122 protein-coding genes and 1 other annotated feature (2 of these 123 cut by a window edge) are annotated in these 115,343 nt (G+C 27.5%); of the genes, 65 read left to right on the forward strand and 57 right to left on the reverse strand.

Features of this window, described 5'->3' with window-relative positions:
* From KHQ81_05525 to KHQ81_05585, 13 genes are all read left to right on the forward strand, one after another.
* On the forward strand, positions 1 to 639 hold the 3' portion of the coding sequence (locus tag KHQ81_05525) for a rhomboid family intramembrane serine protease (GenBank protein ID QVK19161.1). The gene continues 516 nt to the left of window position 1, outside the view; only the last 639 of its 1,155 coding nucleotides appear in the window; its start codon lies off the left edge, out of view; it ends in the stop codon at positions 637 to 639.
* Positions 640 to 734: 95 nt separating this feature from the next.
* Positions 735 to 1,004 carry a YabP/YqfC family sporulation protein gene (locus KHQ81_05530; GenBank protein ID QVK19162.1) on the forward strand — a complete coding sequence of 90 codons (270 nt, stop codon included), beginning with the start codon at positions 735 to 737 and terminating at the stop codon, positions 1,002 to 1,004.
* A complete protein-coding gene (locus KHQ81_05535; protein QVK19163.1) occupies positions 991 to 2,157 on the forward strand; it encodes a sporulation protein YqfD in 1,167 nt (388 codons plus the stop codon). The genes KHQ81_05530 and KHQ81_05535 overlap by 14 nt, the downstream gene beginning before the upstream one ends.
* On the forward strand, positions 2,150 to 3,130 hold the full coding sequence (locus KHQ81_05540; GenBank protein ID QVK19164.1) for a PhoH family protein: 981 nt from the start codon (positions 2,150 to 2,152) through the stop codon (positions 3,128 to 3,130). Before KHQ81_05535 ends, KHQ81_05540 begins: the two co-directional genes overlap by 8 nt.
* 42 nt (positions 3,131 to 3,172) lie before the next feature.
* Positions 3,173 to 3,604, forward strand: coding sequence for an rRNA maturation RNase YbeY (gene ybeY, locus KHQ81_05545; GenBank protein ID QVK19563.1), 432 nt, complete (start codon positions 3,173 to 3,175; stop codon positions 3,602 to 3,604).
* Between the two features lie 11 nt (positions 3,605 to 3,615).
* On the forward strand, positions 3,616 to 4,020 hold the full coding sequence (gene cdd / locus KHQ81_05550) for a cytidine deaminase (GenBank protein QVK19165.1): 405 nt from the start codon (positions 3,616 to 3,618) through the stop codon (positions 4,018 to 4,020).
* Between the two features lie 5 nt (positions 4,021 to 4,025).
* Positions 4,026 to 4,934, forward strand: coding sequence for a GTPase Era (gene era, locus KHQ81_05555; protein ID QVK19564.1), 909 nt, complete (start codon positions 4,026 to 4,028; stop codon positions 4,932 to 4,934).
* Between the two features lie 75 nt (positions 4,935 to 5,009).
* Positions 5,010 to 5,183: a hypothetical protein gene (locus KHQ81_05560; protein ID QVK19166.1), complete on the forward strand. Its 174-nt coding sequence runs from the start codon at positions 5,010 to 5,012 to the stop codon at positions 5,181 to 5,183.
* Positions 5,146 to 5,871, forward strand: coding sequence for a DNA repair protein RecO (recO, locus tag KHQ81_05565; GenBank protein QVK19167.1), 726 nt, complete (start codon positions 5,146 to 5,148; stop codon positions 5,869 to 5,871). The genes KHQ81_05560 and recO overlap by 38 nt, the downstream gene beginning before the upstream one ends.
* A gap of 60 nt (positions 5,872 to 5,931) precedes the next feature.
* Positions 5,932 to 6,104: a binding site (T-box leader), on the forward strand.
* Between the two features lie 66 nt (positions 6,105 to 6,170).
* On the forward strand, positions 6,171 to 7,553 hold the full coding sequence (locus KHQ81_05570) for a glycine--tRNA ligase (protein ID QVK19168.1): 1,383 nt from the start codon (positions 6,171 to 6,173) through the stop codon (positions 7,551 to 7,553).
* A gap of 32 nt (positions 7,554 to 7,585) precedes the next feature.
* On the forward strand, positions 7,586 to 9,394 hold the full coding sequence (gene dnaG, locus KHQ81_05575; protein ID QVK19169.1) for a DNA primase: 1,809 nt from the start codon (positions 7,586 to 7,588) through the stop codon (positions 9,392 to 9,394).
* 14 nt (positions 9,395 to 9,408) lie between these two features.
* Positions 9,409 to 10,659 carry an RNA polymerase sigma factor RpoD gene (rpoD, locus tag KHQ81_05580; GenBank protein ID QVK19170.1) on the forward strand — a complete coding sequence of 417 codons (1,251 nt, stop codon included), beginning with the start codon at positions 9,409 to 9,411 and terminating at the stop codon, positions 10,657 to 10,659.
* 1 nt (position 10,660) lies between these two features.
* Complete coding sequence (locus KHQ81_05585) at positions 10,661 to 11,341, forward strand: SAM-dependent methyltransferase (protein QVK19171.1); 681 nt, start codon at positions 10,661 to 10,663, stop codon at positions 11,339 to 11,341.
* Positions 11,342 to 11,441: 100 nt separating this feature from the next.
* Here the strand turns inward: KHQ81_05585 and KHQ81_05590 are convergent, their stop codons facing one another.
* Complete coding sequence (locus KHQ81_05590; protein QVK19172.1) at positions 11,442 to 12,389, reverse strand: 4-hydroxy-3-methylbut-2-enyl diphosphate reductase; 948 nt, start codon at positions 12,387 to 12,389, stop codon at positions 11,442 to 11,444.
* A 215-nt stretch (positions 12,390 to 12,604) separates the two neighbouring features.
* Between KHQ81_05590 and KHQ81_05595 the strand changes: the two genes are divergently transcribed.
* The 4 genes from KHQ81_05595 to KHQ81_05610 all read left to right on the forward strand — a co-directional run bounded on the left by KHQ81_05595 (position 12,605) and on the right by KHQ81_05610 (position 20,101).
* Positions 12,605 to 13,870 carry a DEAD/DEAH box helicase gene (locus tag KHQ81_05595; GenBank protein QVK19173.1) on the forward strand — a complete coding sequence of 422 codons (1,266 nt, stop codon included), beginning with the start codon at positions 12,605 to 12,607 and terminating at the stop codon, positions 13,868 to 13,870.
* Between the two features lie 24 nt (positions 13,871 to 13,894).
* Positions 13,895 to 14,791 carry a deoxyribonuclease IV gene (locus KHQ81_05600; protein ID QVK19174.1) on the forward strand — a complete coding sequence of 299 codons (897 nt, stop codon included), beginning with the start codon at positions 13,895 to 13,897 and terminating at the stop codon, positions 14,789 to 14,791.
* A 126-nt stretch (positions 14,792 to 14,917) separates the two neighbouring features.
* Positions 14,918 to 15,868, forward strand: a complete 951-nt coding sequence (locus tag KHQ81_05605) for an ankyrin repeat domain-containing protein (protein ID QVK19175.1) — start codon at positions 14,918 to 14,920, stop codon at positions 15,866 to 15,868.
* A gap of 84 nt (positions 15,869 to 15,952) precedes the next feature.
* Positions 15,953 to 20,101, forward strand: coding sequence for a hypothetical protein (locus KHQ81_05610; protein ID QVK19176.1), 4,149 nt, complete (start codon positions 15,953 to 15,955; stop codon positions 20,099 to 20,101).
* Between the two features lie 111 nt (positions 20,102 to 20,212).
* Here the strand turns inward: KHQ81_05610 and KHQ81_05615 are convergent, their stop codons facing one another.
* The 4 genes from KHQ81_05615 to KHQ81_05630 are packed head-to-tail and all read right to left on the reverse strand — an operon-like array spanning position 20,213 to position 23,692.
* Complete coding sequence (locus KHQ81_05615; GenBank protein QVK19177.1) at positions 20,213 to 20,734, reverse strand: transposase; 522 nt, start codon at positions 20,732 to 20,734, stop codon at positions 20,213 to 20,215.
* 4 nt (positions 20,735 to 20,738) lie between these two features.
* Positions 20,739 to 22,499, reverse strand: a complete 1,761-nt coding sequence (locus KHQ81_05620; protein ID QVK19178.1) for a hypothetical protein — start codon at positions 22,497 to 22,499, stop codon at positions 20,739 to 20,741.
* 12 nt (positions 22,500 to 22,511) lie between these two features.
* Complete coding sequence (locus tag KHQ81_05625; GenBank protein QVK19179.1) at positions 22,512 to 23,090, reverse strand: hypothetical protein; 579 nt, start codon at positions 23,088 to 23,090, stop codon at positions 22,512 to 22,514.
* Between the two features lie 26 nt (positions 23,091 to 23,116).
* Positions 23,117 to 23,692 carry a hypothetical protein gene (locus tag KHQ81_05630; protein QVK19180.1) on the reverse strand — a complete coding sequence of 192 codons (576 nt, stop codon included), beginning with the start codon at positions 23,690 to 23,692 and terminating at the stop codon, positions 23,117 to 23,119.
* A 104-nt stretch (positions 23,693 to 23,796) separates the two neighbouring features.
* Between KHQ81_05630 and KHQ81_05635 the strand changes: the two genes are divergently transcribed.
* The 8 genes from KHQ81_05635 (at position 23,797) to KHQ81_05670 (ending at position 31,687) form a co-directional block, all read left to right on the forward strand.
* Positions 23,797 to 25,161 carry a hypothetical protein gene (locus KHQ81_05635; GenBank protein ID QVK19181.1) on the forward strand — a complete coding sequence of 455 codons (1,365 nt, stop codon included), beginning with the start codon at positions 23,797 to 23,799 and terminating at the stop codon, positions 25,159 to 25,161.
* A gap of 9 nt (positions 25,162 to 25,170) precedes the next feature.
* Positions 25,171 to 26,823, forward strand: a complete 1,653-nt coding sequence (locus KHQ81_05640) for a type II/IV secretion system protein (protein ID QVK19182.1) — start codon at positions 25,171 to 25,173, stop codon at positions 26,821 to 26,823.
* A 19-nt stretch (positions 26,824 to 26,842) separates the two neighbouring features.
* Positions 26,843 to 28,060, forward strand: coding sequence for a type II secretion system F family protein (locus KHQ81_05645; GenBank protein ID QVK19183.1), 1,218 nt, complete (start codon positions 26,843 to 26,845; stop codon positions 28,058 to 28,060).
* Between the two features lie 96 nt (positions 28,061 to 28,156).
* A complete protein-coding gene (locus tag KHQ81_05650; protein ID QVK19184.1) occupies positions 28,157 to 28,630 on the forward strand; it encodes a prepilin-type N-terminal cleavage/methylation domain-containing protein in 474 nt (157 codons plus the stop codon).
* A 54-nt stretch (positions 28,631 to 28,684) separates the two neighbouring features.
* Positions 28,685 to 29,488 carry a prepilin peptidase gene (locus tag KHQ81_05655; GenBank protein QVK19185.1) on the forward strand — a complete coding sequence of 268 codons (804 nt, stop codon included), beginning with the start codon at positions 28,685 to 28,687 and terminating at the stop codon, positions 29,486 to 29,488.
* Positions 29,489 to 29,496: 8 nt separating this feature from the next.
* The gene (gene pilM / locus KHQ81_05660) at positions 29,497 to 30,417 is read left to right on the forward strand and encodes a pilus assembly protein PilM (protein QVK19186.1); all 921 of its coding nucleotides are present in this window, start codon (positions 29,497 to 29,499) and stop codon (positions 30,415 to 30,417) included.
* A gap of 12 nt (positions 30,418 to 30,429) precedes the next feature.
* On the forward strand, positions 30,430 to 31,104 hold the full coding sequence (locus tag KHQ81_05665; protein QVK19187.1) for a hypothetical protein: 675 nt from the start codon (positions 30,430 to 30,432) through the stop codon (positions 31,102 to 31,104).
* Complete coding sequence (locus tag KHQ81_05670) at positions 31,097 to 31,687, forward strand: hypothetical protein (protein ID QVK19188.1); 591 nt, start codon at positions 31,097 to 31,099, stop codon at positions 31,685 to 31,687. Before KHQ81_05665 ends, KHQ81_05670 begins: the two co-directional genes overlap by 8 nt.
* Before the next feature lie 10 nt (positions 31,688 to 31,697).
* On the opposite strand, the gene ispG is transcribed toward KHQ81_05670, so the two are convergent.
* Positions 31,698 to 32,789 (reverse strand): flavodoxin-dependent (E)-4-hydroxy-3-methylbut-2-enyl-diphosphate synthase, encoded by a 1,092-nt coding sequence (gene ispG, locus KHQ81_05675; protein QVK19189.1) that lies wholly within the window; start codon positions 32,787 to 32,789, stop codon positions 31,698 to 31,700.
* 137 nt (positions 32,790 to 32,926) lie between these two features.
* Here ispG and KHQ81_05680 point away from each other — a divergent pair, with 137 nt between their 5' ends.
* The 4 genes from KHQ81_05680 (at position 32,927) to KHQ81_05695 (ending at position 35,769) form a co-directional block, all read left to right on the forward strand.
* Positions 32,927 to 33,553: a superoxide dismutase gene (locus KHQ81_05680; protein ID QVK19190.1), complete on the forward strand. Its 627-nt coding sequence runs from the start codon at positions 32,927 to 32,929 to the stop codon at positions 33,551 to 33,553.
* Positions 33,554 to 33,703: 150 nt separating this feature from the next.
* Positions 33,704 to 33,853 (forward strand): 50S ribosomal protein L33, encoded by a 150-nt coding sequence (gene rpmG, locus KHQ81_05685; protein QVK19191.1) that lies wholly within the window; start codon positions 33,704 to 33,706, stop codon positions 33,851 to 33,853.
* 340 nt (positions 33,854 to 34,193) lie between these two features.
* The gene (locus tag KHQ81_05690; GenBank protein ID QVK19192.1) at positions 34,194 to 35,132 is read left to right on the forward strand and encodes an ROK family glucokinase; all 939 of its coding nucleotides are present in this window, start codon (positions 34,194 to 34,196) and stop codon (positions 35,130 to 35,132) included.
* Positions 35,133 to 35,139: 7 nt separating this feature from the next.
* Positions 35,140 to 35,769 (forward strand): MBL fold metallo-hydrolase, encoded by a 630-nt coding sequence (locus tag KHQ81_05695; protein ID QVK19193.1) that lies wholly within the window; start codon positions 35,140 to 35,142, stop codon positions 35,767 to 35,769.
* A gap of 71 nt (positions 35,770 to 35,840) precedes the next feature.
* Here KHQ81_05695 and KHQ81_05700 read toward each other — a convergent pair whose 3' ends face one another.
* Positions 35,841 to 37,175, reverse strand: coding sequence for an IS3 family transposase (locus KHQ81_05700; GenBank protein ID QVK19194.1), 1,335 nt, complete (start codon positions 37,173 to 37,175; stop codon positions 35,841 to 35,843).
* Positions 37,176 to 37,395: 220 nt separating this feature from the next.
* Here KHQ81_05700 and tadA point away from each other — a divergent pair, with 220 nt between their 5' ends.
* The 8 genes from tadA to KHQ81_05740 are packed head-to-tail and all read left to right on the forward strand — an operon-like array spanning position 37,396 to position 41,582.
* The gene (gene tadA, locus KHQ81_05705; protein QVK19565.1) at positions 37,396 to 38,364 is read left to right on the forward strand and encodes a Flp pilus assembly complex ATPase component TadA; all 969 of its coding nucleotides are present in this window, start codon (positions 37,396 to 37,398) and stop codon (positions 38,362 to 38,364) included.
* On the forward strand, positions 38,361 to 39,290 hold the full coding sequence (locus KHQ81_05710; protein QVK19195.1) for a type II secretion system F family protein: 930 nt from the start codon (positions 38,361 to 38,363) through the stop codon (positions 39,288 to 39,290). Before tadA ends, KHQ81_05710 begins: the two co-directional genes overlap by 4 nt.
* An 11-nt stretch (positions 39,291 to 39,301) precedes the next feature.
* On the forward strand, positions 39,302 to 39,610 hold the full coding sequence (locus KHQ81_05715) for a prepilin-type N-terminal cleavage/methylation domain-containing protein (protein QVK19196.1): 309 nt from the start codon (positions 39,302 to 39,304) through the stop codon (positions 39,608 to 39,610).
* A complete protein-coding gene (locus KHQ81_05720; protein ID QVK19197.1) occupies positions 39,607 to 40,017 on the forward strand; it encodes a hypothetical protein in 411 nt (136 codons plus the stop codon). Before KHQ81_05715 ends, KHQ81_05720 begins: the two co-directional genes overlap by 4 nt.
* On the forward strand, positions 40,004 to 40,303 hold the full coding sequence (locus KHQ81_05725) for a hypothetical protein (GenBank protein ID QVK19198.1): 300 nt from the start codon (positions 40,004 to 40,006) through the stop codon (positions 40,301 to 40,303). The genes KHQ81_05720 and KHQ81_05725 overlap by 14 nt, the downstream gene beginning before the upstream one ends.
* Positions 40,266 to 40,697 carry a hypothetical protein gene (locus tag KHQ81_05730; GenBank protein ID QVK19199.1) on the forward strand — a complete coding sequence of 144 codons (432 nt, stop codon included), beginning with the start codon at positions 40,266 to 40,268 and terminating at the stop codon, positions 40,695 to 40,697. Before KHQ81_05725 ends, KHQ81_05730 begins: the two co-directional genes overlap by 38 nt.
* Entirely contained in the window at positions 40,687 to 41,064 is a 378-nt protein-coding gene (locus tag KHQ81_05735; protein QVK19200.1) for a hypothetical protein, read from the forward strand. Before KHQ81_05730 ends, KHQ81_05735 begins: the two co-directional genes overlap by 11 nt.
* 11 nt (positions 41,065 to 41,075) lie before the next feature.
* Complete coding sequence (locus KHQ81_05740; protein ID QVK19201.1) at positions 41,076 to 41,582, forward strand: shikimate kinase; 507 nt, start codon at positions 41,076 to 41,078, stop codon at positions 41,580 to 41,582.
* Between the two features lie 92 nt (positions 41,583 to 41,674).
* Here KHQ81_05740 and KHQ81_05745 read toward each other — a convergent pair whose 3' ends face one another.
* Both KHQ81_05745 and KHQ81_05750 read right to left on the reverse strand, forming a co-directional pair.
* Entirely contained in the window at positions 41,675 to 42,244 is a 570-nt protein-coding gene (locus tag KHQ81_05745) for a flavodoxin family protein (GenBank protein ID QVK19202.1), read from the reverse strand.
* A gap of 243 nt (positions 42,245 to 42,487) precedes the next feature.
* Positions 42,488 to 42,865, reverse strand: coding sequence for a rhodanese-like domain-containing protein (locus KHQ81_05750; protein ID QVK19203.1), 378 nt, complete (start codon positions 42,863 to 42,865; stop codon positions 42,488 to 42,490).
* Positions 42,866 to 43,019: 154 nt separating this feature from the next.
* Between KHQ81_05750 and KHQ81_05755 the strand changes: the two genes are divergently transcribed.
* The 13 genes from KHQ81_05755 (at position 43,020) to spo0A (ending at position 54,814) form a co-directional block, all read left to right on the forward strand.
* On the forward strand, positions 43,020 to 43,451 hold the full coding sequence (locus tag KHQ81_05755) for a 3-dehydroquinate dehydratase (protein QVK19204.1): 432 nt from the start codon (positions 43,020 to 43,022) through the stop codon (positions 43,449 to 43,451).
* Between the two features lie 68 nt (positions 43,452 to 43,519).
* Entirely contained in the window at positions 43,520 to 44,080 is a 561-nt protein-coding gene (efp, locus tag KHQ81_05760) for an elongation factor P (GenBank protein ID QVK19205.1), read from the forward strand.
* Positions 44,081 to 44,401: 321 nt separating this feature from the next.
* Entirely contained in the window at positions 44,402 to 44,899 is a 498-nt protein-coding gene (locus tag KHQ81_05765; GenBank protein ID QVK19206.1) for a SpoIIIAH-like family protein, read from the forward strand.
* Positions 44,900 to 44,973: 74 nt separating this feature from the next.
* Positions 44,974 to 45,339 carry an Asp23/Gls24 family envelope stress response protein gene (locus KHQ81_05770; protein QVK19207.1) on the forward strand — a complete coding sequence of 122 codons (366 nt, stop codon included), beginning with the start codon at positions 44,974 to 44,976 and terminating at the stop codon, positions 45,337 to 45,339.
* Positions 45,340 to 45,418: 79 nt separating this feature from the next.
* Complete coding sequence (nusB, locus tag KHQ81_05775) at positions 45,419 to 45,829, forward strand: transcription antitermination factor NusB (GenBank protein QVK19208.1); 411 nt, start codon at positions 45,419 to 45,421, stop codon at positions 45,827 to 45,829.
* A gap of 17 nt (positions 45,830 to 45,846) precedes the next feature.
* Positions 45,847 to 47,124, forward strand: a complete 1,278-nt coding sequence (locus KHQ81_05780) for an exodeoxyribonuclease VII large subunit (GenBank protein ID QVK19209.1) — start codon at positions 45,847 to 45,849, stop codon at positions 47,122 to 47,124.
* On the forward strand, positions 47,117 to 47,314 hold the full coding sequence (xseB, locus tag KHQ81_05785) for an exodeoxyribonuclease VII small subunit (GenBank protein ID QVK19210.1): 198 nt from the start codon (positions 47,117 to 47,119) through the stop codon (positions 47,312 to 47,314). The genes KHQ81_05780 and xseB overlap by 8 nt, the downstream gene beginning before the upstream one ends.
* Before the next feature lies 1 nt (position 47,315).
* Positions 47,316 to 48,194, forward strand: a complete 879-nt coding sequence (locus tag KHQ81_05790; protein ID QVK19211.1) for a polyprenyl synthetase family protein — start codon at positions 47,316 to 47,318, stop codon at positions 48,192 to 48,194.
* A gap of 21 nt (positions 48,195 to 48,215) precedes the next feature.
* Positions 48,216 to 50,090, forward strand: coding sequence for a 1-deoxy-D-xylulose-5-phosphate synthase (dxs, locus tag KHQ81_05795; GenBank protein ID QVK19212.1), 1,875 nt, complete (start codon positions 48,216 to 48,218; stop codon positions 50,088 to 50,090).
* Entirely contained in the window at positions 50,083 to 50,883 is an 801-nt protein-coding gene (locus tag KHQ81_05800) for a TlyA family RNA methyltransferase (protein QVK19213.1), read from the forward strand. The genes dxs and KHQ81_05800 overlap by 8 nt, the downstream gene beginning before the upstream one ends.
* A 12-nt stretch (positions 50,884 to 50,895) precedes the next feature.
* Positions 50,896 to 52,584, forward strand: a complete 1,689-nt coding sequence (gene recN / locus KHQ81_05805) for a DNA repair protein RecN (GenBank protein ID QVK19214.1) — start codon at positions 50,896 to 50,898, stop codon at positions 52,582 to 52,584.
* Positions 52,585 to 52,777: 193 nt separating this feature from the next.
* A complete protein-coding gene (gene spoIVB / locus KHQ81_05810) occupies positions 52,778 to 53,827 on the forward strand; it encodes a SpoIVB peptidase (protein QVK19215.1) in 1,050 nt (349 codons plus the stop codon).
* 192 nt (positions 53,828 to 54,019) lie between these two features.
* Positions 54,020 to 54,814 (forward strand): sporulation transcription factor Spo0A, encoded by a 795-nt coding sequence (spo0A, locus tag KHQ81_05815; protein QVK19216.1) that lies wholly within the window; start codon positions 54,020 to 54,022, stop codon positions 54,812 to 54,814.
* Positions 54,815 to 54,853: 39 nt separating this feature from the next.
* On the opposite strand, the gene KHQ81_05820 is transcribed toward spo0A, so the two are convergent.
* Positions 54,854 to 55,048 (reverse strand): hypothetical protein, encoded by a 195-nt coding sequence (locus tag KHQ81_05820; protein QVK19217.1) that lies wholly within the window; start codon positions 55,046 to 55,048, stop codon positions 54,854 to 54,856.
* 89 nt (positions 55,049 to 55,137) lie between these two features.
* Here KHQ81_05820 and KHQ81_05825 point away from each other — a divergent pair, with 89 nt between their 5' ends.
* The 9 genes from KHQ81_05825 (at position 55,138) to KHQ81_05865 (ending at position 65,879) form a co-directional block, all read left to right on the forward strand.
* The gene (locus KHQ81_05825) at positions 55,138 to 56,325 is read left to right on the forward strand and encodes a DNA polymerase IV (GenBank protein ID QVK19218.1); all 1,188 of its coding nucleotides are present in this window, start codon (positions 55,138 to 55,140) and stop codon (positions 56,323 to 56,325) included.
* 9 nt (positions 56,326 to 56,334) lie between these two features.
* Positions 56,335 to 57,084 carry an SDR family NAD(P)-dependent oxidoreductase gene (locus tag KHQ81_05830; protein ID QVK19219.1) on the forward strand — a complete coding sequence of 250 codons (750 nt, stop codon included), beginning with the start codon at positions 56,335 to 56,337 and terminating at the stop codon, positions 57,082 to 57,084.
* 87 nt (positions 57,085 to 57,171) lie between these two features.
* Entirely contained in the window at positions 57,172 to 57,828 is a 657-nt protein-coding gene (locus tag KHQ81_05835) for a stage II sporulation protein M (GenBank protein QVK19220.1), read from the forward strand.
* A gap of 12 nt (positions 57,829 to 57,840) precedes the next feature.
* Positions 57,841 to 58,299 (forward strand): transcriptional repressor, encoded by a 459-nt coding sequence (locus tag KHQ81_05840; GenBank protein QVK19221.1) that lies wholly within the window; start codon positions 57,841 to 57,843, stop codon positions 58,297 to 58,299.
* Complete coding sequence (xerD, locus tag KHQ81_05845; protein ID QVK19222.1) at positions 58,292 to 59,227, forward strand: site-specific tyrosine recombinase XerD; 936 nt, start codon at positions 58,292 to 58,294, stop codon at positions 59,225 to 59,227. Before KHQ81_05840 ends, xerD begins: the two co-directional genes overlap by 8 nt.
* Positions 59,224 to 60,402, forward strand: a complete 1,179-nt coding sequence (gene deoB / locus KHQ81_05850) for a phosphopentomutase (GenBank protein ID QVK19223.1) — start codon at positions 59,224 to 59,226, stop codon at positions 60,400 to 60,402. The genes xerD and deoB overlap by 4 nt, the downstream gene beginning before the upstream one ends.
* Positions 60,403 to 60,522: 120 nt before the next feature.
* Positions 60,523 to 63,735, forward strand: coding sequence for a DEAD/DEAH box helicase (locus KHQ81_05855; protein QVK19224.1), 3,213 nt, complete (start codon positions 60,523 to 60,525; stop codon positions 63,733 to 63,735).
* Between the two features lie 83 nt (positions 63,736 to 63,818).
* Positions 63,819 to 65,183 (forward strand): MATE family efflux transporter, encoded by a 1,365-nt coding sequence (locus KHQ81_05860; GenBank protein QVK19225.1) that lies wholly within the window; start codon positions 63,819 to 63,821, stop codon positions 65,181 to 65,183.
* Between the two features lie 264 nt (positions 65,184 to 65,447).
* Positions 65,448 to 65,879, forward strand: a complete 432-nt coding sequence (locus KHQ81_05865) for a DNA starvation/stationary phase protection protein (GenBank protein ID QVK19226.1) — start codon at positions 65,448 to 65,450, stop codon at positions 65,877 to 65,879.
* A 741-nt stretch (positions 65,880 to 66,620) separates the two neighbouring features.
* Here the strand turns inward: KHQ81_05865 and KHQ81_05870 are convergent.
* From KHQ81_05870 to parE, 16 genes are all read right to left on the reverse strand, one after another.
* A complete protein-coding gene (locus KHQ81_05870) occupies positions 66,621 to 67,790 on the reverse strand; it encodes an ABC transporter substrate-binding protein (GenBank protein QVK19227.1) in 1,170 nt (389 codons plus the stop codon).
* Between the two features lies 1 nt (position 67,791).
* On the reverse strand, positions 67,792 to 68,574 hold the full coding sequence (locus tag KHQ81_05875; GenBank protein QVK19228.1) for an ABC transporter permease: 783 nt from the start codon (positions 68,572 to 68,574) through the stop codon (positions 67,792 to 67,794).
* Positions 68,568 to 69,416 (reverse strand): ABC transporter permease, encoded by an 849-nt coding sequence (locus KHQ81_05880; GenBank protein QVK19229.1) that lies wholly within the window; start codon positions 69,414 to 69,416, stop codon positions 68,568 to 68,570. Before KHQ81_05880 ends, KHQ81_05875 begins: the two co-directional genes overlap by 7 nt.
* Positions 69,400 to 70,506 carry an ABC transporter ATP-binding protein gene (locus tag KHQ81_05885; GenBank protein QVK19230.1) on the reverse strand — a complete coding sequence of 369 codons (1,107 nt, stop codon included), beginning with the start codon at positions 70,504 to 70,506 and terminating at the stop codon, positions 69,400 to 69,402. The genes KHQ81_05880 and KHQ81_05885 overlap by 17 nt, the downstream gene beginning before the upstream one ends.
* A gap of 15 nt (positions 70,507 to 70,521) precedes the next feature.
* Entirely contained in the window at positions 70,522 to 71,061 is a 540-nt protein-coding gene (locus KHQ81_05890; GenBank protein QVK19231.1) for a helix-turn-helix transcriptional regulator, read from the reverse strand.
* Between the two features lie 329 nt (positions 71,062 to 71,390).
* Positions 71,391 to 72,152, reverse strand: coding sequence for a methyltransferase domain-containing protein (locus KHQ81_05895; GenBank protein ID QVK19232.1), 762 nt, complete (start codon positions 72,150 to 72,152; stop codon positions 71,391 to 71,393).
* 22 nt (positions 72,153 to 72,174) lie between these two features.
* On the reverse strand, positions 72,175 to 72,399 hold the full coding sequence (locus KHQ81_05900; protein QVK19233.1) for a hypothetical protein: 225 nt from the start codon (positions 72,397 to 72,399) through the stop codon (positions 72,175 to 72,177).
* Positions 72,400 to 72,413: 14 nt separating this feature from the next.
* Positions 72,414 to 73,736 (reverse strand): hypothetical protein, encoded by a 1,323-nt coding sequence (locus KHQ81_05905; GenBank protein QVK19234.1) that lies wholly within the window; start codon positions 73,734 to 73,736, stop codon positions 72,414 to 72,416.
* 269 nt (positions 73,737 to 74,005) lie between these two features.
* Entirely contained in the window at positions 74,006 to 74,194 is a 189-nt protein-coding gene (locus tag KHQ81_05910) for a hypothetical protein (protein ID QVK19235.1), read from the reverse strand.
* 17 nt (positions 74,195 to 74,211) lie between these two features.
* Positions 74,212 to 76,008 carry a UvrD-helicase domain-containing protein gene (locus KHQ81_05915; protein ID QVK19236.1) on the reverse strand — a complete coding sequence of 599 codons (1,797 nt, stop codon included), beginning with the start codon at positions 76,006 to 76,008 and terminating at the stop codon, positions 74,212 to 74,214.
* Positions 76,009 to 76,029: 21 nt separating this feature from the next.
* Positions 76,030 to 76,788: a histidinol-phosphatase gene (locus KHQ81_05920; protein QVK19237.1), complete on the reverse strand. Its 759-nt coding sequence runs from the start codon at positions 76,786 to 76,788 to the stop codon at positions 76,030 to 76,032.
* Positions 76,789 to 76,802: 14 nt separating this feature from the next.
* Positions 76,803 to 77,972, reverse strand: coding sequence for an MFS transporter (locus KHQ81_05925; protein ID QVK19238.1), 1,170 nt, complete (start codon positions 77,970 to 77,972; stop codon positions 76,803 to 76,805).
* A gap of 9 nt (positions 77,973 to 77,981) precedes the next feature.
* The gene (locus KHQ81_05930) at positions 77,982 to 78,986 is read right to left on the reverse strand and encodes a hypothetical protein (GenBank protein QVK19239.1); all 1,005 of its coding nucleotides are present in this window, start codon (positions 78,984 to 78,986) and stop codon (positions 77,982 to 77,984) included.
* 148 nt (positions 78,987 to 79,134) lie between these two features.
* On the reverse strand, positions 79,135 to 79,482 hold the full coding sequence (locus KHQ81_05935; protein QVK19240.1) for a hypothetical protein: 348 nt from the start codon (positions 79,480 to 79,482) through the stop codon (positions 79,135 to 79,137).
* A gap of 77 nt (positions 79,483 to 79,559) precedes the next feature.
* Positions 79,560 to 82,067, reverse strand: coding sequence for a DNA topoisomerase IV subunit A (gene parC, locus KHQ81_05940; GenBank protein QVK19566.1), 2,508 nt, complete (start codon positions 82,065 to 82,067; stop codon positions 79,560 to 79,562).
* A gap of 11 nt (positions 82,068 to 82,078) precedes the next feature.
* A complete protein-coding gene (gene parE / locus KHQ81_05945) occupies positions 82,079 to 84,001 on the reverse strand; it encodes a DNA topoisomerase IV subunit B (GenBank protein ID QVK19241.1) in 1,923 nt (640 codons plus the stop codon).
* Between the two features lie 114 nt (positions 84,002 to 84,115).
* Here parE and plsY point away from each other — a divergent pair, with 114 nt between their 5' ends.
* From plsY to KHQ81_05970, 5 genes are all read left to right on the forward strand, one after another.
* Positions 84,116 to 84,766, forward strand: coding sequence for a glycerol-3-phosphate 1-O-acyltransferase PlsY (gene plsY / locus KHQ81_05950; GenBank protein QVK19242.1), 651 nt, complete (start codon positions 84,116 to 84,118; stop codon positions 84,764 to 84,766).
* 246 nt (positions 84,767 to 85,012) lie between these two features.
* On the forward strand, positions 85,013 to 86,062 hold the full coding sequence (locus tag KHQ81_05955; GenBank protein ID QVK19243.1) for an IS1595 family transposase: 1,050 nt from the start codon (positions 85,013 to 85,015) through the stop codon (positions 86,060 to 86,062).
* 183 nt (positions 86,063 to 86,245) lie between these two features.
* On the forward strand, positions 86,246 to 86,353 hold the full coding sequence (locus tag KHQ81_05960; GenBank protein ID QVK19244.1) for a YjcZ family sporulation protein: 108 nt from the start codon (positions 86,246 to 86,248) through the stop codon (positions 86,351 to 86,353).
* Positions 86,354 to 86,819: 466 nt separating this feature from the next.
* A complete protein-coding gene (locus tag KHQ81_05965; protein QVK19567.1) occupies positions 86,820 to 86,906 on the forward strand; it encodes a YjcZ family sporulation protein in 87 nt (28 codons plus the stop codon).
* A 176-nt stretch (positions 86,907 to 87,082) separates the two neighbouring features.
* Entirely contained in the window at positions 87,083 to 87,202 is a 120-nt protein-coding gene (locus tag KHQ81_05970) for a YjcZ family sporulation protein (GenBank protein ID QVK19245.1), read from the forward strand.
* A 50-nt stretch (positions 87,203 to 87,252) separates the two neighbouring features.
* Here the strand turns inward: KHQ81_05970 and KHQ81_05975 are convergent, their stop codons facing one another.
* From KHQ81_05975 to KHQ81_05985, 3 genes are read right to left on the reverse strand one after another with little or no spacing between them, the layout of a single operon-like run.
* The gene (locus tag KHQ81_05975; protein ID QVK19246.1) at positions 87,253 to 87,645 is read right to left on the reverse strand and encodes an FMN-binding protein; all 393 of its coding nucleotides are present in this window, start codon (positions 87,643 to 87,645) and stop codon (positions 87,253 to 87,255) included.
* A gap of 1 nt (position 87,646) precedes the next feature.
* Positions 87,647 to 88,162 carry a flavodoxin domain-containing protein gene (locus KHQ81_05980; GenBank protein QVK19247.1) on the reverse strand — a complete coding sequence of 172 codons (516 nt, stop codon included), beginning with the start codon at positions 88,160 to 88,162 and terminating at the stop codon, positions 87,647 to 87,649.
* On the reverse strand, positions 88,159 to 88,788 hold the full coding sequence (locus KHQ81_05985) for a TetR/AcrR family transcriptional regulator (protein QVK19248.1): 630 nt from the start codon (positions 88,786 to 88,788) through the stop codon (positions 88,159 to 88,161). Before KHQ81_05985 ends, KHQ81_05980 begins: the two co-directional genes overlap by 4 nt.
* Positions 88,789 to 89,281: 493 nt before the next feature.
* On the opposite strand from KHQ81_05985, the gene KHQ81_05990 reads away from it, so the two are divergent.
* Positions 89,282 to 89,566, forward strand: a complete 285-nt coding sequence (locus KHQ81_05990; protein QVK19249.1) for a helix-turn-helix transcriptional regulator — start codon at positions 89,282 to 89,284, stop codon at positions 89,564 to 89,566.
* 176 nt (positions 89,567 to 89,742) lie between these two features.
* Here the strand turns inward: KHQ81_05990 and glpK are convergent, their stop codons facing one another.
* From glpK to KHQ81_06130, 28 genes are all read right to left on the reverse strand, one after another.
* Positions 89,743 to 91,233, reverse strand: a complete 1,491-nt coding sequence (glpK, locus tag KHQ81_05995) for a glycerol kinase GlpK (GenBank protein ID QVK19250.1) — start codon at positions 91,231 to 91,233, stop codon at positions 89,743 to 89,745.
* Positions 91,234 to 91,296: 63 nt separating this feature from the next.
* Complete coding sequence (locus KHQ81_06000; protein ID QVK19251.1) at positions 91,297 to 92,001, reverse strand: aquaporin family protein; 705 nt, start codon at positions 91,999 to 92,001, stop codon at positions 91,297 to 91,299.
* Positions 92,002 to 93,222: 1,221 nt separating this feature from the next.
* Entirely contained in the window at positions 93,223 to 93,876 is a 654-nt protein-coding gene (locus KHQ81_06005) for a hypothetical protein (GenBank protein ID QVK19252.1), read from the reverse strand.
* 470 nt (positions 93,877 to 94,346) lie between these two features.
* Positions 94,347 to 94,697, reverse strand: a complete 351-nt coding sequence (locus KHQ81_06010; GenBank protein ID QVK19253.1) for a hypothetical protein — start codon at positions 94,695 to 94,697, stop codon at positions 94,347 to 94,349.
* A 245-nt stretch (positions 94,698 to 94,942) separates the two neighbouring features.
* Positions 94,943 to 95,917, reverse strand: a complete 975-nt coding sequence (locus tag KHQ81_06015; protein QVK19254.1) for an IS30 family transposase — start codon at positions 95,915 to 95,917, stop codon at positions 94,943 to 94,945.
* A 193-nt stretch (positions 95,918 to 96,110) separates the two neighbouring features.
* A complete protein-coding gene (locus KHQ81_06020; protein ID QVK19255.1) occupies positions 96,111 to 97,115 on the reverse strand; it encodes an IS3 family transposase in 1,005 nt (334 codons plus the stop codon).
* Positions 97,091 to 97,588 (reverse strand): transposase, encoded by a 498-nt coding sequence (locus KHQ81_06025; GenBank protein ID QVK19256.1) that lies wholly within the window; start codon positions 97,586 to 97,588, stop codon positions 97,091 to 97,093. Before KHQ81_06025 ends, KHQ81_06020 begins: the two co-directional genes overlap by 25 nt.
* A gap of 483 nt (positions 97,589 to 98,071) precedes the next feature.
* Positions 98,072 to 98,740: a hypothetical protein gene (locus KHQ81_06030; protein QVK19257.1), complete on the reverse strand. Its 669-nt coding sequence runs from the start codon at positions 98,738 to 98,740 to the stop codon at positions 98,072 to 98,074.
* Positions 98,741 to 98,860: 120 nt separating this feature from the next.
* A complete protein-coding gene (locus KHQ81_06035) occupies positions 98,861 to 99,289 on the reverse strand; it encodes an ABC transporter ATP-binding protein (GenBank protein QVK19258.1) in 429 nt (142 codons plus the stop codon).
* Positions 99,290 to 99,520: 231 nt separating this feature from the next.
* Entirely contained in the window at positions 99,521 to 100,114 is a 594-nt protein-coding gene (locus KHQ81_06040) for a hypothetical protein (protein ID QVK19259.1), read from the reverse strand.
* A 29-nt stretch (positions 100,115 to 100,143) separates the two neighbouring features.
* Positions 100,144 to 100,398 carry a CbrC family protein gene (locus tag KHQ81_06045; GenBank protein ID QVK19568.1) on the reverse strand — a complete coding sequence of 85 codons (255 nt, stop codon included), beginning with the start codon at positions 100,396 to 100,398 and terminating at the stop codon, positions 100,144 to 100,146.
* A gap of 20 nt (positions 100,399 to 100,418) precedes the next feature.
* A complete protein-coding gene (locus tag KHQ81_06050; protein QVK19260.1) occupies positions 100,419 to 101,279 on the reverse strand; it encodes a hypothetical protein in 861 nt (286 codons plus the stop codon).
* 395 nt (positions 101,280 to 101,674) lie between these two features.
* Positions 101,675 to 102,499: a GNAT family N-acetyltransferase gene (locus tag KHQ81_06055; protein ID QVK19261.1), complete on the reverse strand. Its 825-nt coding sequence runs from the start codon at positions 102,497 to 102,499 to the stop codon at positions 101,675 to 101,677.
* Between the two features lie 170 nt (positions 102,500 to 102,669).
* Positions 102,670 to 103,275 (reverse strand): RDD family protein, encoded by a 606-nt coding sequence (locus KHQ81_06060; protein QVK19262.1) that lies wholly within the window; start codon positions 103,273 to 103,275, stop codon positions 102,670 to 102,672.
* Positions 103,276 to 103,820: 545 nt separating this feature from the next.
* Positions 103,821 to 104,426: a hypothetical protein gene (locus KHQ81_06065; protein QVK19263.1), complete on the reverse strand. Its 606-nt coding sequence runs from the start codon at positions 104,424 to 104,426 to the stop codon at positions 103,821 to 103,823.
* 612 nt (positions 104,427 to 105,038) lie between these two features.
* On the reverse strand, positions 105,039 to 105,485 hold the full coding sequence (locus tag KHQ81_06070; GenBank protein QVK19264.1) for a hypothetical protein: 447 nt from the start codon (positions 105,483 to 105,485) through the stop codon (positions 105,039 to 105,041).
* Between the two features lie 89 nt (positions 105,486 to 105,574).
* Positions 105,575 to 106,135: a hypothetical protein gene (locus KHQ81_06075; protein QVK19265.1), complete on the reverse strand. Its 561-nt coding sequence runs from the start codon at positions 106,133 to 106,135 to the stop codon at positions 105,575 to 105,577.
* Positions 106,136 to 106,548: 413 nt separating this feature from the next.
* Positions 106,549 to 106,713 carry a hypothetical protein gene (locus tag KHQ81_06080; protein QVK19266.1) on the reverse strand — a complete coding sequence of 55 codons (165 nt, stop codon included), beginning with the start codon at positions 106,711 to 106,713 and terminating at the stop codon, positions 106,549 to 106,551.
* A 120-nt stretch (positions 106,714 to 106,833) separates the two neighbouring features.
* Positions 106,834 to 107,172, reverse strand: a complete 339-nt coding sequence (locus tag KHQ81_06085; GenBank protein ID QVK19267.1) for a hypothetical protein — start codon at positions 107,170 to 107,172, stop codon at positions 106,834 to 106,836.
* A gap of 378 nt (positions 107,173 to 107,550) precedes the next feature.
* Positions 107,551 to 107,958: a hypothetical protein gene (locus KHQ81_06090; GenBank protein QVK19268.1), complete on the reverse strand. Its 408-nt coding sequence runs from the start codon at positions 107,956 to 107,958 to the stop codon at positions 107,551 to 107,553.
* A 2-nt stretch (positions 107,959 to 107,960) separates the two neighbouring features.
* A complete protein-coding gene (locus KHQ81_06095) occupies positions 107,961 to 108,602 on the reverse strand; it encodes an ATP-binding cassette domain-containing protein (GenBank protein ID QVK19569.1) in 642 nt (213 codons plus the stop codon).
* 3 nt (positions 108,603 to 108,605) lie between these two features.
* Positions 108,606 to 108,869: a hypothetical protein gene (locus KHQ81_06100; protein ID QVK19570.1), complete on the reverse strand. Its 264-nt coding sequence runs from the start codon at positions 108,867 to 108,869 to the stop codon at positions 108,606 to 108,608.
* Positions 108,866 to 109,117, reverse strand: a complete 252-nt coding sequence (locus tag KHQ81_06105) for a hypothetical protein (GenBank protein QVK19269.1) — start codon at positions 109,115 to 109,117, stop codon at positions 108,866 to 108,868. The genes KHQ81_06100 and KHQ81_06105 overlap by 4 nt, the downstream gene beginning before the upstream one ends.
* A 268-nt stretch (positions 109,118 to 109,385) precedes the next feature.
* Positions 109,386 to 109,769: a hypothetical protein gene (locus KHQ81_06110; protein ID QVK19270.1), complete on the reverse strand. Its 384-nt coding sequence runs from the start codon at positions 109,767 to 109,769 to the stop codon at positions 109,386 to 109,388.
* A gap of 562 nt (positions 109,770 to 110,331) precedes the next feature.
* Complete coding sequence (locus tag KHQ81_06115) at positions 110,332 to 111,483, reverse strand: putative DNA binding domain-containing protein (GenBank protein QVK19571.1); 1,152 nt, start codon at positions 111,481 to 111,483, stop codon at positions 110,332 to 110,334.
* Between the two features lie 320 nt (positions 111,484 to 111,803).
* Positions 111,804 to 112,217, reverse strand: coding sequence for a membrane lipoprotein lipid attachment site-containing protein (locus tag KHQ81_06120; protein ID QVK19271.1), 414 nt, complete (start codon positions 112,215 to 112,217; stop codon positions 111,804 to 111,806).
* A 20-nt stretch (positions 112,218 to 112,237) separates the two neighbouring features.
* Positions 112,238 to 112,579, reverse strand: a complete 342-nt coding sequence (locus KHQ81_06125) for a hypothetical protein (GenBank protein QVK19272.1) — start codon at positions 112,577 to 112,579, stop codon at positions 112,238 to 112,240.
* Between the two features lie 6 nt (positions 112,580 to 112,585).
* Positions 112,586 to 115,343, reverse strand: partial view of a hypothetical protein gene (locus KHQ81_06130; GenBank protein QVK19273.1) — the final stretch only. It continues 2,981 nt past the right edge of the window; the window shows 2,758 of its 5,739 coding nt (coding positions 2,982-5,739); its start codon lies beyond the right edge, outside the window; its stop codon occupies positions 112,586 to 112,588.

Genomic DNA, 115,343 nt, shown 5'->3' on the forward strand with positions numbered 1-115,343 from the left:
TATACAGTTAATATTGTTCTATCTATATTAATTGTTTCAGCCTATTGTTTAAGTTTATATTCTTCTATATTTCACAATATACCTAATATAAGTTCTTATATTGTTTTAACTCGAGAAAATATTGATAAACATTATTTTCATACATTATTAACGAATAATTTATATGATTATAATCTATTTTCCATAGTGATTAGCTTATTTCTCATACTTTCCTTTGGTATTCGTTTAGAAAAAATATATGGTTCAATCAGATATTTAGGTATTATTTTAATGACGATGCTTTTTACTAATTCGATTTTATTTGCTTTTAGCAATTATCAAACCTATCCAGTAGGTTTTACACCAATCGTTTATACTTTTGTCGGTTCGTTTATCTATGTTGTAATCTTATATAGAAGATTTTTAGCTAATTCATTTAAACGAATTCTATACTTTAACATGTTTTTATTTTTTATGATTCTTGTATTGGGAGATTCATGGAGTCTTATTTCTCTAGTTGCTGCGTTACTCGCTGGATTTGCTTGTTCATTTATTGTGGGAATCCCTAAGGCAAAAAATGGTAATATGAAACATCGTTTATTAGCCTTAATTTTTGTTGGTATTTTGATTCTTTTATCCATATCTATTGGTTTAAAATAATGAAAACCTCAATTGATAACTGATTTTAGCTATTTGTTGAGGTTTTTTTGTTTTATTGAACTTAAATTATTCATATAATGATTTAGGTGATAAAAATGAAAAAACTATCTCAGGTCTTCTCCAAACTTAAAAATGTTAATGATGAAATGTTTTTGAATGTCGAAAAAATTACAGTCATTAATAGAAATAAAATATATATTCAAAATTATCAAGAAATTTATGAAATTGATGATGAATTCATAAAGTTGTCTAAAATTACTATAAAAGGAAAAAATTTAAAATTATTAAGTATTAGTAAATATTTTTTAGAAATTAGTGGAGAAATTTTAGATATCAACTTAGGTGATGCTTATGAAAAACAATAATAAATTTCTATTTTCAGTCATAATAAAAATTCCCAAAAAAACATTAATTAAAATTAATCAACTATTTTCATATAAGGTAAAAATCATTAAAAAAAAGCATGATTTTTTTTATTTGCAGGTACAAGAAAATGATTTAAATATATTAAATAAATATAAAGTAGATTATGAAATAATCTCTTATAAAGGAATAAAACACATTTATCGTTTGTTATTAACGCATTTAAGTGTTTTTATTGGAATAATTCTTTTTTTATTGATTTTGTATGCAAATACACTTACAATTAAAGAAATCTCATTTTCTACATATACTAAAGATAATGAAAAAATAAAATCTATTATTGAACGTCATTATACTTCTTTTTTAGATGTACACTTGTTAAATAGTGATATTAATGATATCAATTTATTGTTACGTAAAGAATTTAACCATTTTGAATGGATTTCCATAGAACGAAGTGGATGTTTATTAAAAGTTACCATTTTAGAACCTAGTGTAATTAATAAACAAGTTGAACATATTGAAGGCTATGGAGATTTAGTGGCTAAAACAGATGGAATGGTTAAGTTTTTTCAAATAACACAAGGTATTCCACTAATTGAACAAAATCAATATGTTAAAAAAGGGGAAGTGTTAGTCAGTGGTAATTTAAGATATCATAATCAAGATGAAAGTGAATTTTATATTCCTGCTTATGGTCATGTGTACGCAGAAGTATGGTATACAAAAACAATTGTTGTCCCTAAAAAGAGTGTTACAACTGAATTTACGGGCAAAATTAGTTTAGAAAAGAAATTATCATTATTTGGGCTTGATATCAAATATAAATCAAGTCAAAATCATTATAAAGAATATCATAAAGAGGAGAATTTTGATCAATTACAAATATTTTCATTTAAATTACCAATTGGAATAAAAAAAATACATTATTTGGAAAAAAATGATATAATGAATGTGTATGACAATAAATCAGCATTACAATTTGCATCTTCACAAATTCGTTATGAACTATCTCAATCGTTTAGAGAAGGGGATAAAATTTTAGAGGTTCAATGTTTAAATGAGAGTGAAGATGATTTAAATTATACCTATGTTTTTTTTGTAAGAACTTATGAAGATATCGCAATATTTCAAAGGAGAGCAATGAATGAGTAATTTTATCAATCTTAATTTTACCTTTAATAGTATTGAAGAATCCATTTCAATTATAGGAACTCATGATAGAAACTTAAGGTTACTAGAAGATTATTTTAAAACTAAAATTATTACACGTGGTGATGCTATTTTAGTTTCAAACGAACTTGATGAGGAAAAAAGAAAACAATTATTATCTATTTTAAGTACATTACAAACCATTATTAAATATGAGAATAATATTACTGAAAGAGATATTTTGTATTGTTTTAGAATGCTTGAACAAGATAATTTAGATGACTTAATTTCACTTTATCGTAATAAAATCATTGTAGGTAAACATCATACAGGGAAACCTATTACCGCAAAAACTTTTAATCAAAAAAAATATATTAAAGCAATTGATGATCATGACCTAGTTTTTGGTGTTGGTCCTGCTGGTACAGGTAAAACCTATTTAGCAGTTGTTAAAGGCGTTACTTCCTTAAAAGCACAAGATGTAAAAAGAATTATTTTAACAAGACCAGCCGTTGAAGCTGGTGAAAGTTTGGGATTTTTACCTGGTGATTTAAAAGAGAAGGTAGATCCATATTTACGTCCCTTATACGATGCCCTTCATGACACATTAGGTGCTGAAAACACAGATGTTTTAATCGAAAAGGGTACAATTGAAATCGCGCCCCTTGCGTATATGCGGGGTAGAACCTTAGATGATGCTTTTGTGATTTTAGATGAAGCACAAAATACAACTGAACAACAAATGAAAATGTTTTTGACAAGGTTAGGATTTAATTCAAAAATGGTTGTGACAGGTGATATATCACAAATTGATTTACCAAGAGGGGTAAATTCAGGATTAATTAATGCCATTAATATTTTAAAAGATATTGAAAATATCTCCATCTGTCAATTTGATGTGTCTGATGTGATTCGTCACCCACTTGTTCAAAAAGTACTAGATCGTTACGAAACATTTGAAAGAGAGAAGGTGTAGACGTTGTTAGATATTGCCTTTGTTAATGAAACAGAAGAAGATATGAGTGGATATGAAGATTTAATAACATCTGTTTTTAATGAAACAATGAAATTAGAAAACAATGATAGATTTTATGAAGTAAGTGTTGTCTATGTATCAAAAGAAAGAATTAAGGAAATAAATTATGAATATCGTGAGATTAATCAAGTAACCGATGTTATTTCTTTTGCTTTATTTGACGAAACAGAAGAAAGTGATATAATACAAGATGAGTCAAATATAACGACTTTAGGTGATATTTTTATCTGTATTGAAAAAATGAAGGAACAATCCATCGAATATGGTCACTCTGAGAAACGAGAATTAGCATTTTTAGCTTGCCATGGGTTACTTCATTTACTTGGTTATGATCACCTAAATCAAACGGATGAAGCAATTATGTTTAAAAAACAAGAAGATATTTTAAATGCACTTGATCTAAAAAGACAGTAATGGAGGTTTCTATGGAAAGAAAAGAATTAATTCAAAAAGCAATCAATGCTATGTCACAAGCCTATGCTCCATATTCTAAATTTCATGTTGGATGTAGTCTTTTAATGAAAGATAATACAGTAATTACTGGTGCTAATATAGAAAATGCATCCTATGGATTATCAAATTGTGCCGAACGTAGTGCTCTTTTTGCAGCATATTCACAAGGTTATCGACAAAATGATATTGTATCAATGGTCGTTGTTGGGGATACTGATTCTGTCATTTCTCCTTGTGGTGCTTGTAGACAAGTTATTAGTGAATTAGTCAATGCCGATACTGAAATCATCTTAACGAATTTAAAACAAGACGTCAAAATTGTAAATAAATTTGAATTATTACCTTTTGGCTTTACAGATAAAGACATGGAAAAGTAGGAGATATAATGGATAAAACATTCAAATCAGGATTTATTACCATCATCGGAAGACCGAATGCTGGAAAATCTACATTCTTAAATCAAATTTTAAAACAAAAGATAGCGATTATAAGTGATAAACCGCAAACCACTAGAAATAAAATTCAAGGTATTTACAATACAACAGGTGCTCAAATGGTCTTTATTGATACCCCTGGTGTTCATAAACCTAAACATAAATTAGGTGAAGTATTAAATAAGATTGCTTTAAAAGCTCTACATGAGGTTGATATTACTTTATTCATGATAAGTGGTAATGAAAGTTTAAGTACAGGAAATCGTTACATTATGGAGCATTTGAAAAATCTGAAACAACCTGTATTTTTAATAATAAATAAAACCGATTTAATGACAAAAGAAGATATTTTTAAAAGTATTGATTTATACCAAAAAGAATTTAATTTCAAAGAAATCATACCAATTTCTGCGTTAAATAATAATAATGTAGATTATCTATTAGAATTGATTAAAAAATATTTACCTAATGGTCCACAGTATTATCCAATTGATGCGGTATGTGACCACCCAGAGCGATTTATTATTGGCGAATTAATACGTGAAAAAGTTTTATTTAAAACACGTGAAGAAGTTCCTCATTCAGTTGCTGTTGTTATCGATCAAATAAAAAAAGATGAAAACAGTCATGTGATTGATGTATTAGCAACAATTGTCGTTGAACGTCCTTCTCAGAAAGGAATATTAATTGGCAAAGGCGGAAGCATGTTAAAAGATATTGGAACACTTGCTCGTAAAGATATACAAAATTTATTAGGGAGTAAAGTTTACCTTGAATTATGGGTGAAAGTCATAAAAGACTGGCGAAATCGTAAGCATCTATTAACTGAATTTGGTTATAAAGAAAATGAATATTAATACAGAAATATATAAATAATTTTTCAATTTTTGTTTATCCTATAAATAGATTATAGGAGAAAGGATAATTGGAAAATGAAAAAAGAAGCATGGGACAAATTTTTAAATACAGGTAGTGTGAATGACTATCTATCGTATAAGAATAAACAAAAGAAATATTTAAATGAAATGGGTACAGAAGTTATCATAAAGGATAGTAAGAGGGATAATCATGGTAGAAATAATCGAAGGGATCGTCATAAAAAATAGTGATTATCAAGAAAAAAGTAAAATATTACAAGTTTTCTCAAAAGAACATGGATTAATTGGTGTATATTTAAAAGGAGCAAATCATTATAAAAGTAAAACATTTTCGATTGCTCAACCAATAAGCCATGCTTTTTTTAATGTAAACTATACAAACGGTCTTTCAAGTTGTTTTCATGGAGAAATGATTCATTCATTTCAAGCTTTAAAAATAGACTTTAATAAAAATATATATGTGTATCATTTATTTGAACTAATTTTAAAAAATATCGAACAACATCAACCTGTTGTGTATTTATTTGATTTATTGTTAAAAGTAATTCAAAAAATAGATGAAACTAAAGATGAAAAAGAAATTAAAGTGTTGACAATTTTCTTTGAAATCAAACTATTGAATTTTATTGGGGTAGCACCAGTTTTAACAAATTGTGTCGAATGTGGAAGTAAAGATGATATCACAAATTTCGACATTTCTAAAGGTGGTTTTGTTTGTCAAAACTGTCTTGACCCAAGAAGTAGATCCTTTTCAATAGAAACTTTACAAACATTATATCAAATATTTTATCAAGATATTCCAATAAATGATTTTAACATTAATGAATCAGTTTTAGATGAACTTAGAATTTTATTAAATGCTTATTATTTGTATCATTTAGGGATTAAAACGAATTCATCAAAATACTTGACATAAAAATAATAATTTCTCTTGACATAATAAACTTTATTATCTATAATATATTTGGAATAATATGTATTTACGATGAGAGAGAAGAGTAATTTATCTTAAAATTTACAGCGAGTCTAGGAAGGTGGAAGCTAGATAGTGATAATAAATGAAGGAACTCTTGAGTGTTTTTTAAAAAAAGAGACCATAATAATTATGGTAAATAGGGTGGAACCGCGGGAATAATTTTCGTCCCTATACTTAATTTTTTAGGTGTAGGTAAGAAAATTTTTTTGTATTTTATTTAGACTAATGGAGGAAACACAATGGATAAAGTAAAAGTAAATATGGAAAAAATCGTTAATTATGCTAAATCATTTGGATTTGTATATCAAGGATCAGAACTCTATGGTGGTTTATCAAATACATGGGATTATGGACCTTTAGGTGTTGAATTAAAAAACAATATTAAAAAAGCTTGGTGGCAAAAATTTAATCAAGAATCTAAAACAAATGTTGGATTAGACTCTGCAATCTTAATGAATTCTGAAGTTTGGGTAGCTTCTGGGCACATTGGAGGATTTAGTGATCCGCTTATGGATTGTAAGGAATGTAATACAAGACATCGTGCAGATAAATTAATTGAAGATTTTACGAATCAGGAAGTAAATCCAGGTGGTTGGTCTAATAAAGAATTTGAGGACTATATTAAAAAGAATGAGATAGTATGTCCAAATTGCGGGAAGAAAAATTTTACTGAAATTAGACAATTTGAACTTATGTTCAAAACGCATCAAGGCGTACTATCAGATGAAAAATCAGCTGTTTATTTGCGACCAGAAACAGCACAAGGTATCTTTGTGAATTTTAAAAATGTCGCTCGTACAACAAGAAAAAAAATACCATTTGGAATTTGCCAAATTGGGAAATCATTTAGAAATGAAATTACACCAGGGAACTTTATTTTCCGTACACGTGAATTTGAACAAATGGAATTAGAGTTTTTCTGTAAACCTGGTGAAGATACTAAATGGTATATTTATTGGCGTGATTTTTGTTTTAATTTTGTAAAATCACTTGGTATAAAAGAAGAAAGAATGCGTCTTCGTGAACATAGTCAAGAAGAATTAAGCCATTATAGTACAGGAACGGCTGATATTGAATATCAATTTCCATTTGGTTGGGGTGAATTGTGGGGTATTGCTAATCGAACTGATTATGATTTATCTGCTCACAACAATCATTCTGGGCAAAGTTTAGAATATTTAGACCCTCAAACAAATGAAAAGTATATTCCTTATTGTATTGAACCATCAGTAGGGGTTGAACGTTTATTTTTAGCGATTTTTACTGATAGTTATGAAGAGGAAACTTTAGCAAATGGTGAAACACGTGAAGTTCTTCATCTACATCCTTTTTTAGCCCCATATAAAATAGCTGTATTACCACTTGTTAAAAAATTAGATGAAAAAGCACAAGCTGTTTATGATCTTGTTTCAAAAGAATATATGACCGATTATGACGTATCAGGAAAAATTGGGAGACGTTATAGAAGACAAGATGCAATCGGTACGCCATTTTGTATCACAATCGATTATGATACTTTAGATGATGAAGCAGTTACTGTAAGAGAAAGAGATACAATGGAACAAAAACGGATTAAAATATCAGAATTAAATGAATTTTTTAGAGAACGATTAAAATTTTAAAATAATGACACAATAATAGGAGGTGGCATTAGGTGTTTATTCCTAATCATATTGTGGACCAAGTCATAAAAGGAAATGATATCCTTCAAGTGGTTTCTTCCTATGTTAAGTTAGAAAAAAAAGGGAAAAACTATTTTGGTCTATGCCCCTTTCATAGTGAAAAAACCCCATCATTTTCTGTTTCGCCAGAAAAACAAATTTTTCACTGCTTTAGTTGTGGAGAAGGTGGGAATGTTGCTCAATTTATCTCGAAAATTGACAATTTATCGTATCTTGATAGTATAAAAAAATTAGCTTCTCAAATAAATCTTAATATTGATAACTATTTTGACGATAATAAAAGTATTGAGCAATCAAAGTATTTTTCAATGAATCAATTTGTTTCTGATTATTATCAATTTGCTTTACTCAATACTAAAGAAGGTAAAATAGCTTTAAAGTACTTATATCAGAGAAATATTAACGATGATTTAATTAAACAATTTAAAATAGGATTAGCTCCAGATAGTACGGATTCCTTATACCAGGCTTTAAAATCTAATCATTTTCCGGAATTATCAATGTTAGAATTAGGCCATGTAATTAAATCTAATAATCATTTTTATGACAAGTTTAAAAATCGTATCATGTTTCCTATATGTGATGAATATGGTAATATAGTTGGTTTTAGTGGACGAAGCTATTTAGATACCAATAAAAATGAGCCTAAGTACATGAATACACAAGAAACGCCGATTTTTAAAAAAAGTAACATAATATATAATTTGTATCATGCAAAAAAAACGATTAAACAAAATAAACGTGTGTTTTTATTTGAAGGATTTATGGATGTTATCGCATCTTATCGGAGTGGGTTATTTGAAAGTGTAGCCACGATGGGTACTGCCTTAACAGATGATCACATTAATCAATTAAAAAAACTTACTAAACACGTAATTATTTGTTATGACGGAGATAAAGCAGGAATTGAAGCATCAAAAAGAGCGATTACAAGTCTTAATAAACATTATGTGAAGACATCGGTCGTAAATTTACCTGAAGGGTTAGACCCTGATGAATATTTTAATCAATATGGTAAAACACAATATTTAGACTATTTAAATCGACATCAAAAAAGTTATAAAGAGTATATGTATGAAATATTTCATACAGATATTAACTTAAATGATATTAGTTCTATTGAAGGCTTCAAGAAAAAAATATTTCAATTAATACTAAATGCAACTCCGACAGAACAGGAATTATATTTAAGTAAATTAAGTAATGATATTCAGGTATCGTTAAAAACATTACAATTTGATTATTCGCAATATACAAAATATTTGAAAAAATCAAATGAACCGAGTCATTATGATGTCGTTGCTCAAGAACGAATCATTAAAACGATAGAGAAGAATCGACCATCTAGTAGGAAACTTTTAGGGGCACAAGAAACAATTATCTTTTATTCCTTATATAATCGAAAGTTTGTCAATATAATTAATGTAGATTCGAAAATATCGTTTGATGACCGACAATATAGACGTTTGTTTTATGATATTAGTGATTTTTATAATATATATGATTGTTTTGATTATGAAGACTTCTTGGCAAAATATGTCAAAGAGGATAAAACATATGGAAATTTTTATAAAAAAGTTTATGATAAATTTCTAAAATATAAAGGTTCTTATGAAGAAATACATTTAGAACAGTGCTTTGCGGTAATTGTTAATGAATTAATCGCGAAGGTTGTTGAGCAATTAAAAGAAAAACTAAAACGAACAAATACAGAAGAAGAGCAAAAACAGATTTATCAAGAAATAATTGAAAATTATAAAATAATCAAGGTGAAAAATTAAAATGAGGTGGTAAAATGGCACATCCCGATTATCAAAAAATTATTACCAATTTATTAGTAAAAGGTAAAGAACAAGGATTTCTTTACAATGATGATATTCAAGACCAACTAAGTGTTTTTGATATTGATCCTGAAGGCTTTGAAGATATATTAGATTTATTTAAAGCCGAGAAGATTAAAATTATTGATGAAAGTGAAGAAGAAGATATTGACATTGATGTTTTAATCAAAAAAAATGAGACAGACGATGCTAAGGATGACGATTCTGATGATTTAGATGATCCTTATTTAGACATTGATATTGATTTAGAATCAAATTATTCAACAGATGATATAGCATTACCAACAAGTATTAAAATTAATGACCCAGTTAGAATGTATCTTAAAGAAATTGGAAAAGTTGAATTATTATCTGGTGATGCTGAAATAGATTATGCAAAATATATTGAATATGGTAAATTTGTATCTGAGCAATTAGAAAATAAAGACTTATTAACTGAACAAGAAATAGAAGATTATGAAGCTGCACTTCATCGTGGTGAACTAGCAAAACAACGTTTAGTTGAAGCTAATCTACGTTTAGTTGTTTCAATTGCGAAAAGACATGTTGGACGTGGGATGTTATTTTTAGATTTAATTCAAGAAGGTAATATGGGCTTAATGAAAGCTGTCGATAAATTTGACTATACAAAAGGGTACAAATTCTCAACTTATGCCACTTGGTGGATTAGACAGGCAATTACACGAGCAATAGCTGACCAAGCACGTACGATCCGTATTCCTGTTCATATGGTAGAAACAATTAATAAATTGGTAAGATTTCAACGTCAGTTAACACAAGAATTAGGTAGAGAACCATTACCAGCAGAAATCGCCGAAAAAATGGATACAACCCCTGATAAAGTAAGAGAAATATTAAAAATATCTCAAGAACCAATCTCATTAGAATCACCTGTAGGTGAAGAAGATGATTCAAATTTAGGTGATTTTATCGCTGATGTTGATGCTATATCACCTGATGAGTTTGCATCTAATGAATTATTAAAAGAAGAATTAAATGATGTATTAGAAACCTTGACAGACCGTGAAGAACGTGTTTTACGTCTTCGTTTTGGATTAGATGATGGAAGAACACGTACATTAGAAGAAGTAGGGAAAGAGTTTGGTGTTACAAGAGAACGTATAAGACAAATAGAAGCTAAAGCTTTAAGAAAATTAAGACACCCCTCTAGAAGTAAAAAATTAAGAGACTTTATGGAAGAATAATATGTGCATTCAAATATCAAAACGATTAAATACAATTGCTTTAAATGTTATTCCATTTCGTCATGTAATTGATGTTGGTACTGATCATTGTTTGGTTCCTATCTATTTATTGTTAAATAACTATATAGATGATGCAATCGCAACAGACTTGAATGAAGGACCTATTAATGAAGCTAAAAAAAATATAGAACATTATAATTTAGAGAATAGAGTCGATACAAGATGTGGGAATGGACTTCAAACAGTATCAAAAAAAGACCCTTGTGATGTAATTATTGTCGCTGGTATGGGTGGTAAGTTAATTACAGATATTTTGCAATCAGGAAGTCATTTGATGCATTTAAATAAACGATTAATTCTTCAACCAAATGTAAATGAAGAAAGTGTAAGACAATGGTTATGTGAGAATCATTATGAAATTGTTAATGAGATAATCATTAAAGAAGATAATGTTTTCTATGAAATTATCGTCGCAAATTACACACAAGAAAAAACACAGTACACGTTTGATGAAATTAAGTTTGGTCCCCTTCTATTAAAAGATAAAAATGAATTATTTATTCAAAAATGGACAAATATATTAAAATATAAAAAAGAAATTTATGATAAAATACCAGATCATCATAAAAATAAAAAGTTATTTTTACATGAAATAAATCACATAGAAGACATTATAAAATAAAAATTAAAAATCAAGATAGTATTTGCTTATTATATATAAACAGTTGTATCAATCATTGTTTTTTGAAAATAAAAAAAAGTTCAAAGAGATGCTTTGAACTTTATTTTTTATTTATATTAGGTAAAATGCTGAGATGGTTTAAATGTGATTTTTGATAATGAGTTGATTCATCTTGATAATCAAATTTCTCCAAAAATCTAATCACTTCATTTGTGATTGCAGTTGGTGTTGAAGCACCACTAGTAACCGCAACGGTTTGACAATCTTTCAACCATTCAGGTTTAATATCTTCAACACTTTCTACTAAATAGGATTTTGTTTTGGCCATTGTTTCTGAGATATATGCTAATTTGTTTGTATTATTACTTAAAGGGTCTCCAACGACTATTGTTATATCAGCTGAAACTGTATTTTTAAGTACACCTGCTTGTCTTACTTGAGTTGCATTACATATTTCATTTGAAAATTCTGCTGATGGATACATTTCTTGTATTTTTTTTGCTAAATGTTCAATGTCCCAGTAACTCATCGTTGTTTGATTTGTGATACATATATTTTTATTATTTATTTGTAAATTTTTAATGTCTTCTAAATTCTCAACTAAATGAACTTTTTTAGGATTGATGCCCATTGCACCTTCTGGTTCAGGATGATTTTTCTTACCAATATAAATAACATCATAACTATCATTTATTTTTGCTTTAATATAATCATTCGTTTTATTAACAAATTTACATGTTGCATTAATCAAATATAAACCTTTATTGTGCGCTTTTTTTATTACGGCATCACTAACACCATGTGCTGTAAATATCACCGTACCATGTTCAATAAGGTCAAGTAATTCTAATCGTGTTTTTGATTTATCATCTATTGTGATTAAACCAATTTCACTTAAAGCTTCAGATAAAAAATGGTTATGAACAATATTACCTAATATGTAAATAGGTCGAGGTAGAGTTTTGTCGTAGGCAGCATCGACTGCAATTTTTAACGCACTGACAACTCCAAAACAAAAACCTCGTGGGGTTATTTTAATTACTTTCATTATATCACCTATATTTATTATACTTAAAAATTGATTTTTATCAAATAATAAGTTAAGATAAAATTATTATTTTAAAGAAAATAATAAAACAAATTCGAAATTATTTTTTAAGAAAATAATAAATCATATACAAAATTATTTATAAAGAAAATAATATATAAAATATGAAAAATTTGAAGATTATGTTTTTTCAATAATTAAAGGAGATGTCAAATATGAGTTTTGAACAATTTCATTTCAAACCTTTTATAAATGAAGCTTTAAAATCACTTAATTTTACGAGTCCTAAACCTATTCAAAAGGAAGTTATTCCGCTTATATTAAATAATAAAAGTGTTGTTGGACAATCTAAAACCGGCTCTGGAAAAACACATGCTTTTCTATTGCCACTATTTCAACAAATAGAACCATTAGGAAAGGTTCAAGTTGTAATTACATCACCAACCAGAGAACTAGCTAAACAAATATATGATATGGCAATAGATATTGCAAAGTATAGTGAAGAGCCATATAAAATTAAGTTATATGTTGGTGGTACTGATCGAGAAAAAGAATTATCATGGTTAAATAGTAATCAACCGGATATAGTAATTGGAACACCTGGTCGCTTATGGGATTACGCGATTAAAGAACGGAAATTGCTAATTCACCAAACGAAATATTTTATTGTAGATGAAGCTGATATGACCTTAGAATCAGGATTCTTAAAAGAAATCGATAATATTGCAGGAACTATGCCAGATAATCTTTTAATGTGTGTTTTTTCTGCGACTATCCCAGATGGGTTGAAACCGTTTTTAAATAAATATATGAATAAACCAATCTATATTAATCTAATCAAAGGAAATTTAACACCATTAAAATTAACACATTATTTAATTAAAACAAAAGGAAAAAATAAAAATAAACTATTACTTAATTTAATGCATACACAAAACCCCTATTTAGCTATTATTTTTGCTAATACGAAAAAAGAAGTAGCTGAAATAGCGACATTTTTGACAGAAAATAATTTTAAAGTTGGTCAAATTCATGGTGACTTAACTAGTCGTGAAAGAGCTAGGATGATGCGGGACATCCGTGATTTACGGTATACCTATATTGTAGCTACAGATATTGCTGCACGTGGTATTGATATTGAAGGTGTATCGCATATTATTAATTATTCATTACCACTTGATGAAGAGTTTTATATTCATCGCTGTGGGAGAACCTCACGCAATAATCTATCAGGAGTAGTTTATTCTTTTTATGATTTTGATGATGATTTTTACCTAAATAAATTAGAGAGTAAACAAATTAAGTTTAACCAAGTAGATGTTAAAAAAGGTGAGATTGTGAAAACAAAATCAAGAAATAGACGAAAGGAATTTATAAAAGAAGTTATTAATAAACAAGTCAAAGTAAAAACACCAAAGCCAAAGAAAGTTAAACCAAATTATAAAAAGAAGCTTAAAAGGAAATTAAAAAATAGAAAGTAATCTATGTGAAAGGCTAGTGATAAGATGATTAAAATAGGTTCACATGTGAATATGAGTGGAAATGATATGTTTCTAGGAAGTGTTAAGGAAGCTTTATCATATGGGGCCAACGCCTTCATGATTTATACCGGTGCTCCACAAAATACTAGACGTAAAGCATTAGATAAAATGAAGATTAAAGAAGCACATGTTTTATTAAATGAAAATAAAATAGCTCTTGATGATATCGTTGTTCATGCTCCTTATATTATGAATTTAGCTAACCCAGACCCTGTTAAACATCAATTCGCGATTGATTTTTTAACAAGTGAAATTAATAGAACTTATGCCTTAGGAATAAAACAAATTGTTCTACATCCTGGGGCTCATGTAGGTTCAGGAGAAAAAGATGCGATTAATCGAATAATAAAAGGCTTGAATCAAGTTATTGAAAATACATTTGATAAAGATGTAAAAATTGCTTTAGAAACCATGGCAGGTAAAGGTACAGAAGTAGGTAAGAGTTTTGAAGAATTGGCAAATATAATTACAGGAGTGACCCATAATGAACGTTTAAGTGTTTGTTTTGATACTTGTCATACCCATGACTATGGTTACCCAGTTAAAGAAAATTTTGAACAAGTGATTAATGATTTTGATAAAATTATTGGTAAAAATAGAATTTCTGTTTTTCATATAAATGATAGTAAGAATCCAAGTGGCGCTAGAAAAGATAGACATCAAAATATAGGTTTTGGTCATATAGGGTTCGATTCTTTAAATGAAATTGTACATCATCCTGATTTTACAAAAGTTCCTAAAATATTAGAAACGCCTCATATTCTTATTGAAGATAAAAAATCATTGCCACCTTACCTAGAAGAAATCACAAATTTTCGCAATAAATTGTTCAAAATAGACGGAATTTTAAAAAAAATATAAATAAAACAGATAATTTACCTGTATAATATTGTAAATTATCTGTTTTTTTTATATAATAAAAAGTAATATATATATGTAAATATAATGCAAGTATGTTTATATATATAACAAAAAGAGGGTGAAATATTGAATAATAATATTTTAAAAATTTTATTATACGGAACTATTTTTATTGTATTAACAGCGACCGGGATTTTAACGTATACATATTTTTATAATACACCTGAAGAAGAAACAACAACAACTGAGATTAAAATCGATGATGTTTATGAAGCAATATTAAATGGAGATGATGAAACTTATACTAAATATATCAATGATGGAGGAGATTTAAGTTTTGCTTATCCAGATGGAAAAGAAAAAGGAAGAACTCCACTTGAAATTTTAATCGATGCAAATGATTTACAAAATGCACAAAAAATTATTGAAAATGGATTTGACCTATCGAAAGTAGATAATAATCATATTGATACTATAAGAAGCATTATTGCTTATAATGAAGATTTCAATTATGATTTAATAAACAATATCTCAGTAACATTAATCGAACAGGTTAAAGATGAGATAGAAAAACCAGATTCTAGTGGAGCTTCACTATTAATGGATGTGATTACAACAGATAATGTGGTCATAGTAACGGAAATCCTAAAATATGTAAGAGATATTGATAAAGAATATAATGGTGAAACAGCATTAACCTATGCTTGCGGATTAGGACATGAAAATTTAGATATTATTAAAAAATTGGTTTCTAAGGGAGCAGATATTAACTATAAAGGAGAAGATGGATACAACTGTTTAATGAGTTCTATTATGGGTATGCAAACAGAAACAATTACCTATCTATTGAATTTACCTAATTTAGATATAAATGCGGTAAATGATTATGGACAAACCGCTCTTCACTTATGTGTCGAATATACGAATGTAGAAGCGGTAGACATTTTACTACAAAATTCATCAATTGATCCTTTAATAGAAGATGAAGATGGTATTACAGCTAAGGAATACGCCCTAGATTTTGCTAATCTTTATCCAGATACACCAGAATATACTGAAATCGCTAATAAATTATAATATTTAACTAAATATATTTATCTTTTTAAGAAATTTATAGTATAATATTATAAAGAATAAAAAATATGATTGGGTGGTGAGTATATGAAAAAATATACCAAGCTTCTTTTATTCGGTGTTATCTTATTATTCATATCTCTATTACTGATAAATAATCCGTTGAAAATGATTTTTGTTGATGCTGAGGAAACAACTGATTATGAAGAATACTTAAAAAGTATTGTAACAGAAGATAATTATAATGAGACAATTGAGTCAATTATTAAAAATCGCTTTTCTAATTTTAATATAGACCCATTACAATTTGATAATCTTGTACCTGGAAAGAGTAATTATCGTATATTAGAAATTACACCAAGAAATTATACTGACAATATATCTGAAATAAGTGATTTAGAATATAATATAAATGAAATTAAAGATATCTATCAAGCGATAACCATTCGAAGTGATTATACAGACAAAAACTTTATTGCTAATATGCCAAATTTTAATTTAGACGTTATGACAGTTAAACAGTTTGTCGATAATCGAGATGAACTTGATGGAAAATATGATGCAATTTTATTTTCAGCAGGAGACTATTCTGAGGAACAAGTTTTAAGTTGTGATTTTAGTTTTGATTATTCTGATGTAATTTATAAAAATATATATGGTAAAGCACATAGATTTATTTATCAAGGATATATGTTAAATAATAAATACCATGGTTACGGAAAATTATATGATGCCTACGGAAATGTAGAGTATGAAGGTGAATTTAAAAATGGTTTATTCCACGGACATGGGAAACGTTATCATAATGGTAATTTAGTCTATGAAGGTGGTTTCTTAGATGGTTATCAAAGTTGCTTTGGAATCAGTTATGATTCTTACAATCATCGTGAAAAACATCGTGGTCACTGGCGTAGAGGACATAAAGAAGGGTACGGAATTTCAATTGATGAAGGTGGGTTTATTTCCTACCATGGATATTTTCATAATGATCAACGAAGTCCAGACTATGTACCAAGAGATATTCTTAATGAAATTACAGAATTAAAAGCAGAAGAAATAATAAATGATTACTTACTAAAAGGCTTACCAGTTTTTGTTAACGACGACGCAAAATCATTCACTGATTATTTAGAAAATACACATCCTAATGAAACCTTTAGTAATTTATACATGTTAAATTATAATGCAACTGAGCAAAATAGTAATATTGATTTTTATACAACGCTATCAATTATGAAAATAACTGAGTTGTTATCTGATAAAGCAAATATTGAATTTATTGAAAAGCCAATCGATTTTGATGAGGATCCAACACATACTTATTTTGCTAATGAAGTAATTGATTTTAAATTGAAACTTACCAATAGAGAACTGGCTGATTTGTTATTTTATATAGATATCAATCAAAATGAGATATTTGAAGAAGATGAACTAGCTTATACGATATTTATTCAAAACGGTGTTTTTGATTTTGAATATAAAATTCCAACTACTTATAGTGGAATTTTAAGGTATAAAATAGTTGTAAATACCGAAAATAAAACTTCACTTTATAATGGTTCTTTTAAGGTTAAGGGAGAATATAAAGAAATAAAGGTTTTAAATGTTGTTTCTCAAATGGTTGATTGGATGGATGGTTTACTAGATGATGATTTATATTATCAGTACTTTCAAAATAATGGTGATTATAATATAACTATGGATCGCTGTAATATAAAAGATTTTAGTAAAAATAATTACAGAAAATGGGAATGTTCACATTATACAGTAATGGATGATTATGATGTTATCCTTTTAGGACAGGATATATTTGATAAAGGTATGAATACACATGTTTACAATTCAATCCAAGAACAAATTAACAATGGAAAACCTGTTATCTTTACAAGTTCTGTAACTAAAGGTAATCAAAAATGGGTGAATTATTTCCAAGATGATTTATCTTTAGATAGTTATCGTACTGATTTATATAAACTAAATAATAATGTAAATAAACTTCAAATTGTTAATAAGAGTAACTATACTTTATATCCTTATGACATGAATAATGAAGCTTTACTTGTACCAGAGGATTTGAATTATGCATTAAATGAACAATATCAAGTTAATTTAAATAATCCAGATTTAGTTCCATTAATGAACATGTATAATTCAGACAATCCATTGTATGACCGTTTTGATTCGTATAATAACTTCTATTATATGAAACATGATAATGTAATTTATTTAAATGTAGGTAATAATTCATTTAAGGTTTATAAAGATATTGAACATAAGTTATTAGTTAACTCAATTGTTAATTCTTATATAGAATATAAAGCAAAAGATCAAAAGGTTGATGATTTCTTCTCAATTGAAAACACAAATACTTTTGAAAATATGTTGATTGATGTTAATGACCACGTACAATTTTCATTTAGTATATTTAGTAATAAAAATAATACATATAATTACACATTATACGCAGATTCAAATGAAATACAGACTGATACTATTACTAATAATCAATTAATTGATATTGACTTAAGTAATTTTGCTTCACCAAATATTAACACGATACAACAAGTTTATATTTATGTTGAAATTGAGAATGATGAACATGAAACACATACTTATGGGTTCTATGTATTTGTAGGTAATTTAGATACTTACAATGTTACATTATATCCAACGGTATTAAATTCTCCAACAGTACATGAGGGTGAAAAATATCTTCAAGTGAATAATATACATAGTTATACGAATAATTATAGAGTTGAATTAAATAATATTGATGTAACTGGTTTAGATGTTTCTAAATTACCAGAAGAAATTATTATAGAAAATATGATGTTTAGCCAAGAAGTACCTGATAATATAATAATCGATGATCCTAACTACACAATAACTGATAAAACAATTTCTAAATACTTAGGTAATTTCACTTACACATTAGTAGGTAATTATTATGTACCTGATTCGTATATACCACTCAACTTTACTGTACCATTTATTGTAACAGAAACAGGAGATTATACATTTGAACCAGCAACCTTAACATTTGATGGTATTGGTTCAGATAGCGCAACTATTCAAAATAGTAATGTTACATTTAATGCGATTAAACCATTAGATAGTTCTATGGTAACGCCAATTTTTGAAGATTATCTATTTATTCCATTTGGAGAAGATAGAATTAGTGATTTAACGAAAAAATTCATTATCAGTGATGAAGCAATGGTTAAATCAATTAATTTCAATACAATTGGAACTGTACTTGAATTAGATGGTAATATATTAGAAGCAAATAGTATTGGTGAACAATATGTAGAAATAGTAGTGGAAGATATCTTTGGAAATGTTGTTAGAAAATCTTTCTTAGTTTTATCTTATGTACCAATAACAACTATTGATTTAGATGATCAATCTCTATTCGTTGATGAATCTATTACTCTACCATTTATAATTGATACTAAGAATATTAAATTTGAATTAATTGAACAAACAGATTCAGCAAATGTTGTACAAATTTCTAGACTTAATAATCAATTTATTATTACAGGATTGGAGAAAGGTTACGCACATTATCGATTCTATGGTTATGATTCAGATGGTTATGAAGTAAGTACTGTCATCTCAATTGTAGTCAACGAAGTAGCTGAAATTTATTTCAACGATTACTTTATGTCATTATTTAAAGATGAAATGATAACTGCTAATGACATGATTAATAATGTAAGACTTATTTCAAGTTATACTCTTGGTGATGTTGTATTCATTTCACATGATGATACGATTGCATCAATTGTCAATGGAAGTCTAGTGGCACATAAACCTGGAACAGTTGTCATCGATGCAGTATTACCAAATAATGAAAGTGCTCAATTATTAGTAAAAGTATATGATTATATAGGGGATAATTCTGGATTTGATCCTAATTTAGATAGTATTAAAATATATCAAGGATATAAACAATACCTTGAAAACTTCATTAAATTAGATCCAGATTCATTATCAAGTGAAGATGTAGTGATGGAATTTACAATTGATGATCCAAATGACATATTAGAGTATTTTGATCCAATCACTAACACATTTAATACAAAAGTTGATAAATATGGTAATATTACAGTTCATGTAACCATTAAGCAATTAAATAGAGCTGGAGAAGTGGTTAAAACCATTACTGATACTTATGTATTAACGATTCGTGAAATTGTAGATCCTAATATTGATAAAGGAGATAATACCCATTAATCACTAATAGAATACTAAAAGGGAGAATAAAATTCTCCCTTTTACAATTAGTACTTTTAAGTATGCTTTTATAGAACCAATAAAGACCATCAGCTTTAGCTGGTGGTCTTATTATACTAATGTTTGATCATATAAACTTTCTTCATCTGTTTCAATAGATAATTTATTAGTAACTTTGTTTTTTCTTAATTTATAATAAATATTGATAAACTTTAGATCTTTCTCAGGAATGATTTGCTTATTTATAGCTTTTGTGATAATTACTTTAAATATTTTTTTTAAAATATCCTTATTGAAACGATTATTAAAGTTATTAGAAATGACAGAATAACTAGGTACTTTTTTTGATAATGGAATATTTAAAAACCATCTGTATGCTAGATTAACTTCAATTTCTTTTAAGGCTTGACGTATTGATTTAATCCCAAATATATTTTTAATTAAGATAATTTTAAATAAAATGACAGGATCAATGCTAGGTCTTCCATCTTCTGAGTAGTAATGACTTACTTCATCATAAATGAAAGAATAATCAATTTTATCTAATTTTCTTACTAAATGAGATTGTGGTACTAAATCATCTAAAGTACTAAAAATGAGTTCATTTTGAATGGTATTTTTTTTAGTTAACATATGATTACAACCTTTTTATTGTGATATCTTCAAATAAATAATTTAGTTGTTTATTTAGAGGAAGTCCTTTAGGTTGTGTTCTGATGATATCAGAATTATGTGAAATAATAAATCTAGCTTTTTTGTAGTAATCAGAATAACTAAAACTAAATGGATCAGTAGGACTAGGGTTAGAATTAACTTCTCCTCGATAAGCATTTATAAGTAATCCAATGGAATCAGTTTGTGTAATATAAACATTTTCTATAACGTTCATGTCTCCATTAACATCTTCTTCAAGATTTGTAGTATCATTACTAAAAATACCACCTTCTATTGTTAAATATGAATTTACAGTATAAATTTGAAGATTACTATCGGTAAAAAAGAAACCTCTTATATTAGGGTGAATAGTTATATCATCTGTTATAGGATCTATTTCTAGCCCACTAAATGTATTTAAGAATTCATTAATTCTTGAAAATTGAATATCTTGTTTCGATAGTAAAACAAGTTGATTATCAGATGGAAGTGCATTTTCATTATTAATATTTGCATTATGTATCGCAGCATGACCTAATACATAAGATGTACTATTAAATTGAACATTACCTGAAATCGTAATATTACCTGTTACTAAAAAGTTAGCATTAATAAATATTGGTGGATTGGAATTATCATAATTTTCAATTGATAAATTACCATCTACTATTATCCATTCTTTTTTATTAAATGCTAAATCATTTTTTATTACAGGAGGATCTTTTATTAGGACCGATTGTGTATCTTGAAAGTTTATTTCTTCAATTGTATTGGCTACATAAAGACGATTTTCACTGACAAATGTATTTAATTCAGTTTCTAAATTATCTATATCCACATCTCTAAATTTATCATCGATAGCATCATTAATATAATAAATAAAAGAAGCATCAAAATCAACATCTAGAAATTTATCCGAGTATGTTTTAACTTTCGGTGGTTCTTCAACAAAAGTAGTTGAATATTCAAATGAATTTGTCATTTTTAAAAACGTATCGATATTTTTTTGAAATACACCACCAGACAAATCATAACACTGTTCTACTGTTTGTCTACAAGAATACAAATTGTAAGTAGGGGTACTAAAGTACAAATTAGTGATAGGACTTACGGTTGAAAACGAAGTTGGTTGATTTTTAATAATACTATTTACTTTGTAATTGGTTGTATCAGATAAATATAGATTTCTATTAACATACATATCACCATCAATATAGGCCCCGCCATTAATCGTTAAATCAGTTTTAGAACCTAAAGCAAAATATAAAAATGATGGAATCATTGATAAAAAGAATCTTTTTTGAGCTACTAAATTTTTACCTTCATAAACAATATCGTAAGCATAGGTATAGGTATGTTTATCACTATCTGGAGTTTCTTCAGGAATAGGATAACAAGGATCTAAATCAGGGTTAGTAGGATAGACACAAGAGTCTTTTGTTAAATCTCTTATCTCCACACCATATCTAGTTTCGATATCAACAAAAATAGATTCAAATTCATCATTTAACTCATATAAATATTTATTGTATTCATTAATATATTCATCTAAGTAAACGGATAAATCACTCGCAGCTGCTTCAACTTGAGTTCGTGCTAAACTGGATTCCTGGATATTATATACTTGTTTATTGGTCCAATTTGACCGTGTCATGGTGATGTTAGTCAGAGTTGCTGTCAGTACCATTAAAAGGGCAATAACACCAATCGCATAGACCATAACATATCCTTTTTTATTTAACATACTATCATCCCTTTAGAAGGAGAATCGATTTTCATAAACGATTGTTTTTGAAACCTTTTTCCCCTCAGCGTTAATTTTATATATCGCTAGACGTATTTTCAAAACAAATTTTTGACAAATCCCTATATAATTAGGGTCATTACAATCAAAGTTAATATAATCATATGGTATTTTATCACCGTGAGCATCTAAGACATAATCCCCATTTGCATCAATTTCAAAGAACTCTACGGCATAATTATCACTATTTAATTTCATATCACCTATATAAATACTTTTTGTATTTTCATCAATTCTAATTCGGATACGTTTATCAACTGGTTGTTCGACAAGTAAACCTGTATCAAAATCAATTTTCCATTCTTTTTCAACAACAAGATCAAAACAATTTTTGACATCACTACATGATTCGATATATTCAGGATTAAATGCATTTGCCTGTGTCATTAAATTACTCATAATAAAGTTTGCTTGTGAGTTTAAAGCACCTTGACCGCTAACTTTGTCATAACTTCGTATCGCAAAAGTCATCGTTCCTGTTAGTAATACAACAACAATACTAATTATCGCTAAATAAGCGAGTAATTCCATTAGAGTAACTCCTCTTTTATTATGAATCATTTAGTCGTCACACCCTTCAATAAAAAGTCATACTTACTATTTATAGACGATTCAGTAATGACAATAACTCGAATAGCATTGTGATTTACATTAGCTTCTGTAAATTGTGATGTATCTAAGTTATCTAAATAATCAATTAAGACTTGAGGTGCATTTGGTGGTGGAGTTGATTTTAATTCATTTATTGCGATAGGGTCATTAAAAGGTAATAAATAGATATATAAATTATCCGAGTGATATTCTTTACTATTAATTACCGGACTTAATACAGCCATACAAGTTTCTAAATCGTCAGAAAATAGGGCATTACAACTATTTTCATCAATTATAGCGTAATGATCAGTATTTGATTTTAAATGATTCTCAATAATTGAAAAATCCTTGTTGATTATGTAACTTAATGTGCCATTTGCGATATTAGCGTTCATAATTCTTTCATGATTAATACCATTTTGTCGAATATTATAAGATAGAATGTTGTAAATCATGATTAATGCGATTGAAACAATCGTGATGGTTGCGACAATTTCTATCAAAGAGGCACCATTTTTATTAATAATTTTTTTTTGCAACACTATCACCTACTTTTTTATAGAAATTAGAAAGAAAATATAGTATAATTAAAATAATTACACATATTATATCATATTTTTAAGTAGAAAAGTAGGTGCGGGTAATGACTAATAATAAAAAATTAGTTAGTTTGATATTTATTGTATTTATCCTTTTAATGGGTGTTACCATTTGGTTAGTCTTTTATTCATTAGATAATAATCGAATCACACCTTATCCCGATGGAACAGAAGTTGGGTATGTATATATTGGGGGTAAGAATACATGGCAAGCTGAAAATGCCTTAAGAAAAGAAATTAACAAATGGAAAAATGCTGAAAATCTAAAGATTGAACTAAGTTATCAAAATCAGGCTTATACAATTGATGTAGACCCAAGTATTTTTCGTTTTGATATAAATAAGACAATACAAAATGCAATAGAAAAAGAAAAAATGCAATATGATCAAGGGATTAATGTAATAGTAGTGGATTTTTCTGAAGGAAACGAATATTACATTGAAAATCTTTTATCAGAACATTACGATAATTTAAAATTTTCAGCTTTTGATATTGAAATTATTAAAAGTGAAGTATTGAAGAATGTCAGTTTTTTATTTAAGGAGATATACATTGACTTAGGAATTGCTGTTAACGATGAAACAGCAAAAGAAACACCTATAGGAGATCCTGTAGTTTTAATTTATAATCAGGCAGAATTTCTAAAAAACAGAATAGAATTTATGATCAAAAAACCTTTTGAAATCAAAGAACAATCACAATTTTCATTAAATGATTTTTTAATTGAGATTTATAGTAACGAAGATAATCAAATCAGTGAAACAAAATTAGAAAATGTAAATGAAATTTATGACTTGTATTTTTCTGAAGATGAGTTAAACATTATCGCAACAGGGATTTACCAAACAATATTAGATACTAATTTCAAAAATATATCAAAGCATATTAGTGATAAACTACCAGCGTTTGTTTCTCAAGCTGGATTAGAGGCAAATGTTCATATTGGGTATGATTTCACAACAGAAGATAGAGTAGATGATTTAAATCAACCATATACAATGATTACCGAAATCACATTTTCAAATCTTAAGGATTTAACTTTTAATAACCCAAATAATTATTCATATTATATTGAAGTTAATAATGATGTAAATGAGCATAATCAAAATGTTTTAACATTCCAATTATATGGAACACCATTTATTAATACTTATTCTCATTATTTTGCAGTTCATAAAGAGATACTTCAAGGTGAAACATTGTGGCCTAGTAATGATGTATCTCCTGGAGAAAAAGAATTAGTTGATGCTGGGTATTCTGGTTATCGTAGTATTGTTGCAAGAAAAACTAAAATTTCTTACCCAGGTAGTAACGGTTTAAAAGAGGTCAATCAAATATTATCTGAAGACATTTATATGCCTAAAGATGCTATATTTAAAGTGTTTGACCCAACATCAAATGATGAGTAGGTGAATAGGATGAGAAGATTAAAGAAAAGAATTGGTGATATTTTAATTGATACCGGTCTTGTGACCTCTGATCAAGTTGATTTTGCGATTTCTGTTAAAGAACCAAATGAAAAACTTGGGGATACATTAATTAGAATCGGATATGTTACAGAAAATCAAGTAATGGAAGCTTTAGAGCTTCAATTAGGTGTTAAAAAGATATCTTTAAGTGATTATACTTTAAATGAATCTATTTTACGACTAATATCTGAAGAATATGCACGAGAAAATTTAGTTGTTCCTGTCACTTTTGAAGATGGGAAATTAATTGTTGCGGTTGCTGATCCACTTAATTATTATGTTGTAGACGATTTACGTTTAATTACGAGTTATAATGTTAAGTTAATGATGGCAGCTCGTTCTGAAATTGAAACAGCGATATCAAGATATTATGGAATCAATCGGTCATTAGACCAAATCATTTTAAATTATAATGAAAATAATGATGATGAAGGTGGAAATGATGCAGATGATACTCCACTTATTCGTTTAGTTAATCAGTTATTATTATCAGCTGTTAAACAAAATGCATCGGATATCCATATCGACCCACAAGAATCTGAAGTAATCGTCCGTTTCCGTGTCGATGGTGTTTTAGGTGTAGAAAAAAGATTTCCAAAAATCATGGAAAAACAGTTACTGTCACGTTTTAAAATCATCTCAGGGCTTGATATTACAGAAAATAGACGTCCACAAGATGGTCGAATTAAAATGATGATAGAAAATACACAACTTGACTTACGTGTATCTACTTTACCAACGGTAAATGGAGAAAAGATCGTGTTGCGTTTGCTAAATTTAAAAAATACATTAGGTTCTTTAGGTCGTTTGGGGTTAAGTGAAAATAATCATGAAAAATTCAAACGATTAATAAAACATTCTAATGGAATTATCCTTGTTTCAGGACCAACAGGTTCTGGTAAATCATCAACTTTATATGCTTGTTTAAATGAATTAAATAAAGATGATGTAAATATAATAACAGTTGAGGACCCAGTTGAGTTACAATTAAAAGGTATTAACCAGGTACAGGTTAACCCTGATATCGGATTAACTTTCGCAAATGGACTTAGAACGATATTGCGTCAAGACCCAAATATTATAATGCTTGGGGAGATTCGTGATACAGAAACAGCACAAATTGCGGTTAGAGCGTCACTTACAGGGCATTTAGTTTTAAGTACGATACATACCAATGATTCAATTGGTACAGTAACTCGTCTTGTGGATATGGGAATTGATCCTTTCTTAGTTGCTTCTTCTCTTACTGGTGTTGTTGCACAACGTTTAGTAAGAAAGACATGTAGAGAATGTGGTGAATGGAAAGAAGCAACTGATCGTGAAAAACAATTATTTGAAGATGTAGGAATGAGTATTGATAAAGTATATGTTCCTAAAGGTTGTCCGATGTGTAATTTTAAAGGTTATACAGGACGTATAGCGATATTTGAAATATTAGAATTGAATGATGAAATAAAAAATATTATTAATAGTAATGGTACAGAACTAGAAATTAAAAAAGCTGCCATTAAAAATGGTACTAAGTTCCTAATTCAAGATGGTTTTGACAAAGTAATTCAAGGGATTACAACTACTGAAGAAGTCTTACGAGTTACTTATTAGTTTATAGGAGGTGATTCTTATGCCTTTTTATCGCTATAAGGCAAAAAACCGTGATCATTATGTCGTATCTGATATTTTGGAAGCAGTGGATAAAGGAGATTGTGTTAGAAGAATAAAAAAGAATGACATGGTACCTTTAGAAGTCGTTGAAATTAAGCTTACTAGCTTCATGAAAGGAAAAGAAGTCACCATTACATCGGGTGTCTCAAAACAAGATCTTGTTTTCTTTTTATCACAACTTTATAATTTATTAAATTCAGGTCTTGGTATCATCGATTGTTTGAAGATTATCATTGAACAATCAGAAAACAAGTATTTAAAGAAATACTTAATTAAAGTACTTCAAGATATTAGAAATGGTAGTTCTCTTTATCGTTCAATGTCTAGACAAAGAAAAGTATTTCCTAAATTATTAATAGAAATGATCCGAGTAGGGGAAGTAATTGGTAATTTGAAGGAAGTTGTCTATGATTTACACTTATATTATAAAAAACAAACAAGAACAAGTAGTGAGATTAAAGCAGCTTTAATGTATCCAATATTTCTACTTGTAGCAACTTTTGCGGTAACGACATTTTTAATGATTGCAGTTATCCCACAATTTCAAGATACATTCTCTGAAATGGGAAAAGAACTACCTAGTGTGACACGATTTGTGTTGGCTTTCAGTCATTTCCTGCAAACTAAGTTTATCTTTGTCTTGCTTATTTTCGCACTTATATCTACTCTTGCGGTACTATATAATCGTAGTACCGATGGAAAGATGTTTTATAGTAAATTAGCATTAAAAATTCCAATTTTTGGACAAATATCAAGAAAAGGAAATCTTATTAAAATCGCAAGAACCTATTCAACTTTACTGAATAACTCTGTAAATGCGATAGAAGCATTAGAAATCACAAAAAATATATTATCAAATCAAATTTATATTGAAATTATAGATAGAGCACTTCTTAATATTCAAAATGGGGTTCCACTAAGTAAAGCTTTTGAAAAGCAATGGGCTGTTGACCCTGTATTTGCCTCGATGATGGCAATTGGAGAAGAAACCGCTACACTTGATGAAATGCTTGCAAGTATCGCTGAATATTATGATAATGAAATGGATATGGTAGTAGAAAAACTTAAGAAAATGATGGAACCATTAATGATTATGATTTTAGCAACAGTTGTAGGAACTATCGTATTATCGATTATGCTTCCAATGTTTGGCATGATGGATGGTGGGTTAGGCTAAAAAATAATACTTTATTATTGTACATCATTCAAAAACATGATATAATTATTATAACCAAAAGGTGACAAATTTTGAAAATTTTAGGAGGAGAAAATAATGAAATTGTTAAACAAAAAAGGTATGACCTTGTTTGAATTATTAGCAGTTATTATAATCTTAGGGATTGTAGCTGCTATTGCTTTCCCAGCTGTTAACAACCTTATTAATAATACTAAAAAAGATGCTTTTGTATCTAATGGAAATTCTTTTGTTTCTTATTCTATTACTCAAGCTAAGGCTGAAGCTGTTGCTAATAACGAAGATGTTACAGTAACTTATACTTTTGGAACTGATGCAGGCGGAGAAGTTGCAACAGCACTTACTGCTGCTGGAATAACTGATACTGAAGATTTAGGTTCTGATGTTCCAACTAAAAACCCTTTAGGTGCAGCTGCTGTATATGGATATATTACTATATCAGTTACAGTTGCTGATGGTTCTTATGTTATTGATGGTGTTTTATATACTGATGGAACTAACGATTTAAGTACTGGAAATGATTATCCATGGACTAGAAAAGATATACAGTAATAATTGTAACCAAGACCAATTGGTCTTGGTTTTTTAATATAAGGAAGTGAAATTATGAAGATACTTATCTATATTTATATATTTATTATAGGGGCATGCTTCGGATCATTCTTTAATGTAGTCGGTCTTAGAATAAGTGATGGTAAAAGTATCATTCGTCCTCGTAGTTCATGTCCAAAATGTGGTCATGAACTTAGTTTTTGGGAGTTAATCCCAATTCTTAATTTTTTTATTCTTGGGGGAAAATGTCGAAAGTGTAAAACGCGTATTTCGACAAAATATGTTTTGTTTGAAATAGTAACTGCTATGCTATTTGTTTATAGTTATTATATGTTTGGATTTTGTGGTGATTTTTTTATTAGTTTATTGCTTATTAGTTTAATTGTGATAATAAGTGTGTCTGATTTAGAATATATGTTAATAGAGGATAAAGTTATTTTTTTCTTTCTTATTGTGTTTTTGATTCTTCGTATCTTTATAAAATTACCCTCTGATTTTTCGACTTTTGGACTTCCAACTTATGTTGAAAGCCTAATTGGTGGTGCTTTTGGCTTTGGTTTATTGTATTGGATCGCATTTATTGGACGAAAAGTATATAATCAAGAGGTAATGGGTGGCGGAGATATTAAACTATATGGTATAATAGGATTAGTAATAGGTGTTAAAATGACATTTATATCATTATTATTTGCAAGTATACTTGGGACAATTATAGGATTAACTTTAAGTGGTTTAAAAATCATTAAAAGAGATAATCCAATTCCATTTGGACCATTTATAGGATTAGGGAGTTTATGTACTTATTTTTATGGTTATGATATTCTACATTGGTATCTTAACTTATTTTGGAATATGTAGGTGAGGCTATGTTATTTTTTAGAAAAAACATGATTAATTTAATGTTCACTGATAATTATATTAAATTTGCATTAGTGGACGAAAGATCATTGACTGTTCGTAAAATTGGTGAATATAAGCTTAAAAATGGGATTATCGTCGCTGGAAAAATCATGGATGAAGCATTATTAGTTAAAATACTAGGAACAATATTTAGAAAATATCGATTAACGAGTCCTTTTGTAAAATTAATGGTACCTGATCACAATTTGATTATCAAAAAAATGAACGTACCTAAGTATTTAAAGGGTGATGATTTAAAGAATTATTTGAGACTGGAATTGGAAGAATCACTTCAATCTCTCCCATTTAAAGATCCCATTATTGATGTAGTGGATTATAAATTGGGAAAGAAAAATGAGGAAGAGAAAGAAGTTGTTATGTTTACAACTTCTAAAGAAATTATGCTTTCTTATTTAAAGGTAGTTCAAAGACACAAAAAAAATGTGGTTGATTCATATATTTCACCACTCATGATTAGAAAATTATATTTATTTGGTAAGAAATTGAAAAATAATGATCAAAAATGTACCATGTTTACACAAATTAGAGAAAATACTCATATTTTAACTGTGTTTGATAACGAAATTCCCATCTTATCATTACGTGATACATTTGAAATCGAAGATTATAATGAAGAATTTTATGTTGATCAAATATTAGATGTGTTAGAAAGAATTTGTCACTTCTATCAGTATCAATTTTCTAAAAATAAGGAATCAGTTCAAAAAATAGTAATTTATACTGATATTAGTTTTACCCAAAATCTTCAAGAGTTAATAAATGAAAAAATGGATATCGAAGTTGAATTAATCAAGGGATTACCTGTTAAAACCTCTATCAATCAAGATTTAATAAGATATTATTTACCAATTTCAATGAGTTTATAGGCTGGTGAGAAAATGAAAAGAATTCGATCTAGAGGAGTAAATGAAATAAAGGTAAAATTATTACCTGAAAAAGCTAAACGAGATTATCTCCTTCGTTTAGTTTCTTCAATCATTGTTTTGTTATTTATCATTATTAATATTTTAGTAGTTTATATACCGCGTACTAATTTAAATATAGTATTAAATGATTTAAGAAGCGATAATGCTTCTAGAAATCTTGATGTATTATATTTAGAAAATAAGTATAATTTCTTTTACGAAGATATTTATAATAAAAATGATGGAACAATTAAAGATATAATCAATAGTAAATTAGATTTTAATCAAATTATGTTAATGTTTAGTGATACCTCGACTTTTAAAGATTTACATGATAATCTTACAGTTAGTGAAAGTATTAAACCAGAAAATAATGTTCGGATTAAACCTATCCATAGTTTTATTGAATCTATAGAATATAATGAAGCAGATTTGTCTTTTACTATCGCTATTCAATTTGATAATGTGGATGACTTAGCATCATATCAATACCAACTTATACGAATTAAGTATGTTTCAAATGTAGTAGTTGGAAATTATACGGTTATTCCTTTAGAAGATAGTAGAAGTCGTGTAAAAACAACATTCAAAATCTCATTAGATACTGAAAATATCCATTGCCCGAAAGTGGGTGGTCTAATTGAATAAGAAATTTATATATAGAGTTCTTACTTGGACGGTATTAGTGGTAGTATTAACATTTGTGACAATTTATAATTATCGAATTTTTGTTACTAACTCAGTTAAAAAAGATATTGAAAAACAAGAAGCTATCAATAAAGAATATGAAGGTAAATATGGTCATATACAATCAGTTATTAATAAAATAGATCAGTACAATGATAAAGTTTATGATGATAATAAATATGCTGATCTTATTCCTGATTATTATGACAGCAAAGAAATACTTTCTAAATATGTGAATAGACCTATTTTATTATCAAATGCTGAATTGTTAAGTGTATCGTTATCTGAAGCGATGCCTGCTAATATCAAATGGTCTAATAATTCTAATACAAAAGATATAAAAGGAATTAAAGTTTCAGTTACATTTGATATTGAAATAAATAATTTAGATGTTTTTATTAATGAATTACAAACCAGTTTACGTTGTATTTACTTTGGAGATATAAAATACACATTATCAGGTGAAAATGCACCTGATAATGAAAAAATTAAAGTTAATATGATCTATTTTCTATTCTATCGAGATGTTGAAAAAACCACCTAGAAATGAAATTCTAGGTGGTTTTATTTTTATCATTCAAGGATTTTAGCTCTGTCATTTTAAGGATTTCTTCTTTCAAGACATTCACCATATCTTCTTGGTTTACACGTTTAATGATTTCTCCCTTTTTAATTAACAATCCCATATTTTTACCACCAGCTATCGCAAGATCAGCTTCTTTAGCTTCTCCTGGGCCATTAACAGCACATCCCATAACAGCTACTTTGATATCTGAATGAATATTTTGTAGAAATTCTTCGATTTCCCTAGCAATAGGGATTAAATCAAATTGGATACGTCCACAAGTAGGGCAAGAAATAAGAGTAGGGACATTTTTAATTAAATTAAAGTTTTTTAAAATCTCTTTACAGACTTTGATTTCTTCAACTGGGTCAGCTGACAATGATACTCTAATTGTATCTCCGATTCCTTCATTTAATAGGATACCTAATCCTATTGCGCTTTTAATAGTACCTGTAAATGTTGTTCCTGCTTCAGTAATTCCTAAATGAAGGGGGTAGGGAAATTTTTTCGCTGCTAGTTGATAAGCTTTTATTGCCATTTGTGTATTAGAAGACTTTAAGGATATTATGATATCATGAAAATTAAATTTTTCTAATAATTCTACATGATATTGTGCACTGGCTACCATTGCTTCAGGTGTTGGATGTCCATAGGTCTCTAATATATGTTTTTCGATTGAGCCACTGTTTACACCGATTCTTATCGGTATTTTTGCTAATTTACAAGCATTAACAACTTCTTTTATTCTTTCTTCATTTCCAATGTTTCCAGGATTAATTCTCACTTTATCAATCCCATTTTGTATGGCAATTAGCGCATATTTATAATTAAAGTGAATATCAGCAACTAGTGGTACTTTAATTTTTTCTTTAATTGATTTAATTGCATGAGCATCTTCTTCGTCAAATACGGCGACTCTGACAATTTCACAACCTGCTTCTTCTAATGCATTAATTTGCTTAACTGTATTTTCTATATCTTTTGTCTTGGTATTTGTCATACTTTGTATGACAACACTATTCTGTCCACCAATTATAATATTTCCTACTTTTACTGGTCTTGTTTCAGTACGTGTATACATGAAATTAGCACTCCTTTCTTATTATTTAATTATTATGTGCATATAATAAGTTATGTAGGTATTAAATAAGCATACAAAATTATTATAGCAATAATTAAAATTGTAAGCAAATAAAATCTTAATTTAGGAGGAATTTTATGGCTATTTATGAATTACCTAAATTACCTTACGCTTATGATGCATTAGAGCCTTATATCGATAAAGAGACGGTAGAAATTCATTATTCTAAGCATCATCAAGCCTATTTAAACAAATTACTAGAGACCCTAGAAGGACATGAGAATCTAGCACAAGGAAAGTCTATTGAAATGGTATTATCTGATTTAAGTCAAATACCAGAAGAGATTAGACAAAAGATTATTAATTTTGGTGGAGGTTACGCAAATCATAATATGTATTGGTTTATTCTATCACCTAATGGTGGAGGAGAGCCAGGTGGTAAATTATTACAAGCCATTAACGATCAATATGGCAATTATGATAATTTTAAAAATGAACTAGGAAAAGCTGCCAAAGGTGTTTTTGGATCAGGTTGGGCTTGGTTAGTTGTTTGTAATGATAGTAAAAATTTAGAAATCATGACAACACAAAATCAAGATTCTCCATACAGTTTCAATAAAACACCATTAATCATAATTGATGTTTGGGAACATGCTTATTATCTTGGTTATCAAAATAGAAGAGCTGATTATGTAGATCGTTTTTTTAATCTATTGAATTGGGATGAAATTGAACATCGTTATGAGGAAGCAATGAATAAATAAACAATTTTATAGAAAATCTTTTACCGTTTATTTATTATTAATCAAGTTTGTATACTTAAAAAAGTCTTGAAAATTATACAAAAAATGTTATAATAAAGTAGTTGCAACACAATATATATATTATTCGTATACGAACGGAGGTTAGTCTAAATGCGTGTAAATTTAACATTAGTATGTACTGAATGTAAGGAACATAACTATATTACAAAAAAAAATAAACGTAATAATTCAGAACGTATAGAATTAAAAAAATATTGCTCTAGATGTAATAAACAAACGTTACACAGAGAGAAGAAATAATAAAAACTGACATCGGTCAGTTTTTTTTATATAAACAAGACTAAAATTATCAGAAATTTAATGATATTGAAGACGTTTCATCATGGAAATCAATAATTATTCCAAGAGATTATATCCAAATTGAAAATGAGACTAATTGCTTATAAGAATCTCGTATTATATGAAATAACAAATATACAATACTACAAAATTATTATTTTTTATCTGATTATAAAATGGTTTGTATTTAATAAGATACTAAAAAACTGATATTTGTTGAAGTTTAATAAATGATTATTAACATAAAATAAAACATATGTTATAATATTAATGGATTTTTAGGTAACAATAGGAGGATAATATGAAGAAATATTTGTACGGTGTTGACTTAGGAGGTACTACAGTTAAAATCGGTTTCTTTTCTATTGAAGGTGATTTAATAGAAAAATTTGAAATAAGAACTAATACTGAAAACAGTGGTCAAATGATTTTAAGTGATATCGCTAAAGCTATAGAAACACATTTGGAAAAAAATAATATTGATAAATCATTAGTAAATGGTGTAGGAATTGGCGTTCCTGGTCCTGTTTCTAATGGAGTTGTAAATCGTTGTGTAAACTTAGGTTGGGATGTTGTTAATGTAAAAGCTGACCTAGAGGCACTTACCAATATAAAAGTAGGCGTTAGTAATGATGCTAATGTTGCCGGATTAGGTGAATTATGGCAAGGTGGAGGAAGTGGATATTCTAATTTAATCTTTCTCACATTAGGTACTGGTGTTGGTGGTGCTGTTGTTTATGACAATCAAGTGATTGATGGTCATATAGGAGCAGGTGGTGAAATCGGTCATGCCCCAACCATTGATAGTCCTTTTTTATGTAATTGTGGTAAAGTTGGATGTTTAGAAACTGTCGTATCAGCTACTGGTGTAGTAAGAGTTGCCAATAAGTTATTGAGTGAGAAATCGATAGATTCAATGTTAAGAAATAATAAATCTTTAAGTGCGAAAATGGTTTTCGATGCTGCTAAGAAAAATGATCAACTTGCTATTGAAACACTAGAAATATTTGGTAGAAACTTAGGATTTGTATGCGCAGTACTTGCAGTTACAACGAATCCTCAAGCTTTTGTTTTTGGTGGTGGGGTGTCAAATGCTGGACAAATAATTATTGATTATGTAAAAAAATATTTTGACCAATATGCATTTTATGGTGTTAAAGATCACACAGAATTTAAATTAGCTAAATTGGGTAATAAAGCTGGGATTTATGGAGCTGCCTTTTTAGCGAAACAATTATAGGTGTATTATGAGAGTTGAAATTATTTCTAGTAATTTTTTACAAGTGAACACTTATTTATTAGTTCAAGATAATAATTGTTTATTAATTGATCCAGGTAGTAATACGAAACAAATATTAAAAATAATTGATAAAAATCATCTTAATGTTTTAGCTGTTGTATTAACGCATGCTCATTTTGATCACTTCATGTCATGTAATGAAATTAATCAATTATTTGATGTACCGATTTATATTCATTCAAAAGGAATAGAATTATTGTATGATGCTACAAAAAATGTTTCTGATTACGTCCCTGGTATGACACCATTAGTTTTAAACCAAAACATTTTAGTTAAAAAGATTAATGAAGAAACAAAAGATATTGAAGGGTTTAAATTGAATATATTTCATGTACCTGGACATAGTCCAGATAGTATCTGTTTATATTTTAAAGATGATAAATTGGTCTTTACTGGGGATGCATTATTTAAATTAGGTGTAGGAAGAACTGATTTTTATTATGGTAATGAAAAACAATTATATACCAATATAAAAAATAAGCTCTTTAAATTACCTGAAGATACAATTGTCTATCCTGGCCATGGTGAACATACAACAATTGGTTTTGAAAGAAAAAATAATCTCTATATCCGATAATTTACAAAGAGTAGTTTTTGAACTTATACCTGTCAAGTAGACAGAAACAAAAAAGTTAATATATTAATATTTTATGCTGCTAGTAGATGGCTTCTGTATTGCGCAGGGGCCATCTTTTTTAATGTCCATTGATAACGCTTATGATTATAATAATTCATATAATCATTTAATATAAACCTCAATGATTTAATATCAGTAGCATCATAATACTCACACTCGTCTTTGAAATGTCCAAAAAATGTCTCCATTTTTGCGTTATCTAGACAATTACCTTTACGTGACATAGATTGAATAATATTTAATTCCTTTAGTTTATTTACATACATTGAATTAGTATAATGTAAACCCTGGTCTGAATGGATTAAGGTATTTTTTAGATTTTCTTCTCCATATCTTTCAACAAGTTGATTAATTACATCTAACGATAAATCTAGACTTAGATTTTGAGATACTTTCCAAGCTACAATTTCACGTGTACAAAGATCCTTAATTACAGATAAATAATATCGATAACCATTAAAAATTAAGTATGTGATATCAGTCGCGAATACTGTACCAGGTTCATCAACATCAAAATTTCTATCTAATACATTTTCAAATGTATGATGATTTTTATATGAGTCTTTTAAATGTTTATAGGGATCTTTAATCCTTACTGTAGAACGTATACCATTCTTTTTCATTAAACGATAAACTTTTTTAGGGTTCATTACTACACCTAAATCATTTCTTAGATGCATTGTAATTCTTTGATATCCAAATTCTTTATTTTTTACCCACAAATCACTTATTAATTTAAAATCTGATTTGTCTTGTAACTCTCTTTGTCTTCTCTTGTTAGCAGATTTAATCCATTTATAATAACCAGATCTTGATACATTAAAATATTTACATAATGTTTGTATTGGTACATTAATTTTAGTTTTTAAATCATCGATAAATTGAAATACTAATTGAGTTGGAACATATTTATTTTCTTTTATTTTCACCTTCCTTCCTTGCCATAATTGCTTTTTTAATGCTTCAATCTCCTGCCTTTGCGCTTCTATTATTTTCTCCTGTATTAATACTTTTTCATCAGCTGTTATTGCTTCTTTCTTTGGTCTTCCTGATTTACCATTTATATTACGACCTCTTGATTCATTAAAAAATGATTCTTTTCCCTTTTCTTCATATTGTTTAGTCCAGTTTGTTATGTAAGTATTACTTTTAGGTTCTTTATAGGGTAATCCATGACTTTCAAATATTTCTCTTATAGATACTCCCTTTTTCTTTAACTCAACTGCTTTAATTTTAAATTCAGGTGCATATTGGATTGTCTTACCAACTTTCCTAACATAGGGATTCTTTTCTAATTCATCTCTATGTTTTTTTATATAATCTTTAATTCTTAATTTCTTCTTCATTAGTACATCTCCCTTAGTTATCTAAATTTATTATAAAATAAAATACCTACATAGCCAACACCTTTTTATTTAGTGTCTACTATATAGGTATAATATCATTTTGCTACTCTTTTTTTTTGTTTTAACTAATTTCTAATAATGTTTATTATTTTTAAAATACATTACAAAAATAAACTTTTTTGGCGTAAATAAACACGAGGACATGGGAGGGGGATAAAAAATTGATTTTGACCATTTTCTTAAAGAAATAATTCATTATGCTTTAAAAAGAAAAGCAAGTGATATTCATTTTTTAAGTGATAATGAAAAATGTTTAGTAAAATTACGAGTTGATGATCGTTTAAAATTGTTTAAAGAAATTAAACAAGAATATTATAAAAGACTGATTACTTATATAAAGTATAAAAGTCACATGAATTTAAATGTATCGAGAAGTCCTCAATCAAGTGCTTTAAATCTATCAATACATGATGAACTGATGCGCATTCGGGTATCCACGTTACCATCATATAATAGTGAAAGTGTCGTATTAAGAATCAATCATCACTTTGAAGATAGTGTAGACAAATTACTATTGTTTAGTGAGAAAGCAAGTATTTTCACTAATTGTTTTAAACAATCTAATGGGTTAATTTTAATTACAGGTCCTACATGCTCTGGAAAAACAACTTTAACCTATAGTTTATTAAATTACTTAAAAAAACAAGGTTTATCAATTGTCACGATAGAAGACCCAGTAGAACAATACAAACAAGGTTTTGTTCAACTTCAAGTTAATGAAAGTGCTGGTGTTAACTATGATAGTGGAGTAAAAGAAATATTACGTCATGATCCTGATGTTATATTAATTGGTGAAATCAGGGACCATCACACAGCAAAAAGCGCAATTAGAGCCAGCTTAACAGGGCATCTAGTAATTAGTACGATGCATGCAACGAATGCACTAAAGGCTTTATATCGTCTCTTAGAGCTTGGTTTATCAAGACTTGATCTTGAACAAAGCTTATTATTAGTCTCGAATCAACGATTAACTGTCTATAAAAATAGTAAGAAGATTATCTTCGAATATTTAACTCAAGATAAAATGGTTGAAGCACTTAATCATATTAAAAATGGTAATAACTTTTCCTATCAAAAAATCGATGATTATTTAGTAAAGTTAGATGATTATAAGGTGATTAAAAAATGAATTGTGAGAAGCAATATTTGCTAATTAGAATATTAAATCGTTTACTAACTAAAGGATATTCTTTATTAGAGGCAATCGAAATGATGAAAAATATTGATACAAAAATAACTAGACAAATGAAAGAAATGTTAGAAACAGGGAATTTATTGTCCACTGTTTTTAAAAGATTAAAGTTTAAACGATTTGTGTATGAAACCATTCAAGTAGGTGAAAGAAGTAACAAGTTGAATGAAGTTATAACTTTAATAGAAGGACACTTTGATTTTTATTTGAAGTTTAAAAAACAAATTAATAAGGTTTTATTATATCCATTGATATTATTTATCTTTGCCCTTATTTGTTTTGAAATGATTAGAATTAATTTATATCCTGTCATTAAAACCTTACTTGGTGATTATGCAATTGGACAAAATGATTTATTAATTTTTCTTTCTTTCAATCTATTAAAGTGTATCGCTTTATTTTTATTTGTTATATCATTAATTTGTAAATTTTATAACAGTCTATCTAATCTATTGCCATTAATGAAAATCTATCGATCGTTAACCTTATCAAAACATTTAGAAGTATTATTAATGTGTGGTAATAGTTTAGAAGAGGCTTTAATTATTCTTAAAAATAGTTTTAATCCTATAACCTATCGTCTTGATACATTTGAATTATCCTTATTAGATGATAAAAAAGTTGGTAGTTTTTGTCCTTATCCCTTAGCTTTTATACAGTATTTTAAATTAGGGATGAAGAGTAATGATATAATTGGTGCTTTACAAGATTATGTATATATCTATGATGAAATTCTATTTGACAAGTTAACTAAAATAACTTACTATGTTCAATTTAGTTTATTCTCACTATTATCTATTAATATCTTTTTAATCTATTATATTGTGATGATTCCCATGCTTCAAATCTCAAATAAAATATAAAGGGGAGTAGGATGAATAAAAGAGGATTTACCTTAACAGAATTAATGATTGTTTTGATTATCATTTCAGGGTTGATGTATTTAGTGATACCTAATATCACATCAACAAAGAGTAGTTTAGATAATAAAACCTGTAAGGCATATATTGAATTAGTAAATACACAAATTCAAGCCTATAGAATTGATAATGATGAACTACCAATTGGTTTACAAACATTAGTGGATGAGAAATACATTAAAAGTGATACGTGTCCTGATGGGTCGATCATTAAATATGAAAATGGTGTTGCTTCAATTCAAGAAACGGAAACGACTCCATGAATCGTAAAGGAAGTTATTTATTAGAAGTGGTGGTATCAATCACAATCATCACTTCCTTTTTATTATTTATTCCTATGGTAAATAAGAGTAGTTGTGAGGTAAAAAAGGATTATTTTATAGAAACATTAAGAAGTGATATTCAGTATGGATTGAGTTATACGATGACACATTGTACTTTAATTAATGTTTATTTTATATCAGATCAAAATTATTATGTGATGGTTGATGGAAATTTAGATCGAGTTCTTAAACGTAATTATGATAATACATTCAGTTTATATGCCAGTAGAATTCAAATTACACATGGATATGTGCTTAAAACAGTGATTCTATCGATAAGTTGTGAAAATACCTCTTATCAAATAATAATAAATGAAAAGAGTGGAATGATTGATGAATCGTCGTAAAAATGCCTATATTTTTTATGAGCTTTTGATATGTTTTATCCTCTTTACAACTTTAATCTATTTCATAATAGTTCCAGTTAGTCGATTGAATATAAATTATGAAAATCAAAAATTAACCTATCGTATGAAACAAACATTATATTTAAATGTTGTGTTACTTGAAGATGGTGAAACATTAACTTGTAGTGATACTTATGATTTAAAAAAAGAAGATGAATTTTTATGTATTGAGTGGTGGGACTTTAATAATGAAAAAAGATGTTATTGTGAAAAAGTCTGGCTTTAGCTGTCTTGAAATGATTTATTGTTTATTTATATTTATTAATTTATTTGTTTTATGTTGTCAAATAATTTATAATATAAATACTAATCTTAAAGTAGAAGAAAAAAAAAGAGTTTTAACTTATGAAACAGTTGCCTTAAGAATAGAAAATCATCTAAAAGAAGTAAGTGATTATGAAATAGGAGAAGATTATTTTTATTATTATTATCGAAACCATTTATATTATTACGCTGTAATTAACAATTACTTAATCTTAAAAATTGACTCTGTTAGATATAATATTATCGAGCATGTAATGAAAATTTCTTTCCATTATAATCAGTATTTTCTTAAAATAACTATTACAGATATTTATCATAATACCTATTATATTGAGGTGATTTTATATGATAAATAAGAGAGGTTTTTTCTTACCTTATACCTTTTTCCTATTAATAACTGTGTTAAATATGGTCATATTTGTCGTATTATGTAATTTAAATACGAATAATTACTATAATGAGAAAAATAATTATTATCACACTTTTATTTTAGAAGAACGTGCGAAAAGACATATTGAAGAGAAAATCACTTTAAATCAAGTGAATCATAATGAATCTGAGTTACTTTATTATGATGAAGATTTTATTTATTTAACCTATCAATATGATTCTACCTATCAATTATGGAAGATTAGCATGCGAATCAAATATAAGAATATCGATGAATACGGGACGATTTATTATTATTTAGAAACAAAAAAAATAATTTTAGAAATTCGTTAAAGGAGAAAAATATGATCATTTACTTAATAGGAATGATGGGAAGTGGTAAAAGTTCAGTTGGTAAACATTTAGCTTCTCAATTAAAATATAACTTTGTTGATACAGATTGTTTAATTGAAGAGAAACTCAATTTGAAAGTTCATGATATTATCAACCAGTTTGGAATTGAATATTTTCGTCAAATAGAAAATCAAGTTTTAAGAGAAATTCAATTAGATTTAAATACCGTTATCGCAACAGGTGGTGGGATTATCTTAAACCAAGATAATATCAATTTTATGAAGAATAATGGGATTACAATATATCTTAAAACAAGCATTAATGAATTAGAAAAACGACTAACGAATCCGGAAATGAAAAAGCGACCCTTATTAAAAAAAAATTCTTTATATGATATCTTTGAAGTTCGAAAAGAATTGTATGATAAGGCAAGTGAGTTAACCATTAATTGTGACAATTTAAGTATAGAAACAATTTGTGAACAAATTAGGTCAGAATTAAAAAATAGGTTGTGTTAGGGATAATGGTTGATACAATTTATAAAATAAAGGAACTCTTGATGAGTTCCTTTATTTTATATTTACTAGTTTTTTTAACTTAATGATACGAATTATTTTACAAGTAACCTTCTTGCAAATATTCTTGCACCGTTTTTTGCATCCTCTGTTTGAAATGATGCTAGATTGTCCTCATCTTGAACAGAATACATACCCATATATTCTAGATTAGAATGCTCACATAACCTTTTAATACCGGTTTCGAAAGGACCTGCACCATATTCTGCATCATATCCATGGGTAGCTATTATTGCCACTTTTTTACCTTCCCATAAAGAACCTTTAGCACTACCATAATACTTATTAAGTCCATAATGTCGATCAAGTAAAGCTTTCATAGGTGCTGTACAATACCATGAATAGATCGGTGTAGCAAAAACAACACAATCACTCGCAATTATTTTTTCCATAATTTCTAATACATCATCTTGTTGTATGCAGCCATATTTATCACTGACATTCTGACAAGCATAGCATCCTCTACAAGGTAAAATGTTTTTTTGTGACAAAGGGATGTAGGTAACGTCAGCTTTATTATTTTTAAGCTCATTTAAAAATGGTTTTAACAATTCGGCTGTATTTCCATTTAATCTAGGACTCGCCATCAATACACAAAAATTCAATTGCATTATCTCCTCTCTTAATAATTAGTGTTTCTCTATCATACATTATTTCTCTCTTTTTAATCAAAAATATTTACACAAAATCTGATGTTCTTATTATTAAACTTATTTAAACAAATAACGAGTTATCAATGGATATTAAAAAAGATGACTCCTGCAACACTGACCAGAAGACATCTTCAAGTATAATATATCTTTTTTTCTGTCTACTTGACAGGTATAACTTTAATTTGTCTACGCTTTTTATTTTAAAGGACCATTCCAATTTTTTAATCCGTTTTTCAGTTGATACACTTCAACATAACCTTTTGATCGTAAATAAACGGCAGCACGATTACTACGACTACCACTTGCACAGTATAAATAAATAGGAAGATCTTTTCTTAATTTTTGATATTCACGGGCAATCATCTGAATACTAATATTTCTTGCACCGTTAATATGACCAGATTTAAACTCTTGTTTCGAGCGTACATCCACTAATTGTCCTTTACGCATATTTTTCTTAAATTCTTCTGTTTCTAATTTAATACTCGCTTTTTTTGCTTGAAAGAAGGAAAAAATAAATATACCAAAAATAAAAGCGGCTAATCCAACTAAAGTATATGTCAACCAATTCATTAACATCGCCTCCAGATAAAATTATATCATAAAATTTAAATAAAATCACAATTAATTTTCTTTATTAACTGATATTATATATGTAAAGGGAAAAATGCTTTTATTTAACATTAATTTATTGTAAAATTGAAATAAGCAAAATACGGAGGATTATATGAAAATCAAAATAATAAATGGCGTTAATTTAAATATGTTAGGAATACGCGATGTAGATATTTATGGAAAAAGAACTTATAAAGACTTAGCGAAAATGATTTTTGATTTTAGTTTAGAAAATCAACTTGAATGTGATTGTTTTGTCAGTAATTTTGAAGGTGAAATAGTTGAAGCAATACATGATACGTATTTAAATAAATATGATGCTTTAATTATTAATCCTGGGGCTTTTACGCATTATTCTTATGCGATAAGAGATGCATTACAAATATTAACATGCTTAAAAATAGAGGTCCATATTTCTGATATTAACCATCGTGAAGCATTTCGTAAAAACAATGTGATAAAAGATGTATGTGATAGTTCAATTATAGGAAAAGGGCTAGATGGATATATTGAAGCGATAAAATATATTTTGAAAAATAGATAAAAGATAGACAAATAATGAAATTTTTTATATAATATGAATGTTAATGAAATTATGGAGGTTAATTATTTATGATATCATGTAGTGATTTAAGAACAGGCATGACAATTGAGCATGAGAAAAATATTTTTTCTGTTTTAGAATATCAACATGTTAAATCAGCTCGTAGTGCTGCTTTTGTTCGATTAAAATTAAGAAATTTACGTTCAGGAAGTGTTGTTGACTTAACTGTTAACTCTTCAGAAAAATTTAAACCCGCTCATATAGAAAAACATTCAATGCAGTATTTATACAACAGTGGTGATTTCTATATTTTTATGAATAATGAGACGTATGATCAAATAGAAATTCCAGCAAGCAACTTAAAAAACGAAACTAAATTTTTATATGAAGGTCTTGAAGTTAAAGTCATCATGTTTGATGTTGAAGTAATCGGGATTGAATTACCTGATAAAGTCGTTTTAGAAATAGTTGAGTGTGAACCAGCTATCAAAGGCGATACAGCTCAAAATGCGACTAAAAATGCAGTTGTTCAAACTGGTTTAGCCATTCAAGTACCATTATTTATTGAAAATGGAGAACGTGTTATCATCTCAACAGCTGATGGTAAATATGTTTCTCGTGCAAAATAACATAAAAAACCTATTTTTTAATAGGTTTTTTTAAATGATTCTTTGATTGTTAATTTTTTTACTAAATCTATCTATTTTTAAAAAAAATTATCAATTTTAGTTATTTTTTTACTTTTTGTTTCATTATATTAGTAATAGCCTATGTAATAAATAGTACTAGTGTAAAATAATTTGTTTAAAGTTATTTTCATTTCTAATGAAAAAAAGAATTTTTCATAGCGAGAATTCAAATTTTTTTGAAGAAAGTGTAAATATTAGTATTATTTTCAACTTAAAAATCATATTTTTTAATAAAGATAATTTGAGGAGGTTATTATTTTTATGAAACCACAAGGTAAAGTTACTATTTTTATGGTAGTGATGATAGTGATGCTATCAATATACTACTTTATGCTTCCTGATAACAAAAACGTTGATGTAGGAACAACTACTACAGATCAAACTGATGTAACAATAAATAAATCTGCAGAGTATGAACAATTACGTGCAGAATTAAATGAAAGTCGACAAACAATGATTACAACCCTACAAGGTGTTTTAGCATCAACAAATGTTACAGTAGAAGACAAGAATGTTGCAATTGAAAGCATTCAAAGGATTCAAACGCTTGTTCAAAACGAAGGTATCTTAGAAACACAAATTGCTAATCTTGGATACGATGATGTATTTGTTCTAGCGAATGATACAGAAGTAAAAGTATCAGTGTATGTCGATAATTTAACGATTGAAGAAGTGAATCAGATCATATTAATGTCTAAAAGCCAATTTGGTCCAACCGCTGATGTCATCGTACAATACACAATAATTGATGTAAATTAAACAAATATTAAAGAGAAACTTGCATTAACTCCGCAGGATGATATATAATAATATTGAAAGCAGGAGGGATACTAATGGAAGTAAAGTATATTCAATTAGATATAAATAACCAACCCAAATACGGTGATATAAATGTAAATCTTCAAGTATTAGAAGTCATATCATCAAATTCAGCCTTAGAAGTAGAAGGCGTAGCATCTATGCATGACAAGATAACTAAAGTTGTCACAGATGCTTTTAACCGAAACCATCGTAGTGGAGTTAATGCAGAAATTATTAAAAATGGCATCGTGATTGATCTTTATATTGATGTTAAATATGGAGAATCAATCCATAAAGTTGGGAAAAAAGTTCAAGAAAATGTTAAACAATCAATTTATAATATGACATTGCTTGAAGTATCCCGAATTTATGTTCATGTAGTAAATATTAATTTTTAAACCACTAGACATAGTGGTTTTTTATTTTCTATTATTGTGATATAATAATAATGATATTTTTTAGAATATAGGTGAAATAATGAATCGTAAAAAAGAACGTGAAATTATCGTTTTATCTTTATATAGTATGGAACTATCAGATAACGATATAAATGAAACAGTCCATTACATTTTAGAACAAAATAAAATCAAACAAGAAGCAACTGATTATATTTATGATAGTATTAATGGGGTATTAGAAAACAAAGAGAAAATTGATGAGATTATCGCAAATAACTTAGAAAACTATAAAATAGAACGTTTATCGTATATTGATTTATCAATCATTCGCTTTGCAACTTATGAGTTATTATACATTGAGGATATTCATCATGCAGTCATCATCAATGAAGCGGTAGAAATAACAAAAAAATACAGTGATTTAGGGGATCATAAAGCCTCTGCGTTTAACAATCGAGTGATGGATAATATTAGGTTAAGTATTAAATAAAGAAAGTGGTAGATAAAATGAAACAACCTTTAACAGTATCTGCGTTAAATAAATATTTAAAATATTGTTTTGACCATGATCAAAATTTACAAAATATCTACCTAAAAGGTGAAATTTCTAATTTTAAACATCATAGTAGAGGTCATTACTACTTTACATTAAAAGATGAGTCTTCCCAAATAAGTACCATGATGTTTTCTAAACATACTAGTAAGGTTCAATTTAAATGTGAAGATGGGATGAAAGTTATCGTTGAAGGATATGTTTCTTTATATTTACAAGGTGGATCTTATCAAATTTATGTCACAAACATCATCTTAGATGGGTTAGGTGACCTTTATGTGCGATTTGAACAATTAAAAGAAAAACTGTTAAAGGAAGGACTCTTTGATTCGAGTAATAAATTACCTCTTCCCAAATTTCCAAATAAAATTGGGGTTATAACATCTGATACTGGAGCTGCAATCCGAGATATTATAACGACAATTGAGAGACGTTATCCATTATGTGAAGTGGTTGTCTTCCCAACACTTGTTCAAGGAGAGTATGCTAAAGATGATATTGTTCGCTCGATAAATAAAGCGAATCATTATCCTGGCATCGATTTAATCATCTTAGGACGAGGTGGTGGTTCTATTGAGGATTTATGGTGTTTTAATGAAGAAGTAGTTGCTTATGCGATTTATCATTCTAAAATACCAATTATTTCTGCGGTAGGACATGAAACAGATTTTACTATTAGTGATTATGTTAGTGATTTACGTGCTGCAACACCAACTGCTGCTAGTGAATTAGCAGTGCCTAACAAAGAAGAGTTACTAAATTATCTATCTCAAACTAAAAAACGAATGAGTCATATCATGAATAATTTAGTTAAAAATCGCAATCAAATTTTAAATAAATTAGGAAATAGTTATGTGTTTATTAATCCTAGTCGATTATATGAACAAAATTATTATAAATTAGATAAGTTATATGCTAATTTAGAAAAAAGTAATCCACTTTCCTTTTTATCGAATCAAAATCAAAAATTAGAAGCTTATAAAGATAAGTTAGATTATTCTTTTGATAAAAATTATCAACGATTAAATAATCAGTTTCTTCAACTGATTAGCAAATTAGAACTCGTTAATCCATTGAGTCTTCTACAAAAAGGATATTCTATGGTTAAAAAAGAAAATAAACCTATTAGTAGTATTAAAGAACTGAAAATAGAAGATTTATTAAATATTTATTTAAAAGATGGTATCATTCATTGTGAAGTTAAAGATAAAGAGGTGAAGCGTTATGACTGATATGACCTTTGAACAAGCCATGTTAGAATTAGAAGAAGTTGTTAAAAAATTAGAATCAGGTTCAGCAAATTTGGATGAAAGTATTACACTATATCAACGTGGTTTAAAATTATATGGTTTTTGTTATCAAAAATTACAAGAAGCAGAGAAGTTAGTAGTTAAAATAAATGGTGAGAATACAGGAGAATAAAATGAATTTAGAAAAATTTAGAAATCATTATTTAAAAAAAGTCGATGAAATAAGTGTAGCTTACATTAACACTTTAAATTTAGCGGATATTTTAAAAGAATCCATTTTATACTCTTACACAGCAGGAGGGAAAAGAATTAGACCCTTATTACTACTAGCAACATTAAATGCTTTTAACGTCGATGTTTTAAAAGGTATTCATACAGCTTCTGCTTTAGAATTTATTCATACTTCTTCTTTAATTCATGATGATTTACCAGCAATGGATAACGATGACTATAGAAGAGGGAAATTAACCAATCATAAAGTATATGGAGAGGCAACTGCTGTTTTAGCTGGTGATGCCTTACTTATAAATGCTCTTCAACTGATAACAAGAGATCAATCATTACCTGATAATATAAAGATATCTCTTATTGAGACATTAACAACATGTAGTGGAGCAAACGGAATGATTGGTGGTCAACAATTAGATATTGAAAATGAAGATAGAGTGTTAGATTTAGAGATGTTAAAAAAAATAGATCAGCATAAAACGGGAAAATTGTTAGAATTCGCTCTTGTTGGAGGGGGAATTATTGCCAATCAAAAAAAGACAGTATTATCTATTCTTAAAGAAGCAAGTTATCATATTGGAATTGCTTTTCAGATTAAAGATGATATTTTAGATGTCATTGGTAATAAAACTATAATTGGGAAACCTATTAATAGTGATGAAAAAAACAACAAATATACCTATGTTCGTTTATTAGGATTAGAACAATCAAAACAACATTTACAAGATCATTATGAAAAAGCGTTAAATCTAATTCATCATTTAAATATAAATTCCCATTTAATTGAGGAAATATTTAAACTAATTATCGAGAGAGATAAGTAAACTAAGGGAAGAAGTGATAAGATGCAGAAATTGTATGACATTAAAGACCCTAAATTTTTATCAACTATGTCAATTGAGCAATTAGAACAATTATGTGCTGAAATTCGTACTTTTTTGATCGAAAGTGTTTCTAAAACCGGTGGTCATTTAGGACCTAATTTAGGTGTAGTAGAATTAAGCGTTGCCCTACATAAAGTTTTTAATAGCCCTTATGATAAATTTATATTTGATGTTGGACATCAAGCCTATACCCATAAAATCTTAACTGGAAGAGCTAAATATTTTGATACCTTACGAAAATATAATGGTTTAAGTGGTTTTCCTAAAATGAGTGAAAGTGAGCATGATGTTTGGGAAACAGGTCATAGTTCAACTTCAATATCGGCTGCTGCTGGATTTGTCTATGCAAGAGATTATTTAAAAGAAAAATATCATGTTTTAGCTGTTATTGGAGATGGCTCATTAACTGGAGGCATGGCTTTTGAAGCTCTTAATCATTTAGGTCAAGCTAATAAGAAAATAATTGTGATTTTAAATGATAATAAAATGTCCATATCACAAAATGTCGGTGCAATGACAAATATGTTGAATCGAATGCGTTTAAGTCGTAAGTATAATAAAGCAAAAAAAATTTATTTAAATGTGATTAATAAAGAAAAACACATGTTTAGTTTAGCTAAAAGAATTCGAGATGGGATTAAATCATTTTTCTTACAAACAAATATTTTTGAAGAAATGGGTTTTGAATATTATGGTCCTATAGATGGTCATGATTTACCTACTTTAGTTCATACGTTTAATAATGTTAAAGCAATCGATAAACCAGTTTTAATACATGCCATTACTAAAAAAGGTAAGGGATATTCTTATGCTGAAGAAGATATTGAAGGTTTATGGCATGGTGTATCTCCTTTTGACATTATAACTGGTAAATCTATCGCTTCTAAGAAAGAAAACTTAAAAAGTTGGAGTAATATTATAAGTGAAGGGGTTACACGTTTAGCTGAAGAAGACAGTCGCATTGTGGTGATAACACCAGCGATGAAAAATGGTTCAGGGCTTAAAGTATTTGAAGATGCATTTCCTGATCGTTTAATTGATGTAGGTATTGCTGAGGAACATGCCATTACCTTTGCAGGTGGTTTAGCAAGTAACCATATGAAACCCTATGTTGCGATTTATTCAACCTTTTTACAAAGAGCTTATGATCAAGTGAATCATGATTTAGCACGACAAAACTTACCAGTTGTTATTGGAATTGATCGTGCTGGTTTAGTGGATGGCGATGGTAGTACACATCAAGGTATTTTTGATATTTCTTTTTTACGTCATATCCCAAATACAATAATTATGATGCCAAAAGACCCTAAAGAAGCTTATGATTTACTATATACTGCTTTTGAAAGTAAAAAATTAACATTTCTTCGCTATCCAAGAGGAAATGCAAGTGTTGAAGAATTAACAGATCACATCTTCCAGCCTATAAAAATTGGTACTTGGACAAAAGAACGTGAAGGGAATGATTTGATTTTTATATCTTACGGCCCAAGCGTTTCTTATATAAAAGAAATATGTGATAAAAATGAATTGAATGCGAAAATAATTAATGCTCGATTTATAAAACCTATAGATGAAGACATGTTAAGTGCTTTACTAAAGGAAAATAAACCAATCATTATCTTTGAAGAATCGATTAAAGTTGGTGGGTTAAATAGTGCTATATTAGAATTTGCTCAAAAACATCAATTTAACACGACTCAAATTTATAGTTTAGCGATTGATGATCAATTTGTTGAACAGGGTGATAAAGCACTTATTTTTAAAGATTTACACCTAGATGAAGCATCTATATTAAAATTTATTGAACAAATACAAGGTGAAATGTACGATGAATAAAGAGCGAATTGATGTTTTATTAGTTGAAAGAGGATTTTTTGAAACAAGAGAAAAAGCAAAAAGAAATATTATGGCTGGTCTTGTTTTTGTTAATAATGAAAAAATTGATAAACCAGGTGAAAAAGTGGATGTCACAAAAGAAATTATTGTTAAAGGAAATGTTTGTCCATATGTTTCACGTGGTGGTTATAAATTAGAAAAAGCTTTACAAGCATTTGATATTGATATTAAAAATAAAATAATGCTTGATATTGGTGCCTCAACTGGTGGTTTTACCGACTGTGCGCTTCAAAATGGTGTTAAACTTGTTTATGCTGTTGATGTGGGTTACAATCAACTTGATTGGAAGATGCGCTCACATAAACAAGTAATTAGTATAGAACGATGTAATTTTCGTTATGCTACAACTGAATTATTTACAAAAGGTCTACCTGAATTTGCATCTATTGATGTTTCATTTATCTCATTAAGATTAATTTTACCTGTATTAAAAACAATACTGGTAGAAAATGGAGAGGTTGTTGCATTAATTAAACCTCAATTTGAAGCAGGAAAAGCTCTAGTAGGAAAAAAAGGAATTGTAAGAGATAAATCAGTCCATTTAGCTGTTATAAACGAAATTATTGATTTTTGTGAATTAATTCATTTTGAAGTATTAAATCTTACCTTTTCACCTATAAAAGGGACCGAAGGAAATATAGAATTTTTACTACATTTAAAAAATAATGAAACTTTAGAAAAAAATAAAATCAATATTGAAAAAGTTGTTAATTTAGCGCATGAATTAAAATAGTGGGTGATAAATATGTTATCGCAGTTAAAAATTAAAAATTTTGCGATTATCGATGATTTAACGATTTCATTTGATGAGCAAATGACTGTATTAACGGGGGAAACAGGTTCAGGAAAATCAATTATAATATATGCAATTAGTTTGTTGTTAGGAGAACGTGCATCAAATGACATGATTCGATTTGATAAGGAAAAAGCGATAGTTGAAGGTTTATTTTATTATGAAAATTCAAAAATCGATCAAATTTTATCTGATTTTGGAATTGATTATGAAGATCAAATGTTAATTATCATTCGTGAAATCTCTAAAAATGGTCGGAATGTATGTAGACTAAATGGTAATTTAGTTACAGTTAATCAATTAAAAAAGATTAGTGGATTTTTAGTCGATGTTCATGTTCAACATGATACACAACGATTGATTAACACAAATAATTATCTGTATTTAATTGATTCATTTTGTGATGAGGGTTTTTCAATCACGTTAACATCCTATCAACAAGAATTAAGAACCTATTTAGGTATCCTTAAAAAATATAATGATTTAATTAAAGAAAATGCCTTGAATCAAGAAAAATTAGATTTTTATCAATATCAACAAAATGAATTTAAACAAGCAAATATTAGTTTAGTTGAATATCAACAATTAAATGAAAAAAGAAATCAATTCGTAAATTATGATAAAATTTTTGAAAATCTAAATACAGCACATGAAAAATTAAATGAAAATAAAATTTTAGAAAATATATATCATTGCGCAAATCACTTAAGTAAAATAGCTCAAATAAGCACAAAATATAATGAGATGAGTGAAAATTTACGTGCCATTTATTATCAATTAGATGATTTATCAAGTGTTTTATCTACTGAAATACAAGTACTTGATTATAATCCAAATGCATTAGATCAAATTGAATCTCGCTTAAATGTATATTCTACATTAAAACGAAAATACAAGATGGAAATTGATGATTTAATTGACTATCAAGAAAATTTAAAAGAAAAAATGGAAAATATTGAAAATTTTGATATTATTTTAAATTCATTACAGGAACAATTAAAAAGTCAATATCAGATTACTTTATCGCATGCACTGAAATTAAGAGAAAAAAGACAAAAAGTTGCAGAAGAGATAAAAACGCACTTAATAAACCATTTAAATGATTTAAAATTATTAAATACAACCTTTAATATTTTGTTTAATTATATAAACTTAGAGGAAAATGATTATTTAAATCCTAAAATTTTTAATGAGAACGGTATAGATACAATTGATTTTCATGTATCATTTAATTTAGGTGAACCTGCTAAACCTTTATCAAAAGTAGCATCAGGTGGTGAATTATCACGATTTATGTTAGGGTTAAAAACAATACTAACTGAGAAACAAAAATTATCTACCATTGTATTTGATGAAATTGATACTGGTGTTTCAGGAATTACTGCTAGTGCAATTGCTCAAAAAATTAAATCAATTTCCAATAATACCCAAGTTTTATGTATTTCACATTTACCTCAAGTAGCTTCAATTAGTGATCATCATTTATATATATCTAAAATAGAAGAAAACAATAGAACACATACAAACGTTAAATTATTGAATAAAGACGAACGAATTATGGAAATAGCGAAGATGATTGCTGGTGATGACATAAATGAAGTCGTCATAAATAACGCTAAGAATTTATTAAAGATAGAATAAATTAACAATAAATTTTAAAAAAATAAAATTTTATTGTTAAAAATTAAATAATATGACAAAATATATATTAATAAATATAAATTTATATATAAAATAAAGTTTCTTTACTTCCATTAATTATTGCCATGAAAGCTTAATATAATTTTGAAAAAGGACAAACAATATAAATGTAGCTTGTAAGGAATTGAGGTGAATGGATATTAATGTAAAGAAATATTTTATTACCATTCTATTTACCATAATTTTATCTTTTTTCTTTAATATCGATGTTTATGGGAGCCAAACCATTAAAGCTGAAGATATTTATTTAATTCCAGGTGGGGAGACAATTGGAATTGAACTTCAAACTAATGTTATTGTAGTAGATACATATAATGTGCGAAATAATCAAAAAACGATTAATCCAGCAAAGGATGCTGGAATTCAATCAGGCGATATGATTTTATATATTGATGGAAAAAAAATCAATAATATAGAAGATATCAAAAGTGAGCTAGCTAAGTATAAAAATATTCATGATCGACAGATGAATATTATTATAAAGCGAAATAATAAACTCTTAAGTAAAAAAATGTATCCAACTAGAACAAATAATAATGTAATTAGTTTAGGTATTTATTTACGGGATAATATTATGGGAATAGGAACTCTAACTTTTATTTATGATGATACTAATTTTGGCGCATTAGGTCATCAAATTCAGGATAAAAATATTCCTGATATGCAATTATATAAAACAAATGGTCATATAAAAAAAGCAGAAGTAACTAGTATAAACAAGAGTATACGTGGAAATCCTGGAGAAAAAAGAGCAACTTTTGATAAAAAAAGTATAGGGACAATTAATACCAATTCAATAACTGGTATATATGGGAAAGTAGATAAAAATTCATTTAAAAACAAAAAGAAATTGAAAATTGCAACTCAAGACAAAATTCAACTAGGACATGCAAAAATATTAACAGTCATTAATAAACACAAAGTAGAAGCATTTGATGTCAAAATAATTGAGACATTTAAGCAAAATCAAAAAGATATCAAAGGGATAAAACTTAAAATTACTGATGAACGTTTGTTAAATAAAACAGGCGGAATAATACAAGGAATGAGCGGAAGTCCAATTATTCAAAATAATCGAATTATTGGCGCAGTTACGCATGTATTAGTTGATGATACGACAATAGGTTATGGAGTTTATATTGAATTTATGTTAGAAGATATGGGAATTGATATTCAAGATTAGTACTTATTTTCGACAAAATCGACTCTAGATTATCAATTAAATCATATTAATACAATAAAAATATGTCGAAAAGCTTATTATATATATAAAATAAGCGGAAATCAATAAATATTTATTGAACTTGCTATAATATGTATTTTATAATTAGTTTGTAAGCTTTTTTGATATATTTTAGAGGGGGATTGTATAAAGATGTCAGAGATTAAGGTTTTTATTACCGATGATAGTAGAGAACATGTTACGATGATGAGAGAAATTATAAATCTTCAGGATAACATGGAAATCATTGGATGCACGTATGATGGAGTGAGTTTACTAGAGAAATTAAAAACTACTGAGGTCGATGTTCTACTTCTAGACATAGTAATGCCTAATTTTGATGGGATTCAAGTTTTACAGAAATTAACTAGTGATAACTACTATAAACGTCCGAAACATATTATTGTTTTCTCAGCGTTTAATCAAGAATCATTATTAGTTAAATCATCTGAATTAGGTGCAGATTACTTCGTTATGAAACCATTTAATGTAAATCATATTATCGATTTGATAAATGATTTAGGAAATTCAGCTGAATCAACAAAGAAATCAAAAAATAAAAGTGTTTTTGCGATTCAAAGTGAAGTTCCAACTGATTTAAATTCTGAAATTACAGCTATCTTACATGAAATTGGTGTTCCTGCCCATATTAAAGGGTATTTATACTTAAGAGAATCAATATCTATGGTATATAGTAATATTGAAATCTTAGGATCAATCACAAAGGTGTTATATCCTGAAGTTGCTAAAAAGTATCGGACAACCTCTTCTAGAGTAGAACGGGCAATTAGACATGCAATTGAAGTAGCTTGGAACCGTGGTAATATTGATGCTATTAGTTCTATATTTAGTTATACGGTGAGTTTAGCAAAATCAAAACCGACCAATTCAGAATTTATTGCTATGATAGCAGATCGCTTACGATTGGAACATCGTAAAGCATCATAATAAACAAAAAAAATACTACACATTATGTGTAGTATTTTTTTAGATTAATCTAACTAACCATGCAACTAATCCCGCTACAGGAACGCCCACAAATGCTAAAATCATTAAAATAATGATGAATTTTGTAAATTTTGAATGGTTTAAGTTATTATCTCGGCGTTTCATAGTCAAAGCGCTATTTTTATTAACAGACGAAGATGCTTGTCCGGGTTTTTTATTTGTTTTCTTTGCCATTGTTTTCACCTCAATTTTAAAATGTTATAATATTAGTATGTCCTTCTTTATTATAATATAAAATAAAGTAAATTAAAAGGGGTGAAAGTATGAAAAGTAATGTAAAAATCATATTTCACATTGATATGAATGCTTTCTTTATTTCATGTGAACTCATTAATCATCCTGAATTAAAGAATAAACCATTAGCGATTGCTGGTAAAGCAGCGATTTATAATAAAGGTGTTGTTGTAACTGCTAGTTATGAAGCACGTAAATATGGTGTCAAAGCAGCTATGCCAGTATTTGAAGCAAGAAGATTATGTCCACATATTTTATGTATCCCTTCAAATATGGCACTTTATCGGGAAAACTCAAGAAAATTTATCTGTTTTTTACAACGTTATTCAAAATATATTGAAGTTGCTTCTATAGATGAGGCATATTTAGATGTTACAGAACGTTGTCAAAACATCCATCCAATAACCCTAGCGAAAGAAATTCAACAAAAATTAGTAGATGAGTATCAATTACCTACGAGTATTGGAATTGCGACTAATAAATTTTTAGCTAAAATGGCTTCAGATATGAAAAAACCAATGGGAATTACTGTGTTAAGAAATAAGGAAATAAAAGAAAAATTATGGCCTTTACCAATTGGTGACATGTATGGAATTGGTAAAAAAACTGCACCTAAACTTATTAGTAAAGGCATTAAAACAATAGGAGAATTAGTTAAAGAAGAAAATAAAGATACAGTAAAAGAAATTCTAGGGAATCAATATACTCATTTTTATCAAAATGCCTTAGGTTATGGTAATAATGTCGTTGACCCTGAAAGGTATGCAGACAATAAAAGTATAGGAAATTCATCAACGTATCGTGAAAATATTGTACATGAAAGGATAGCTTACAAGCATTTAAGAGAATTAACAGAAAGTGTTGTTAAACGTTTAAATAAGCATCGTTATTTAACCAAAACTATTACAGTTCAAATTAAATATGTAGATTTTAAATCTTATACAAAAAGTAAAACAATAAGTAATTATACTGATGAATTTCATGTGATATATAATATTATTATCGATTTATTTGATGTATTATGGAATAAATCTCCGATTCGTTTATTAGGTGTAAGTACTTCCCATCTTATTGAGAAAAAAGTTATGAATAAGCAATTAAGTTTATTTAATTATGAACACTTTGCTGAAGATGAACAAATTGTTAAGTTAATGAATAAAATCAACCGAAAATATGGTGACAATACAATAAAAAAAGGAAATAAATTAAAGAAATGAGGATAAAAAATGCGATATACCGTAATAACCGGTGCTTCAAGTGGTATTGGTAAGGAATTAGCTTACATATATGCAAAACATGGCCATCATTTAATTTTAATCGCAAGAAGGGTAAATATACTAGTTGAATTAAAAAAAGAATTAGAGGCGATGTATGACGTTTTGATTGAATGTATCTCTTGTGACTTAAATGAATTAGACAATGTACAAAATATATTTGAAAAAATTAACCAAACTTATGAAATCAATTGTTTAATTAATAATGCAGGACTTTCTTATTTTGAATATGTAGAAGATTTATCTTTAAAAAACATCCAGGAACAAACAAATGTCAATGTTATTTCTCCCATACTAGGGACTAGAATTTTATTAAGCAATATATTGCGAAATAAAGGCTCTGTAATAAATATTTGCTCTGTCTTGAGTTATTTACCTAACTTAAAATCAAGCGTATATACAGCCTCTAAATACGCTCTCTATGGTTTTTCAAATACATTAAGATTAGAATATCCTAAACTTCATGTATTAACCGTCCATCCAATTACAGTAAAGACGAACTTTTTTAAAGATCCTAGCTATCTATCACAAGTTAAAAAAGTTATTGAACCAAAAACGGTTGCTTATAAAACCTATCGTTATCATGTAAAAAAGAAAAGAAAATGTGATATTCCTAGGTCAGTTAGTTTATTAAATATTCTTTATCATTTTTTTCCAAGGATATTCGATTATTTAAATCGTCGATTTTTTTCTAATAAATAAATAATTTCATAATAATTTGTCCATTGAATTCGTATAATTTACTATATAATTTTTAATTATAATTTATTATTTGATGAGGCGAATATTATGAGGCATGGAGTTAATAAGTATTATTCATATAATCAAAAAGATCAATCCTATCAAAAAAAGATAGTTAATAAAAGTGTACCCTATTATCTTTTTACAGTAATTTTATTTATTGTAGGTTTTATTTCTGGTAATGTGGTTTGTTATGATTTAAATAATCAAAAATTATTATCTGTAATTAATCCTGTTAAAGATACCATAGAAGTATTATCAGTTGAAAAATCATTATCATTGCTCATCAAAAGTTTTTTTACCCATTTTACCTATATTTTTATAATATGGTTTCTATCTTTAACAATAATTGGTATAATATTGGTAATGTTTATCATTTTCTTTGTTGGATTTATGTATGGTGTTGTTATAAGTAGTTTTACTTATCAGTTAGGTTTTCAAGGTCTATTGATTGGTTTTTTTTATACATTTCCGCAAAATGTAATTTTAATTCCATTATTAATTTATATTTCAAGTCATTCAATCAGATTATCGTTAGCGATATTTAAAAATTTCTTTCAGAGTAGTAGCCGTAAGTATTTAAAAGACTTACTCAATCAATATTACAATCAACTCTTTTTTGCGACTGGAATATTGATTATTTATGCTTTAATCATGAGTATTTTTGGTAATGTATTTACAAATATTTTAAAATCTTTAATATAAAGAGGTGATTCCATGATTTTAGTTCAACAAGAACTTAATAAATATCTTCGTAAAATTAAAGAACATCATGCTAAAATAACACCACAGCGTATAGAAATTCTTAATATATTTTTAAATAATAAAGATGATCATTTTACCGCAGAAGATATATTAAGAAAATTAAATGAATCTAAAACTGGACAAGCAACTGTTTATAGAACACTAGAACTATTTTGTTCAGCAGGAATATTAAAGAAAGTTAATTTTAAAAATGAAGAATTTGCACGATATGATTTACTTGATTTAGATGAAAAACATTTTCATCATCATTTAGTATGCAATAACTGCGGAAAGGTGATTGAAATAAGTGATGATTTACTTGATCACATTGAAAACAAAGTTCAAACAGACTATCATTTTCAAATAATGAATCATGAATTAATATTAAGTGGGATTTGTCAAGAGTGTCAAACGAGTGATAACAATGAATAATAATATAGATTATTTAATTGATGAATTTAATCATTATTTACTAATCGAAAGAGGATTAAGTCAAAATACAATCACTTCATATAATAACGATATTATACAGTATAGTGATTATTTAAAAGTGACTGATATTAACTTAATAAAAAGAGAACATATTATTGAATTTCTAAATCATTTACATGACTTAAATTTAAAACCAAAATCAATTGCGAGAAAAATATCAGCGATTAAAATGTTTCATAAATTTTTATTTTTAAATAATTATATTACTGAAAATGTATCGTTTTTTATCGAACAACCCAAACTAGAAAAGAGTTTACCTGAAGTATTATCAACACAAGAAATAGATGCATTATTAAATAGTTTTACAGAAGAAACCGCTATTGATTTAAGAAATAAAACGATGGTTGAATTAATGTATTCTACTGGACTTCGCGTCAGTGAACTAGTAAACTTAAATATAGAAGATATACATCTATCAATGGGTTTTTTGAAATGTCGAGGAAAAGGTAATAAGGAAAGAATTATACCGATTGGTGAAATCGCAATTAAATTATTAGAGAAATATTTAAATAGTGCTAGAAATAAATTAAATATTCACTATGATAACCAAATTTTATTCTTAAACCAAAATGGTTTAAGAATATCTAGGTATGTGTTTTGGAAATTATTAAAAACACAGGCAAATAAAATTAACTTAACAAGAAACTTATCACCACATAAATTAAGACATTCATTTGCGACACATTTATTAGAAAATCAAGTTGATATACGATATATCCAAGAATTATTAGGGCACAGTGATATTTCAACAACACAAATTTACACCCATGTAAATAGTAAACGGTTAAATGATGTGATAAGAGACTTTCATCCACGAAAAAATATCCATACCTTAAATCAAACAGAAGTAAAAGGAGCTAAAAAATGAAATTTAAACGTACTTTTTTAATAGTATTAGATTCGCTTGGTTGTGGAGCGATGGAAGATGCACAAGAATACGGTGATGAAGGTAGTAACACCATTAAACATATCTCAGAACAAATGACACTTAATCTACCTTATATGCAAAAATTAGGTTATGGAAATATAACCGAGATTAAAAATGTACCAAAAACAGAAGAACCTATGGGATATTTTACAAAAATGGAAGAGAAATCAGTAGGAAAGGATACCATGACAGGGCATTGGGAGTTTATGGGACTTCATGTCACAGAACCCTTTCAAACATTCACTGATACAGGATTTCCTAAAGCATTAATTGATGAATTAGAAAGAAAAACAGGAAGAAAAGTGATTGGGAACAAAGCTGCATCTGGTACAGAGATATTAGTAGAACTTGGCGAAGAACAAATGAAAACAGGTGATTTAATTGTTTATACTTCTGCCGATTCTGTATTACAAATAGCCGCTCATGAAGAAATTGTCCCTCTTGACGAATTATATCGAATATGTGAGATTGCCCGTGAAATGACTTTATCAGATGAATGGAAGGTAGGAAGAATAATCGCTAGACCTTTTATTGGTACTGATAAAGCAAATTTCAAGCGTACACCTAATCGTCATGATTATGCTTTAAAACCTTTTGGTAAAACTGTACTAAACTATCTACAAGAAAATAATTATGATGTGATATCCATCGGTAAGATTAAAGATATCTATGATGGAGAAGGGATTACACAAGCCTACAAATCAAAATCAAATACAAATGGTTGTGAAATCTTACTAGAGCAAATTAAGAAAGATTTTACAGGTATTTGTTTTATGAACTTAGTTGATTTTGACGCTTTATATGGACACAGAAGAAATCCAATCGGCTATGGCGAAGCAATAAATGAATTTGATACTTATTTAGGTAAAATGCTTAATCAGTTAAAGGAAGATGATTTATTAATCTTAACAGCCGATCATGGTAATGATCCTATTCACCATGGAACTGACCACACAAGAGAATATGTACCACTTTTAGTCTACAGTAAAAAATTAAAAACACCGAAAGCTTTATCAATTAGAACATCGTTTGCTGATATTGGCGCAACAATCGCTGAAAATTATCAAGTCCAAAATGGTCAAATAGGAAAAAGCTTCTTAAATGATTTACAATAATTTATGACATATAAAACAAGATTGATTATCATCTTGTTTTATTTTTTATTTAACTAAACATCAATGTTATTTACATCTTTGTAAAATTCATGTAAAATAATAAGAATGAGGAGGTATTAAATGAATATAAAACAAATTAAACAACAAGCATCAAATCAAATCACATTTGAACGTGGTGTTGATTATTATGAAAATGGACATGTACAAAATTACCATATGAATGTCTCTAAAAATATAACCTTAGATGCCCAAGTGATTGGAAGTCTAAATAATATTTATCAAGTAAGAGCAGAATTTAATGAATATAACGAATTAGAAGAATATAATTGTCAATGTCAAGCATTTAATACCTACAAAGGCTGTTGTAAACACATTATCGCCTTATTACTTCATTATTATTATGATATTGACCATAAACCAACTCATTTTGGTCAATCAGTTACCAAAACAGACAGAATTGCAGCTAAAATGATTACCAATTACACGAATAAAAGTATTAATGAAGTCGTTTCAGATACTTCTTTTCAAAAAGTGCACTTAATTCCACAATTGGATATTGATTATAAAGGTAAATTACGAATGAGTTTTACGATTGGTCATGTAAGACCTTATGTATTACGTAGCTTATCAAAGTTCTATCATGATATGAATGAGCATAATATTACAGAATATGGGAAAAATTTAACGTTTTATCATGATATTAAACATTTTTCAGAAGACTCACAGGCTTTAGTAAAGTTTGTTTTAAATGTATATTTTGAATCACATTATTATCAGTTAGAATCAAATTATTACAGACCAAGAAATGATGATCGTTTTTTAACGATATCACCAAGTGCTTTAGATAAATTTTTTGAAATTTATATCAATAAAAATATAAATTTTTCAGAAAATGGGAAGCAAACACAGGTTACTTTTGTTGATACAAAACCAAATATTACTTTGTCAATCAAACCAGTTGAGGATGCTTTTGACCTATCGATTAATTTTAAAGAAGCATTGATATTAAATGGTGAATCATATCAATATATTTTAATTGATCATTTACTTTACCGTTTAAATGAGAATTTTACTGAAAAGGTCGGTCCTTTACTTCAAGCTTTAAGAGAAAAAGGAGCTTCACTCATTATTAGTCGTCAAGATATGCCCACATTTTGTATAAATGTCTTAAATGAAATAAGAAATCATATAACAATTAATGCTGATGAAAATATATTAAGCGAATTTGAACCTACGCCTTTAGTATCAAAATTATATATAGATTTGGATGAAGAACATATTGTGTCAGCAAAATTAAAATTTATATATGGTGATTATGAATTTGATGCTTTTGATGAAAGAAGAGGAGACATTTATCGAAATGTAAAGGAAGAACTAATCGCTAAAAACATGGTTAAAAAATATTTTGAAATAGAGTACAAAGAAAAAGCACAATTTCAAATATATGAGAATGAAATGATTTATCATCTTTATGTAGAAGGAATTGAAGAATTATCTAAATATATGCAAATATATGTTTCTGATCAATTTAAATCACTTGTAAGAAAGTCACCAAGTATTAAAATTGGTGTAAATGTAAATCATCATTTATTAGATATTGATATTGATACATCCGAATTTCCGATGAATGAGTTAATGGATATTTTACAAGCCTATAAACGAAATAAAAAATATTTTCGCTTAAAAGATGGTTCATTTATCCATTTAGAAGATAATTCATTATCAGAACTCGCTCAAATTACCGATGGTCTTGATTTATCAATTGAAGATTTGGAAAATCAAAATGTTACAGTTCCTAAATATCGTGCATTATTCTTAGACAATATGTTAAAAAATAGTGAGTTTATTAAATCTGAACGTGATAATTACTTTAAAGAAATTGTTCGTGATGTGAAAGATGTAGATGATACAGCTTTTATAATTCCAGATACATTAAAAGATATTTTAAGAAACTATCAAAAAACAGGATTTCGTTGGTTAAAAACAATGAGTTATTATGGATTTGGTGGCATCTTAGCTGATGATATGGGATTGGGTAAAACGATTCAAATTATATCATTAATTCAATCCTATTTAAATGAAACACCTAATTCAATTCCCACTTTGGTTGTATGTCCGGCTTCATTAGTACTAAATTGGGAAGTAGAATTAAATCATTTTGCTCCTCAAATAAAAGTATTAACAATCATTGGCTCTATCGATGCTAGGAAAGATATTATTAAAAGAATTGATCAATATGAAGTCATACTTACCTCATATGATTACTTAAAACGGGATATTGACTTATATATAGATAAAAAATTTATGTTTCATATTATCGATGAAGCACAATATATAAAAAACCATCATACCTTAAATGCTCGTTCTGTTAAGCAAATAAAAAGTCAATGTCGTTTTGCATTGACTGGAACACCAATTGAAAACAATCTAGCGGAAATCTGGTCTATTTTTGATTTTATTATGCCTGGTTATTTATATTCTTATCGAAAGTTTAATCAAAATTATGAAATCCCAATTGTAAAAGAAGAAAATAAAAAAGTTTTATGTAATTTAAAGAAATTAATAACACCTTTTGTTATTAGAAGATTAAAAAAGGATGTCTTAAAAGAATTACCAGATAAGACTGAAACAACGATGTATGCCTATCTAGAAGGAGAACAAAAAAAGTTATATCTAGCCAATGTTGCTTTGATAAAAAAAGAAGTCAATGAAAAAATACAATCTGGTTTTAATAAAAATAAGTTGATGATTTTATCAATGTTAACCCGTTTACGACAATTATGCTGTGATCCTAGTTTATACTATGATGATTATCATGGTGAGAGTGCAAAATTGAAAATGTGTCTACAACTAATCGACACTTCAATTGAATCTGGACATAAAATATTGTTATTTTCTCAGTTTACCTCTATGTTAGCGATTATTAAAAACAAGTTAATTGAAAAAGGAATTTCATTTTACTTATTAGAAGGTGCGACTAAAAAAGAAGAACGAAAACGTTTGGTCGATCATTTTAATGCAGATGATACCAATGTATTTTTAATATCATTAAAGGCTGGGGGGACTGGTTTAAATTTAACCAGTGCTGATGTTGTCATTCATTATGATCCTTGGTGGAATATTAGTGCTCAAAATCAAGCAACAGATAGAACCCATCGAATTGGTCAAAAAGAAAATGTCCAGGTATATAAATTAATTGCGAAAAATACCATTGAAGAGAAGATACTCAAACTGCAAGAATCAAAACTTAGATTAGCTGATTCAATTATTGTCGAAGATGATGGTATTATAACCAAAATGTCTGAAAAAGATATTTTGGAATTATTTGACTGAGCCGAAAGGCTCTTTTTTTCATGGATAATTATATTGATTTATGATATAATGGTACGATGTTGTATAGAATAGTAGGTGATATGATGTTTAAAAAATATTCTTTTTCTAAAAATTCTCTTTTTTATCATGGATTAATTCGATTAGCGATTCCGATGGCCATGACAGCTTTACTTGGTTCATTATTGAATATGGTAGATACCTTTATGATTAGTAAATTGGGAGGAACAGCTGTAGCTGCTGTTGGTACGAGTAACAAAGTCTTTTTTCTAATGATCGTTACATTATATGGGGTTTATAGTGGATTTGGTGTTTTTGTCTCACAATATTGGGGTAAAAAAGATATAAAACGACTTCAATCGGTATATATGCTTGCTCTAATAACGGGTATATTTATATCAGTAATAATAACCCTTCTATGTTTAGTTATTCCAAAAGAAATTTTATCCCTTTTTTCAGATGATCCAGAAGTTCTAACGTTAGGTGTTACTTACCTAAGAATCACTAGTTTCACATTTATAATATCAGCGATCGGATTTAGTTTTGAAATGGTTTCAAGAGCTACTGAAAAAGTCATGCTTCCTTTTTTTGTTTCTGGTATTGGTGTTATTGTTAATTCACTATTAAATTATGTTTTAATATTTGGGAAATTAGGTTTTGAAGAAATGGGAGTTGAAGGGGCTGCAATAGCAACGCTTATATCTCGTTCTTTACAGTTAATCATATATTTATTTTATATATTTATCACAAAACATCCTGTATTATTTATAAAAATAAAGAATTTTGTTTATGAACCTCAATTGTTTAAAAAAATATATTTAAAAACTATACCTGTAGTTGGTAATGAGTTCTTTTGGGCGCTAGGGATTATCTCAATCTTTGCTGCTTATGGACAAAAAGGAACAGATGCATTAGCGTCAATGCAGTTATTTGATACAATTGTTGCATTGTTAACTGTATTTACAATGGGAATTGCTAATTCAAGTGCCATTATGATTGGTAAAAAAATAGGAGAAAAGAAAATAGATGAAGCAAAATGGTATGCTAAGTTATTTTTATATAACTCAGTTCGCTTTGGTTTTTTAACCTCACTTGTATTAATTGCTTTTATTCCACTTGTTCCTATAATATTTAACACTCAAGGAGAAGCAATTATTTATAATATACAAAATTGTCTTCTTGTTTTTGCAGGATATATGCCTTTTAATCTATTAGCTGCTACATTTATTGTTGGTATCTTAAGAAGTGGAGGAGATACAAAAGCAGCTTTTATATTTGAGGTTTCAACCTTATGGGGATACGCTGTACCAATGGCCTTTCTATTGGTTCTTTTCACTCCATTATCTATCCCTATTATATACTTAATTATTACTTTTGAATTAGTGATAAAAGTTGTTTTTTGTTATATTCGTTATAAATCAGGAAAGTATTTACATAATTTAGTTCATTAATAATAACTCAATAATTTCAATCATTTAGGATGCTTATGCATCCTTTTTTTATGTTATAACTTTCTTTCGGTTCACAATTTATTGTTAAACATATTCATAATTACATTTTGGTTTAATTTATACTGGTAAATGAATGTCGAATAAGGTATTAACTAATTAATCAATTTCACAGTCTACAAATAATTACATCATTAATAGAGGGAATAAATAATAGTTAGCAACTTAAGAAGATTATTGTCATATATTGTAAAAGGAGGGGTAAAAATGGATGAAAAAAACTTGAAAAAGTATTTTGCTGATCTAAATACAGTGCTTTATAATATTTTAAATTTTCATTGGAATGTAACAGGAGGATTATTTATAACACTTCACAGATTATATCAGGAGCAATATGAATTTTTATTTGATAGTATTGATCAACTAGCAGAAATATTTAAAGCAAAAGGAATATACCCATTAACTTGTTTACGAGAAATCTATGATCTAGCTGATATTAAAACAATGGAATCAAAAGATTATACTGCCAGAGAAACAATAGAAAGTGAAATAGAGCAATTTGAACTTTTAAATAAAAAATCTATTTCACTAGCTGATGCTGCCAATGAAGAAGGGGATTTAACACTTGTTGATTACTTTACAGATCAATCTAATTTCTTTAATAAACAATTATACTTTTTACGACAATTTATTAAGTAATATATATACTCATAATTCTATAATTATTTAATAGATTATATGACTATATTTATACCTTAGAATATTGTCGATATTTAATATTTAAAACTTGGTATTTTGACAATATTTGATAACATTAAATGTATTCATTACTTTTATAATATAAATCATAAAAAGTTTACCTATACTATATTGTCGATGTTTGTCACTATTAAACAATATAGTTAATAATGTAAGAAATAATGGTAATATATCACAATTATTTATCTAAAATACATCATAACAATCATTATGGTGTATTTTACTGTGTTATTTTATGAAAATAATTGTATAATAGTAACAATATATTAAATTCTATTGTTTAGTAATAATAAAATACATAATTCTTGAATATCACATAATATGTATTATAGGAAGTTAAAATAACAAACACGATGACCGGGTGAGAAGTAAGTAATGATAGTAGTTCACTTAGATTTAAATCATTGAACAAAAAGAAATAGAATAATCTATAAAAGAATTTAAATTATGCTCTATTCCAATCATTTGATAATGAGATCAAAAATGTTTGTATTTTTTTGCTTACCCACTCTACTCTACATATTCGACATTATTTTTGAAAGATTAATACTTAGAATTATTAGTTGTTTTTAAAGTAGCGTTATAAAAAGTACTTTAATAACATGTAAAAAAGCACTGATAGTTTATAGTGAACTAAAAGTGCTTTTTATCGATTTTATTTTCTGATTAAATTGAAAAGTATTAGTAACTTTTTTTCTTTCTTGAATATAAGAAATATCCTCCTACTCCAACAATTACAACAATTCCAATTATTAATGGAATAATATAATTTGTTTTTGGTGCGAGAACTTCAGACCAAACTTTATCATACTCATTGATAAAATCACCTGGATCTCTAAATACTTCTGTTTGAACATCTCCACCTAAGATATCAATAATCCCTTCAGGATTATAGGCTATATTACTTGCCCAATCTTCTGTTTTTACTGTATTGAATACAGATTCAACTGGAGATGAGTACATAACATATTCTGTGTTTTTAGTGGCTATTTCAGGTTTACACATAAAGTTAATGAATTCATGTGCTAAATCAACATGTTGACTTGTTTTAGGAATAACCATTGAATCAATCCAGAAATTAGTTCCTTCTTTAGGAATAGCATAAGCCATATTTTCATTCTCACTCATGATAAAAGATGCATCCCCTGAGTACACAACAGCTAGTGCTGCTTCCCCACTAATCATTTGTTGAATGACAGAATCAGTCACATATGAATAAACAAGTGGTTTTTGTTCAATTAATTTATTTTTAGCTTCCTCTAAATCATCTTTATTGGTTGTATTCATTGATTTACCTAAAAGTTTTAAGGCAACCATTAAAGAATCGCGTTGACTATCATACATGAAGATATCTTTTTTATAATCTTCATCCCATAAGATAGACCATGAATCTACAGGCTTATTTACTTTGGTTGTGTCATACAAAATACCAACTGTTCCCCAAAAATAAGGGATTGTGTATTTATTATTAGGATCAAATACCTTTGATTTTTCATAATACTCATCTGATATTTCGTTACGATTTGGCATTTTATCTGGGTCTAATTCAACTAAAAGATCTTCTTTAATTAGTTTTTCAATCATATAGTCTGAAGGAATAACTACATCATATTTTGCATCTCCAGTTGTTAATTTTGTGTACATTGATTCATTAGAATCAAATGTTTCATAATTTACATTTACATTAGGAAATGCTGTTTCAAATTCTGTTATTACCTCTTCATCAATATACTCTCCCCAATTAAATACATTTAAAGTGATCGTGTCTTCAGCGTTAACGCTATTGTTGGGAGTAACTAAGATAATGAAAAATAACATAATTAATACTAAACTACTAATAATTTTTTTCATTTTAAAACCTCTCTTTTTTATTTTTATAACTTATTCTATTTACGAAAAAGACGAATAAAACAATACATGCGACCATTAGACTTGCTAATGCATTAACAGTTGGTCTGATTGGTTTTTTTGCCATATTATAGATTTCAATTGATAGATTTGTAACACCGTTCGATGTGTTAAAATAACTAATTACAAAATCATCGATTGACATCGTAAAAGCGATTAAAGCCCCTGCAACGATTCCAGGCATGATTTCAGGAATAATCACTTTTCGAATTGCTTGAAGTGGTGTTGCCCCTAAATCAGTTGCTGCATCTAACATGTTTGGGTCTAACGCATTTAACCTTGGTAGTATGGTCAAAATTACAAAAGGTGTACTAAACATAATATGGGCAAGTACCATCGTAGAAAAACCACGTGGAATCCCTAATGAAACATATAAAATCATTAATGAAACTGCTGTTACTATATCAGGATTAATTACTGGAAAATAATTTATATTTAAGACAGTTTCTTTTATCTTTTTTGAAGTTTTGTAAATCCCTAATGCAGATATGGTACCCAGTATAGTTGAAACAGTGGTTGATATAATTGCACAAACTATGGTATAAACAAATGCATCTTGGATTTTTTCGTTATTAAATAATTCAATATACCACTTTAAAGAGAAACCACTCCACTTCCCCATTGAATCTGCTTCATTAAATGAGTAAAATACTAAAACAAAGATAGGGGCATAGAGAAATAAAAACATAAATATTAAATACATTACATGACGTGTTTTTATTACCATGGAAGGGTACCCCCTCCCTTAGATTTATATTCATCAGATTTTTTCATAAACTTCATTGATAATATTATTATAATCATCAAGATAACTGAAATTGCAGAACCGAAATTCCAATTTCCTAATAAGAAAAATTGTTTTTCTATTAAATTACCAATTAATATATAATCTCCTCCACCTAGAAGACGTGGAATGGCAAATGAGCTGACAGCTGGCAAAAATACCATAATAATTCCAGTAACCACTCCAGGAATAGATAGCGGAAATATAATTTTTAAGAAAATTTCTTTTGTACTTGCTCCTAAATCACTTGCAGCCTCAATTAAATCATCATCAATTTTTATGAGCGTTGTATAGATAGGAAGTACCATAAAAGGAATAAAATTATAAACCATACCTATTAGTACTGCAGCATCTGTGTAAAGTATCCCATTAAATGTAACTCCAATTAAACTAAATAAATAATTTAATATTCCACTTCTACCTAATATAATCTGCCAAGCATAGGTTCTAAGTAACATATTAATCCACATTGGTAAAATGAAAAATAAAATAAGCACATTTTGCATCCTAATATGAATTTTTGATATAATCCATGCAACAGGAAATCCAAATAATAAGCATAATACAGTGGTTTGAACAGCAAGTAAAATGGATTTAGATAATATATTAAAATTAGTTGAACTAAAAAATGCAATATAATGATCTAATGTAAATTTAAATGTTGCAGAACTTCCACCTTTATTTGATGTGATACTATATAGAAAAACCAAAAAGAATGGAACAACAATCATAATAAAAATCCATAAAAGATAAGGATATGCTAGTCTTTTAAGTGATTGATTCATCCTGTATTACACCCACTTCCATAACATGAATATCTTCAGGCTCTACAGTTAAGCCAACAATATCACCAATCGAGGCTGGTTTAGTCGTATGAATTACATATTCTTTTCCATTTACAATAACACATATTTCATAATGAACACCTTTAAAAATAATTGAATCAACTACTCCAATCATAGGAGCATTATCTTTTTTGATTATTTTTAAATCCTCAGGTCGTATAACAACCTCTACAGGTTCATTATAATGGAAGCCTCTATCAACACAATCGAAAATATAATCTTCAAATTTTACTTTATAATCCTCAATCATAATTCCTGATATAATATTACTCTCACCTATAAAATCAGCTACAAAACGATTTTTAGGTTCATTATAAATATCTGTTGGAGAGCCTATTTGTTGAATTAAACCATTATTTAAAACTACAATAGTATCACTCATTGTTAGTGCCTCTTCTTGATCATGTGTTACATAGATAAAGGTAATACCAATTTTCTTTTGCATTTCTTTTAATTCATACTGCATATCTTGACGTAGTTTTAAATCTAGTGCTGCAAGTGGTTCATCTAAAAGTAAAACTTTTGGTTCATTAACTAAAGCACGTGCAATTGCCACCCGTTGTTGTTGGCCACCGGATAATCGTTTAACATTTCGATGTTCAAAATTTTCTAGTTTAACGAGCTTTAACATTTGTTTTACTCTTTGAACAATTTCATTTTCCTTCATTTTTTTAAGTCTTAATCCGAAGGCAATATTTTCAAATACATTTAAGTGTGGAAATAATGCATACTTTTGAAATACGGTATTAATATGTCTCTTGTTCGGTTCTATATGTATTATTGATTTATTATTAAATAATATATCTCCTGTTGTTGGAGTTTCAAATCCAGCAATCATTCTTAAAATTGTTGTCTTACCACAACCAGAAGGTCCTAATAATGTCACAAATTCATTTTCTTTAATTGATAAATTAATCTCTTTTAGCACTATCTCTCCATCAAACTCTTTAGATAGGTTTTTTATATCAATTAAAGATTGATTTGAACTAGATATTTTTTGATGATTGTTGCTAATTTTGTTATTAATCATTCTGATCCTCCTATTTTAAAAAGTAGGTGGGGTCGTAACCCATAAAACTTTAGATACTTTTTTAGCTTTATTTTTGATATAATGTTCTCTATTAGGGAAAAAGTAAAATGATTCTCCTGCCTTAACTAATAACTTTCTTTTCCCATGGATTAACTCGATTTCTCCCTCTAAAACATATCCAAATTCTTCCCCTGGATGTGGGGTATGTTTATAAGAGAGGCCACCAGGTTCTAGTTCGATTAAAATCGGTTCCATCTCATTTTTTTGAGCGTTTGGGATAACCCAATGTATTTTTATCTTATGATCTTCATCATGTTTAATTGAAATATCTTCGTTTTTAAATACAATTTTTTCATCATCTTCTTCAGCGAAAAAGTCGCCTAATGTTGTCCCTAATGCTTCTAAAATATCATGAAGAGTTGTGATAGAAGGTGATGTCATTTCTCTTTCGAGTTGAGAAATAAATCCTTTGGTTAATTCACAACGGTCCGCTAATTCTTCTTGAGTTAAACCATTTTCCATTCTCAGACGTTTAATTTTTGACCCAATATTCATGATTATTCATCCTTCCTAAAGTATTACTAGTATAAACTTAAAGTTTAGTTTTTATAAACATTTATAAATTATAAATAATTTTATACTATTTGTCAATATAAACTCCCAATTTTTTACCAAAAAGTTTACTAAAATTAAACTCTAAAGTAAGTATTACTTCAATAATCATTTGATATTAGAATAATTTATCTTGGTTAAACGATTTCAATAATGTCTATAGAAATAATAAAAAAGTGAGTTAAATTTAACCCACTTCGATGTATAATTAATCAATTCTACTATTTGTTATCACTCATATTAGTTTTTCACTTTTTGGAAGGAAAGTTATATCATTGAAAGCATTTCCTTCCAACATAGATGTACATATTTATACTAAAAAAGTACTCACCCGTTTGGTTTAATAGTAGCATTTCATCATAAAATCTTTCATATTCATCTTTAGTAATTAAGTTGTCTTTTATTAAATCTTTAAAGCCTTTAATCATTCCATAGCCATAATTTCCTTTTTCAAATTCTGAATTAGTTAGAACATAGGTAAAAATAGAACCTTTAAAAAGTTTAGTCTTATTAAATTCTCCTAACAATCTTCTTCCCATCCAAGAGTCAACTGAACCCATCCAGTCTTGCTGATTATCAGCATAAGCAGTCACAATTTTCCTAATTAGTTTTTTATCTTTTCCATTTATTATTATTGAATCCCAGTCGAAATGACCAAAAACAACAATACCCTCTTCTTTTAAGACTCGATTAACTTCTTTTAAGAACGATTCTTTTATCTCAATACATTCTAATAAATTCAATGAATATACTAAATCAAAATAATTATCCTTAAATGGTAGTTTTCTTGATACATCAGCAACTAAATAGTGAATATTACTATTATCTTTAGAAACTTCTTTTGCTTTTTCAATAAATCGTTCACTAATATCTATCCCATATAATTCAGATTCTTTGGTTGATATTTTTTTTGCCAAATTTCTTAAGTCTAATCCATCTTTACATCCTAAATCCAACACTGAGTTAACTTTGTCAAAATCAATCAAAGAATAAATAAATTCCCGCATTTCTAAATTATCTTTACCAAATATCATTGATATCCCCTCCTAAAAAATATTAATCTTCTTGACACTTTGTTATTTTTTTAATCTCTTTAATTTCTAATAAAATAATGAACAGTAATGGAACGATTGCTATATCAAAATAATCAAGAAACTCTGTTACACTCGAAGGTGAAATACCAACGGAAAAGTCACTGAACATTTCAGAAAATACAATATAGACAGTAAACCAGATTAGTAAATTTTTAATTATAGATAATATGTTTCGTTTTTCATTCATAACTTAGATTCATCCTAATTATTTTTAATCAGTTTATATAATGGTTGATTTTCTTTATTTTGTAAAATAGGTAGATATCCTTTTTCTAGTACACTGAAATCCCAAATGTTTTCATCATAATAAAGAGTATTAATATACCAATTTTTATCTAATAGCTGTTCCTCATCAATAATACTATCACTAGGGATTTCATAATTTTCAATTGTTTTACCTTCATAAATATACATAACTCCTACTTGACGATAATTTTCTCCATATACATTTCCTAACATGAAACTTAAATGTGATGTTGTATGACTTGAAAGTATTCCAATATATTCGGAAGCATGTATATCTCCTAGGACAAAACTATAACGAATTTGTCCCACATCACGACCAACTATTCCACCAACATACATATTTCCAGTTACAGTAGCGTTACTATAACTATTTGTTATAATACTCTTTAATCCAGATGAATATCCTACAATTCCCCCAATTTGAATATTGCCACTCACTGTGCCCAGCGCATAGGACTTTGTTATTGTGGTAGCACTTCTACCAGAAATTCCCCCTACTTCGTCATAACCTTCTACACTACCAGAAAATGATGAAAATTCAATTATCCCATTATTAAATCCTACTATACCACCAACTTGATTATTGGCTTTTATATCTCCTGATACATCGACATTCATTACTTTACCATAATTTACTTTTGCGACAGTTCCAATGGTATTTAAATCAGTTTCAATAAGGGAATCCTCAAAATCAATATTTTGAACAACACCATTTTTACCAATACAATATAGTAATGGTTGATTTAAATTAGTAATTTTATATCCATTACCATCTAATATCCCTTCAAATTTTGACGACTTATTACATTGACTGAAATTACTAAATTCATTGATACCCGTGAAATCTAAATCATTGGTTAAATAATACTTACCATCTAAATTATTATATATTTTATAGAAATCTCTTACTGTACTTATTATTTTAATACTATGTTGTTCATAATAGGCTGCCCCAAATGGAATAAATGAGGAGACTAGAAAGAAAGCTAATAAAACACTTTTTTTCTTAAATATTTTAACATTAAGCGTAGTCATCTTTCCTTTCTTTTCTTCAGGATTAGATATACTAATATCAATTTTTTTCTTATTTTCTTCATTTCGGATTTTTATATTATGTAATACTTTTAGTAAAATAATAAAAATAACTAATTGAAATATAATTGATATAATTATTGATACAACAAAAAATCTATTATTATAATAGATAGTTAATAAAAATGTAGCTATTATTTGTAAAAAATATATGCTGGTCAATGTTTTTTCTGAATTATTAATCATTTTCCCCCCTAAAATATTTTATTAAATATATGATTATGAGTTAAATTATCCATGCCTAAATGGATTACTTGAACTTCAATCAAAAGATATAGGATTTATTTATACTATACTATTTATCTAATTTTATAACAACTAATTCTCTTATTCTTATCCCTATTTTTTCTATTTATATAACTAAACATAAAAAGCACGTTCTAAACAGTTAATAGTACGTGCTTACATGTCATATGAATAATTGTAAAACAGAGTTTTTATACTCATTTTCTTGTTTATGATTTAGATTCTCGTTTGTTTCTTATTAATAGATCAATTACACTCCCTATAATAATCCCGATTACTGCACCAATTATAAGAGCTAAAGGGATATTTAATTTAAATACAATTGATGCTAATAAACCCATTGCCGAACAAAATACTAAAATTAATCCTACAAAAACGTATGAATCTTTTTTATACATAATACCATACCTTTCTTTTATTTACTTGGAATATCAACTACTCGAATAAACTCATTGTTGACATTTTTAAAGGTTAAGTAATGATGACTGTCAAAGATAACTATATTTGTTAAATCTTGACCATTTTTTAATATATAACTAATCACATCATTATCTATATTATTATCCAATATTTTAACTCCAATTTTATGATAATCTACATCAATTAAAATATCAAAAATAGGATGTGTTTTTAAATCTTCTAATTTATATCCATAATACTTACATAAATTATCTTTAATAAATGCGATAAAATCACTAATTCGATATACATTTAGAGTTGATTTAATTTCAAATTTTGAACCAATATCAAAAACAAATTTATTATAATCTATAAGAGAAGGCAATAATAAATGGGATGGTTCAGATATAGATGAATTGATGATTAAAAAATCAGTTGCATTCGCTAATGCTATATAGAAATTAATCGCATCTTCGAAATTTTTATTGATATTTATAATTTTATTAATTGGACCTGTACATAATTTTTTATTGTCTGCATCGTAAATAATAACCACTTTAAACTCACAATTTGTAATATCCTTTTTATGAACAAAAGTAATCGCATCTACTTCTCTCATTCCTACATGATCATAAATATCATGTACCTTAATATTATTCATTTTACATTGGTTTCTCATATATTCTAAATTATCCATATCAGTAAACATGACTAATATATCCTTTAATGAATAATTCATATTACTAATTAATAAATCTAAGCGATCAAAGAAGACTTCGCGTTTTTCATCTGCTCGTTTATTGTAATAGTAGGTCAATACAGATTTAAAATCGTTACGATTAGATTTTGAACGATAGGTTAACTTAGGATTAATTAATTCATTATTTGTTAAATTTGTTTCAATTATACTAAAAACATTTTTGCTATTTCGATAATTTATATCTAATATAACAGATTGTTGAATACTTTTAAATAATAAACTGCTCTTAAAATTCTTATATCGATCTTTTGATTTTAGTTCATCTAAAGTCATATAACATGAATATTCTTCGTCTTTTTGCTGATATAAATAATAGATAATATCTAATTCAATTTTCGAAAAATCTTGTATATCATCAAGAAATACATGAGTAAATGTCATAGCTAACTCATTATTCTCATGTTGATGATAGATTAAACGTAAAAAACTTTGATAAAATGTTTGCTTATCAAAAAAATCACCACTTAAAGCACTACTTAAATAATCATTATAAATTTGCCAAATACCTTGCTTTTCTCTGAATGATAAAAGTCCTTTTTTTATTGATCTTCGTGGAATCAATAAATAATGCTTTAATTCTTGTTTTAAGGTTTCATCTAATTCTTTGTTACTCTTGAAACATATATTAGATTGAATATAATTAATTTCATCTAAGACAAAATCAACAGTAAAATCAAAATTATCATTACCAAGTTGGTAATTTTTCACTAGTTCATCAATCAATAATTTTTTATCATCATTATTAATAGTATTTTGAAACAGTGGTAGGTCTATTCTTTTCAAATACTTGTAAATTAGTTCATTCATTGTATAAACATTTAACATATTGTATTTAGATGAGAGTAAAAAGTATTGATTTAATAAAATTTGTTTTTTAAGTTCATCATTAACGATAAAAATAGTATCATTTTGCGAAACTTTATGTTTTTTCAAAAGCGACTCATATTTTTTTAATAATACAGTTGTTTTTCCTACACCAGAATACCCTTCAATTAGTAAATTAAATCCTAAGGGAGCTTTCAAAACTTCCATTTGATTTTTGTTTAAATCCATTTACCTCACCCTCTTTTTAATTTATATAGTGGTGACTACATTCAAACCACTTGATAAAGCTATTTCTCTAGCATATTTTTCAAAATTATCATTTAATAGTTTAGGATCATGACAATCAGAATTGACAATCACTTTTACTTGATATTCTTTTATGATATCCCAAAAAGGTTTATACGGATAAGGATATCTGTATTTTCCTGCAATATTCGTTTTACCCCTTCTAAATCCATTCGCGTTAAATTCTAAAATAAAATCTTCTTCTAAGCAAACTTCTGCAAGTTTTCGCGTATATTCTTCTGCTAAATCATTAAAATGATAAGAAAATGCAAATAAATCAGGGTGTGCAGCGAAAGCAAATAAATGTGATTTAATTCCTTTAATTAGTGTTTCAAAATACCCAGCTAACATTTCATCATTACGAATAAAAAATCCGCAATGTTTATTCCCTTTATATATATAATCATGGGTGGCTAATATCATATAATCCAACTTACGCTTTAATTCTTGATAATAATCAATAAATTCATCATAATACTCAATTTCAAGTCCTGCTTTGATTTGAATTTTATCGTGATATTTTTTTTGACACTGATTTATTTCTTCTAGATAGATAGCTAACTCATTCATTAGCATTCTATCATTATAATATTTTGGCATGGGAGCATGGTCAGAAATACCAATAATATCGTACTTTTCAGCGATAGCTTTTTTGACGTAATCTTCAACATTGCCACAAGCATGTCGGCAAAAATGATGGTGTGTGTGATAATTAGTTAACATGTCTACAACTCCATTTATACTGTTTTTGCTTTAAAATCATAATTTTTTAATAATATGATAATTAAAATGATGTTTAAAATATGTATAGATAAAAATAATAAAAAGATATTTTGTACCCCACTATCTATAATCAACCCTGTTAAATAAGTGATAAAAGCGGTTGATACCGCAACAATAGCACTTAATAAGGAATAAGCAGTTGCTAATACTTTTGTTCTTACATTTTCTGAAGTGAATTGTATAAGCATTGGATAACTCAAGCTATATGTTAATCCATGTACCGAAGCTAACATAAGTATCATGATGTAGTTTGGAAAAAGGAAGAACATCAAATAACGAAATACATTCATTATATTAATAATAAGAAATATTTTTTTAAGTGAATATATCCGATATAAATATTTTGTTAAGTAAAGCATCGGTACTTCAATAATAACAGATAAAAAGATGGCTAATGCATTATATTGATTACTTCCTGCAATATTTTCTAAATAAGTACTCATATATGGAAGATTAGAATCATTCACTCCATAGGTAATCCCTACTAATATCGTAATAATAATAAAATATTTATTATTAAACAATATCGGTAGATCATTTTTAATATTCATTTTTTCTTTTTCATTTTCTTTATAGTTAACATCGTCACTAACGATGATGATAATAAATACGATTAAGAAGAAAATACCACTTAATATAAAGATTATTTCGTGTCCATAAAGGTTTGCATAAAAATAACCAATGATGGCAGAAATCGCAAAACCTAATGACCCACCTACTCTAATCGTTCCATAATTAACCTGTCTTTCTTTACACACATTAATTAGTATTTCATCGTATAAAGCAAATATTGGTGCACGAAATGTCATAAATAAAGCGATGATAAGAAAAAACAAAATATATGTTTTAATAAATGTTAATAAGGAAATAAGAACTGCACTAAATAAGACTGCAATCATTAAGGAACGTTTTGGTGATTTAATTTTGTCTGTTACAATTCCCCATATCGGTAATGTTAAGATAGGAACAATTGTGGTAATGGCCATCAAAGTTCCAATTTGTATTGAGGAAATTTTCAAATCATTTTTCAAATAACTCGTCAATACTGGGAAATAGGAACCTAAAGCTAGTCCAATAAATAGATAGGCTATAAAATACTTAATGATGCTTACAACTTTAATCATGTGTACTCCTTAGAATGATTGATATTTACTATGTTTAATTTTTCGCCATTTTGCAGAGCGTCCTTTTCCTGTTGGCTCTATAATTCCCCTTTCTCTTAAGTTCTTAAGTGATCGGTTTATTGTCGAATCACTTATATATGGATTATACTTTCTGATGTCCTCTTTAGTAAAGAGATTATTGAAACTATATACAATTTGTTCAACTAATTCCTCCTTACTATATTGTTTATCACTTTGAAAGTTTTTACATAACTTTTCGAAATTTTCATACATTTTATTTAAAACATTGATAATAAATATAGTAAAGAAATGATATTGAGGTAATCCAATCCCCCAATTCATTGATGATTTATTAACAGCTTCAATATATTTATCTTCTTCATCAAATATTGTACTAAAGAAACTAACATAATCAACAATTTTATATCCATATTGTTTTAATAATAACATGAGTAAAATAATGCCAATAAATTCATTATACTGGTCAAACACGCGTAAATTGATGAAATCAATAGTGAAGGCACAAAATAAAGTGATCAGTTCACATTCATTTTCACTTACTAATTGATTAAATTGTGTCACTAAATTATCCAATTCACTTTTCTTTTCGAGTCGATTTCTTTTTCTTTCAATACTTGAATTAGGATCAAACTCACGAAAGATGAATTCTTGTATTTCAATAATACCATTTGTAGAAAGTTTCCAATTTGATTCAGCTTTATGCATAATTTGAAAGAATTTTAGAAAATTAGCAATTAATTTTTCTTTTCGATTGGTTGGTGTAAGACCTTGTTGTGTTAGTAATTTATATTTTTGATTTGATAAATCAATATGCAATAAATATCCTGAAAACTCAGAATCAGTTTCAATCACATTTTGCTTTATCACTTTACTATCATTTTTAATTAAAGATAAGTAATAAAGTTCATTTCCTTTATTTTCATATGATTTAGTTAATTGTGTAATTAATTGTGGTGCAAATGGCGTTGTTTTTATATTCGGAAAATAATACATATCTTATCCCCCCTTCTGCTTTAATATAATTATATATCAAATAAATAAAAATGGAAATATTTATTTATAAAAAAATTAAATATTTCCATTTAAATATATTCATTTTGATAAAAATGATTAAAATAAACGATAAAACTCGACATATTATTTATAGAGCAATAGAAAATCCATTTAAAATGAAGAATAAAACTGAGAATCCAACTAGATATAACACACAATTAAAAGCTAATTTAATTGGTCCTTTAATAATTCCCTTAATATCTCCACTGATAATATCTAAACCTAAAAATAATAAAATCACAAATGTGAGTTGTTTTAAAGCATCAAGTTTTAATAAATCGCCCAATTTAAACTTATCTTGAAGACCAGCTGGGAAATATGCAGTAAGCTTGTCTGAAATAACACCAACATTTTCTGCAGTAAAAATATTTGAACCAAATCTTTGTAAAATTACAACAGTTAATGCGAACCAAATGATTTTTAATATCGCCTTCATTTGCTTCTTTCCCCCTTAATTTATCATATTCTCATAAATTATATAATAATTTACAAAATAAGTCAAATATTGGTAAATTAATTTTTAAATAATTCTAATTGTTCGTATTCTTTTTTATCGATTTTATTACTTATTTGTTCTTTTTTTATCAATTTATCACTAAAAACATTAGTTAAATTAGTTGTAATTTCAACGAGGTTGGATAATTGCACCTTCCCCTTAAATTCTTCGAATAATTTCCCATTACTGATAATTTCTGAATAAGAATTTAAATGATTTACAAAAGTTAAGTAAGAACCATCTTTTTCAACCACAAATGGTTCATCTTTTTTTAGGAACGCTGAACCAATATACTGATGACTATTTTTCTTTAGTGGTTTTAATGTCATACTACCACGGTTAGTTCTTACAGAAAATGAAATTTCTTGTTGTTTAATTTTTTTAATATTACCTCTATTAGTTAATAATATTAACTCATAATGATTATTATAAATATAATTAAATGATACAACTTCATCATCTGTTTTTAAGTTTATACTTTTCACTCCTGCAGCCTTTAACTTATTGACTGGTATTTGATCTTCATTGTATTTGTTTAAATATCCAAATTTAGTAACAATAACTACCTCTCGATTTTTATTATCAGATAAATAAGCATTAACTAATTCATCATCGTCATGTTTAAATGATATGGAAGTAAAACTTTTGTTATTACGAGTTGTTTCAAATTCAGAAAGTGGACTTCGTTTAATGAAACCTTGTTTAGTTGCCAACACAATATATTGGTTTTTTCTAAACTCTTTCACAACAATTACTTTAACAATATGTTCATCAGGGTCTATCCTTATTAAATCATTAATATGTTGTTTAAAGTCTGTATTTTTAATAATATCAATTTGATGAACATGTAAAAAGATGTAATTTCCTTTATTCGTAAAAAGTAATACTTTATCTAAGGTATTCACTAGTAAATTGGCTATAATATAATCTTTTGCTGTGATGCTGGCATTTTTAATCGTCATCTCATTCGTTTTACATTTAAAAGTCCTAATATAACCTTGTTTAGTTATGTTTAACACGACATCTTCTGATTTAATCATTTTCGTTTGATCGATATGAATATCTTCAACTTCATTTTGAATTTCTGTCATACGAGGATTTGCATATAATTTCTGAATTTGTTTTAATTCACTAATAATAACTTTTACTAATTTATTTTCAAAATTTAATATTTCTAATAATTCATTGATATAGGATGTTAGGTGTCTTGCTTCTTCCTCTAAAGTTTCAATATCTGTTGTTGTTAAACGATATAATTGTAATGTAACAATTGCCTCAGCCTGTTCATCACTAAAATCAAATTGTTCAATGATATTCTCTTTAGCGTTTACTTTATTCTTAGAATGTCTGATGGTATAAATCACTTGGTCTAAAATCGAAACCATTTTAATAAGACCTTCTAATATATGTAATCTTTTTCTTGATTTACTTAATTCATAATTAGAACGGTTAATGACTACTTCTTTTTGGTGTTCAATATAAGCATCTAATATATTTAATAAGCCTAATTGTTTTGGATGTTTATTGTGAATCATAACCATATTAAAATTATAGTTAACTTTTAGGTTTGTGTTTTTTAATAGGTACTTTATAATGAATTCTCGATTCGCTTCTTTTTTGCAATCAATCACAATACGTAACCCATCTTTATCAGATTCATCACGACATTCATCTAGGCCATCTAATTTTTTATTTAAACGAATATCTTCTATTTTTTTCAGTAGATTAGCTTTATTAACTTCATAAGGAATTTCAGTAATTATTATTTGATTTTTTTTCTCTGCAAAATAATATTTACAACGAACGACTATTTTTCCTCTTCCTGTTTCATAGGCAGTTTTTATCCCATCTATTCCTTGAACAATTCCTCCAGTAGGGAAATCAGGACCTCCAATAATATTCATAATTTCTTCCAATGAGCAGAGGGGGTGTTTTAAACGGTAAATGGTCCCTGAAATAACTTCATCTAAATTATGAGGAGGAATTTCTGTTGCGTATCCAGCGGATATTCCTTGTGAACCATTGACTAAAATATTAGGAAATCTTGATGGTAACACCGTTGGTTCAGAATCAGTATCATCAAAATTCAATGCAAAATCAACCGTATATTTATCAATATCTCGTGTTAATTCTTCAGCTATTTTTGATAATCTTGCCTCAGTATAACGCATAGCTGCTGGAGGATCATTATCGATACTACCATTATTTCCATGCATATCAACTAGACGTTCTCTCATTTTCCAATCTTGACTCAAACGTACCATCGCTTCATAAACCGATGAATCTCCATGAGGATGATAATTACCAATAACATTCCCAACTGTTTTAGCTGATTTTCGGTAAGGTTTATTGCTTAGATTTTTTTCTTTATACATTGAATATAATATTCTTCTTTGAACAGGTTTTAATCCATCACGAACATCGGGTAAGGCTCTTTCTTGGATAATATATTTTGAATAACGAGCAAATCGATCAGATAATACTGATTCGATATTCTCATCAATAATTTTATTTATTTCTTCCATTTTTTTGGCCATTATTTTCTCTCCTCAATACCAAAATTGTCTTCAAGTGTGAAGGATACATTATGATCAATCCAATCACGTCGCTGTTCAACCTGATCTCCCATCAATATAGTAAAGAAATGATCAGCTTCAATCGCATCTTCGATATTGACTCTAACTAACGTTCTTGTTTCAGGATTCATAGTGGTTTCCCATAACTGATCAGCATTCATTTCACCTAATCCCTTAAAACGTTGTATGGTGTAATTTCCTCTGGTTTTTTTCGTCTTTTCACTTAATTCTTCATCACTATAGGCATAATCGATATTACTTTTTTTACTGATTTTATAAAGCGGTGGTAAAGCAATATAGATTTTTTTATTTTCAATTAATGGTGTCATAAATCTAAAGAAAAAGGTTAGTAATAATATTTGTATATGTGCTCCATCGGTATCAGCATCCGTCATAATGATGATTTTATCATAATTAATCTTTTTAATATTAAAATCAGCACCAAAACCTGCACCAATTGTATTAATTAATGCATTGATTTCTTCATTTTTAAGTATTTCATCAATTTTAGCTTTTTCAGAATTAATTACTTTACCACGTAATGGCAGAATGGCTTGATATTTTTTATTTCTACCTTGTTTAGCACTTCCACCTGCAGATATTCCTTCTACAATAAACAATTCACTTTTTCTTCGGTCTTTCGTTTGGGCTGGTGTTAATTTACCATTTAGATTCATATTCGTTTTAACTTTTTTTCCTAAACGTGCAATCTCACGTGCCTTTCTTGCTGCTTCACGAGCATGTGCTGCTTTTAAGGCTTTTGAAACAATACTGTCTAAAACATCAGGATTTTTCGTAAAATAAAAAGTAAGTTCATCTGATAAGGTACTTTCAACTGCAGTCCGTGCTTCAGGTGTTCCTAATTTGCTTTTAGTTTGTCCTTCAAATTGTAGTAAATCTTCAGGAATTCGAACAGAGATAATGCAGGTTAATCCTTCTCTTATGTCAGTCCCTTCTAAGTTCTTATCTTTATCTTTTAAGAATCCGCTTTTTCTGGCTAACTCATTAATTACCTTTGTCATAATCGATTTGGCACCGACTTCATGTGTCCCACCATCTTTTGTTCTAACATTATTAACAAATGATAAAAAATTCTCAGAATAAGAATCGATATATTGAAATGCATATTCGATTTCTATATTATTACTACTACCAGAAATAAAAGCAACATCATGAAAGGTGTTTTTATCGACATTTAAGTATTCTACAAATGCTTCTAACCCTTTTTCATAATGGTAGGTTTCAGTACGACCAGTTCTCTTATCATTTAAGGTGATTTTTAATCCTTTTAATAAAAAAGCTGACTCGCGAAATCTTTCTTCTAAAATTTCAAATTTAAATTTCGTGGTAGAAAAAACTTTAGAATCAGGTTTAAATTTTACGGTTGTTCCTGTTTTATTCGTTCTACCGGTTTCTTTTAATGGTGATATGACTTTACCACCTTTTGAAAATTTTTGGACAAATACTTTATTATCACGGCGTATTTCTACCTCTAAATATTCAGATAAGGCATTAACAACACTAGCACCAACACCGTGTAGACCACCTGCAGTCTTATAACTATTCCCATCAAATTTTCCACCAGCATGTAAAACAGTATAAATCACTTCTGGGGTAGGCTTTCCTGTTTTATGCATTCCTGTTGGGACTCCACGTCCAAAATCTTGAACCTCAATACTATTATCATTAAAAATGGTGACATTTATTTCATTACCATATCCTTGAATTGCTTCATCAATGGCATTGTCAACGATTTCAGTAACTAAATGATGTAGTCCACGATAATCAGTGGAACCTATATACATCCCAGGACGTTTTCGAACGGCTTCTAACCCTTCTAATACCTGTATAGATTCTTCATTGTATTTTAAATTCTTTGGCATTTCTTTCACCCTTTCAAGTACATACACTCCTATTATAAATGATTTTGCCATAATTTTGAATATAAATTAACAAAAACTACTAACTCTATGCAAAAGATAAGGTTTTATGGTATAATGCTTAAAGTAAGGACGGTGTTAACATTGAACATTTATAATGAATTAATATACCTTTTAATATGTTATTTAATCGGTTCAATTCCATCAGGGCTTATTGTTGGAAAATTATCTAGAAATGTTGATATAAGAAATCATGGAAGTGGAAATTTAGGTGGAACAAACGCCATTCGTGTTTTAGGAAAAACACTGGGAGGTATTGTTGTCTTATTAGATGTAATGAAAGGTGTTACTTCCGTATTTTTGGCTTATTACATTTTCCAAACTGATATTCCTACTATTATGTTTGGTATAACTGCTGTTGTCGGTCACGTGTTTCCGATATTTGCAAAATTCCGAGGTGGTAAAGCGGTTGCTACAAGTGCTGGTGTACTAATATTTTCATCTCCAATTATTTTATTTATAGGACTTGCAGCTTTTATCATAACATTAGTTATATCAAGATATGTTTCTTTATCATCAACATTAGCAGCTATTATAATCTTTCTATCATCAATAATTTCCTACATATACCAGGATGAACCATTTTTCAAATATTTTTATTCTGACATCTATTTAGTAATAACAATTGGTATCTTTTTATTATTTATCCTATGGAGACATATTCCAAACTATAAGCGTTTATTTAATAAAACAGAACGCAGAATATAATTATAGTAAGAATGATCTATAAAATGAATTGGGACAAACACCCTATCACCATTTTATAGGTCTTTTTATTATGTACATAACTTTTTAAAAAAATAATTGACATAAAAAGGATACTTAATTAGAAAAATATATTCAAATTAATAAATTATTTCGCTAAATTCAATTTAAGTGTTGATATTTTTTTATTGTTACATCTATGATGTAATAAGTCACTTTATAATGAAATTATAAAGTGAGGTAATTAGAATGATAAATAAAATAGATTTAATTAATGAATTAAATAAACTATCTATAAAGAATTATGAAGATGTTTTTAGTTTCATTATGTCTTTCAATAACCCTATAGAATCTAAAAGCGATATTTGTTTGAATTGTCCACATTGTGGTTCAGTTGAGTTTGTTAAAAATGGAAAAACAAACAAAGGAATTCAAAGATACATTTGTCGCGAGTGTAATAAATCATTTTGTGATACATCTAACACTCTTCTTTATAGAAGTAGATGTACTGAAGATATATGGTTAAAATTTATTGATTGTGAAATATCAGGATTATCTTTAAAAGAAACTGCTTATTATAATAATTTAAGTGTCACAACTTGTTTTTATATGCGACATAAGCTTTATAAAGCAATCAGAAACTTAAAGATGAAAGAAACTTTATCTAGTAAAGTTGAATTAGATTGTATTTATACAAAGATAAATCTTAAAGGAACCAAACCATCAAATATGCCTAGACATAGTAAAAAGAGAGGTAATACATCTGCATATTCAGGTATATCTCATCACAAAGTATGTATTGTCGCTGCAATCGATGAAAATGATAATATGTTGCTTGAGATAGCTGGAGTTGGATCGGAATCAATGGAAAAATACACTAAATATACCGATAAATTTATGGATACAACTTTAATTATTTCTGACAGTAAACCATGTATTCAACAATTTGCGAATAATTTAGGTGTTAAGAATGATAAAGTTCCTGTGATAGCTAATAAAAAACGTTATACTACTAATCTAGGTAATAGTTTAGGTGATATTAATCAATTGGCTACCGGGATTACTAAGATTATAAAAAATAGTCATGGTGTATCTATAAGACATTTACAAGATTACTTATCATTTTACCTATATAAAAAACAATTACATTATAGAACTAATCGAAAAGATCATGCAAATATAATGTATAACTTATTAAAATACAATCATCATTTATCTAATAAGGATACGTTAAATTTTGATTATCCAATATCTTTAAAAGATGCTTATTATGAATATCGATATGGGATTTTTGCATAATCATCAACACTTAAATTGAAAAGAACGAATTATTTAAAAAATAAATAAAATTTTGGTTTTCAAGAAGTCCTGTTTTTTTGGGTAAAAAATAAAATTTTTCCTTAAAAAATAAACGAATGTACTAACTTTTTCTGTTTTTTTTTCATATGATACTATGGATGTTAGGTGAAAGGAGGCTTTCTTATGGAAGGTGCAGGTTACGGTTATGGTTATGGTTACGCAATTGTATTAGTTCTATTTATTTTATTAGCTATCATTGGATGTGCATGCTACTCAGGATGGGGATGCTAATTAAACTCTGAATATTCTCTTACATAACTAACAAATGAATTCAATTAGATAAATAGAATTCCTCCGTTTCGTTTATCTAAATTTTAATAATAATTTATGAATTTATCGTTTTGAAGATGAAGTTAACGATTTAGTTTTTATAACTAATAACAAAAAGCAATAAAACAATACCAATAATTTTTAAGTTGATGTGATAATAAATGGTTCTTGTAATCACAAGAACCATTTTTTATATTTTTAAACTTTTTAATTAATCCATATTTAATATAAAACATAATATATATCAAGCCTTAAATCCTCAAGAATATCCTGACTTATCATCATAAGATTACTGATTTAATCAGTAATCTTAATTAATTAAAGATAAATTTTATTTTAATAAAAATTAGTTACATCAGGCTATTTCACTATAAAATAATATAATTGATACATATAATATATTAATAAAACCGAAAGGATGATCTGAATGTCTGGTGGATATTGTTATAATTTATTTAGTATTGTTTTAGTATTATTTATCTTACTAGCGATTATAGGATGTACTTGCTGCTAGTAAAAAAATTCAAATGATGAGTAGGAACTACTGTTAAGAGTAGTTCTTTTTTATCTAGGTATATGTATAAGATAAAGACTTAATTTTCATAAAATAAACAAATAATAAACGATTTCACTATAAAGAATTAACACTACTACATATTATAAAGTGACCTAGTAGAAAGGGGGATTACTATGGCTAACGGTATTGCTGGAGGATATGGATATGGAAATACATATGCAATTGTTTTAGTATTATTTATCTTACTTGCTATTATTGGATGTGTTTGTTATTCTGGCTTTAGTTGCTGCTAATAATTCCAAAAAAACTACCGTTAAAGCGGTAGTTTTTTAGTATAATTATTTTAATCTTCATCTAATGCGTCTTCAATCGCTTTTAAATAAGCATTACAACTAATAGTCGCTTCAGAAACACCATCTACTTCTAATGATTGTTCTTCTATTACTTGATCAAATAATTCATTTGATACTTCATCTCGTTTAAATGTCATATCATCAATAATTCTTATTTCAATAATTTTATGATTTTCAATTATAACTTCAATCTTATTAGACCATCTATAACCATTAAACTCACCCTTATATGTTCCATCTTCAATATTATCTAACACAATCGGATTTATCTCTAAATTCAATACTTCTTTATTTCCATGTAATAAATAAATGAATCCTCCTGCTACTACTAATACAAAAATACCAAATATAATACTTAAGGTAATAATTATTTTTTTTAGCATCCTATTCCCCCTTATCTTCATTCATTAATGAAGCAAAATTATGTATTGCTTCATGTTTTAAAAAACTACCATTTTTGTTCTCATCTAATATAGGAAAATCTTTATCTGCTTTACTCACCATTCTTGTAACTAAGCGATCTAAAAATTTCATTTTCTTATAATAAATTTCTCCACCAAAATAATCTTTAACCACTGCATGATTTAGTAAATCTTCTCCAAATACAGTGTTTATTTGATCAATCGCTATATCACCTTTTCGTGAACAACAAGTAAATAAACCTAGCTTTTTGGTAAGTAATTCATTTAAATGAGTAGAAATAAAAGTTTTTACTTCTTTTTGAATTTGTCCTATATAAATAGAACCACCGATAATAACATTTTCATAGGGATTTAAATCAGGAATCTCCTCTGTCATTAAATTACATAAATCGATTTCCCCATTTAACTCATTTTTTAATAATTGACCACACTTTTCTGTACTTCCATACCTTGTTCCATAAATAATTAAAGTTTTCATACACTTCCTCCTTCTTTTTTTAATAATCCATTAAATAGGATTTCAAAATGTTTTTGAATTAGTTTTTCCTTTTGATCATTTCCGATTTTGTTTTCAATAATTAAGCGAATCACAAGACCAAACGCTGATGACCAAACAATTTGAGCTGTTAATTCCGCATCATTATCTTGAAATTGACCCTCATCTATTCCCCTTTGAATGATTTCTGTTAATAAACTCATCGTCTTACTTCTTTTTGAAATTCCTTTTTCTAAAACAGTTGTTTTTTCTATAATATTGGGATCATTACTTAACATAAAAGCTTTATATTCTTCGGGATAGTCTAGGACTGCATTAATATATGCTTGAAAAATACTTTTTATTTCCATTAAAGGATCATTAACATCTCTTTTAGTTTTAGATATCGCGGATAAAATTTTCATATACCCATCTTTAGCTAAGGTTTCAATGATTTCATTCTTATCCTTAAAATAATGATAAATAATCCCGGGAGAATAATCTAATTCATTCGTAATTTTACGAATTGACAAATGCTCTACCCCTTTTTCAGTAATAATCTTTTTAGCAATATTCAGTATTTTGTTTCTTATTTCCTCTTGTTTTTTTAGTTGCCTTTCTCGACTCATTACACACTCCATTAAACATTATTTAATTATTGAACACTGTTTAATTTTATACTATAATATAAAAAAAATCAATAGATATTTACAAAATATAAAAAAAAGTTGGTTAATATTTCCAACTTTTAGAATAGATATCATATCTATTTTAAAAAATAGAAATTATTGAATATATATTAGGTTACAATAAATAGTCATTTTACTTTAATTTTTACTTCATGTTTAGAACCAATATTAATCTAAAAATGTTTAATCTCAGTATAATTCAATTGATTTACCTCTGGTGTTAAATAATAAACTTTTGAATTATGTTATCATATATGATAACATATACATATGAAAGTTGGATATACAATAATTGGAGGTGCGTGAGAGGAATATGAAATAGAATAATATCAAAAAGAGAATGGCGATGTCCTGGTAAAGGATTTTTTATTATCACTTAATCCTAAGATGAGAGCAAAAAAATATAAATCTGATTATGAAAGAAGGTGTCGCGATGAGTAAATCAGGTATAAAATTTGATGACTTTAAAGATCAAATGAGGAAAGATGAAGAATTTAAAGATGAATATGAAAAACTAGAACCTCGTTATGAGATTATATCTCAGATTATTGAAGCTAGAAATCAACAGAAAATTACTCAGGAAGAATTGGCTTTACGAGTTGGGACCCAAAAGTCAAATATTTCAAGATTTGAAAGTGGATCATATAATCCATCATTAGATTTTCTAATTAAGATTGCTAAAGAACTAGGTAAAGAAGTGCATATAGAACTTAAGTAACTTAACAAGATACTAAAAAAATGAGTGTCTTGTTAAGTTATTTATAAACCATTCATTAAATGTAAAAAAGACAACTCAATTTGAGATGTCTTCTTTATTGTTGGGCTTTAGGATGTTTTATTTTTAAAGCCCTTTTTTATATTTTACTTTATTGTTTTCATTCTTTACTTCTAGGTTTATTTATAAGACATGGTTGATTGAACAGCTTTTTTCCAGCCATCATACATTTTTTCACGTGTTTCATTTTCAAGAGTTGAAGTAAACACACGATCAATTTTCCATGATTTACTTATTTCTTCTTTGTTTTTCCAGAATCCTACTGCTAGACCGGCTAAATAAGCTGCACCTAGAGCAGTCGTTTCACTTACTGTAGGACGGTCAACATGAGTCCCTAAAATATTTGCTTGAAAATCCATTAAGAAATTGTTTTTAACTGCACCACCATCGACACGTAATGACTGTAATTTTATTTTTGAATCTTCTTCCATAGCACATAAAACATCTTTTGTTTGATAAGCAATTGATTCTAAAGTAGCACGAATTAAATGCTCTTTTGTTGTCCCACGTGTTAAACCAAATATAGCACCGCGTGCATCACTATCCCAATAAGGTGTACCTAATCCAACAAAGGCAGGTACGACATATACACCATCTGTACTTTCTACCTTAGTAGCATAGGCTTCACTATCAGAGGCATCTTTGAACATTCTTAATCCATCTCTTAACCATTGTATACTAGATCCTGCTACAAAGATACTTCCTTCTAATGCATAGTCTACTTTTCCATCTATTCCCCATGCGATGGTTGTTAACAATCCATGGTTTGATTTAATGGCTTTTTCTCCTGTATTCATTAACATGAAACAACCAGTACCATATGTATTTTTAGCCATTCCTTTTTCAAAACAAGCTTGACCAAATAAAGCTGCTTGTTGGTCACCTGCAACACCTGCGATAGGTACTTCATGACCAAAGAAATGGTGTGCTACTGTATTCGCATAAATATGTGAAGATGGTTTAACTTCTGGTAACATATTTTTTGGTACATTTAATATTTCAAGTAACGTGTCATCCCATTGTAAATCATAGATATTATACATTAACGTTCTAGATGCATTAGTATAATCTGTAACATGTGCTTTTCCACCAGATAATTTCCAAATTAACCAGGTATCAATTGTTCCAAACAATAAATCTCCATTTTCTGCTTTTTCTCGTGCACCTTTTACATTATCTAAAATCCATTTTACCTTTGTTCCTGAAAAATAAGCATCGATTAATAAACCTGTTTTATCTCTAAACATCTCACTATGACCTTGAGCTTTTAACTCATCACAAATACCAGATGTTTGTCTAGATTGCCATACAATCGCATTGTAGATAGGTAATCCAGTGAACTTATCCCAAACAACTGTAGTTTCACGTTGATTTGTGATACCAATAGCGCTTATTTGATTAGGTAGTATGTTTGAATTTACCAAACTTTCTGATATTACAGCTAATACAGATAACCAAATTTCATTCGCATTATGTTCAACCCATCCTGGTTTTGGGAAGATTTGTTGAAATTCTTTTTGAGCAACAGATATAATATCGCCATTTTTATTAAATATAATGGCTCTACTACTTGTTGTTCCTTGGTCTATTGACATAATATATTTTTCCATATTGATTCTCCCTCTATATTACTAGATTATATATATTTTTTTATAAAAATAATTATTATTGTATTATGCAAAAAATCCTAAGTATAAAAGTGCTGCTAATGAACCACCAATGATAGGTCCAACGACAGGAATCCATGCATATTTCCAATTTGAGTTTCCTTTATTTGGAATTGGTAAAATAAAATGAGCAATTCTTGGTCCTAAATCCCGTGCTGGATTAATTGCGTAACCTGTAGTTCCACCTAAACTTAATCCGATTGATACAATCAAAAATCCTACTGCTAATGCGCCTAAACCAGCAGACATTTCCTGTAATCCCATCACAAGTATTACTAATACTAAAACAAATGTTCCTACTATTTCACTAAATAAGTTGAAGAATGTTCCTTTTATTGCAGGTCCTGTAGAAAATACACCTAAAACTGAATCTGAATCCTTTGTTTCCTCAAAATGTTGATAATAGTAAATTGCGACAATTGTTGCACCTATAAATGCACCAATCATTTGAGCAACGATATATAAAGCAACCTTACTCCAAGCAAATTTATTAGCTATCGCCAATCCAATTGTTACCGCAGGGTTCAAATGAGCTCCAGAGATATGACCTGTTAAGTATACCGCCATTGCTACCGCAAATCCCCATCCTAATGTTATTACAATCCAACCTGATCCTTCTGCTTTACTTTTTTTAAGTACCACACCAGCTACAACGCCACCTCCAAGTAAAATTAAAAGCGCTGTACCAATTACTTCAGCAAAAAATTCCATTATGTAATCCTCCTGATTCTATAATTGAAATGTAAATATTAGTTGGGCCCTAAGAATAATAAAAAAAATCAAAACGCGTCCCATCAAAATAAGGGTCTGGTTTTGGTTTTTCTCTATTTCTCTCACCTAATATTAACTTTCTGAAACGAGTATAACATCTCGGGAAAACGTTTACAATCCTTAGTGAAATTGTTCACATATATTTCTCTTGACTTTTATGTTTTATTATTATATAGCTAGATAATAATAAAATTGGTAATATATAACAATGCATTATTTTCGGATATTTCTCGCGAATTTTCAGTAAAAACACTAAAAGAAGAACATATATTTCCTTCTTAATATTTTACAATATTTTTCATAAATGATATGAAATATTGACTTTAAATATTACTTTTTTACTGAAAGAGGAATTCTTATCAGACGCTACTGAAAATGTCGTGTATTCTATAGGTATACTTTATGTATATAATTCACTTTTCCTAATGAGTTTGTAATCATCATACACCTCATTATTAAGTTTAATTAGTTATTAGATATATAACAGCTTTTTTAACTTCTTTAAAAAATCAAAAATCTTTTAATAATATGTGAATTGGTCTAGATGCAAAATTACCAACTCATTACAGTAAAAATTCATACATAAATCTTTTTTTATTATTTGGTTTATTGTCTAAGTTCTAATTAATTATTATCCTAACATATATACCATATTTTACCATAAATTAAAAAATATCGATATATTTTGTAAATAATTCTTAGTTAAGTTTAACATGATGAATTAGTGAATTAAGTGATATATCTAGAATCAATATAAAGGAGAAAAAATTGTGAACGACTTAAAATAGATTATTTAAGTGTGACAAGATGACTGGTTATAAATATAAATCACACATGATATAATATAAAAAGGCTTAAGTAATTCTACTTAAACTTTAAACATCAATATGTTGGATAATTTGATATTGAATCAAACTATATATACACTAATTCCTTATTAGCAAATACACTGACTCAACGCGTACTTGAACTACAGTCAATTTTTTCTCATAACAAAACTATTCAGAAATAGTACGACTCCTTTATCATAAGTGGGTAGTTTTTTATTTGTGAAGGACTTTTAGGCAATTATATTAAATTATTTGTAGTTGATGAGATCAAATTGATTATTTTTTTCTATTAAATAATAATAATTTATAAAAGGTACTTTCTCATATTTTTTTAAAACAATTCGTCATTATTATTTATATTAGAATATTCATTTATATCAAACTTTTTAGCTAAATACCACTTTAAAACCAGATTACTTAATTTGTAGAGAGTTAGTACAATAGCTGTATAAAATGAAATATTAATAATTAATGCTCCATTTTCTTGTGGTACTTTAGATAAATCTTTAGCTATAAAGTATGCAATATATCCAACTCCTGTAGAAACAAATGGAACAGCTTTGTATTCTTTATTCCTTTTGTTATAGGCAATATTTCTCATTATAATAATGAATATAATAAAAATAATAATTTGAAAGACAATGGCCATTAAAAACAAAAGATTATTAAAAGATTGGATAATGCTTAAACCAGAATAGATTAGAATATTTGCATTAATAACTAAAAATAAAAATGACAGTCCATACATGAATAAGTTATTTTTAAACTCACATTTGTCATATATTTTTAAATAAATATTAATAAATAAATATATTGAAAACAATATAGAATAAATAATCAATAATAAATGATCTTGATTCACTAGTAATGACATTATTGAAAATAAATACATAATTGTATTAGCTAAAATTAATTTGTTGACTCTTTTGTTGTCAATTATGTATCCCCTATTTATAAACATTTGTGCTTTATCTTTATCAATCATATTCTTCACTCCAGTTAAAATATTAAAATTCTATTATGAATCTGCTACAATTTTTATTTTTTATTATCTATCTATTAAGTTTTTAAAACGCTTCATCAGTACTTGTTATTTCAAAAAACCTTGATACTTGAGTTGTATAGTTTGATTTATAATCATTTATTCAAGAGGATTGACTCAAAAATCCATTCTATAGAAATGTTCGCTGAAATTATACATACTTAAAACAGAATCATACTTTATCATATTTAGATAAAATACAGGTTCTTACTTGTTTAAAATCATAAAAGATATCAGCTACTAAGGAAAAATTAGTAAACATAAATTTTGAGCAATAAAGTATTTTTGATGAGTTATTAGCTTTTTGTACTCTTTAACGACTATACCATTAAAGATAATATCTTGAAGAAAAATTATTACTATCACAATCACAATTAAACTTATATTTAGTTCGTCTAGACTATTTGCGTCAATTATAATTCATAACTAATGAAAATTCCGGCAATTACAAAACATTCTGCCAGTAAGTGCTTAATCTTAAATAACTTAACACTTTTAATAAGATTCCTCTGAATATTTGACTTATATAAATTAGTATTTAATGTATTTATTTTATCTTCATTAATAATATTATTTGACATTAATAGAATAGCTAGATATCTAGTATACGTAGTAGTGAAATAAACTGTTCTTTTTCCAAAGTAACTCTTGGTTTTTTTTATCATTTTACAGTTTTCATTAAATAAATTAAGTTTACTAGATTCTTCATAATATAATGAAGAATAATTTATTACTAAAAATGGAATTAAAAATATGTTTAACAATATGATCACTCTAATCTTTTTTTCACTATAAATAAATTTTCCTTCTCGATAATATCTAAAAACTTTTTTCCAAACAACCATACTATATATACTGAGAGAGTATGCTAATAATAAATATAAAGTTACTACCAAAGACTCATGATCCAATAAATCAATAATTTCATACAATTTAAAAATATATACACCAACTAGAAATGAAATGATTTCTGAATTGTCAATACAAATCCGACAAATAATTATGATACTTAAGCAACTGGTAGTAGTGTATCTACACCGGTTGTTTTTTTCAACACCTCTGCAGGTGTTAAATAATTTAAAGACTTACGTGGAATGCTATTCCACTTATTTGCTATTAGGTTTAATTCTTCTTGGGTATAAACTGATAAATTAGTGGATTTAGGTAAATCTTTTCTTACAATACCATTGGAGTTTTCATTCAATCCTCTTTGTCCTGGAGAGCCAGGGTCACCAAAATAGATACCCACATTTACTAAACTCTCCTGCTCAATTTCTTTCCATTTTGAGAATTCTTTTCCACGATCAAAGGTAATTGTTATAATACAGTTATTAGGTAGTTCATTGAGCCAATTACATGTTGCTAATTTCACATCTTCACTTTTTCTACTTGCCTTTAACAAGATAATGTATTTAGTTTGTTTTTCAACTAATGTTACAATTGCAGACTTACGTTTCTCGCCCACAATTGTATCGCCTTCAAAGTGTCCATATTCCTCATTACTACTAGCCATAGGGTGCTTTTCATTGCGCTCATGAATCGTCTTACAGACGTTTATTTTACCTCTAGTTTCGTTATGCCCTTTAGGATTTCTTTTACCTTTGCGTCTTAGTTTATTCTTGTCTATTAAATCTCTTTTAACCATGTTGTATAAAGTTTTAGTTGAACATCTTTCTTCTACTTGATCTACTTTATCTCTACCAGCTTTGGCATCTAGTGACCAATCAGAATCTAACCTATAATCAATTTCTTTTAGTTTTTCTTCAGATAACTTAATATGTTTTCTTCCACATCTTTTTCTATTTTTTAGGTACTGATTATAAATTTGAATTACTGTAAGTCCTTGAATAAACAACTTATAATACGTATAAACTTTATCTTTTCCTATTTGCATTCTGAGTGCGCATTCTCTAGCTTTTATACCTAATCTATAATTTGCCTCTATATTTGTTAATTCATTTACGGTAATATGTTTATATGACATGTATGATACTCTTTATTTGTTTGGCGATGAATTAAGTGTATCATACATGTCTTTTTTTGACACTTTATTTCGCTTAATGTCAAGGTAGTTGTCGCATATTTTTAATTTTTTTAAGAAGATTTTGTTTCTTCTTTTTCCAAAATTGATGATTTTTCTGGGTTTAACCAAACTATGTTTTCCACACTCCAATTTCTTATGTTTCTCGACCATCTTTCTGGTGTTTAAGTTGTGCTTGTTCATAGACTTTAATTCGCTTTTTTAATATTTTATTAGATAAACCGGAATGCCTTTGGTGTGGAGTTAAATATTTTATCCCACTATGAAGATGTTCATAGTTATACCAGTTTATAAACTGTAATGTCCAAGTTCTTGCTTGTTTAATAGTCTCAAAGCCCTTATCTGGGTAACCTGGACAATATTTGAATGTTTTAAATATAGACTCCGCATAAGGATTATCATTACTTACTCTAGGTCTACTATTTGATGGAGTAATACCTAGTTGATAAAGGGTCTCTAAAAGAGTGGCTCCTTTCATCGGACTTCCATTGTCAGAATGAAGCACTAAAGGTTTTTTATGTAAAAGTATATTTTCTGCTAATACTGCTCTTTTAACTAATTCACTAGCGTGTTGAGCAGATTGTTCAGACCATATTTCCCATCCTACTACTTTTCTACTAAATAAATCTAGGATCAAATATAAGTAATAATACATCCCTTTTATTGGTCCTTTTAGATAAGTAATATCCCACATCCATACTTGATTAGGACCTGTGGCATAATGTGTTGATATAGGTCTATTTTGGGGTTTTTTAGTATTTCCTCTATGTTTTAGTTGTTTTTCTTCTCTTAAGATTCTATATATTGTTGATTCAGATGCTAAATATATTCCTTTATCAGCTAGGAGCGGCACAATTTCATTAGGAGATAAGTTTTTATATTCAGGCTGATTTACGACTTTTAAAATTTCTTTTCGTTCTTTTTTAGTTAATCTATTTTTGGGTGCTTTTTTTTTACTAATAGGTCTTTGATCTTCATTTGGTGATGAATCACTTCTCCATCGTTGAAGTGTTCGTAAACTAATTCCTATTTCTTCACATGCTTTTTCTTGTCTTGCTCCATTATCTACAGCTTCTCTTATCAGTGATATTGCTTTTTTGCGATCTGTGGCACTGATTAATCTTCCTCGTCTTCCCCCCAAATCGCACTTGCCTTTTTTCTAAGTACAAGAAGGGCTGCTGCTTCTGCAAGTGCTGATTCTTTTCTTTGTAGTTCTTTATTTAATTTCTTAAGTTCTTGATTTTTTTCTCTTAACTGCTTTTGTAGTTCTGTTGCTTGTTTAGCTACACCACCATTAGCCTGCATACATGCATCTCGCCATTCTTTAACTTGATTAACATATAGTCCTTTATTTCTACAATACTTAGATAATTCTACTTCACTTAATGTTGCAGTTTCTAAGACAATATGAAACTTATCTTGTGTACTCCATTCTTCTGATTTTAAAGGTTGTTCGTTAACAGGGATTCCATTTTCTTTCGCTTTCTTTTTCCAAGTAAAAAGTGTTATTTCTGGTATTCCTGATTCTCTTGATAATTCTTTGACTGATTCATTATGTGGTGGCATCATTCTTTGTATTAATGATAACTTATAATCCTTTGAGTATCTTGCCATAAAGTTGTTCTCCTTACTAAGTTTTTAAATTTTATTTCAAGACAACTAGTTGTCTTGAAATAACTTACTATGTCTACTATACTATTTTTAGAGCTCCATGACAACTATTCTAACACAGAGGGATTTGTCTGATTTAATTATACAATTTGGGATTACAAAAAAAATAAAATGATAATTTCTATAATTTAATAACATTCTCTTAAAAGCTATTTTAATATCATTCTTCTCTTGCATAATATATGTTCCCTTCATATAATTAACTCCATTGAAAAATTTTAACTAATGAAAAATCATAAATATATTTGGAAGAATAATAACCTGCTACACCGCCAATCAATCCTCCCACAAAGACATCTTTTCCAAATAAATTAACTGGAATAGGGATACTTAACCAATTTTTATCTTATTTAGGTTTTTTGTTAAATAAAATCATTTTATCAAAGACACCTTTTAATGATTTTTTTATAAAAAAATCCAGACCTTCTATATTTTTTTATATTTTTTATTGAAAATATAGAAATCAGACAAATACTGTTTTTTATATTTAAATAAGTTTTTATAGTCCAAAAAACTACCTTTTGTAGGTATACTATTTAATAATCTAATACGAATTGAGAAGTTTCTCTTTAAAACATTATTTTTTATTAGTGCTATTTTCTGTTTTTTATTATCTAAATCACAAAAATTAATATATTTATTATTAATATTATTAATTTTTATTTTTTTAAAAATTCCTCTATGATTAATTTCTTTATTATTATAAATGTTTACATAAACACTAAAGAATATTATCTCATATATTCTTTTCTTTTGGTTTCTCCATTTTCTCATATCATATTTTTTTTGATATTTATTAATAATCCAAATTCCTTTTTCTACTTCAATAATATTTATCTCATTGTTTAAAATAATATTCGGGTGTAGATCAAATTCCTTAAAATTATTATTTGGAACTCCAATAATTAAAGGAAATTGAATCAAACCAAAAACTAATATTGAAGCAAACCCAAAAGAAATGCCTAGTATTCCAAAAACAATATAAAGTATCCGATTTGATATTAAAATATCTAGCAGAATAAAGAGAATGGAAAATAGAAAACATAACTTCAAAATTAATATTCGATTTTGATTATAATACTTATCTTTTTTCAAATTAATCTCCCTTCTCGTATAAATCTTTATATAATTCAAATGAAATTTTATACAATTTTACTTTTATGAAAAATGTTCATTTTAATTGATTTTTTGGCAACAAAACTTGTTATAGCCCCCTTAATATAACATTCTATCATAATAACCTTTTTCAAATATTATTATTCCTTCAATAGGATCTAATGGACATTCATCAGCAAATGGTGCATAAACACCTATTCCGTACTTATAAGATGTAAAACCAGTATCATCAACTTGAATATTTTTATCCAATTTAAAGAATAAATCTTTTATTTCTTGATATGACATATTCATTAAATTAATATCATTAAATGTAACTACAGCTGGATTAAAAAACTCTATAGCTTCACAAACACCTGGTTTTTTATAAAATATATGACAAGTATTGTATGCATCAGTATACAATTCATCATCTTTAAATTTCTTAAATTTACGTGGTTCAGCTAATAAAATATTTTGTATTTGCTCACTCGTCATCCCAAACATAATTTTCCCTGCACCAATGTATGGTTTAATTTTAAATTTCATGTTCTAACCTCACTAATTTAAAAACATATATGCATATTCTAACATTTGCTCAATTGCCAAATCCTATTTATCTCCAAGTTTTGATCTGGTATCATTAATAACCATAAGTTGAGCATCGATAAAATTACCTTAATCAATAATTGAATTTTTACTATAGCAGGTCCCTCTCTATGAAGTGGAACCTGTTTTAACTATATTAAAATAAAAATCAGCTTTTTTAAAAGAACCTCTTCAGTTAGAATCATTTAATCTATAATCTTCTTGTACAAAACTAACTAACAAAAATAATGTAAATAAAATTCCTCCTATGTACTTAGCTAAAGAACCTGAACCTGATACATCTATTTCTATAAACTTGTAAGAAAAAATATAAAATAAATAATAAATAACTATATAAATTAAAGTTGAAAGCCAGAAAAGAATTTTTTGTATCTTATTATAATCAGATAATCTTAATGAACTTTTATAAGTATCAAAAGCTTTATTATTTGAATTAAGTATTTTCTTTATTAAAAAATAATAAATAACTGAACTCAAAATATATATTAAATAAAATCTTAATTGTAACAACTGTATACCAAAATTAAAAACAAATAATAAGAATTGCCAATATATATTGGTCTTATTAGAAATTTTGTATTTAATCAATTTAAAAATCGCTACAAAAAATAAAACTATGTTAATAATGAATAAAATAATATATATATATTCAGCTGCAATGTAATCTATTTCATTTATATATTTTACATCATCAGACTCAAAATGAAGATAAGATAAATACCAAAAGAAAAACATTAATATTTCTACTGCGATAAATTTCAACATAAATACCTCTCATTAATAATACTCTATTTTTATTTACTTCTCGTGCACTTGAATAAATAACCCTGCAAAGTGCCGCCTTTAAACAACCATTTTTCAAGTTCCTCTTGAGTTAGTTGATATTCGAGCTTTATCTTTTCTATATCATCTTTCAGTTCATCTGCAAGCTCTTTTATTTCTTCCCAACCTACATAATCAATAAACATACAGTAATCATCACAATGACTAAGCCAATGTTCAGTCTGCCATGATGCATAACTCGATGTTCGATATATTAACTCATACAGATATTCTTTAGCTTACTAAATCATAATACTTCATCATCTATGGTAAGACCTGTTAAATTTATGAATTTTAATATGTCGTAAGCTGGAATGTATAAGTCATACACATCTACACCAACATCAATGTGAGCAATATAATACGGTTTAATATTAAGCATTCCATTATCATATCTAATTTTATATTTTGTATACTCACCTTTAGCAGGTTCTTCTTTTTTATTCCACATTGGAGCTATCTTCTTATTAACTTTTTCAAGAGAAGTAGATTGATTAAGAGGAATTTTTACGACCCGTTTTAAATCAGCAATAAATAGCTCGTTATCCTTTATATACATATACTTTTCTTGATTTATAAAATCAATTGATATTGTTTTATCTCGCGAGATTTTGCCAGCAATTACTTCATAATAAAATATTATTATATCTATTTGCACAGCATCTTCTGGCACACCAAGCTGTGAAAGACATGATTTCTTAACAGTTTCAACTTGTTGTACTGATTGTTCAAATTCAGGTGATTCTTTAACATTATTCCTTATAAGTCTCTCATAAGTGAAAAGAAATAACCAAATAATAAATGAAATAGGCAACATACCTATTATTACTGGTGCATTTTTATACGCTTGTGCTATTGTTATCCTCTCAGTTAAAGATCCTGATAAAATTGCTAATATTGTCACCCATGCAAAAAAAGCAATAGCTTGAATCACTGTTAATTTGATTGGTATTGATGCTTTTAGCTGTTGTTTTGCTTTCATGTTCAATGTTTGTTGAAGTTTATGTTCTTGCGAAACGTCTATTTTATTAGATACAAAATATAACTCTTCTCTCTGAACGATATTTTCATTATCCGTCATGTTTACACTAAACAATATTTTCGTCATTATTCCACACCCTTTCTAAATCATAAGTATTATATCATAGACTAAAAAACTAAACAGAATACATAATAATTCGATATTCTTACGTCCTACTTATAATACAGCTCATTGTAACATTTTTAATTGTAAAATAGTGGATTCTCTTTATCAAGCAGCTCTTTTTATCTTTGGATTTAACAATATTTACACCTCATTGTTAAACATTTTCTTCATGTTTTTTATGATTCTGTTTTCATACTCTGGTGTCCAATATATTCTAAGTTTTCTTCTCACCTAATATAACAGTATAAAAAATTATTTGCACTTAACTAATTATGCAATCATATTTCTAAGTATAGAGCTATTTTGTGTAATTTATTTATTTCGCAAATAAATTACATCAGTAATTTCTTAAATATTTATATTTTTTTTACCATACTGTATGATTTATAACCTCTTGGATCGTTTTCTTTTGTAAAAACTATCTTGTATCCCAGTTTTTCATAAAATTTTTCTGCTTGAAACTCTACTGTACCTAAATTAATACTATAGACATTTAGCTCCTTTGCTTTTTCCTCTATTTTATACATTAGGTTCTTACCAATTCCATTCCCTCTGTACGCTTCATCAACTGCAAGTCGACTTATATACATTGAATCTTCAGTAACAATCCCATAAACTCCCCCAACATATTTATTATCATCTAATGCTACAAACAATATATTTCTTTCTTGCATAGGATGAATATTATTATCACAATTAAATCTCTCTATTCGATTTAATAAAATAGAATTATATGCACCTATTTTTTCATTAACTACAATTACTTCAGTTTGTGCATTACTTTTTATATTAAAATCTGTATTCTTCAAATAAAAATATCTAGTTGTTCTTGGTGTTTTCTCTGTAATTCCTCCAATATCAAACCCTATAGACTTAAAATCTTCAACCCTAGATTCAACTTCTGTATATAATTTTAAACCTACTGCTTTATTTATATAATAATGACTAATTTCTGATATCAACTTATTTAATATATCAATATCCTCATAAAACATATTATTAATACTTACCCAATCCCACATGTAGTTTGTGTAAACAGCTCCAACCAGTTTTTCACCATCTAAAGCATAAAAATATTCAGTTGATGAATCCCTTTCACCAGTAAACTTTATATTATAATCTCTTAAATGTTTTTTCAGTTTATCTTCATATTCAAAATTTTTATCCTCTATATATCTCACTTTTATCCTCCTCGCATAAGTTTGTATTTTATTGTATTAGACAAATTAATAAAAGTATGGAAATTGTTGCATATCAATGGAAAAAACCGCAATCACATGTGATACGGTCCATTTTAATATATAAAAATATAACAACTATCAATATAAAACTATACATTTGAAGGTAATAATTAATCTTTAAAAATTTGAGAGATATTTTCTAAGTAGTCGGTTGATTTTGAATATCTATTTGATTTTATTATCTGTCCATTTTTTGAATAATCATCTAAAAATAGGTCATATACTCGTTTCTTAACAATAATCACCCCTTGTCTTCTCATTCTTGGACTTTGATTTGTATTGCTAAATAAAGTAGAAAATATTTCATAGGTATCATTATATTTAAAACCTATAATTAATCCTTTTAACCAAAAAGAGAAAAACATTTCCTTATCCATTAATCTTTGATTACTAATACGGGCAAATCTGAGACCAAACATTCTAAATCCAATACTATGACCGCCTAGAAAACCTATTATTATATTATAAAATAAAAGAATACAAATTGGCAATACTACTAAAAGAGTCAAATCAGTTATAGGGTCATAACATACAAATAAAATTTTACTAATATACAATATATAGAAATAGAACGCCACCAGCAAAAAGCATATTAATACATCTACAATACCTGAAAGATAAAATTCCAATTTATTACATATTGTTAGCATAATAGCTTGTTCTGGAGCCATCTTACTATTTTTATGATTTTCTCTAAATTGCTCATACCTATACATAAATCCCCCTCCTCTAACATATAAGTAAAATCATTGACATAAATATATTACCATATTTTTACAGTTAGTACTATATATTCAAATAAAAATCATACTACTAATGATAAATCTATTGGCGTGTTAATTTCATATGCATTTTTAATACTATAAGTTAAAAAAAGAAAACTACACTAGTTTGTAATTTTCCATCCTATTTTTTGCTTATATTTTATATAGAACCTAAATATGTTCTATTTTTTATAACATTTCATCCTTACTTATGGTACCACTCATCGTTATTAATTCTAAACAAACTTAGTTCTTGTTCAGACAGAGTTATTTATATTGGTATATAAAGGAAGATTATTCCCTCAATCACTATTATTAGTATATATAAGGCTATTTCCTAATTAGCGATACTAGTTTAGTAAAATAATTGGCCCTCTTTTTGATAAGGGGACCGTGAAATATTAAGAAAAATGTTTTTATGCAATATAATATACAATAATTATTTGTTAACTTTTATAATAATTTTGCTCATTCCTAAATATACAAAAATATATAGTTTATAAATCTTGAAAGGCATTTTCTTTAGCTAAATTATAAATTTTATTTAACTCCTGTTTTTCTTGTGAAAAAAATGTTAATGCATTACCTTCACAACCTAAATCTCTTACGATTAAAACTACATATTTTTCTTTGTAAAAAAATCGAAATAAGTCACCTCCATTAAAATTATTCAAAGAAGCTAATAACATATCATCATTTCTAGCTAAAGTAATTGTTTCATTACGTAACAATGGAATATGATGAAATCCGATATTGCGAACTTTTGCGAATGCATATCTATGACTTTCACTTATGTAAAAATCTTCAGATTTATAATCTAATGGAATCTGTTTATATTTATTCCATAACCCTAAATGTTTTTCTACTGAGCTAAAATTAATGTCTTTTTTTTGTTCAACAATGATATACATTTTTTTATGTTCTTTACTTTTATATTTTTCAATGACAGAATTATATGCTTCCATAGATTCTTTTTTAAAAGCACTAATATTTTCAACTATCCAAGAGAATTCTTCTTTATTATTAGCTCCAATAGATAAACTTAAACAGTCTATATTCTTACTTAAATCAATATGTTGATTAATTTCTTTTTGATAATTCATACCTATCACTCCTTACTCTTATTCCAATAATGCTGATGAATTTGCAGAATATGGTGAAGAAGCACTTGTTGTAACTACTGTTGGAGGAACACTTGGTGCAATGATAGGATATTCAACCCATTCATCTACTTTTTCTAATTGTTTTGTTACTGGTACATTAATAAAAGAAAATATATTAATATTAAATGGTTAATATTTTAAATCTAGTCTTGTTTATCTTGTTCTTTGATTTTAGCCAAACATAATGGAAATACTTTTTTCCAGACAATATTCTTTCAATCAAACAAAAAATTACGCATATACCAGACATTATAAAGAATAGATTATGTAATAATTTTGATAACCAATGCTTTAATGGTATTTAATAAAGTATTATTTCTTGATTATCTTCAACCTTATAAATTGAAACATATCCTAAAAGATTGCTTTTTACAATATATTTATCACCATCTTTTGTTCACAAAATCTTACCATTTATTAAAATTAAATCTTTTCTTAAAAGTTATACTTCAATACCTTCTATTGATAAAAAAATTTTATTAAAGCATGTTTTATTGACTAAATACAATACGAATATTATAGATATAATAAAAAATAGTTCCACCAAAAATTTCACCCATTCGCCAAGTGTTTAATTAACTTAATAAAAGAATCATCCATTATATTATCGCTATCATATTGAATTACATTATCATAAATTTCTTGCCACAATTCTTTATAATTTAACAATGAACGAGTAAAAAAAATCTTTTTATTATTTACATATAAAATAACCATACCTATTTTATATGTGACTTTAGTAATATTATCCCAATAAATATCAATTGGCTTATTTCTGCTAACTATAAAATAATCGAAATGTAAATGTGTCGAATGTAAAGATATTCTATATGATAATTCTTGTTTTAATAAAATACTGCCTAAAACTATTGTCAACAATATTATTGTAATATAACTTCCTAAATTTTTAGAATAATACATAGTAAATATAGATATTAAAAGTGTGTAAAATATTGTGTAGTAAAAGATTTTAATTCTATTAAACTTATATACTTTCATAGTCCCCTCCGTTATTCAATGCTATACATATGGTTTAAGTAAATTATTTATTACAAGATTAAATATTTTTTTTATTTTTTAATTTGATTTCAAGATAATTTATCGAGGATATTATTACATTTATCTAACCAATTTTTAACCATATTTTTGGATATTTTTCTTACAACACAAGTTTTATAGTTTTCTTTAAATTCTTCATAACTTATATATTCATTTTTACCGTCAATAAAATCTTCAAAGTGCCACTGATAAGTAGGCGTAATTTCAATGACTATATCATTATTTAAATTATATATCCATGTTTGATAATTCATTGAATCCCATATCAAATATTTATCACCAATCCAATAGTAACCTTCCTTCTCTTTAACCATCTTTAATCCTGGTTTATTTTGAAAGTTCTCATTACTAATAAATCCTATTCCTTTTTCTATGATTGAACTATCTAGTTCTAATTTTCTATTAATGGCCTTGCTAAGTAATCTTTGAAATGTTTCAATCGCTTCACATAAGAAATCATTTGCGTACAAAATATACTCTCTTTCCATATTTCTAAAGAAAATTCTAACTTCTTCATATCTATTAAGGTCTTTATTACATGAAAATCTTTCAATTTCTATCTTTTCATCACTAGAAATAAATAAAGTCATCAAGTTACTCATCACGGTATAAACCTACCTTTCTTATCTACTAACCCTACTTTACGAAGAACTGAACGATTATTCAATCATTCTCTTAAATTGTACAATCCATATGAAGTTATATCGACAATAGCTTCACTTGAAATTGCTATTCCGGTAGATACTACTCTATAAATAGGTCTTATACCAGCTTTAGCTATTTCTACACTATATTACGATTCAAATCCATCAAACATATTTGTTACACCATATATTAAAGCATTGTACTAATCCAGCCTGTAGTCTTTTAAATAATTATAAATTCATTTCACTACTAGGATACCCAATAATCATTTTAGTTTTATCATCTACATTTTCTAACTTCTTTATTGATTCAAATTTTACTTCGTTTGAGTTATGATTAATGTTTTGTATTATTTTTTCTAATATATTTCTATATCTCTGTGATCAATTATTTTAATTACTAAATAATGATCACTATTAATAAAATCACTGTAATCATTGATTTCAACTGCAGAACTGCATTTATCAGGGTTAAATAATACTAGAAATTCTATATTACCATTTATGTCCTCTAATTGAAGCAATCTCTTCTTTGCTTGTTCAGATGTCACTTTTTTTATTTTATTAAGTTAAATCCACTCTGGATTTGAAAGATGTCATCATTTAGATTATAATTTATATCTGTTGTGATTAGATAATACCAATTAATAAATTCTTTTTAATTCAAACTCAATTTTTTCTGGTTTAAGTTTACCAAAAAAATCATAAGTAGGATGATAGTTATTATATATATGTAATATTGCAAGAATAATACCCTCATTAGTAAGTTCTTTTACTAATATTAAATTAGGTTCAATACAAAAGTAACCTGAATCTTGTATCGTTTCTTTAGACTCTCGATAAAATTCTTCATAATCATAAGCTATTAGATTATAATAATTATTATCTATCTTAACAATTATATAAGGTCTTCTACCTTTTTGCATCCAATATCCTTCTTCTTCTTCAGAATTATCAAGTAAATAAATCTCTATTTCATTCATAACTTTACCCTCCAAAAGGTGAAACTATTATTTTATATAACAATTCTTAAAATTCATTTTAACTCATTACTCTTCTTGGTATAATTTCATAGTGACCAGAGACAACTTGTGAAAATTTTAACTCTATAGGGTAATTATCTTTTTTATATGGTCCACCATGATTTTCTATGTTTTTATAATATGGAATGCAGATAAATCCAAATCAATTTTTGACCCTAAATAAGTTTCTATATCTTGAACTGATAATTCAGGAATATATATATATTCTCCTAAGTATCTACCTAGATAATTAATACTTATTACTAATTCATTCCCTTGTTTTGTTAATCTACCTATAAGTTGATCATTATATTGCTCAGTTAAGGGTAAAATTGGTATTCAATTTACATCAGCATCTATATTCAATTTTTCATCATATGTTTGTTGTGTCATAAATAGTTGCAGATATGTGTTTTTCTTTTCTACACTAAAAGAAGCTGCGTCAGACAAATCATTTTGAATCAATTTTTGATAATAAATCTCATAATCAGTATCTACAATCCCACATATTGTTAATTTTATTGAATTATTTTCATGTCCTAATAGGTCATTTTCATTTTTTAAACCCTCAAATACTCCATATTTAAGGAGCATATTTGCCATATAATCAGTTATAAGAACATTACCTATAGTACTTGGATAATTTCCAAATTTCAAAGAATAAAGATTCTTATTTTTATCATTTAATATTGTTACTTTATTAAATTTATTAGAATCATACTGTGATTTTGGTATGTAATTATCCATTATTATAAATGGAAATTTAGGTTTAAAGTGGAATTTACAAATTTAATTGACTTATAATTATCCATAAAGTAGTCATAATCTTCATTAGTAAATGAAACTAAGTTTTCGTTACTATCATTATCATCAGTATATTTGTTCATTGGAATAATATTAATATTCGTTTCATTAAAAGTTTTAATTGTTGCTTGACTAACATCATAGAAATTATATGATGTAGCAATAGTAACAAACATTATTGAACAGGCTAATAAGATAACCATAAAAAATAAATGAATTTTTTTATAAAATAAACTATTTAAAGCAAAATTAAAAATTGAACCGAGAGGTAATGAAGATCTTTTAAGTTCAAGAGTTTTTTTAAATTCAAAAGATTCTTTTTTATCTATTTTTGTTTTATCTGATATAATTTCACCATCTTTTAGTTGAATGATTCGATCACCATAAGCATTAACAAATTCTTCATCATGAGTAACCATAATAATTAATTTATCCTTTGATAATCTTTTTAGAATTTCTAGGATTGCTTTACTCGTTTCACTATCAAGATTTCCAGTAGGTTCATCAGCTACAATAATCTTAGGATTTTTAACTAATGCTCTTGCAATTGCAACTCTTTGTTTTTCTCCACCACTTAAATTGCTTATTTTTTAATCGTGATACTCTTGTAATTCTACTAATTCTAGAATATGTTTTACTCTTTTTTTAATTTCTCGTTTATTTATCTTTTGCAATTTAAGAGCTAATTCTATATTCTCACTGACAGTTAAGCGATTAATGTTATTGAATTCCTGAAATACAAACCCAATATATGTATTACGATATGTATCCCATTCATAACGTGAATATTCTTTAGTAGATTTATTGTTAATTATAAGTTCTCCTTGATCATAAGAATCTAAACCACCAATTATATTAAGGAGAGTTGATTTTCCACTTCCACTTGTATAGGAAGAGGAACATGAATAATTGGTTCATAGTGCCTAATAATTTCACTTATTATCACTAAATCTTTAGTAGTACTTGTACCTGTAGCAGGAACAATATTTGGTATATATTTATGATATATTCGAACAAGTATACTATCGTTTTTCCCAGCACTTAATAACTCTTTTGTACCGCTTACCTTAATCAAAATTAAGTTTATATCATAAAAATTCAAATTGATTATCCATGTTGATACTATTGTCATTTCCATGTTGATACAATTTTGATGTTGTCCTTAATAGTTCAGCACACCCTACTTTAGTTGTGCTGTCATACAAAAATTGCTGTCAAAATTGAATCATATGTTTCTACATACAAGTTGTGTTTGGACTTCAGTTTTGCTAATTTCCCCTATAAGTGAGAATAAACATTTTAAATTTTTTCTAAGATTTCTTAGTTGTATTTATTAATAAATTATTTGAGTTTTCGAAATTTCTTAACATTTATTTTAGAACTGTAAAATCACTATGTTCTTCGAATACTTTTTTACCATTTTTACTAAAGCAAGAATAATCTTCACATTGTTGAAATTGACATGTTTTTGAATTAACTACTGTATATCCATGTTCGCCAATAATATATATTCTATCATCTACATATTTATATTCATATATGTTAATTTCGATAGTTGATTGTTTTTCAATATTCATTAATCCATATGTCATTTCTCCATTGGGAAAATAACTTCGTAGTATTTGTAAAGTACCATCTCCAAAAATTTCAAGTGTATCTTTCCCGGGTATATATTTATATTTTGAACATCCAGCCACAATAGATAAAAGAATAGTAAAGATTAAAATAAATTTAATATATCCATTTAATTTCATACACTCAATTACTCCTTTTTTAATTATTTAATAGCATAATCAAAATCAACATATATTCCATAACCATTTATAATTCCTGAAGTTTGAAGTGGTAATACACAATTATTAACAATATTAGGAATAGTAAAATGTCTGTACTCTTACCCCATTTTATTTTACTGTTCGTCATGATTCGGTTATTCAAATAATTTATTTTGCGAAAACATCATACATAAAGATAATTTTTAAGGCATAAAAACACTCATTTTTAACGTTTTTAAGGGCTATTTTTAGCCTAAAACCTAAACAAATAGACGAAATGAAAAGCACCATAAAGCCATAAAAGCATATTAATATAAAGGCATTCTAGATTTAACCACAATATTTTTATGCTTTTTACTACCCCCCCTAGCTAATTCCGCGAAAATTCACATGAAAGCCTGGCGCGGTCAACAGTATGATAGTTGTAGAGATTTAAGCCCCCCTACTGTCTGAATTTGAGTGGAAAGTCCATCAAAAACTTTGTTTTAGCTCTAGTAATCCATCAAGTCCTAGTTTCAATACTAATGTGTTTAAAAACCAATTAAAACTTTTTATTTTTAAATTCTATCAACATTCTTTTTAAAATTTGCACATCCTTATATTGCCTCTTAAATTTCTCCATAATATATCCATCTATTTTAGGAAAGTGTGGTACCCATACATCTTTTTCATACTCGCTCTTATTTTTCCAACTATTTAGTACATATTGTTTAAATTCCTCTTTTTCATTTTCTGAATCAAAATATAAAATACATCCTTTAAAATTGTTATGTGCCATAGTTTCTTCATCTCCATCAGGTTTGTAATAAAACTGATGAATAACATTATGGAGAGTATCCTTAATAAAGTACTTAAAGATGATATCCCAATTATGCTGTTGTGTTAATGATATTCCATCTGTCAATGGTGTTGGAGTAAAATACCTTCCACCATCAAGCAAAACCCCCTCTAAAGACATTAGTAAAGTTTGGTGATAATACAATCGAATTTTTCTCCAATGTGGTGTAATATCTGTTTGATTAAATAAATAATACTGATATGCATTTCCATCATCCTCCAGTGTAAATTCAATTGTAAACTCCGGAAAATAATTATGATATTTTTTTGATGTTTCCCAATTCGTAGGAGATTCTACCCAATCATCTGATTTTTCTAAATAATATTTTATACGATCAATTGGTGTAGATATCAACCTAAATCTTTTCTTCCACAAATATTCTACATAATGAATTTCTGCTAACATATTTTTGGGTGTATTTGTATCCATTAATCTAGTATAAATATTATTCGCATAGACATCTCTATAGTTTTCAGTTAAATAAAATGGCGTGTTATAATTATTTTTAATTACAATTACATCGATTTCCCCTGTTGTAAAGTTAACTGCTTGTACATAAACAGTAGGTCTTATTCCACCTGCAAACTTTTTACTCCTAATAAAATCAACTAATTTTTGTGTATTCATTCTATAACTATCATTGCTAACACTTTTGACTTTATAAGAGTTTTCTTCATCAATGCCTAATATTATGAAACTATCTGTATTCTCCAAATTATTCGCCATGCATATTATGTCATGTAACAAATCAGCAATTTTATCTTTCGAATACCATTCTCTTTTAAAATCCCAATATGCTCCTTCTTGTTTAAAATTAATTAATTCTTGTACCTTATCTTTAAGCTCTAATAATATTTCTCCCTTTCAAAGTAATAATATATCGGTAATTAAATTGTAAGGTAAACTTCTAATTTATCAACTTAACCTCCTGTAACTGAATCTGTCTCTTAAAAACTAAGGATTTCCCAACATAGATATCATCAGTTTAATAATGATTCATTCAATATCGGGAAACCCTTTTATAATTAAAATATTTAAGTTGTAATTTTTACTTTCTTATATTAAAGCCACATGCACAATGTGTGTTTTGTCCTTAGCACTAATAAAAACACATTGCATTCATATCATTGCTTTTCAATAACACTTATTAAAGTACAATTCAGGAGTATTCATAATCAATTAATATATTTTGATATCAAATTGTCAAAATCTTCTTTAGAACATTGTCTCTTATACCAGGCTATTTCTTTTCCTTCTTTACTATATCTTTTAGTTCCTCTTTGAGCAATAACTTCATATTCTTGATTTTTATAAAAAATCCTAATACTGTAACCGTCCATAGTAGGTGGATCTCCAAATGGATATTCAAACTTTATTTTAGAAAGGTCTGATAATATTTCATTATTTTCCTCAGAGTCTAATGTATATAATATTGTAGCTTCATTTTCTGATTGAGGGTAGTTTAGCTCTATTATCTCAATTTTTTCAACATTGTTTACTAACTTATTAAAATCATAGTTATAATCTGATCTGCAACCGGTTAATAGAAAAATCAAAACAATGAATATCAAATTAAATATCTTTTTCATCTTCTCCTCCTCTTAATTATCTAAATCAATAAATATAAAATTCCTAACGGCAAGGAACCTTTATTATATCCTGACGACCTATTTACTCCTCCAAACCAATCAGCTGTTCTTTCCCATGGTGCAGAATAATATTCTTTTTCTGATGGATTTCGATAATAATTAATTACTGAAGGAATTGCAATCCGGGGGATATATAAAGGACCTAGTATCCTTTCTTGTATTGAGTGACCCCATTCGTGTTTTAATGTTGATTTATCCTCACTGTCATTTAACCATACAGTTCCAAAAATTGAACATGTCCCAATTTGGTTTTGTCTTACAACCAAACTACCTTTGTAAAAAGATAATACTTTCGAATCCAAAGCTACTTATTCACTTTGATTAAATGGATTAAAACTTCCATTTTTCCAATCATCAGCTAAATCATCCCATCTACCTTGAACCATTGCGGTTCCAATTGTTGTTACTGCAACAATAGTTTTTGCAGGGATATTACTAACTGTACCCCAAATAGTATTACCCCAATCCCAAATTTCTTTCCATAAATAACCACTTGGATCGATTCTCATTACAGGATTATTTGCACAATAAGCATACATATTATGAGATAATATTTCACCAGTCTCTCCTATTATTCCATCCGCATTGATAAACCGACCAATCTCAGGATTATAATAACGACTGTTGAGATAGTACCAGCCTGTCTCTTCATCATATCTATATCCACGGTATCTATATGGATTTATATTACCGAGATTAATACCTGAGTAATCCGCTTTTTTTACAATGTTACCCCATGCATCATACTCATATTCTACTTTTAAATTACCATTGATATCCCTTATTTCTATAATATCACCAAATAAGTTTCTTGCATAGAAATAATCATTATCATTATAATTAAAACCTATTATCTTACCATCTACATCATAAGTATAATATATGATTTTGTTGTCTGATGATTTCTCGTATATAACTTTATCGCCTACTACATAATAATCAGTAATTTTTCCTCTGAAATTCTTTTGAGTTCTTATACCTTGATCATTATACTTAAATGATACACCAATAGAATAAGATACTAATTGTCTACCTTCCCAAGTTAAGGTTGCTCCATTAATTTTAGTTGGGTTACCACTATTATCATATTCAAATCCATTTAACATTCCATCTCTGTAAACTACTTGATCTTTCCATTTATTACCATAATAATACCAAGCACTCCCATTGAGTAATGGAGTAGAAATTGTTGATGCTGTTGTATAAGCATATATTTTTTTGCTTGAAAAATTACCATAATCATCATAATCGTATACGTATGTTTTATTAGCTACAGGATTATCTTCTCTTATTAATTGCCCTAATGAATCATAATAATAATTAGTTGTTCCTGTTTTATAATCATAAATTGATGTTATATTTCCATTTTTATCATAGGTAAAGGTTTGTAATCTACTACCAATTCTTAGACTCTTTACTCTTAAAGATACGTTCCCATTTTTAACAACACCTGCATCTAAAGGCGTATTATCAGCATATATATATTTAGTATTAAGAATTGTTGTTGCACCCATTTTTAAGGTAATATCTGTTAATCTTCCTATACCTTCTGTTGTATCTTCATAAATATAATCTTTTTCAACTGTTCCATTACTAGTAGAAAAAGTTGTTTTATCATAAATTCCTTTTGAGAAATCATATATATATTCTACTTCTCTATTTTTACCGTTAACATTATATCCAAATTTATTAGTGTTTCCGGTATTAGAATCATACTCATAACTTACTGTATTACCTAATTCATCAGTTACATCTTTTAGATGACCTGACAAATCATAATTATAATAGTATTGTTTATTATTCACAATATCCTTATACACAGCTATATTTCCTAAAGAATCATACTCATATTTATGCTTTGTTACATATGTACTAGTACCACTTTCTTTAAACTGCATTTCAGTAATTTGATTTTCACTATTATAAATAAATTTAATACTATCACCATTACCATATATTTGTTCATCTAACCTCGTTGTTTTGTAACTTCCATAAGTTTCATAAATATACTGAATTAAGGTCATATCCGCAACTTGAATATTTTCAAGTCTTCCTAAATCATCATAATTGAAAATGTATTTAAATCCATTAACTTCAACATTTTTTAATTTTCCATTTTCATAATTATAAATTGAATTTGAATTTCCTTTAATAACTTCATGTAACCTACCTAAATCATCATAGTCATAAGATGTTGTTACACCATTGGGGTCAACTACACTATCTAACTTTCCTGTTGATGTATTATGATTATAATCTATAATATTCCCAAATTCATCTTCAATTTTATCAATATAATTTCCATAATTTGCATAAGTAATTTTCCCACCAAACCATTTTCCTGACAAATCATTCCCATACTTAAGACTAGTTGGGTTACCATATGAATCGTAATCAAATGTAGATTTAATATTATTTGCTGATGTTATTGTTTTTAATCTTCTAACTATATCATAAGTTACTGATGTTGTACTCATACCATTGGAAATTCCAGAAATATCATTCTTATTTGATGATTCATAAATAAATGAAGTATCGTTATTAATCCCTGGGTGATTAATATTTATAATATTCCCATCATTATTATAAGAATAACTAGATCCAAACTCTTCAATATATAATTGCATATTGTCTACATATAAATTACTATAACCTTTATAACTTACTTCAACACTAAGTAAAGTTCCATACAAATAAGGGTTAAATTTAAACATTAAGTATTGCCACTCATTTATATTTTTATTAATATCATAAGTCGCTGCATTTAAACTTCCATCCGGAGCTCTATAATTTAATATAATTTGTACCTCTTCATTTGTGTTATGAGGTATATCTCCTTTAAACCAGCCTCCAAATATAACTTCATTTGCGTTCGTTGTTATGCCTGTTATATTTTGTTTAATATACTTTCTAGTTCCATAACTTGTTAATTTAACACTTTTATCTTTTAAAACTTTATTGTATATTCCAGAAGTATTATTACTTACTAAACTAGCCCCATTATTTGACCAACCACTTAAACTATTTTCAAAAGAAGAATTTTCAAAGTAATTAAATCTTTGATTA

It is taken from the genome of Mycoplasmatota bacterium (assembly GCA_018394295.1).
Lineage (GTDB): Bacteria > Bacillota_I > Bacilli_A > Haloplasmatales > Haloplasmataceae > JAENYC01.

Bases quoted from the DNA above. Each gene is read 5' to 3' on its own strand.
- KHQ81_05530 (QVK19162.1), top strand. From the start codon at position 735: ATGAAAAAACTATCTCAGGTCTTCTCCAAACTTAAAAATGTTAATGAT.
- KHQ81_05535 (QVK19163.1), top strand. From the start codon at position 991: ATGAAAAACAATAATAAATTTCTATTTTCAGTCATAATAAAAATTCCC.
- KHQ81_05540 (QVK19164.1), top strand. From the start codon at position 2,150: ATGAGTAATTTTATCAATCTTAATTTTACCTTTAATAGTATTGAAGAA.
- ybeY (QVK19563.1), top strand. From the start codon at position 3,173: ATGAGTGGATATGAAGATTTAATAACATCTGTTTTTAATGAAACAATG.
- cdd (QVK19165.1), top strand. From the start codon at position 3,616: ATGGAAAGAAAAGAATTAATTCAAAAAGCAATCAATGCTATGTCACAA.
- KHQ81_05560 (QVK19166.1), top strand. From the start codon at position 5,010: ATGAAAAAAGAAGCATGGGACAAATTTTTAAATACAGGTAGTGTGAAT.
- recO (QVK19167.1), top strand. From the start codon at position 5,146: ATGGTAGAAATAATCGAAGGGATCGTCATAAAAAATAGTGATTATCAA.
- KHQ81_05570 (QVK19168.1), top strand. From the start codon at position 6,171: ATGGATAAAGTAAAAGTAAATATGGAAAAAATCGTTAATTATGCTAAA.
- rpoD (QVK19170.1), top strand. From the start codon at position 9,409: ATGGCACATCCCGATTATCAAAAAATTATTACCAATTTATTAGTAAAA.
- KHQ81_05585 (QVK19171.1), top strand. From the start codon at position 10,661: ATGTGCATTCAAATATCAAAACGATTAAATACAATTGCTTTAAATGTT.
- KHQ81_05590 (QVK19172.1), bottom strand. From the start codon at position 12,389: ATGAAAGTAATTAAAATAACCCCACGAGGTTTTTGTTTTGGAGTTGTC.
- KHQ81_05595 (QVK19173.1), top strand. From the start codon at position 12,605: ATGAGTTTTGAACAATTTCATTTCAAACCTTTTATAAATGAAGCTTTA.
- KHQ81_05600 (QVK19174.1), top strand. From the start codon at position 13,895: ATGATTAAAATAGGTTCACATGTGAATATGAGTGGAAATGATATGTTT.
- KHQ81_05610 (QVK19176.1), top strand. From the start codon at position 15,953: ATGAAAAAATATACCAAGCTTCTTTTATTCGGTGTTATCTTATTATTC.
- KHQ81_05615 (QVK19177.1), bottom strand. From the start codon at position 20,734: ATGTTAACTAAAAAAAATACCATTCAAAATGAACTCATTTTTAGTACT.
- KHQ81_05620 (QVK19178.1), bottom strand. From the start codon at position 22,499: ATGTTAAATAAAAAAGGATATGTTATGGTCTATGCGATTGGTGTTATT.
- KHQ81_05625 (QVK19179.1), bottom strand. From the start codon at position 23,090: ATGGAATTACTCGCTTATTTAGCGATAATTAGTATTGTTGTTGTATTA.
- KHQ81_05635 (QVK19181.1), top strand. From the start codon at position 23,797: ATGACTAATAATAAAAAATTAGTTAGTTTGATATTTATTGTATTTATC.
- KHQ81_05640 (QVK19182.1), top strand. From the start codon at position 25,171: ATGAGAAGATTAAAGAAAAGAATTGGTGATATTTTAATTGATACCGGT.
- KHQ81_05645 (QVK19183.1), top strand. From the start codon at position 26,843: ATGCCTTTTTATCGCTATAAGGCAAAAAACCGTGATCATTATGTCGTA.
- KHQ81_05650 (QVK19184.1), top strand. From the start codon at position 28,157: ATGAAATTGTTAAACAAAAAAGGTATGACCTTGTTTGAATTATTAGCA.
- KHQ81_05655 (QVK19185.1), top strand. From the start codon at position 28,685: ATGAAGATACTTATCTATATTTATATATTTATTATAGGGGCATGCTTC.
- pilM (QVK19186.1), top strand. From the start codon at position 29,497: ATGTTATTTTTTAGAAAAAACATGATTAATTTAATGTTCACTGATAAT.
- KHQ81_05665 (QVK19187.1), top strand. From the start codon at position 30,430: ATGAAAAGAATTCGATCTAGAGGAGTAAATGAAATAAAGGTAAAATTA.
- ispG (QVK19189.1), bottom strand. From the start codon at position 32,789: ATGTATACACGTACTGAAACAAGACCAGTAAAAGTAGGAAATATTATA.
- KHQ81_05680 (QVK19190.1), top strand. From the start codon at position 32,927: ATGGCTATTTATGAATTACCTAAATTACCTTACGCTTATGATGCATTA.
- rpmG (QVK19191.1), top strand. From the start codon at position 33,704: ATGCGTGTAAATTTAACATTAGTATGTACTGAATGTAAGGAACATAAC.
- KHQ81_05690 (QVK19192.1), top strand. From the start codon at position 34,194: ATGAAGAAATATTTGTACGGTGTTGACTTAGGAGGTACTACAGTTAAA.
- KHQ81_05695 (QVK19193.1), top strand. From the start codon at position 35,140: ATGAGAGTTGAAATTATTTCTAGTAATTTTTTACAAGTGAACACTTAT.
- KHQ81_05700 (QVK19194.1), bottom strand. From the start codon at position 37,175: ATGAAGAAGAAATTAAGAATTAAAGATTATATAAAAAAACATAGAGAT.
- KHQ81_05710 (QVK19195.1), top strand. From the start codon at position 38,361: ATGAATTGTGAGAAGCAATATTTGCTAATTAGAATATTAAATCGTTTA.
- KHQ81_05715 (QVK19196.1), top strand. From the start codon at position 39,302: ATGAATAAAAGAGGATTTACCTTAACAGAATTAATGATTGTTTTGATT.
- KHQ81_05720 (QVK19197.1), top strand. From the start codon at position 39,607: ATGAATCGTAAAGGAAGTTATTTATTAGAAGTGGTGGTATCAATCACA.
- KHQ81_05725 (QVK19198.1), top strand. From the start codon at position 40,004: ATGAATCGTCGTAAAAATGCCTATATTTTTTATGAGCTTTTGATATGT.
- KHQ81_05730 (QVK19199.1), top strand. From the start codon at position 40,266: ATGAAAAAAGATGTTATTGTGAAAAAGTCTGGCTTTAGCTGTCTTGAA.
- KHQ81_05735 (QVK19200.1), top strand. From the start codon at position 40,687: ATGATAAATAAGAGAGGTTTTTTCTTACCTTATACCTTTTTCCTATTA.
- KHQ81_05740 (QVK19201.1), top strand. From the start codon at position 41,076: ATGATCATTTACTTAATAGGAATGATGGGAAGTGGTAAAAGTTCAGTT.
- KHQ81_05750 (QVK19203.1), bottom strand. From the start codon at position 42,865: ATGAATTGGTTGACATATACTTTAGTTGGATTAGCCGCTTTTATTTTT.
- KHQ81_05755 (QVK19204.1), top strand. From the start codon at position 43,020: ATGAAAATCAAAATAATAAATGGCGTTAATTTAAATATGTTAGGAATA.
- efp (QVK19205.1), top strand. From the start codon at position 43,520: ATGATATCATGTAGTGATTTAAGAACAGGCATGACAATTGAGCATGAG.
- KHQ81_05765 (QVK19206.1), top strand. From the start codon at position 44,402: ATGAAACCACAAGGTAAAGTTACTATTTTTATGGTAGTGATGATAGTG.
- KHQ81_05770 (QVK19207.1), top strand. From the start codon at position 44,974: ATGGAAGTAAAGTATATTCAATTAGATATAAATAACCAACCCAAATAC.
- nusB (QVK19208.1), top strand. From the start codon at position 45,419: ATGAATCGTAAAAAAGAACGTGAAATTATCGTTTTATCTTTATATAGT.
- KHQ81_05780 (QVK19209.1), top strand. From the start codon at position 45,847: ATGAAACAACCTTTAACAGTATCTGCGTTAAATAAATATTTAAAATAT.
- xseB (QVK19210.1), top strand. From the start codon at position 47,117: ATGACTGATATGACCTTTGAACAAGCCATGTTAGAATTAGAAGAAGTT.
- KHQ81_05790 (QVK19211.1), top strand. From the start codon at position 47,316: ATGAATTTAGAAAAATTTAGAAATCATTATTTAAAAAAAGTCGATGAA.
- dxs (QVK19212.1), top strand. From the start codon at position 48,216: ATGCAGAAATTGTATGACATTAAAGACCCTAAATTTTTATCAACTATG.
- KHQ81_05800 (QVK19213.1), top strand. From the start codon at position 50,083: ATGAATAAAGAGCGAATTGATGTTTTATTAGTTGAAAGAGGATTTTTT.
- recN (QVK19214.1), top strand. From the start codon at position 50,896: ATGTTATCGCAGTTAAAAATTAAAAATTTTGCGATTATCGATGATTTA.
- spoIVB (QVK19215.1), top strand. From the start codon at position 52,778: ATGGATATTAATGTAAAGAAATATTTTATTACCATTCTATTTACCATA.
- spo0A (QVK19216.1), top strand. From the start codon at position 54,020: ATGTCAGAGATTAAGGTTTTTATTACCGATGATAGTAGAGAACATGTT.
- KHQ81_05820 (QVK19217.1), bottom strand. From the start codon at position 55,048: ATGGCAAAGAAAACAAATAAAAAACCCGGACAAGCATCTTCGTCTGTT.
- KHQ81_05825 (QVK19218.1), top strand. From the start codon at position 55,138: ATGAAAAGTAATGTAAAAATCATATTTCACATTGATATGAATGCTTTC.
- KHQ81_05830 (QVK19219.1), top strand. From the start codon at position 56,335: ATGCGATATACCGTAATAACCGGTGCTTCAAGTGGTATTGGTAAGGAA.
- KHQ81_05835 (QVK19220.1), top strand. From the start codon at position 57,172: ATGAGGCATGGAGTTAATAAGTATTATTCATATAATCAAAAAGATCAA.
- KHQ81_05840 (QVK19221.1), top strand. From the start codon at position 57,841: ATGATTTTAGTTCAACAAGAACTTAATAAATATCTTCGTAAAATTAAA.
- xerD (QVK19222.1), top strand. From the start codon at position 58,292: ATGAATAATAATATAGATTATTTAATTGATGAATTTAATCATTATTTA.
- deoB (QVK19223.1), top strand. From the start codon at position 59,224: ATGAAATTTAAACGTACTTTTTTAATAGTATTAGATTCGCTTGGTTGT.
- KHQ81_05855 (QVK19224.1), top strand. From the start codon at position 60,523: ATGAATATAAAACAAATTAAACAACAAGCATCAAATCAAATCACATTT.
- KHQ81_05860 (QVK19225.1), top strand. From the start codon at position 63,819: ATGTTTAAAAAATATTCTTTTTCTAAAAATTCTCTTTTTTATCATGGA.
- KHQ81_05865 (QVK19226.1), top strand. From the start codon at position 65,448: ATGGATGAAAAAAACTTGAAAAAGTATTTTGCTGATCTAAATACAGTG.
- KHQ81_05870 (QVK19227.1), bottom strand. From the start codon at position 67,790: ATGAAAAAAATTATTAGTAGTTTAGTATTAATTATGTTATTTTTCATT.
- KHQ81_05875 (QVK19228.1), bottom strand. From the start codon at position 68,574: ATGGTAATAAAAACACGTCATGTAATGTATTTAATATTTATGTTTTTA.
- KHQ81_05880 (QVK19229.1), bottom strand. From the start codon at position 69,416: ATGAATCAATCACTTAAAAGACTAGCATATCCTTATCTTTTATGGATT.
- KHQ81_05885 (QVK19230.1), bottom strand. From the start codon at position 70,506: ATGATTAATAACAAAATTAGCAACAATCATCAAAAAATATCTAGTTCA.
- KHQ81_05890 (QVK19231.1), bottom strand. From the start codon at position 71,061: ATGAATATTGGGTCAAAAATTAAACGTCTGAGAATGGAAAATGGTTTA.
- KHQ81_05895 (QVK19232.1), bottom strand. From the start codon at position 72,152: ATGATATTTGGTAAAGATAATTTAGAAATGCGGGAATTTATTTATTCT.
- KHQ81_05900 (QVK19233.1), bottom strand. From the start codon at position 72,399: ATGAATGAAAAACGAAACATATTATCTATAATTAAAAATTTACTAATC.
- KHQ81_05905 (QVK19234.1), bottom strand. From the start codon at position 73,736: ATGATTAATAATTCAGAAAAAACATTGACCAGCATATATTTTTTACAA.
- KHQ81_05910 (QVK19235.1), bottom strand. From the start codon at position 74,194: ATGTATAAAAAAGATTCATACGTTTTTGTAGGATTAATTTTAGTATTT.
- KHQ81_05915 (QVK19236.1), bottom strand. From the start codon at position 76,008: ATGGATTTAAACAAAAATCAAATGGAAGTTTTGAAAGCTCCCTTAGGA.
- KHQ81_05920 (QVK19237.1), bottom strand. From the start codon at position 76,788: ATGTTAACTAATTATCACACACACCATCATTTTTGCCGACATGCTTGT.
- KHQ81_05925 (QVK19238.1), bottom strand. From the start codon at position 77,972: ATGATTAAAGTTGTAAGCATCATTAAGTATTTTATAGCCTATCTATTT.
- KHQ81_05930 (QVK19239.1), bottom strand. From the start codon at position 78,986: ATGTATTATTTTCCGAATATAAAAACAACGCCATTTGCACCACAATTA.
- KHQ81_05935 (QVK19240.1), bottom strand. From the start codon at position 79,482: ATGAAGGCGATATTAAAAATCATTTGGTTCGCATTAACTGTTGTAATT.
- parC (QVK19566.1), bottom strand. From the start codon at position 82,067: ATGGAAGAAATAAATAAAATTATTGATGAGAATATCGAATCAGTATTA.
- parE (QVK19241.1), bottom strand. From the start codon at position 84,001: ATGCCAAAGAATTTAAAATACAATGAAGAATCTATACAGGTATTAGAA.
- plsY (QVK19242.1), top strand. From the start codon at position 84,116: ATGCTTAAAGTAAGGACGGTGTTAACATTGAACATTTATAATGAATTA.
- KHQ81_05955 (QVK19243.1), top strand. From the start codon at position 85,013: ATGATAAATAAAATAGATTTAATTAATGAATTAAATAAACTATCTATA.
- KHQ81_05960 (QVK19244.1), top strand. From the start codon at position 86,246: ATGGAAGGTGCAGGTTACGGTTATGGTTATGGTTACGCAATTGTATTA.
- KHQ81_05965 (QVK19567.1), top strand. From the start codon at position 86,820: ATGTCTGGTGGATATTGTTATAATTTATTTAGTATTGTTTTAGTATTA.
- KHQ81_05970 (QVK19245.1), top strand. From the start codon at position 87,083: ATGGCTAACGGTATTGCTGGAGGATATGGATATGGAAATACATATGCA.
- KHQ81_05975 (QVK19246.1), bottom strand. From the start codon at position 87,645: ATGCTAAAAAAAATAATTATTACCTTAAGTATTATATTTGGTATTTTT.
- KHQ81_05980 (QVK19247.1), bottom strand. From the start codon at position 88,162: ATGAAAACTTTAATTATTTATGGAACAAGGTATGGAAGTACAGAAAAG.
- KHQ81_05985 (QVK19248.1), bottom strand. From the start codon at position 88,788: ATGAGTCGAGAAAGGCAACTAAAAAAACAAGAGGAAATAAGAAACAAA.
- KHQ81_05990 (QVK19249.1), top strand. From the start codon at position 89,282: ATGAGTAAATCAGGTATAAAATTTGATGACTTTAAAGATCAAATGAGG.
- glpK (QVK19250.1), bottom strand. From the start codon at position 91,233: ATGGAAAAATATATTATGTCAATAGACCAAGGAACAACAAGTAGTAGA.
- KHQ81_06000 (QVK19251.1), bottom strand. From the start codon at position 92,001: ATGGAATTTTTTGCTGAAGTAATTGGTACAGCGCTTTTAATTTTACTT.
- KHQ81_06005 (QVK19252.1), bottom strand. From the start codon at position 93,876: ATGATTGATAAAGATAAAGCACAAATGTTTATAAATAGGGGATACATA.
- KHQ81_06015 (QVK19254.1), bottom strand. From the start codon at position 95,917: ATGTCATATAAACATATTACCGTAAATGAATTAACAAATATAGAGGCA.
- KHQ81_06025 (QVK19256.1), bottom strand. From the start codon at position 97,588: ATGGCAAGATACTCAAAGGATTATAAGTTATCATTAATACAAAGAATG.
- KHQ81_06035 (QVK19258.1), bottom strand. From the start codon at position 99,289: ATGAAATTTAAAATTAAACCATACATTGGTGCAGGGAAAATTATGTTT.
- KHQ81_06040 (QVK19259.1), bottom strand. From the start codon at position 100,114: ATGTTGAAATTTATCGCAGTAGAAATATTAATGTTTTTCTTTTGGTAT.
- KHQ81_06050 (QVK19260.1), bottom strand. From the start codon at position 101,279: ATGACGAAAATATTGTTTAGTGTAAACATGACGGATAATGAAAATATC.
- KHQ81_06060 (QVK19262.1), bottom strand. From the start codon at position 103,275: ATGTATAGGTATGAGCAATTTAGAGAAAATCATAAAAATAGTAAGATG.
- KHQ81_06065 (QVK19263.1), bottom strand. From the start codon at position 104,426: ATGAATTATCAAAAAGAAATTAATCAACATATTGATTTAAGTAAGAAT.
- KHQ81_06070 (QVK19264.1), bottom strand. From the start codon at position 105,485: ATGAAAGTATATAAGTTTAATAGAATTAAAATCTTTTACTACACAATA.
- KHQ81_06075 (QVK19265.1), bottom strand. From the start codon at position 106,135: ATGACTTTATTTATTTCTAGTGATGAAAAGATAGAAATTGAAAGATTT.
- KHQ81_06085 (QVK19267.1), bottom strand. From the start codon at position 107,172: ATGAATGAAATAGAGATTTATTTACTTGATAATTCTGAAGAAGAAGAA.
- KHQ81_06090 (QVK19268.1), bottom strand. From the start codon at position 107,958: ATGGATAATTACATACCAAAATCACAGTATGATTCTAATAAATTTAAT.
- KHQ81_06110 (QVK19270.1), bottom strand. From the start codon at position 109,769: ATGAAATTAAATGGATATATTAAATTTATTTTAATCTTTACTATTCTT.
- KHQ81_06120 (QVK19271.1), bottom strand. From the start codon at position 112,217: ATGAAAAAGATATTTAATTTGATATTCATTGTTTTGATTTTTCTATTA.